This window comes from Sphingopyxis terrae subsp. terrae NBRC 15098, assembly GCF_001610975.1.
GTDB lineage: Bacteria > Pseudomonadota > Alphaproteobacteria > Sphingomonadales > Sphingomonadaceae > Sphingopyxis > Sphingopyxis terrae_A.
Genome location: NZ_CP013342.1, coordinates 952902 through 1065096 on the forward strand (window position 1 = coordinate 952902; position 112195 = coordinate 1065096).

General features: G+C 65.7%; 111 protein-coding genes, 1 tRNA gene and 1 riboswitch (1 of these 113 running past the window's edge). Of the genes, 51 read left to right on the forward strand and 61 right to left on the reverse strand.

What is annotated here, in order from left to right; all coding sequences use genetic code 11:
* Window positions 1-31: 31 nt before the first annotated feature.
* Window positions 32-619 (reverse strand): ferritin-like domain-containing protein, encoded by a 588-nt coding sequence (locus AOA14_RS04620; protein ID WP_062900958.1) that lies wholly within the window; start codon window positions 617-619, stop codon window positions 32-34.
* Window positions 620-782: 163 nt separating this feature from the next.
* On the opposite strand from AOA14_RS04620, the gene folE reads away from it, so the two are divergent.
* The gene (folE, locus tag AOA14_RS04625; protein ID WP_202988392.1) at window positions 783-1430 is read left to right on the forward strand and encodes a GTP cyclohydrolase I FolE; all 648 of its coding nucleotides are present in this window, start codon (window positions 783-785) and stop codon (window positions 1428-1430) included.
* Between the two features lie 38 nt (window positions 1431-1468).
* On the opposite strand, the gene AOA14_RS04630 is transcribed toward folE, so the two are convergent.
* The 3 genes from AOA14_RS04630 to AOA14_RS04640 all read right to left on the reverse strand — a co-directional run bounded on the left by AOA14_RS04630 (window position 1469) and on the right by AOA14_RS04640 (window position 3885).
* On the reverse strand, window positions 1469-2107 hold the full coding sequence (locus AOA14_RS04630) for an RNA polymerase sigma factor (RefSeq protein ID WP_202988393.1): 639 nt from the start codon (window positions 2105-2107) through the stop codon (window positions 1469-1471).
* Between the two features lie 561 nt (window positions 2108-2668).
* Window positions 2669-2743: transfer RNA gene (locus AOA14_RS04635), tRNA-Gln, on the reverse strand.
* A gap of 56 nt (window positions 2744-2799) precedes the next feature.
* Window positions 2800-3885, reverse strand: a complete 1086-nt coding sequence (locus AOA14_RS04640) for a branched-chain amino acid aminotransferase (protein WP_062900960.1) — start codon at window positions 3883-3885, stop codon at window positions 2800-2802.
* Window positions 3886-3963: 78 nt separating this feature from the next.
* Between AOA14_RS04640 and AOA14_RS04645 the strand changes: the two genes are divergently transcribed.
* Window positions 3964-4473, forward strand: a complete 510-nt coding sequence (locus tag AOA14_RS04645; protein WP_062900961.1) for a MarR family winged helix-turn-helix transcriptional regulator — start codon at window positions 3964-3966, stop codon at window positions 4471-4473.
* Window positions 4474-4527: 54 nt separating this feature from the next.
* Here the strand turns inward: AOA14_RS04645 and proC are convergent, their stop codons facing one another.
* Both proC and AOA14_RS04655 read right to left on the reverse strand, forming a co-directional pair.
* The gene (proC, locus tag AOA14_RS04650) at window positions 4528-5358 is read right to left on the reverse strand and encodes a pyrroline-5-carboxylate reductase (RefSeq protein ID WP_062900962.1); all 831 of its coding nucleotides are present in this window, start codon (window positions 5356-5358) and stop codon (window positions 4528-4530) included.
* A 23-nt stretch (window positions 5359-5381) separates the two neighbouring features.
* Window positions 5382-7073, reverse strand: coding sequence for an alkaline phosphatase family protein (locus AOA14_RS04655; RefSeq protein WP_062900963.1), 1692 nt, complete (start codon window positions 7071-7073; stop codon window positions 5382-5384).
* A gap of 85 nt (window positions 7074-7158) precedes the next feature.
* Between AOA14_RS04655 and AOA14_RS04660 the strand changes: the two genes are divergently transcribed.
* The 5 genes from AOA14_RS04660 (at window position 7159) to AOA14_RS04680 (ending at window position 11368) form a co-directional block, all read left to right on the forward strand.
* The gene (locus AOA14_RS04660) at window positions 7159-9099 is read left to right on the forward strand and encodes a thioredoxin family protein (protein ID WP_082819822.1); all 1941 of its coding nucleotides are present in this window, start codon (window positions 7159-7161) and stop codon (window positions 9097-9099) included.
* Complete coding sequence (locus AOA14_RS04665; RefSeq protein WP_062900964.1) at window positions 9099-9839, forward strand: TlyA family RNA methyltransferase; 741 nt, start codon at window positions 9099-9101, stop codon at window positions 9837-9839. The genes AOA14_RS04660 and AOA14_RS04665 overlap by 1 nt, the downstream gene beginning before the upstream one ends.
* A 62-nt stretch (window positions 9840-9901) precedes the next feature.
* Window positions 9902-10453, forward strand: a complete 552-nt coding sequence (locus AOA14_RS04670) for a TspO/MBR family protein (protein ID WP_062900965.1) — start codon at window positions 9902-9904, stop codon at window positions 10451-10453.
* A gap of 50 nt (window positions 10454-10503) precedes the next feature.
* Entirely contained in the window at window positions 10504-10800 is a 297-nt protein-coding gene (locus AOA14_RS04675; RefSeq protein WP_062900966.1) for an accessory factor UbiK family protein, read from the forward strand.
* Window positions 10801-10861: 61 nt separating this feature from the next.
* Window positions 10862-11368 carry a type III secretion system chaperone family protein gene (locus tag AOA14_RS04680; RefSeq protein ID WP_003042637.1) on the forward strand — a complete coding sequence of 169 codons (507 nt, stop codon included), beginning with the start codon at window positions 10862-10864 and terminating at the stop codon, window positions 11366-11368.
* 23 nt (window positions 11369-11391) lie between these two features.
* Here the strand turns inward: AOA14_RS04680 and AOA14_RS04685 are convergent, their stop codons facing one another.
* From AOA14_RS04685 to AOA14_RS04710, 6 genes are all read right to left on the reverse strand, one after another.
* Window positions 11392-12351: a right-handed parallel beta-helix repeat-containing protein gene (locus AOA14_RS04685; RefSeq protein ID WP_202988468.1), complete on the reverse strand. Its 960-nt coding sequence runs from the start codon at window positions 12349-12351 to the stop codon at window positions 11392-11394.
* Window positions 12352-12467: 116 nt separating this feature from the next.
* Window positions 12468-15089 carry a methionine synthase gene (gene metH / locus AOA14_RS04690; protein WP_062900967.1) on the reverse strand — a complete coding sequence of 874 codons (2622 nt, stop codon included), beginning with the start codon at window positions 15087-15089 and terminating at the stop codon, window positions 12468-12470.
* Between the two features lie 18 nt (window positions 15090-15107).
* Entirely contained in the window at window positions 15108-15632 is a 525-nt protein-coding gene (locus tag AOA14_RS04695) for a GNAT family N-acetyltransferase (protein ID WP_062900968.1), read from the reverse strand.
* On the reverse strand, window positions 15632-16687 hold the full coding sequence (locus AOA14_RS04700) for a homocysteine S-methyltransferase family protein (RefSeq protein WP_062900969.1): 1056 nt from the start codon (window positions 16685-16687) through the stop codon (window positions 15632-15634). Before AOA14_RS04700 ends, AOA14_RS04695 begins: the two co-directional genes overlap by 1 nt.
* The gene (metF, locus tag AOA14_RS04705) at window positions 16684-17622 is read right to left on the reverse strand and encodes a methylenetetrahydrofolate reductase (RefSeq protein WP_062900970.1); all 939 of its coding nucleotides are present in this window, start codon (window positions 17620-17622) and stop codon (window positions 16684-16686) included. The genes AOA14_RS04700 and metF overlap by 4 nt, the downstream gene beginning before the upstream one ends.
* A complete protein-coding gene (locus AOA14_RS04710) occupies window positions 17619-18608 on the reverse strand; it encodes an ArsR/SmtB family transcription factor (RefSeq protein ID WP_062900971.1) in 990 nt (329 codons plus the stop codon). Before AOA14_RS04710 ends, metF begins: the two co-directional genes overlap by 4 nt.
* A 213-nt stretch (window positions 18609-18821) precedes the next feature.
* On the opposite strand from AOA14_RS04710, the gene AOA14_RS04715 reads away from it, so the two are divergent.
* The 4 genes from AOA14_RS04715 (at window position 18822) to AOA14_RS04730 (ending at window position 20719) form a co-directional block, all read left to right on the forward strand.
* The gene (locus AOA14_RS04715; RefSeq protein WP_003042650.1) at window positions 18822-19139 is read left to right on the forward strand and encodes a hypothetical protein; all 318 of its coding nucleotides are present in this window, start codon (window positions 18822-18824) and stop codon (window positions 19137-19139) included.
* 191 nt (window positions 19140-19330) lie between these two features.
* Complete coding sequence (locus AOA14_RS04720; protein WP_003042652.1) at window positions 19331-19624, forward strand: hypothetical protein; 294 nt, start codon at window positions 19331-19333, stop codon at window positions 19622-19624.
* 79 nt (window positions 19625-19703) lie between these two features.
* Window positions 19704-19910, forward strand: coding sequence for a hypothetical protein (locus AOA14_RS04725; RefSeq protein WP_062900972.1), 207 nt, complete (start codon window positions 19704-19706; stop codon window positions 19908-19910).
* A 32-nt stretch (window positions 19911-19942) separates the two neighbouring features.
* Window positions 19943-20023: riboswitch (ZMP/ZTP riboswitch) on the forward strand.
* 18 nt (window positions 20024-20041) lie between these two features.
* Window positions 20042-20719 (forward strand): DJ-1/PfpI family protein, encoded by a 678-nt coding sequence (locus tag AOA14_RS04730; RefSeq protein WP_062900973.1) that lies wholly within the window; start codon window positions 20042-20044, stop codon window positions 20717-20719.
* A gap of 9 nt (window positions 20720-20728) precedes the next feature.
* On the opposite strand, the gene AOA14_RS04735 is transcribed toward AOA14_RS04730, so the two are convergent.
* From AOA14_RS04735 to groES, 3 genes are all read right to left on the reverse strand, one after another.
* Window positions 20729-21511 carry a glutaminyl-peptide cyclotransferase gene (locus AOA14_RS04735; RefSeq protein ID WP_062900974.1) on the reverse strand — a complete coding sequence of 261 codons (783 nt, stop codon included), beginning with the start codon at window positions 21509-21511 and terminating at the stop codon, window positions 20729-20731.
* A gap of 127 nt (window positions 21512-21638) precedes the next feature.
* On the reverse strand, window positions 21639-23282 hold the full coding sequence (gene groL, locus AOA14_RS04740) for a chaperonin GroEL (protein WP_062900975.1): 1644 nt from the start codon (window positions 23280-23282) through the stop codon (window positions 21639-21641).
* 65 nt (window positions 23283-23347) lie between these two features.
* Window positions 23348-23635: a co-chaperone GroES gene (groES, locus tag AOA14_RS04745; RefSeq protein ID WP_003042663.1), complete on the reverse strand. Its 288-nt coding sequence runs from the start codon at window positions 23633-23635 to the stop codon at window positions 23348-23350.
* Window positions 23636-23778: 143 nt separating this feature from the next.
* Here groES and AOA14_RS19170 point away from each other — a divergent pair, with 143 nt between their 5' ends.
* On the forward strand, window positions 23779-24228 hold the full coding sequence (locus tag AOA14_RS19170) for an HNH endonuclease signature motif containing protein (RefSeq protein WP_082819823.1): 450 nt from the start codon (window positions 23779-23781) through the stop codon (window positions 24226-24228).
* On the opposite strand, the gene AOA14_RS04755 is transcribed toward AOA14_RS19170, so the two are convergent.
* Together AOA14_RS04755 and AOA14_RS04760 are read right to left on the reverse strand one after the other, a co-directional pair.
* Complete coding sequence (locus AOA14_RS04755) at window positions 24220-25620, reverse strand: MATE family efflux transporter (protein WP_062900977.1); 1401 nt, start codon at window positions 25618-25620, stop codon at window positions 24220-24222. The genes AOA14_RS19170 and AOA14_RS04755 overlap by 9 nt on opposite strands.
* A 113-nt stretch (window positions 25621-25733) precedes the next feature.
* Entirely contained in the window at window positions 25734-26306 is a 573-nt protein-coding gene (locus AOA14_RS04760; RefSeq protein WP_062900978.1) for a Pycsar system effector family protein, read from the reverse strand.
* Between the two features lie 162 nt (window positions 26307-26468).
* Between AOA14_RS04760 and AOA14_RS04765 the strand changes: the two genes are divergently transcribed.
* From AOA14_RS04765 to AOA14_RS04775, 3 genes are all read left to right on the forward strand, one after another.
* Window positions 26469-26705, forward strand: coding sequence for an acyl carrier protein (locus tag AOA14_RS04765; protein ID WP_040589850.1), 237 nt, complete (start codon window positions 26469-26471; stop codon window positions 26703-26705).
* A 95-nt stretch (window positions 26706-26800) separates the two neighbouring features.
* Window positions 26801-28003: a serine palmitoyltransferase gene (gene spt / locus AOA14_RS04770; RefSeq protein ID WP_062900979.1), complete on the forward strand. Its 1203-nt coding sequence runs from the start codon at window positions 26801-26803 to the stop codon at window positions 28001-28003.
* Between the two features lie 128 nt (window positions 28004-28131).
* Window positions 28132-30075, forward strand: a complete 1944-nt coding sequence (locus tag AOA14_RS04775; RefSeq protein WP_234181034.1) for an ATP-binding protein — start codon at window positions 28132-28134, stop codon at window positions 30073-30075.
* On the opposite strand, the gene AOA14_RS04780 is transcribed toward AOA14_RS04775, so the two are convergent.
* Genes AOA14_RS04780 through AOA14_RS04790 form a run of 3 tightly spaced genes read right to left on the reverse strand, consistent with a single transcriptional unit; the run spans window position 30072 to window position 32393 of the window.
* On the reverse strand, window positions 30072-30932 hold the full coding sequence (locus AOA14_RS04780; RefSeq protein WP_062900981.1) for a hypothetical protein: 861 nt from the start codon (window positions 30930-30932) through the stop codon (window positions 30072-30074). The two genes, AOA14_RS04775 and AOA14_RS04780, sit on opposite strands and share 4 nt — an antisense overlap.
* An 8-nt stretch (window positions 30933-30940) precedes the next feature.
* Window positions 30941-31912 carry a diacylglycerol/lipid kinase family protein gene (locus tag AOA14_RS04785; RefSeq protein WP_003042677.1) on the reverse strand — a complete coding sequence of 324 codons (972 nt, stop codon included), beginning with the start codon at window positions 31910-31912 and terminating at the stop codon, window positions 30941-30943.
* 7 nt (window positions 31913-31919) lie between these two features.
* On the reverse strand, window positions 31920-32393 hold the full coding sequence (locus tag AOA14_RS04790) for a DUF2141 domain-containing protein (protein WP_062900982.1): 474 nt from the start codon (window positions 32391-32393) through the stop codon (window positions 31920-31922).
* Window positions 32394-32569: 176 nt separating this feature from the next.
* Between AOA14_RS04790 and lptF the strand changes: the two genes are divergently transcribed.
* Both lptF and lptG read left to right on the forward strand, forming a co-directional pair.
* Window positions 32570-33724, forward strand: coding sequence for an LPS export ABC transporter permease LptF (gene lptF / locus AOA14_RS04795; protein WP_062903007.1), 1155 nt, complete (start codon window positions 32570-32572; stop codon window positions 33722-33724).
* A gap of 2 nt (window positions 33725-33726) precedes the next feature.
* Window positions 33727-34824: an LPS export ABC transporter permease LptG gene (gene lptG, locus AOA14_RS04800; RefSeq protein WP_058811232.1), complete on the forward strand. Its 1098-nt coding sequence runs from the start codon at window positions 33727-33729 to the stop codon at window positions 34822-34824.
* Between the two features lie 173 nt (window positions 34825-34997).
* Here lptG and pnp read toward each other — a convergent pair whose 3' ends face one another.
* The 7 genes from pnp to AOA14_RS04835 all read right to left on the reverse strand — a co-directional run bounded on the left by pnp (window position 34998) and on the right by AOA14_RS04835 (window position 40968).
* The gene (gene pnp / locus AOA14_RS04805) at window positions 34998-37304 is read right to left on the reverse strand and encodes a polyribonucleotide nucleotidyltransferase (protein WP_062900983.1); all 2307 of its coding nucleotides are present in this window, start codon (window positions 37302-37304) and stop codon (window positions 34998-35000) included.
* 194 nt (window positions 37305-37498) lie between these two features.
* Window positions 37499-37768 (reverse strand): 30S ribosomal protein S15, encoded by a 270-nt coding sequence (rpsO, locus tag AOA14_RS04810; protein ID WP_003042688.1) that lies wholly within the window; start codon window positions 37766-37768, stop codon window positions 37499-37501.
* A 24-nt stretch (window positions 37769-37792) separates the two neighbouring features.
* Window positions 37793-38752: a tRNA pseudouridine(55) synthase TruB gene (gene truB, locus AOA14_RS04815; protein ID WP_062900984.1), complete on the reverse strand. Its 960-nt coding sequence runs from the start codon at window positions 38750-38752 to the stop codon at window positions 37793-37795.
* Between the two features lie 64 nt (window positions 38753-38816).
* A complete protein-coding gene (locus AOA14_RS04820; RefSeq protein WP_062903008.1) occupies window positions 38817-39251 on the reverse strand; it encodes a DUF6491 family protein in 435 nt (144 codons plus the stop codon).
* Between the two features lie 94 nt (window positions 39252-39345).
* The gene (locus tag AOA14_RS04825; RefSeq protein ID WP_062900985.1) at window positions 39346-39888 is read right to left on the reverse strand and encodes a GNAT family N-acetyltransferase; all 543 of its coding nucleotides are present in this window, start codon (window positions 39886-39888) and stop codon (window positions 39346-39348) included.
* Window positions 39881-40495: a thymidine kinase gene (locus AOA14_RS04830; RefSeq protein ID WP_062900986.1), complete on the reverse strand. Its 615-nt coding sequence runs from the start codon at window positions 40493-40495 to the stop codon at window positions 39881-39883. Before AOA14_RS04830 ends, AOA14_RS04825 begins: the two co-directional genes overlap by 8 nt.
* 41 nt (window positions 40496-40536) lie before the next feature.
* Complete coding sequence (locus AOA14_RS04835) at window positions 40537-40968, reverse strand: RrF2 family transcriptional regulator (protein WP_062900987.1); 432 nt, start codon at window positions 40966-40968, stop codon at window positions 40537-40539.
* 80 nt (window positions 40969-41048) lie between these two features.
* Between AOA14_RS04835 and AOA14_RS04840 the strand changes: the two genes are divergently transcribed.
* Window positions 41049-41525, forward strand: a complete 477-nt coding sequence (locus AOA14_RS04840; protein WP_062900988.1) for a group III truncated hemoglobin — start codon at window positions 41049-41051, stop codon at window positions 41523-41525.
* Between the two features lie 104 nt (window positions 41526-41629).
* The gene (locus tag AOA14_RS04845) at window positions 41630-43057 is read left to right on the forward strand and encodes a WS/DGAT/MGAT family O-acyltransferase (RefSeq protein ID WP_062900989.1); all 1428 of its coding nucleotides are present in this window, start codon (window positions 41630-41632) and stop codon (window positions 43055-43057) included.
* Between the two features lie 34 nt (window positions 43058-43091).
* On the opposite strand, the gene rbfA is transcribed toward AOA14_RS04845, so the two are convergent.
* The 5 genes from rbfA to rimP are packed head-to-tail and all read right to left on the reverse strand — an operon-like array spanning window position 43092 to window position 49044.
* Entirely contained in the window at window positions 43092-43502 is a 411-nt protein-coding gene (gene rbfA, locus AOA14_RS04850) for a 30S ribosome-binding factor RbfA (RefSeq protein WP_062900990.1), read from the reverse strand.
* 53 nt (window positions 43503-43555) lie between these two features.
* Complete coding sequence (gene infB, locus AOA14_RS04855) at window positions 43556-46096, reverse strand: translation initiation factor IF-2 (protein WP_062900991.1); 2541 nt, start codon at window positions 46094-46096, stop codon at window positions 43556-43558.
* A gap of 17 nt (window positions 46097-46113) precedes the next feature.
* Complete coding sequence (locus AOA14_RS04860; protein WP_062900992.1) at window positions 46114-46884, reverse strand: DUF448 domain-containing protein; 771 nt, start codon at window positions 46882-46884, stop codon at window positions 46114-46116.
* Window positions 46865-48499: a transcription termination factor NusA gene (gene nusA, locus AOA14_RS04865; protein ID WP_003042722.1), complete on the reverse strand. Its 1635-nt coding sequence runs from the start codon at window positions 48497-48499 to the stop codon at window positions 46865-46867. Before nusA ends, AOA14_RS04860 begins: the two co-directional genes overlap by 20 nt.
* Window positions 48499-49044: a ribosome maturation protein RimP gene (gene rimP, locus AOA14_RS04870; protein ID WP_062900993.1), complete on the reverse strand. Its 546-nt coding sequence runs from the start codon at window positions 49042-49044 to the stop codon at window positions 48499-48501. The genes nusA and rimP overlap by 1 nt, the downstream gene beginning before the upstream one ends.
* Window positions 49045-49488: 444 nt before the next feature.
* On the opposite strand from rimP, the gene AOA14_RS04875 reads away from it, so the two are divergent.
* The 4 genes from AOA14_RS04875 (at window position 49489) to AOA14_RS04890 (ending at window position 52490) form a co-directional block, all read left to right on the forward strand.
* A complete protein-coding gene (locus AOA14_RS04875) occupies window positions 49489-49857 on the forward strand; it encodes a hypothetical protein (RefSeq protein ID WP_062900994.1) in 369 nt (122 codons plus the stop codon).
* A 104-nt stretch (window positions 49858-49961) separates the two neighbouring features.
* A complete protein-coding gene (locus AOA14_RS04880) occupies window positions 49962-50756 on the forward strand; it encodes an ABC transporter ATP-binding protein (protein ID WP_062900995.1) in 795 nt (264 codons plus the stop codon).
* A 144-nt stretch (window positions 50757-50900) separates the two neighbouring features.
* Window positions 50901-52052: a cell wall hydrolase gene (locus AOA14_RS04885; protein ID WP_062900996.1), complete on the forward strand. Its 1152-nt coding sequence runs from the start codon at window positions 50901-50903 to the stop codon at window positions 52050-52052.
* 48 nt (window positions 52053-52100) lie between these two features.
* Window positions 52101-52490, forward strand: coding sequence for a VOC family protein (locus tag AOA14_RS04890; RefSeq protein WP_062900997.1), 390 nt, complete (start codon window positions 52101-52103; stop codon window positions 52488-52490).
* A gap of 36 nt (window positions 52491-52526) precedes the next feature.
* Here the strand turns inward: AOA14_RS04890 and AOA14_RS04895 are convergent, their stop codons facing one another.
* The 3 genes from AOA14_RS04895 to AOA14_RS04905 form a co-directional block, all read right to left on the reverse strand.
* Window positions 52527-54239 carry an ATP-binding protein gene (locus AOA14_RS04895; RefSeq protein WP_186401633.1) on the reverse strand — a complete coding sequence of 571 codons (1713 nt, stop codon included), beginning with the start codon at window positions 54237-54239 and terminating at the stop codon, window positions 52527-52529.
* Between the two features lie 71 nt (window positions 54240-54310).
* On the reverse strand, window positions 54311-55081 hold the full coding sequence (locus AOA14_RS04900; protein WP_082819825.1) for a TIGR02186 family protein: 771 nt from the start codon (window positions 55079-55081) through the stop codon (window positions 54311-54313).
* The gene (locus tag AOA14_RS04905; RefSeq protein ID WP_003042748.1) at window positions 55078-55986 is read right to left on the reverse strand and encodes a sulfite exporter TauE/SafE family protein; all 909 of its coding nucleotides are present in this window, start codon (window positions 55984-55986) and stop codon (window positions 55078-55080) included. The genes AOA14_RS04900 and AOA14_RS04905 overlap by 4 nt, the downstream gene beginning before the upstream one ends.
* A gap of 422 nt (window positions 55987-56408) precedes the next feature.
* Between AOA14_RS04905 and nhaA the strand changes: the two genes are divergently transcribed.
* The 4 genes from nhaA (at window position 56409) to AOA14_RS04925 (ending at window position 61215) form a co-directional block, all read left to right on the forward strand.
* Complete coding sequence (nhaA, locus tag AOA14_RS04910) at window positions 56409-57695, forward strand: Na+/H+ antiporter NhaA (protein ID WP_082819826.1); 1287 nt, start codon at window positions 56409-56411, stop codon at window positions 57693-57695.
* A gap of 44 nt (window positions 57696-57739) precedes the next feature.
* Window positions 57740-59182 carry a hypothetical protein gene (locus AOA14_RS04915; RefSeq protein ID WP_238929730.1) on the forward strand — a complete coding sequence of 481 codons (1443 nt, stop codon included), beginning with the start codon at window positions 57740-57742 and terminating at the stop codon, window positions 59180-59182.
* Window positions 59183-59320: 138 nt separating this feature from the next.
* The gene (locus AOA14_RS04920; protein ID WP_062764145.1) at window positions 59321-60091 is read left to right on the forward strand and encodes a tryptophan 2,3-dioxygenase family protein; all 771 of its coding nucleotides are present in this window, start codon (window positions 59321-59323) and stop codon (window positions 60089-60091) included.
* The gene (locus AOA14_RS04925; protein WP_062900999.1) at window positions 60088-61215 is read left to right on the forward strand and encodes an aminotransferase class V-fold PLP-dependent enzyme; all 1128 of its coding nucleotides are present in this window, start codon (window positions 60088-60090) and stop codon (window positions 61213-61215) included. The genes AOA14_RS04920 and AOA14_RS04925 overlap by 4 nt, the downstream gene beginning before the upstream one ends.
* A 9-nt stretch (window positions 61216-61224) precedes the next feature.
* On the opposite strand, the gene AOA14_RS04930 is transcribed toward AOA14_RS04925, so the two are convergent.
* From AOA14_RS04930 to AOA14_RS04940, 3 genes are read right to left on the reverse strand one after another with little or no spacing between them, the layout of a single operon-like run.
* The gene (locus AOA14_RS04930) at window positions 61225-62649 is read right to left on the reverse strand and encodes an amidase (RefSeq protein ID WP_062901000.1); all 1425 of its coding nucleotides are present in this window, start codon (window positions 62647-62649) and stop codon (window positions 61225-61227) included.
* A gap of 19 nt (window positions 62650-62668) precedes the next feature.
* Window positions 62669-63676, reverse strand: a complete 1008-nt coding sequence (locus tag AOA14_RS04935) for a zinc-dependent alcohol dehydrogenase family protein (protein ID WP_062903012.1) — start codon at window positions 63674-63676, stop codon at window positions 62669-62671.
* Window positions 63676-65424, reverse strand: coding sequence for an N-acyl-D-amino-acid deacylase family protein (locus tag AOA14_RS04940; RefSeq protein WP_062901001.1), 1749 nt, complete (start codon window positions 65422-65424; stop codon window positions 63676-63678). Before AOA14_RS04940 ends, AOA14_RS04935 begins: the two co-directional genes overlap by 1 nt.
* A 123-nt stretch (window positions 65425-65547) precedes the next feature.
* Between AOA14_RS04940 and AOA14_RS04945 the strand changes: the two genes are divergently transcribed.
* Together AOA14_RS04945 and AOA14_RS04950 are read left to right on the forward strand one after the other, a co-directional pair.
* A complete protein-coding gene (locus AOA14_RS04945) occupies window positions 65548-66312 on the forward strand; it encodes a class I SAM-dependent methyltransferase (protein WP_062901002.1) in 765 nt (254 codons plus the stop codon).
* Window positions 66313-66329: 17 nt separating this feature from the next.
* Window positions 66330-66641 (forward strand): alkylphosphonate utilization protein, encoded by a 312-nt coding sequence (locus AOA14_RS04950; protein ID WP_062901003.1) that lies wholly within the window; start codon window positions 66330-66332, stop codon window positions 66639-66641.
* 28 nt (window positions 66642-66669) lie between these two features.
* Here the strand turns inward: AOA14_RS04950 and AOA14_RS04955 are convergent, their stop codons facing one another.
* The 15 genes from AOA14_RS04955 to AOA14_RS05025 all read right to left on the reverse strand — a co-directional run bounded on the left by AOA14_RS04955 (window position 66670) and on the right by AOA14_RS05025 (window position 83049).
* Window positions 66670-67965 (reverse strand): acyl-CoA dehydrogenase family protein, encoded by a 1296-nt coding sequence (locus tag AOA14_RS04955; protein WP_062901004.1) that lies wholly within the window; start codon window positions 67963-67965, stop codon window positions 66670-66672.
* A 19-nt stretch (window positions 67966-67984) separates the two neighbouring features.
* Complete coding sequence (locus AOA14_RS04960; RefSeq protein WP_062901005.1) at window positions 67985-69316, reverse strand: phosphotransferase family protein; 1332 nt, start codon at window positions 69314-69316, stop codon at window positions 67985-67987.
* 69 nt (window positions 69317-69385) lie between these two features.
* Window positions 69386-70165 (reverse strand): enoyl-CoA hydratase, encoded by a 780-nt coding sequence (locus AOA14_RS04965; RefSeq protein ID WP_202988394.1) that lies wholly within the window; start codon window positions 70163-70165, stop codon window positions 69386-69388.
* A gap of 12 nt (window positions 70166-70177) precedes the next feature.
* Entirely contained in the window at window positions 70178-71107 is a 930-nt protein-coding gene (locus AOA14_RS04970) for an energy transducer TonB (RefSeq protein ID WP_202988395.1), read from the reverse strand.
* A 40-nt stretch (window positions 71108-71147) separates the two neighbouring features.
* Complete coding sequence (locus AOA14_RS04975) at window positions 71148-72140, reverse strand: cupin-like domain-containing protein (protein ID WP_062901007.1); 993 nt, start codon at window positions 72138-72140, stop codon at window positions 71148-71150.
* A gap of 67 nt (window positions 72141-72207) precedes the next feature.
* Window positions 72208-73596, reverse strand: coding sequence for a DUF389 domain-containing protein (locus tag AOA14_RS04980; protein WP_062901008.1), 1389 nt, complete (start codon window positions 73594-73596; stop codon window positions 72208-72210).
* 13 nt (window positions 73597-73609) lie between these two features.
* Entirely contained in the window at window positions 73610-74539 is a 930-nt protein-coding gene (locus tag AOA14_RS04985) for an electron transfer flavoprotein subunit alpha/FixB family protein (protein ID WP_062901009.1), read from the reverse strand.
* Window positions 74536-75285: an electron transfer flavoprotein subunit beta/FixA family protein gene (locus AOA14_RS04990; RefSeq protein WP_062901010.1), complete on the reverse strand. Its 750-nt coding sequence runs from the start codon at window positions 75283-75285 to the stop codon at window positions 74536-74538. The genes AOA14_RS04985 and AOA14_RS04990 overlap by 4 nt, the downstream gene beginning before the upstream one ends.
* A gap of 110 nt (window positions 75286-75395) precedes the next feature.
* Window positions 75396-76604 (reverse strand): ADP-forming succinate--CoA ligase subunit beta, encoded by a 1209-nt coding sequence (gene sucC / locus AOA14_RS04995; protein WP_003042798.1) that lies wholly within the window; start codon window positions 76602-76604, stop codon window positions 75396-75398.
* Window positions 76605-76731: 127 nt separating this feature from the next.
* Window positions 76732-77043, reverse strand: coding sequence for a hypothetical protein (locus tag AOA14_RS05000; protein WP_062901011.1), 312 nt, complete (start codon window positions 77041-77043; stop codon window positions 76732-76734).
* A 6-nt stretch (window positions 77044-77049) separates the two neighbouring features.
* Complete coding sequence (gene bla / locus AOA14_RS05005; protein WP_238929773.1) at window positions 77050-78150, reverse strand: class A beta-lactamase; 1101 nt, start codon at window positions 78148-78150, stop codon at window positions 77050-77052.
* A gap of 207 nt (window positions 78151-78357) precedes the next feature.
* Complete coding sequence (gene msrA, locus AOA14_RS05010; protein ID WP_062901012.1) at window positions 78358-79023, reverse strand: peptide-methionine (S)-S-oxide reductase MsrA; 666 nt, start codon at window positions 79021-79023, stop codon at window positions 78358-78360.
* A 292-nt stretch (window positions 79024-79315) separates the two neighbouring features.
* Complete coding sequence (locus tag AOA14_RS05015; protein ID WP_062901013.1) at window positions 79316-80527, reverse strand: pyridoxal phosphate-dependent aminotransferase; 1212 nt, start codon at window positions 80525-80527, stop codon at window positions 79316-79318.
* 128 nt (window positions 80528-80655) lie between these two features.
* A complete protein-coding gene (gene pabB, locus AOA14_RS05020; RefSeq protein ID WP_202988396.1) occupies window positions 80656-82482 on the reverse strand; it encodes an aminodeoxychorismate synthase component I in 1827 nt (608 codons plus the stop codon).
* 27 nt (window positions 82483-82509) lie between these two features.
* Complete coding sequence (locus tag AOA14_RS05025) at window positions 82510-83049, reverse strand: hypothetical protein (RefSeq protein ID WP_062901014.1); 540 nt, start codon at window positions 83047-83049, stop codon at window positions 82510-82512.
* 139 nt (window positions 83050-83188) lie between these two features.
* Between AOA14_RS05025 and AOA14_RS05030 the strand changes: the two genes are divergently transcribed.
* The 7 genes from AOA14_RS05030 (at window position 83189) to AOA14_RS05060 (ending at window position 90002) form a co-directional block, all read left to right on the forward strand.
* Window positions 83189-84856, forward strand: a complete 1668-nt coding sequence (locus tag AOA14_RS05030) for a long-chain-fatty-acid--CoA ligase (RefSeq protein WP_062901015.1) — start codon at window positions 83189-83191, stop codon at window positions 84854-84856.
* A 134-nt stretch (window positions 84857-84990) separates the two neighbouring features.
* Window positions 84991-85422: a MerC domain-containing protein gene (locus tag AOA14_RS05035; RefSeq protein ID WP_082819829.1), complete on the forward strand. Its 432-nt coding sequence runs from the start codon at window positions 84991-84993 to the stop codon at window positions 85420-85422.
* Between the two features lie 52 nt (window positions 85423-85474).
* On the forward strand, window positions 85475-85939 hold the full coding sequence (locus AOA14_RS05040; RefSeq protein ID WP_003042824.1) for a Fur family transcriptional regulator: 465 nt from the start codon (window positions 85475-85477) through the stop codon (window positions 85937-85939).
* A 33-nt stretch (window positions 85940-85972) separates the two neighbouring features.
* The gene (locus tag AOA14_RS05045) at window positions 85973-86293 is read left to right on the forward strand and encodes a hypothetical protein (protein WP_062901016.1); all 321 of its coding nucleotides are present in this window, start codon (window positions 85973-85975) and stop codon (window positions 86291-86293) included.
* A 68-nt stretch (window positions 86294-86361) separates the two neighbouring features.
* Entirely contained in the window at window positions 86362-87885 is a 1524-nt protein-coding gene (locus tag AOA14_RS05050) for a fumarate hydratase (protein WP_062901017.1), read from the forward strand.
* A 126-nt stretch (window positions 87886-88011) separates the two neighbouring features.
* Complete coding sequence (locus AOA14_RS05055; RefSeq protein WP_062901018.1) at window positions 88012-89547, forward strand: M20/M25/M40 family metallo-hydrolase; 1536 nt, start codon at window positions 88012-88014, stop codon at window positions 89545-89547.
* Window positions 89544-90002 (forward strand): VOC family protein, encoded by a 459-nt coding sequence (locus AOA14_RS05060; RefSeq protein ID WP_062764188.1) that lies wholly within the window; start codon window positions 89544-89546, stop codon window positions 90000-90002. The genes AOA14_RS05055 and AOA14_RS05060 overlap by 4 nt, the downstream gene beginning before the upstream one ends.
* Here AOA14_RS05060 and AOA14_RS05065 read toward each other — a convergent pair.
* Complete coding sequence (locus AOA14_RS05065; RefSeq protein ID WP_062901019.1) at window positions 89999-91156, reverse strand: DUF481 domain-containing protein; 1158 nt, start codon at window positions 91154-91156, stop codon at window positions 89999-90001. The two genes, AOA14_RS05060 and AOA14_RS05065, sit on opposite strands and share 4 nt — an antisense overlap.
* A 131-nt stretch (window positions 91157-91287) precedes the next feature.
* Here AOA14_RS05065 and AOA14_RS05070 point away from each other — a divergent pair, with 131 nt between their 5' ends.
* The 4 genes from AOA14_RS05070 to AOA14_RS05085 all read left to right on the forward strand — a co-directional run bounded on the left by AOA14_RS05070 (window position 91288) and on the right by AOA14_RS05085 (window position 94041).
* The gene (locus AOA14_RS05070) at window positions 91288-91569 is read left to right on the forward strand and encodes a hypothetical protein (RefSeq protein WP_003042843.1); all 282 of its coding nucleotides are present in this window, start codon (window positions 91288-91290) and stop codon (window positions 91567-91569) included.
* 90 nt (window positions 91570-91659) lie between these two features.
* A complete protein-coding gene (locus AOA14_RS05075) occupies window positions 91660-92244 on the forward strand; it encodes a DUF1285 domain-containing protein (RefSeq protein ID WP_062901020.1) in 585 nt (194 codons plus the stop codon).
* Window positions 92244-92834, forward strand: coding sequence for a CoA pyrophosphatase (locus tag AOA14_RS05080; RefSeq protein ID WP_186401155.1), 591 nt, complete (start codon window positions 92244-92246; stop codon window positions 92832-92834). The genes AOA14_RS05075 and AOA14_RS05080 overlap by 1 nt, the downstream gene beginning before the upstream one ends.
* 13 nt (window positions 92835-92847) lie before the next feature.
* Window positions 92848-94041 carry a CCA tRNA nucleotidyltransferase gene (locus AOA14_RS05085; RefSeq protein WP_082820034.1) on the forward strand — a complete coding sequence of 398 codons (1194 nt, stop codon included), beginning with the start codon at window positions 92848-92850 and terminating at the stop codon, window positions 94039-94041.
* Here AOA14_RS05085 and AOA14_RS05090 read toward each other — a convergent pair.
* The 3 genes from AOA14_RS05090 to AOA14_RS05100 form a co-directional block, all read right to left on the reverse strand.
* The gene (locus AOA14_RS05090) at window positions 94014-95654 is read right to left on the reverse strand and encodes a putative bifunctional diguanylate cyclase/phosphodiesterase (protein WP_062901023.1); all 1641 of its coding nucleotides are present in this window, start codon (window positions 95652-95654) and stop codon (window positions 94014-94016) included. The two genes, AOA14_RS05085 and AOA14_RS05090, sit on opposite strands and share 28 nt — an antisense overlap.
* 124 nt (window positions 95655-95778) lie before the next feature.
* A complete protein-coding gene (gene parC / locus AOA14_RS05095) occupies window positions 95779-98073 on the reverse strand; it encodes a DNA topoisomerase IV subunit A (protein WP_062901024.1) in 2295 nt (764 codons plus the stop codon).
* 70 nt (window positions 98074-98143) lie between these two features.
* The gene (locus AOA14_RS05100) at window positions 98144-99556 is read right to left on the reverse strand and encodes a M20/M25/M40 family metallo-hydrolase (protein WP_062901025.1); all 1413 of its coding nucleotides are present in this window, start codon (window positions 99554-99556) and stop codon (window positions 98144-98146) included.
* 113 nt (window positions 99557-99669) lie between these two features.
* Here AOA14_RS05100 and AOA14_RS05105 point away from each other — a divergent pair, with 113 nt between their 5' ends.
* The 5 genes from AOA14_RS05105 (at window position 99670) to AOA14_RS05125 (ending at window position 103557) form a co-directional block, all read left to right on the forward strand.
* Window positions 99670-100329, forward strand: a complete 660-nt coding sequence (locus AOA14_RS05105; protein WP_062901026.1) for a lysophospholipid acyltransferase family protein — start codon at window positions 99670-99672, stop codon at window positions 100327-100329.
* Window positions 100326-101144: a DUF1295 domain-containing protein gene (locus tag AOA14_RS05110; RefSeq protein WP_062901027.1), complete on the forward strand. Its 819-nt coding sequence runs from the start codon at window positions 100326-100328 to the stop codon at window positions 101142-101144. The genes AOA14_RS05105 and AOA14_RS05110 overlap by 4 nt, the downstream gene beginning before the upstream one ends.
* A complete protein-coding gene (locus AOA14_RS05115) occupies window positions 101120-101524 on the forward strand; it encodes a hypothetical protein (RefSeq protein ID WP_062901028.1) in 405 nt (134 codons plus the stop codon). Before AOA14_RS05110 ends, AOA14_RS05115 begins: the two co-directional genes overlap by 25 nt.
* A gap of 96 nt (window positions 101525-101620) precedes the next feature.
* Window positions 101621-102670 carry a GTPase ObgE gene (gene obgE / locus AOA14_RS05120; RefSeq protein WP_003042868.1) on the forward strand — a complete coding sequence of 350 codons (1050 nt, stop codon included), beginning with the start codon at window positions 101621-101623 and terminating at the stop codon, window positions 102668-102670.
* 71 nt (window positions 102671-102741) lie between these two features.
* The gene (locus tag AOA14_RS05125; RefSeq protein ID WP_062901029.1) at window positions 102742-103557 is read left to right on the forward strand and encodes a MipA/OmpV family protein; all 816 of its coding nucleotides are present in this window, start codon (window positions 102742-102744) and stop codon (window positions 103555-103557) included.
* Between the two features lie 97 nt (window positions 103558-103654).
* Here AOA14_RS05125 and AOA14_RS05130 read toward each other — a convergent pair whose 3' ends face one another.
* From AOA14_RS05130 to AOA14_RS05140, 3 genes are all read right to left on the reverse strand, one after another.
* Window positions 103655-104020: a hypothetical protein gene (locus tag AOA14_RS05130; protein WP_202988397.1), complete on the reverse strand. Its 366-nt coding sequence runs from the start codon at window positions 104018-104020 to the stop codon at window positions 103655-103657.
* Between the two features lie 62 nt (window positions 104021-104082).
* The gene (locus tag AOA14_RS05135) at window positions 104083-104910 is read right to left on the reverse strand and encodes a hypothetical protein (RefSeq protein WP_062901031.1); all 828 of its coding nucleotides are present in this window, start codon (window positions 104908-104910) and stop codon (window positions 104083-104085) included.
* Between the two features lie 60 nt (window positions 104911-104970).
* Window positions 104971-105234: a helix-turn-helix transcriptional regulator gene (locus AOA14_RS05140; RefSeq protein ID WP_062901032.1), complete on the reverse strand. Its 264-nt coding sequence runs from the start codon at window positions 105232-105234 to the stop codon at window positions 104971-104973.
* Between the two features lie 148 nt (window positions 105235-105382).
* Between AOA14_RS05140 and proB the strand changes: the two genes are divergently transcribed.
* The 5 genes from proB (at window position 105383) to AOA14_RS05165 (ending at window position 111448) form a co-directional block, all read left to right on the forward strand.
* Entirely contained in the window at window positions 105383-106486 is a 1104-nt protein-coding gene (proB, locus tag AOA14_RS05145) for a glutamate 5-kinase (RefSeq protein WP_062901033.1), read from the forward strand.
* A 29-nt stretch (window positions 106487-106515) separates the two neighbouring features.
* Window positions 106516-107415 (forward strand): NAD-dependent epimerase/dehydratase family protein, encoded by a 900-nt coding sequence (locus AOA14_RS05150; RefSeq protein WP_062903016.1) that lies wholly within the window; start codon window positions 106516-106518, stop codon window positions 107413-107415.
* A 78-nt stretch (window positions 107416-107493) separates the two neighbouring features.
* Window positions 107494-109482, forward strand: a complete 1989-nt coding sequence (gene sppA, locus AOA14_RS05155; protein WP_082819830.1) for a signal peptide peptidase SppA — start codon at window positions 107494-107496, stop codon at window positions 109480-109482.
* Between the two features lie 187 nt (window positions 109483-109669).
* On the forward strand, window positions 109670-110302 hold the full coding sequence (locus tag AOA14_RS05160; RefSeq protein ID WP_040589884.1) for a DUF1013 domain-containing protein: 633 nt from the start codon (window positions 109670-109672) through the stop codon (window positions 110300-110302).
* Between the two features lie 3 nt (window positions 110303-110305).
* A complete protein-coding gene (locus AOA14_RS05165) occupies window positions 110306-111448 on the forward strand; it encodes an MBL fold metallo-hydrolase (protein ID WP_062901034.1) in 1143 nt (380 codons plus the stop codon).
* A 29-nt stretch (window positions 111449-111477) separates the two neighbouring features.
* On the opposite strand, the gene AOA14_RS05170 is transcribed toward AOA14_RS05165, so the two are convergent.
* Entirely contained in the window at window positions 111478-111981 is a 504-nt protein-coding gene (locus AOA14_RS05170) for a GNAT family N-acetyltransferase (RefSeq protein ID WP_062901035.1), read from the reverse strand.
* A gap of 90 nt (window positions 111982-112071) precedes the next feature.
* Between AOA14_RS05170 and AOA14_RS05175 the strand changes: the two genes are divergently transcribed.
* Window positions 112072-112195, forward strand: the 5' portion of a protein-coding gene (locus AOA14_RS05175; protein WP_062901036.1) for a dihydroneopterin aldolase. It continues 248 nt past the right edge of the window; only the first 124 of its 372 coding nucleotides appear in the window; it begins with the start codon at window positions 112072-112074; the stop codon falls past the right edge of the window.

Sequence of the window (112195 nt, forward strand, 5' to 3'; positions counted from 1 at the left end):
CGAAATCATCAAAGCGCTAGAGATCGGCGCTTCAGCCGAACAGAAAGGCAGTAGCCGGGATCGGCTGTTCCAACGCAGTGGTCAGCAGTGACCAGTGTGATGCTTCGTCGGCGGCGATTTTCGCGCACACTTGGGCGAGTTCCTTGCCCCCAAGCGACGGCATCACACCGATGTAGGCGTTGGCCGCGCCCAACTCGTGCGACTGCGCAAGACGCAGAATGTCGTTCTGATTCTTGAGCGACGCCACATTAAGGCTTTCGACATAAGCGGCACGGGTCTTCGGTTCGACGGCCTTGCCACCCAGGTCGTGCACGGCACGTGCAAGCGCGTCACGATGCCCTTTGTGGTGCCCTTGGAAAATCAACGCGAGGTCAAGCACGGGCTTCTGCAAAAGACCGCTTTCAGCCCCAATCAGATATGCCTCGATCGCTTCATGTTCGAGACCCAGAGCCACGTTCAGGATATCAATGTCGCCTTGGCTCGCTGTGACACCGGGGCCCTTGCCCATGGATCGAGCCAGTGCCGGAGCATCGCCGAGGATGCCGACGGCGACCGCCGACAATACACCCGTTCCAGTAAGGCGCATAAGGTTGCGGCGTGATTGTTGCATCTGTGTCATTCGAGACCCTTTCCTAAATGGACCCACAGCAAGACGATTGCCGCCTTGGGCCTGCATTCGATGCGGCACCGCGTTTCAGGTTCCCGAACTTCTTTTTCTTCCTCGAAGGGAACCTCGCTGCGTCGGCTTCATCGAATGTGTCCGCTGCTAGGAAAGGACGAAAATGGATCTCGTGACGGCGAATGAGCTGACCGAAAATAAGCCTCATACGGAAAATCTGGGCTATCTCGCTGCCTCTGATCGACCGAGCCGGGCAGCAATTGAAGCTGCTGTCCGAACGCTGATCGCAGCGGCGGGAGACAATCCGTATCGCGAAGGTCTGATCGAAACTCCGGCACGCGTCGCCCGGGCTTATGAGGAATGGTTTTCAGGCTACCAGATCGATCCCGCACAACATCTGCTTAGGGTTTTCGATGAATCGAACGACTATGAGGATACGGTGTTGCTTAAAGCGATCCCGTTCACGTCGACATGCGAACATCACATGGCTCCTATCATTGGCCATGCCCATGTGGCTTACCGACCAAGCGGCAAGGTGGTGGGAATTTCGAAACTATCCCGACTTGTCGACGGGTTTGCCCGCCGATTACAATTGCAGGAACGTCTGACCCAGCAAATCGCTCAGACCTTGAACGACATCCTCGAGCCGCGCGGCGTGGCCGTGGTTCTCGAAGCAAGCCATGGTTGCATGACCAGCCGCGGAGTAAACCAGCGCGGCGTCGCTATGGTGACCAAGGCATGGCTCGGCGACTTTGCCGACGATGCCGAGCTACGACGTGAGCTGCTGATGTCCATCGCAAGCGGCTGTTGAAACATGAAAATCTGCATGCGCAGGGGCAGCGTTTCGCCTTACTTGGCCGCGTGCATCAGACGCGTGAGGACTGCTTCGGTCAGCCTTTCACATCGCTTCCCAAGAAACGGAAAGCTGCCACGGACCGCGTCCGCCAATGTGGCGTCCAGCGATTTTCGCAGTAGTCGGCGCGCCCGAAAGAGCCGGGTTTTTACTGTTTCAGGCTGCACGCCCAGAATTTCTGCGGTTTCCTCCACCGTAAATTCCTGGATGTCCCGAAGAATGAATGTCGGCCGAAAAACATCAGGCAAGGAATCGATGGCCTGCTCGAGCAACACGCGCGTTTCGGCTCGAGCGACATGGGTGTCGGGACTTTCGACGGGCTGCCCCCCAGGGAATCCAATTACCGTCGCACCCTGTTGCTTAAGCGCGTCCGCCGCCTGGGTCGCGGTTCGACGCCGGCGAAGCCGCCCCCTGCCCTCGTTGATCACGATCCGTGTCAGCCAGGTGCCGAGACTCGAGTCACCGCGAAACCCGGACATAGCGGCAAAAGCGCGGGTATAGCTCTCCTGGAGGACATCTTCTGCTTCGGCATCGTCGGAAACTATTGCCCGCGCCACACGGTAAAGACTCTGATTGTAGCGCTGCATCAGCTGTCGAAAGGCGGATTCTTCACCCGCGTTGATCCTGTCGATCAATCGCGTTTCGGCGACCCATTCTGATGTGTGTTTTGGTGTGGGTCGACGACTGCGCATGGCTGTTCCTGGCTATATTTCCACATTAGATGTCATTGCGCCAATCAGGTTCCCGCGTAAATTTCCCTCAAAGGCTGGCTTCTTCGTCGCCCCCTAGGCGTCAGCGGTTGTCGCGAGGGGAGCGCGGCGATGCGCGGGAGGTGTCCGCGATCGAGGACGGAGTTCCCAAACATTTGAAATGCCGTCAGGCCTCCTAGCAGCTGACGAAACACCCATCGTTGCCATCGTTGCCATCGTTGCCATCGTTGCCACGGGAGTTACTATCTTGAGTGCAACGTCAAAAGGGACCGGATCTATACGTCTAATTTTCGCCGTTCGGTCGGCGTCTGAAGACAGGAAGGCGCCGCGCCCCGCGGCGTCGTTAAATCAAGCCTTGCAATAGCGCTCGGATCGATTCATCGTCGGCCTACAGGGGCCACGGCCAGGTGCCACGGGGTGTGGCCTCCGTATTTCCTACGCAGAAATTCGTTTTGATTTTCAGATAGTTGGAATAACTGCACCGGCTGGCTGGGGCGGCAGGATTCGAACCTGCGCATGGCGGTACCAAAAACCGCTGCCTTACCGCTTGGCTACGCCCCATCGGCCGGTGCGAGGGCGCTCTATAGCGTCTCGCGACCGATTGGCAAGGCGCCGGATCAGAGGCGCGTGACCCAGCCGTGCGGGTCAGCGGCGCGGCCGCGCTGGATGTCGACAAGCCTGTCCTTCAGCATCGCCGTCACCTGTCCGGGGCCGCCGGCGCCGACGGTGAAACTGGTGGCGCCGCGCGTCACCTTGCCGACAGGAGTCACCACCGCCGCGGTGCCGCACGCAAAGCTTTCGGTCAGCCTGCCGCTGGTCGCATCGGCCTGCCACTGGTCGATCGCATAGGGTTCCTCGCGCACCGTCAGGCCCGCATCGCGCGCCAGTGTGATGATGGCGTCGCGGGTAATGCCGGGCAGGATCGTGCCGGTGAGCGGCGGGGTGACAATGCTGCCGTCGTCGAAGACGAAGAACATGTTCATGCCGCCCAGTTCCTCGATCCAGCGATGCTCCGCGGCGTCGAGGAAGACGACCTGATCGTGACCCTTTGCGATCGCTTCCTGCTGCGCAATTAGGCTCGCGGCATAATTGCCGCCGCATTTGGCGGCGCCGGTGCCGCCGGGCGCGGCGCGGGTATAGTCTTCCGACACCCACAGCGAGACGGCCGGCGCGCCCGACTTGAAATAATTGCCAACCGGCGAGGCGATGACGAGGAAATGATATTCGGCGGCAGGCTTGACGCCCAGAAACACCTCGCTCGCATACATGAAGGGGCGCAGATAGAGCGCGCCGCCTTGCACCTTCGGGAACCAGTCGGCATCGACGCGGACAATCTCGCGCACCGCGGCAAGGAACAGGTCCTCGGGCAGCTCGGCCATCGCCATGCGGCGGGCGCTGGCGTTGAAGCGTGCGGCATTCGCCTCGGCACGGAACAGTGCCATTGATCCGTCGTCGAGCCGATAGGCCTTCAGCCCTTCGAATATCTCCTGCGCATAGTGCAGCACCGCGGTCGCCGGATCGAGCGACAAGGGGCCGCGCGGCATCACCTGCGCATCGTGCCAGCCTTGGCCTTCTTTGTAGCGGATCGAGACCATATGATCGGTGAAGACGCGGCCGAAGACCGGGTCCGCAATCGCCGCCGCGCGTACATCGTCCGCCGTCGGGTTCGGATGCGGAAGACGGGTGAAAGCGGGTGCGGACATGGAAAAACCTAACCTCTTGGCAGTGACTCGGTGCGCGCCTCTTGCCAAAGCGCGGCGCCGCGCGCAACGGTAGTCGCCATGGCCGATGAAAATTTTCTTTCACAAGTTCCCGCTGCCTCTGCCCTTTTCTTGCGTGAAGAGGAGGTGCGCCGCGGCATCGAATTCCTGTTTTTCGGCCATGGCGCGCTGTGGCGCGCGGGCGATGCGCGGCTGGCCGAAAACGGCCTCGGACGCGCGCATTACCGCGCGCTTTACTTCATCGCGCGCCAGCCGGGGCTGACGATATCGGACCTGCTCGCGCTGCTGGGCATCACCAAACAGTCGCTCGGCCGGGTCATCAAGGATCTGGAGGCGCGCGAGATGCTCGTCACGCGCCCGGGCAACCGCGACCGGCGGCAGAAGGAACTACGGCTCACTCCCGCCGGACGCGCCATCGAGGCTGCGGTCTTCGGGCAGCTACGCGACGCGATGAGCCGCGCCTACACCCATGCGGGTCAGGCGGCGGTCACCGGCTTCTGGCAGGTCAACGAAGCGTTGATGTCGCCGCGCGAGCGGCAGCGCGTCGCCAGGCTGGGCAGCGAAAGCTGAGCGGGCGATAGCCGCCCGGCGCTGTCACGGCCCACGCCTTTGCGGGCGCGCCGATCAATCTTCGCCGCGGGCAAGATCGGCGAGTTCGCGGCCGCGATCGCGCGCCGCGCGCAGGACATTGGTCATCAGCGCAACGAGCTCGCCGCCTTCGTCGAGGATGTCGAGCCCGGCCTGCGTCGTGCCGCCCTTGCTCGCGACCTGCGCGACGAGCGCGCCCGGCTTTTCGCCGCTGCGCGCGAGCAGGGCGGTCGCTCCGCCAAAGGTCGCGGTCGCAAGCTTGAGCGCATCGTCGCCCGAAAGGCCAAGCCGCTCGCCCGCCGCTGCATAGGCTTCGATCAGGCGAAAGACGAAGGCCGGACCGCTGCCGGTGAACGCGGTAACGAGGTCCATCATGCCGTCGTCGGGGAGCGCAACGATCTCGCCGAGCGGCTTGAGCAGCGCTTCGATCGCGGCACTGTCGGCATCACCCGTACTGGTCACGGCCGAAACCCCAGCGCCGATGCGCGCGGCGAGATTGGGAAGGATGCGGACCTGCGCCCGCGCTTCGGGAAAACGGACCGCGAGATCGGCGAGCGAGACGCCGGCGAGGATCGAGAGCAGATGCACCTCGCCACCCGCGACCGCCGCCAGATCGCCAGCGATCTCGTCCAATTGCTGCGGCTTCATGCCGAGCATGATCCAGTCGGCGGTCTGACCCGCCGCCCGCCAGTCGGCAAGCGAGGTGAAATGCGCGGTGCCTTCGCGCGGCGCCGCGACCGGATCGACGACGGCGACCCGCGCCGGATCGAGCCCCGCGACGAGCCAGCGATCGAGCATCGCGCCCGCCATATTGCCGCAACCGACCAGCAGCATCCGGCCGGCAAATTTTCTCAAAGTCTTCGTCATGATTCCTTGTTCTTCATTCTTCTTTATGGACGGCAACTGCTTTCCGGACCCGAAAGCAGGTCGAGACAGCGGCCATCGATCTTGGCCGCGTCGACCGGCAGGTCAATGAGCGCGGCAAGCGTCGGCATGATATCCACCGTCATCACGGCATTCGGCTGTTCGAAGGCGGTGAGCCCCTTGCGCCAGAAAAGGATCGGCACGCGGCGGTCATAGTCCCATACCGAACCGTGCGTCGCGACATAGCCGAGGCCCGATTCGGGGATCGGCGTGACGCGCGGTTTGAGCACGACAATGAAATCGCCCGAACGCTGCGCATTATAGGAAGCGCGCAGCTTGTCCATCAGCGTCCACACGTCGGGCGACCGCTTCGAGATCGGATGGTTCGCCAGTTCCTCACCGGTCACCACCGCCTCGACTTGGCGGTGGGCGCGGTAGCGCGCCACCAGCTCGGCCAGCGCCGCCTTGCGCTGCGCGGGGGTCAACGCCTTCGACAGATACATGTCGCCGAACGGGCCATCGCCATAGAGCAACGGCTGCGGCAGGCCGAGCTTTTCGGCCACCGCCTTGCCCATCGCCTCGGGATCGAGCGCGGCATCGACGCGTTCGGCGGCGGGCCAGGCATTCTGGCGGTTGCGTTCGGGGAGATCGTGACCGCCATGGTCGGCGGTCAGCACGACGGCATAGTCGATGCCGGTCGCATCGAGCCGTGCGAAGAAGTCGCCGAGCTGCTGGTCGAGCGCGTGCATCTGGATGCACATCTCGGCGCCCTCGGTGCCCGTGCTGTGGCCGATATAGTCGGTCGCCGACAGGCCGAGGATCAACAGATCGGTCGTGGTGCCCTCACCCAGCTTGCGCGCAGCGCGCAGCGCGGCGCCGGCGGCGAGCACCGCGCCGTCCGCTTCGGGCGAGGCCATGAAGTGGCGGAAATCGCCGCCATCGCGCTGAAAGCGGCCGGTGCCGACCGTGCCGCCCTTGTCGATCGGGATTGCGATATCGTGCGACGCGCAATCGGCGGGCAGGTCCATCGCGGGGCGCGCCTGGCCAATCGCCGCGGCGATCGCGCTGCTTGCCTGCTGCGCGACCGGCGACAGCGTGGTGCCGCGATAGCTGGTGAGGCCGCCCGGAAACAGCCACATCAGCTCGTCCGCCTTGCGCCCGCCCATCATGATCGCGGCGCGATCCTTGCCTGCGACCGAGACGATCTGCGCTTTCGGATCGCGCGCCTTCATCAGATCGCCGAGTGTCGGGACCATCAGATGATTCACCGATGCCGCATATTTGCCGCCGCCCGAACTTGTATCCGGCACGGTTTCGTCCTCGGCGCAATAGACGCGCTTGTCGGACCGGGCGACCGAGAGGTCGAAATAATTATTCGCGATGATCCCGGTGTGCGCCGGATGATTTCCGGTCAGGATCGTCGCATGGCCGGGGCAGGTTTCGGTCGCGCCGTGCGACTGATACCCCGCCGGAAATACCACGCCCGACGCAAGCCGCGCGAGACCGCCGGTGTAATGGCTGCGATATTCGGCAAACAGATCGGCCGAAAACTGGTCGACGGAGATTGCGACGATCAGCTTGGGCGGCGGGGTTGCCGCCGTAACCTTTGCGACCGGTGGCGCCGAATCCTGCGCAAGGCCAGCTCCGGCAGTTGCGAAACAGAGGGTGGCAGCGAGAACGGTGGTCAGGCTTTTGAGCTTCACGGGGAACATCTCCATGGCTGGGGTCGTCAGCGCGGGCTGTCCTCTCGACGAAAGCCGCCTATATGGCAAGCCTCGAACGACAGGCAGACACGGGACAGGCATGGATCGCGCGAAAGACGGCTTTGTGACAGACCGAAGTGCATCGGCGACGGCGCGCGCGCTGCTGGCGCTGCTCGCCCTGGTTCTGCTCGCCTTTGCTCCTGCGCAGGCGCAGACCACGCATATCGCGCCGCGGCTGGTCGCCGAATCGGTGGTACCGTCGCCCGGCGGAGCGACGACGATTGCCCTCGCGATGACCCCCGAAAAGGGTTGGCACGGCTATTGGTCGAACGGCGGCGACGCCGGTTTCGGCATGCAAGTCGAATGGAACGCGCCGCCGGGCGTCACCGTAGGCGCCTTTCGCTATCCGGTTCCCGAGGCGCTGACGCTCTTTGAGCTGATGAACCATGTCTATGAACATCCCTATGCGCTGCTCGCCGATGTCCGCGTCGACAAGAGCGTCGCGCCGGGGACCGACCTGACGCTGACCGGCATCGCCAACTGGCTCGCCTGCACCGACAAGATCTGCGTTCCCGAAAAGGCCGTGATCTCGGTCGCGATGAAGGCTGGCGACGGAGCCATCGCAGCGGGCGCGCAGCGGCAATTCGACGCATGGCGAGCCAAGCTGCCGCAGCCGCTCGACCGCGCGGGCCGGTGGGAACGCCGCGGCGCGATGGTGCGGTTCGCCGTACCGCTGCCCGAGGGAACATCGTTGACGACACCGCATCTGTTCGCAGCGACCCAAGGCGTCGTCGATTATCCGGCAATGCAGCGCTTCAGCCGCAACGGCGACTGGATCGTGATCGAAACGGCGGGCAAGGGCAACGCGCAGGGGGAAATCGACGCGCTGCTCAAGCTCGGCCAGGACCGTGGTCTTTCCGTACGCTTCGTCCCCCGCGCGGTTCCGTCGGCCGGCAAGGCGATCGCCGGGGGCGGCTCCGGCGGCGGGGCCGGTATCGACTTGGCGCTGTTCTGGACCGCGCTCGGCGGCGCGATCGTCGGCGGATTGATCCTCAATTTGATGCCCTGCGTCTTCCCGATCCTGAGCCTGAAAGCACTCAGCCTTGCGCGGTCGGGCGGCGATGCACGCGCCGCGAAGGTCGAGGCTGTGGCCTATACGGCGGGTGCGGTGCTCACCGCGCTGCTGCTCGGCGCGCTGCTGCTCGGCCTGCGCGCGGCGGGCGAGCAGGTCGGCTGGGCCTTTCAACTGCAGCATCCGGCGAGCGTGTTCGTGCTGCTGCTGCTCGCGCTCGCCATCACGCTCAATCTGCTGGGCGTCTTCGAACTGCCGTCGTTCGGCGGCGGCCAACGGCTCGCAAACCAGAGCGGCGCGGCGGGCGGTTTCTGGACCGGCGCGCTCGCGGCCTTTGTCGCCACGCCGTGTAGCGGCCCTTTGCTCGGCGCCGCGCTCGGCGCCACGCTGGTCCTTCCGGCCTGGGCTGCCCTGCCGATTTTCGGCGGGCTGGGTCTTGGTATCGCCCTCCCCTTTCTGGCCGTCGGCTTCGTGCCTGCGCTCCGCAATCGCATGCCCAAGCCGGGACCGTGGATGGCGACCTTCCGCAAATGGATGGCGCTGCCGATGGCCCTGACCGCGCTCGCCCTCGCCGTCCTCCTGTGGCGACAGGTTGACGGGCGCGAGGCGGGGCATGGCGCGGGAATCGAATTCTCGGCCGATCGATATTCGGCGGCGGCGCTTGCCAAGGCGCGTGCGACGGGAAAGCCCGTGTTCGTCTTTTTCACCGCCGACTGGTGCCTGTCGTGCAAGGCGAACGAGGCAGGCGCGATCAACCGCGAGGCGGTGCAGGATGCCTTCGACAAGGCGGGCGTCGTCACGCTCGTCGGCGACTGGACCAACGGCGACCCCGCCATCACGCGCGCCTTGGCCGAGCATGGCCGCAACAGCGTGCCACTTTACCTCTGGTACGCGCCGGGAAAGTCCGAACCCGAAATCCTGCCGCAGATCCTGACGCCGGGACTTCTCACCGACCGGGCAGGCGGCTGATGGCGAAACAGCGTGCCGACCAGCTGCTTGTCGATCGCGGACTCGCCGAAAGCCGGACGCGCGCGCAGGCGCTGATCCTGGCCGGGCTCGCCTTCGTCGGCGACCGCAAGATCGACAAGGCGGGGCAGCAGATCGCCAAGGATGCCGCGATCAGCGTCAAGGGCCGCGACCATCCATGGGTGTCGCGCGGCGGGATCAAACTTGACCATGCGCTGACGCATCTGGGCTGGGATATTGTGGGCGCGGTGGCGATCGACGTGGGATCGTCGACCGGGGGCTTTACCGACGTGATGCTGAACCGCGGCGCGGCACGCGTCTATGCGGTCGATTCGGGGACCAACCAGCTCGCCTGGAAGTTGCGGCAGGACGACCGCGTAATCGTCCACGAACAGACGAGCGCGCGCGTCCTGACCGCCGATCATATTCCCGAGCCGGTCGATCTCATCGTCTGTGACGCGAGCTTCATCGCGCTGTCGAAGGTGCTGCCGGTGCCGATGGCCTTTGCCAAAGCGGGCGCGCGCCTCGTCGCGCTGATCAAACCACAGTTCGAAGCCGAACGGCACGAGGTCGGCAAAAAGGGCGTGGTACGCGACGCCGTGGTGCACGCCCGCGTCTGCACCGAGGTGCGCGACTGGCTGGAACGTTCGGGCTGGCGCGTCGTTGAGACGGTCGAAAGTCCGATCACCGGACCCGAAGGAAATGTCGAATTTCTGATTGCGGCTACGAAATCCGCAGCTTGACGCGGACGGTGCGCGCCGCGACAGCATGACCGACACAGATTCGCGCGCGAAGGACCAGATGCATGAGCGAGATTGCCACCCCCGGTCAGCTACGCATGTCCTATTGGCGCTGGGCAATGTTCACCGTCCCGGCGCTCGTCCTGATCGGCAGCCTGATGGGCCTGCTCTCGAACAGCGGCTATGACAATCGCTGGTTCATGGCGCTCGACCGGCCCGCGATCGTTCCGCCCGGCTGGGTCTTCGGGGTCGTGTGGACGACGCTCTATGTCCTGCTCGGCCTGGCGCTGGCGATGATCCTCCACGCGCGCGGCGCGCGCGGACGCGGCTTCGCGCTGACGCTGTTCTTCGTGCAGCTGATCGCCAATTTCGCCTGGTCGCCGCTCTTTTTCGGCATGCATCAGGTGACCGCCGCGCTCTATCTCGTCATTTTCATCCTGATGGTGACGATCGCGACAACCTTTGCCTTTGCGCCGATCCGCAAGGCGGCGGCGTGGCTGCTTGTCCCCTATATGATATGGCTCAGCTTCGCGACGATCCTGAATTTCCAGATCGATCAGCGCAACCCCGACGCCGAAACTCTTGTGCCGGCCGCCGCGACCTCCCAGATAGGATGACGACCCGATTTGGGTGAATACAGGGGACGACCCCGACAAAGGACAGGATAATGCAGAGCGAAAACCGGTTTTTCGACGATCTGGCCAAGATGGTCAACGGTATCGCAGGCACCGTCGCCGGTGCCGGACGCGAAGCCGAAACCGCGATGCGCGAACGCGCGAAGGAATTCGTCGGCCGCATGGACTTTGTGAGCCGGGAGGAATTCGAGGCGGTGAAGGAAATGGCGGCCAAGGCACGCGCCGAAGCCGACGCGCTGAAGGCGCGGCTCGACAAGCTCGAAGCCGCGGCAAAACCGGCCGCCGCCGCGAAGGCGCCGGCCAAGCCCCGCGCCACACCCAAGAAGTAACGGAGCGGGCTTTCCCCCGCGCGACTCGCCACCCGGCCCAAGTCGCGCTAAGGGCGCAGCCATGACCGACGATATTTACGACGACGAGGACGGCCAGGAAGCCGCGCCGATGGATATGCTGGCGTCCTATTTTGCGGCGCACGACTGGCCGCACGAAATGATCGGCGAGGACGAGATCGTCGCGACCGCACAGGGCAGCTGGACTACCTATGAATTGCGCGCGGTGTGGCGGCCCGAGGACGGGGTGCTGCAACTGCTCGCCTTCCCCGACATCCGCGTCGTCGAGGACAAGCGCAGCGTCGCGCATGAAGCGCTCGCGATGATCAACGAACAGCTCTGGCTCGGCCATTTCGAGCTATGGTCGAACAGCGGCACCGTCCTCTATCGTCACGCGATGCTGATCGGCAGCGATGCGGCTATGCCGCTCGACATCACCGAAACGCTGGTCGAAAGCGCCATCGACGAATGCGAGCGCTTTTACCCGGTGTTCCAGTTCGTGCTGTGGGGCGGCAAGACGCCTGCCGAGGCGCTGGCCGCGTCGCTGATCGAAACGCGCGGCGAGGCCTGACCCGTCGCGCCGGGCGCGCTTGCTTACCGCTTTTCGAAGGGCTTGAGGCCGGGGCCGATCTGATTGGCCCCGATCGCCAGCGGTTCGCCGCTCCAGTCGGCGACGAACACCGAGGATCGGCCGATGCCCTGCGGGATGCTCGCGCGATTGCCCTCGATCACCAGCCCGCGCGACGGATTGTCGCGGCTCTCGGCTGCGACCGCGATCAGCGCCGAGTAATTTTCCTTGTCGCGCCCCTGGACGAGCAGATTGCCCGTGATCCGTCCGGTCGAACCAGAGGGGAGATCGATGAGATAATTGGTCGCGGTCCCCTGCGTATCGTCGAAACTATTGTCGCTGATTTCGACCTCGCGCGCGCGGGCCTTCAGATAATGGCCGCCGCTACCCTTTTCGAAGCGCGTGTGCGTCACGACGACGCGTCCATATTCGCCGGTATAGACGCTGTGCGCGCAGCTGAGCCCGCGGTCGCAGCGGCCAAGGCGCGAAAAGGTCGAGCGGTCGATCGTCAGCGTCGCCGCCGGATCATTGGCGGTCAAAATCCCTTCCTCGCTGTTGCGGAACAGGCTGTTCGCCACGTCGAGATTGCCCTGTTCGAGCCGGATGCCCGCGCCATTGCCGTCGGGAACGCGCATATTCTGGAACACCAGACCGTCGACGCGCGCGGCGCGGCCGCGCAGCACCAGCGCCGCCTTGCCCTCGCAGCTCACGCCGTCGAAGATCGCGCGGCCTGACTCGGCCGCGACGAAGGCAACGCGGCCGGCGGTCTGGACCGCGCAATCGCGATGATAGCCCGTTGCGATGCGGATCGTGCCGTCGCCATCGCCGATCGCGTCGACCGCCTCTTGAAGCCGCCCGAAGGCGCGGCCGCTTTCGGCGACCACATAGGGCGCTGCCCCCGCCTGCGCGGGCAGCGGCGCGGGCGCGAACAGCATCGGCAGGGCGAGAAGCGGCAGCATGGGCCGGCGGAGAAGCATTTGGATCATCGCCACGCCATACCCCTTTTGCGGCCCCACGTCCTTCGCGAAGCTGGTTAACGGAGGCGCTGTCCCTTTGTCGGACAGCCCTCCCCCGCCGGGTTAACCCGCCCCCTTTACCGATGTCAGTCGAGGTTCGGACGCAGCCAGCGGCGGGCGGTTTCGATATTGACCCCGCGCCGCACGGCATAGTCGGCAAGCTGATCTTCCCCCACGCGCGCGACCCCGAAATAGCTTGCGTCGGGATGGCCGAAATAGAAGCCCGAAACCGCTGCGGTCGGCAGCATGGCAAAGCTCTCGGTCAGCGTTGCCCCCGAATTGGCCCCGGCATCGAGCAGGTCGAAGAGGATCGGCTTCAGACTGTGATCCGGGCACGCGGGATAACCGGGCGCGGGACGGATGCCGCGATATTCTTCCTTGATGATCGCCTCTGGCGTCAATTGTTCGGTGGGCGCATAGCCCCACAGATCGGTGCGGACATGCGCGTGGAGCCGTTCGGCAAAGGCTTCGGCGAAGCGGTCGGCGAGCGCCTTCAGCAATATGTCGCTATAGTCGTCGTGCGCCGCCTTGAAGCGCGCAAGGTGCGGCTCGATGCCGTGGATAGCGACCGAAAAGCCGCCGATCCAGTCTCCGTCGTGGCTGACGAAATCGGCGAGGCACATATTCGGGCGCCCTTCGCGCTTCGCGATCTGCTGGCGCAGGAAGGGGATACGGACATGCCGTTCTTCCTCGGCAAGGTGAATGATGACATCGTCGCCTTCGCGTCGGCACGGCCATAGCGCCGCGACGCCCCGCGCGTGAAGCCAGCCCTCGCCGATGATCTTTTCGAGCATCGCGCGCGCGTCGGCATAGAGGTTCGTCGCGCTTTCGCCGACGATTTCGTCGTCGAGGATCGCCGGGTAATTGCCCGCCAGCTCCCATGCGCGAAAAAAGTGCGTCCAGTCGAACCATTCGACGAGTTCAGCCAGATCCCAATTGTCGAACACATGGACGCCGGGCCTTTCGGGCGGGAACGGCCGGATATGCTCGTCGACGATGAAGCCGTTAGCGCGCGCATCGTCGATCGGCACCAGCGCGCTCTGCCCCTTGTTGGCGCGCACGTCGCGGATATGTTCGTAATCCGACTTGTAACCGCGAACGAACGCATCGCGCCCGGTGTCGCTGACGAGCGAGGTCGCGACACCGACCGCGCGGCTCGCATCGAGCACGTGCAGGACCGGCCCCTGATAGGCGGGGTCGATGCGCAGCGCGGTATGGACTTTCGACGTCGTCGCGCCGCCGATCAGCAGCGGCATCGTCATGCCGGCGCGCTGCATTTCCTCGGCCACCGTCACCATCTCGTCGAGCGAGGGGGTGATGAGGCCCGACAGGCCGATCATGTCGGCGTCATTCTCGTTCGCCGCCTCGAGGATTTTCGGCCAGGGCACCATGACGCCCAGATCGACGATCTCGAACCCGTTACATTGCAGCACGACGCCGACGATGTTCTTGCCGATATCATGGACGTCGCCCTTCACGGTCGCCATCACGACCTTGCCCTTGCCCTTCGCGCCGGGTTCCTTGGCGGCTTCGATGAAGGGCAGCAGATGCGCGACCGCCTTTTTCATGACGCGCGCCGATTTGACGACCTGCGGCAGGAACATCTTGCCCGAACCGAACAGGTCGCCAACGACATTCATGCCGTCCATCAACGGCCCCTCGATCACCTCGATCGGGCGGTCCATCTGCAGCCGCATCTCTTCGGTATCATCGACAACATGCGCGTCGATGCCCTTGACCAAAGCATGTTCGAGCCGCTTTTCGACCGGCCAGCCGCGCCATTCCTCGGCCGCCTTTTCCTGCGCGGCGTTGCTGCCCTTGTAGCGTTCGGCGAGCGCGATCAGCCGCTCGGTCGGGCTCAGTTCCTCACCCTCCACCTTGCGGTTGAGGATGACATCCTCGCACGCGGTGCGCAGTTCGGGGTCGATCGTGTCATAGACGTCGAGCTGCCCGGCGTTGACAATCGCCATGTCGAGCCCGGCTGGGATCGCGTGATAGAGGAAGACGCTGTGCATCGCGCGGCGCACCGTCTCGTTGCCGCGAAAGCCGAACGAGAGGTTGGACAGCCCGCCCGAGAAATGGACGTGCGGACAGCGAACGCGGATTTCCTTCACCGCCTCGATGAAATCGACCGCATAATTGTCATGCTCCTCGAGCCCCGTCGCGACCGCGAAGATATTGGGGTCGAAGATGATGTCCTCGGGCGGAAAACCGATGGTCATCAGCAGCTTGTAGGCGCGCTCGCAAATCTCGATCTTGCGCTCTTTTGTGTCGGCCTGTCCGACCTCGTCGAACGCCATCACGACTACCGCGGCGCCATAGGCCATGCATTTGCGTGCATGGTCCAGGAAAGCCTCCTCGCCCTCCTTCATGCTGATCGAATTGACGATCGGCTTGCCGGGGACGCATTTCAGCCCTGCTTCGATCACCTCCCACTTCGACGAATCGATCATCACCGGCACGCGCGCGATGTCGGGTTCGGCGGCGATCAGCTTCAGGAAGGTCGTCATGGCGCGCACAGCGTCGAGCAGGCCTTCGTCCATGTTCACGTCGATGACCTGCGCGCCATTTTCGACCTGCTGGCGCGCGACCTCGACCGCCGCGGTGAAATCGTCGGCGAGGATCAGCCGCTTGAAGGCGGCGGAGCCGGTGACGTTGGTGCGTTCGCCTATGTTGACGAACGAGGAGGAGGAGAGAGTTGCGGTCATCGAACAGTCCAAAGAGAATCAGGCAGCAAGCGGGCGGGCGAGAACGCGGTCGTCGTAGAGCTTTCCCCCGACGTTGAACTGGCGTGTCCCGACGTCGACGAAGCCCTGCTTGCGATAGAAAGCGAGGGCCCGATCGTTGCGGGCGTAAACGCCGAGCAACAGGCGGCGATGCCCTGCCGCAGCGTCAAGAGCGCAGCGCATCAGGGCGGCGCCAAGCCCGCTGCCATGAAAACGCGACAGCGAATAGATGCGCTTGAGTTCGATGTCGCCCGCCTCGGCAGCGGCGAGGTCGGGCCGGCCGATCAGCGCGAAGCCGATCGGCGCGCCGCCCGGCTGCGCCTCGGCAAGCCAGGCGCGCGCGCCCGACGCCAGATTGGCGCGATAGGCGGCCTCCTGATGCTGCGCCGCGCAATGCCCGACGATCGCCTCGCCATCGAGAATGCCCGCGAAGGTCTCGAGGAAGGTCGCGGCGCCGATCAACGCCAACGCGGCGGCATCAGCCTCTCCGGCCTCGCGGATCGCCCATGTCGGTCCGTCCTCCATCAGGATGCCGCCGCCATCGTGAAGGGCTCCAGCCCGGCAAGGCGCGTGCGCACCGGCACCTCGGGAATCCGGCGCGCGGGGAGGCCCTGTACGGCCTTTGCCATCGCTGCGATATGCGCCGGGGTCGACCCGCAGCAGCCGCCGAGGACGTTGACCTGACCATGGTCGGCCCATTCGCGGACCAGCGCCGCGGTCGTGTCGGGCAGTTCGTCATATTCGCCAAGCTCGTTGGGCAGGCCGGCGTTCGGATAGACCATCACCAGCGTGTCGGCGAGGTCGGAGAGCACGCGGACATGCGGGCGAAGCTGCGCCGCGCCGAATGAGCAGTTGAGCCCCACTGTCAGCGGCTTCGCATGACGCACCGCATACCAGAAAGCCTCGACCGTGTGGCCCGACAGGTTGCGGCCCGACAGGTCGGTGAGCGTCATCGAGATCATCAGCGGCAGCTCGCGCCCGACCCGCGCCTCCGCCTCGATCGTCGCGGCGATGCCGGCCTTGGCATTCAGCGTGTCGAAGATCGTCTCGATCAGGATGAAATCGGCTCCGCCCTCGGCGAGCGCGATTACCTGTTCGCGATAGACGTCCTTCAATTCGTCGAAATCGATCTCGCGATAACCGGGATTGTTGACGTCGGGCGACAGCGACAGCGTCTTGTTCGTCGGCCCGACCGCTCCCGCGACGAAGCGGCGCCGGCCGTCCTCAGCCGCGAACTTGTCGGCCGCTTCGCGCCCTAGGCGCGCGCTTTCGTGGTTGATGTCAGCAACCAGCGCTTCGGCGCCATAATCGGCCTGGCTGATCCGGTTCGCGCTGAACGTGTTGGTCGAGACGATGTCCGATCCGGCGGCGAGATAGGCCTCGCCGATCGCGGTCACGACATCCTGCCGCGTCAGCGCAAGGATGTCGTTATTACCCTTCTGGTCGTGACCGAGGCCGAGCGATCCCGCATAATCGGCTTCGCCGAGCTTGCGAAGCTGGATCTGGGTGCCCCAGCCACCATCGGTGAGCAGGATGCGATCCTTCGCCGCCGCGATCAGGGCCTCGCGCGCTGAGATCATGCCGCCTTATCCTTTGCCGGCGCCACCGGCCGCAATCCCAGCATATGACAGATCGCATAGCTGAGTTCGGCGCGGTTGAGCGTGTAGAAGTGAAAATCGCGTACCCCGCCCGCGTAGAGGCGGCGGCACATTTCGGCCGCGACCGTCGCGGCAACGAGCTGACGCGCGGCGGGCAGATCGTCGAGCCCCTCGAACAGCGCGATCATCCATGCGGGGATTCCGGTGCCGCACATATCGGCCATGCGCCGCGTCTGCGAGACGTTCGACACCGGCAGGATGCCCGGCACGATCGGCGCGTCGATGCCCGCCGCAGCCGCGGCGTCGCGGAAGCGCAGGAAGGCTTCGGGCGAGAAGAAGAATTGCGTGATCGCGCGCGTCGCCCCGGCGTCGAGCTTGCGCTTCAGATTGTCGAGATCGGCCTGCGGGCAATCGGCGTCGGGATGCACCTCGGGATAGGCGGCGACCGAAATGTCGAACGGCGCGATCCGCTTCAACCCGGCGACGAGCTCGACCGCATTGGCAAAACCCTCGGGATGCGCCCGATACGCACCGCCGCCGGGGACATCGCCGCGCAGCGCGACGATATGCCGCACGCCCGCGTCCCAATAGGCGCGCGCAACCTCTTCGATTTCACCGCGCGACGCCTCGACGCAGGTCAGGTGCGCGGCGGGCGGCACCGCGCTTTCGGACGCGATCCGTGCCACCGTCGCATGGGTGCGCTCGCGCGTCGATCCGCCCGCACCATAAGTTACCGAAACGAAGCGCGGCGCCAGCGGCTCGAGCGTGCGGAACGTGTCCCACAGCTGCGCCTCCATCTTCTCGGTCTTGGGCGGAAAGAATTCGAAACTGACGCCGATGTCGCCTTCCAGATTGGCGAACAGCGGCGACGCCGCAGCGCGGCGCGCTTCGGCCAGCGCGTCGAGGGAAGTGGTCATGCGGCGAGCCTTTTGCCTTCGCCGTCGCCCGCGGCGACGGGGGGTTGATCCTGGTCACGGCGGCGCGCGCCAAGCCACAGCTTGACCGCGAGCGCACCGCCTTCGAGTGTTTGCGTCCGTTCGAGCGTCAGCCCCGACGCGGCGAACCAGCCGCCGATCTGCGTATCCGAAAAGCCGAGGCGCGCGTGCGCCGCCAGCGCGCGCAGCTCCTCATCCTCGTGCGGCGCAAAATCGGCGACGAGCAAATGCCCGCCATCGCGCAGCACGCGGGCGGCTTCGGCGATGACCCGCTCGGGTTCGTGCGCAAAGTGCAGCGCCTGGTGGATAACCACCGAATCGACGCTGGCGTCGGCGATGGGCAGCGCGAGGAAATCGCCCTGCACCAGATCGACCGGCACTGCCTGATCCGACAGTTTGGCGCGCGCGATGCGCAGCATTTCGGGGCTGCGGTCGAGGGCGGTGATCCGCTGCGCCGTTGGCGCGAAGATTTCGGCCATGCGCCCGGTGCCGGTGCCGACGTCGAGCAGATGGCCCAGCGCGCGCCCGTGCATCATCGCGACCATCGCGTCCTCGACCTCGCTTTCGGCGACGTGGCGCGACCGGATCGCATCCCATTCGGCCGCATGGTCGGCGAAATAGCGTTCGGCCACCGCCGCGCGCTCGGCACGAACCGCGGCAAGCCGGCGCGCATCCTGCGCGATCACCAGCGCCTCGCGCGCCGAGAAGGGCCAAGACCCCGCAGCAGCGGCCATGTCGGCGCCCGGCCCCTGCTCGGCGATGCGCAGGAAGACCCAGCTCCCCTCGCGGCGGCGCTCGACGATCCCGGCTTCGGCCAGAATGCGAACGTGGCGCGAAACGCGCGGCTGGCTCTGTTCAAGCACCGCCGCCAGCTCACCGATCGCCAGTTCCATCTCGCGCAGCAAGGCAACGACGCGCAACCGCGTCGGGTCGGCCAGGGCCCGGAAAATGTCGATCAGCTCGCTCATCGCGGTATCATATAAAGACTTCTTTATATGTGGTCAACGAATTGTCGAGCAACGACGGCGCGCGCGATTGCGACGATCGCCACCCCTGGGACAAAAAGTCCGTTGCGCCCCCACTTACAACCTTGTAATTCCGGCGCCCGATCAACGGGAGCAGGATCGCATTGGTCCGGTCCGCCCGCCGGTCGAGAAGTTCAATCAAGAGGGGTATCCCAAATGAAGAAGTCGATCACTCTGTCGCTCGTCCTCGCTGCGTCGCTGAGCGTTGCCGCTTGCTCGCAGAAGGCTGCTGATGAAGCCGCTCCGGCCGACACCGCGGCCACCGAAACCGTCGAAGGCGCCGCCGACGGCGCGATGGAAGCCGCTTCGAGCGCCGCCGACGCGACCGCTTCGGCCGCGACCGACGCTGCCGCTGCCGCCGGCGATGCTGCCGACAAGGCTGGCGAAGCTGCCGACAAGGCCAGCGAAGCCGCTGCGGCCGCCAAGGAAGCGACCGATGCCGCTGCCGCAAAGATGGAAGAAGCCAAGAAGTAAGCTTCCACTTTCGCCTGCACAGGCAAGGAAATCGGGGGTCGTCGACATGCGTCGGCGGCCCCTTTTCCTTTTGCGATCAATACCCCGCGGCCACCGCGTCCCGCCGCACGGTTGCCAAGCCGGGCAGGCGCAGTTAGTCTCCGCGCCCAGTGGCCGGTTATCCGGCCGCTTGCACATCGAAAGGAACATATATGCGCAAGATCATCCTCGCCTCGATGGCCGCAGCGGCCTTCAGCCTCGCCGCTTGCTCGGAAAAGGCGCAGCAGGAAACGTCTGAAGCCGGCGATGCGATCGCCGCCGATGCCGCCAGCGCCGGCGATGCCGTCGCCGATGGTGCGGCCGACGCCGCTGACGCGACCGCTGATGCCGCGAAGGACGCCGGCAACGCCGTCGAAGGCACCGTGAATGCCGCTGGCGACGCCGCTGCTGCCGCGGGTGACAAGATTCAGGAAGAAACCAAGAAGGCCGAAGCCAACGACAAGTAAGTCGTCGGCGGGCCCTTGGCCTGATAGGGAAAGAGGGGCTTCGCCGGAATGGCGGGGCCCCTTTTCGCAGGAGGCGGCGATGACGAAATTTCCAACCTGCGCGGCCTTGGCCGCGGCCCTGTGCCTCGTTGCCGGCTGCAGCCGCACCGACAATGAGCCTGGCCCCGGCGGCGTCACGGTCAGCGAAGCCAAGGCGCTCGACGATGCGGCCGAAATGCTCGAAAGCCGCGACGGCACCGCTCCGAAAGCCGACACCGGCGCGAGCGGCGAAGACGGCGGCAAATAGGCTTTCGCCAAAGCGATTGCCGCGATAGAAGCCAGGCGTCCCGCAACTGGCGCTGAAGATGGAGTTCCATCGGGGAGCGGGACCGATGCGAGCCGCGCGCCTGGGTGATCCGTCAGAAAAGGAGCATCCCGATGGCCGAAGCACCGCAAACCACCATCGTCTTTCTGCTGTTTCCCGGCATCACCCAGCTCGATTTCACCGCCCCCGCGCAGGCGCTGTGCCGCCTGCCCGGCGCGCGGTTGATCGGCGCAGCGGCCAGCCTCGACCCGATCCCGACCGACTGCGGCTTTGCGATCCTGCCGACGCATGATTTCGCTGCGGCGCCGCAGGCCGATATACTGTGCGTCCCCGGCGGACATGGTGTCGCCGAAGCGTTGGGTGACCCGGCAACGATCGAATTCATCGCGCGGCAGGCGGCGGGCGCCGCCTGGGTGACGAGCGTGTGCACCGGCGCCTTCCTGCTCGGCCGCGCCGGGCTGCTCGAAGGGCGGCGCGCGACCACCCATTGGGCCTATACGCATCTGCTGCCGATGGTCGGTGCGCGCCACGAAGCGGCGCGCGTGGTCGAGGACGGCCCCGTCGTGACGAGCGGCGGGGTAACGTCGGGCCTCGATTTCGCGCTGACGCTGGTCGCGCGGATGCGGGGCGACGCGGCCGCGCAGGCAATCCAGCTCGCAATCGAATATGATCCGGCCCCGCCCTTCGCCGGCGGCCACCCCGACCGGGCGCCCGCCGCGGTGACCGAGGGGTTGAAAGCGCGCGTCTATGACGCAGCGGCGGCGCGGATGGCAGCGGCGCTCAAGAGCTAGAACCGGCCCCTATGCGCAGTTTGCGAGGGCGATCTCGTAGAGTTTGGGCCAATATTTGCCGGTGACAAACAGCCGCTTGCCCTTCGCGTCCCAGGCAATGCCGTTGAGCACGCTGTCGCTGTCGCTGACCCCGGCGTCTTTGCGCAGCCCGGTCAGGTCGATGTAGGAGACGATGGCGCCGCTGTCGGGGTCGATCCGCACGATGATGTCGCTCATCCACACATTCGCCCAGACCTGCCCGTCGATCGCCTCGAGTTCGTTGAGCATGGCGAGCGGACGGCCGCCGAAGCGAACGGTGACGCGGCGCTTTTCCGCCATCGTGGCGGGATCGAAGAAGCGCAGCGTCGGTGTCCCGTCGCTGAGCACGATCGTATCGCCGAGCGTCGTCACTCCCCAGCCCTCGCCCGAATAGGTGAAGTCGCCGACCGGCTTCAGATCCTTGAAACGCCAGCGATGGCCGATGCCGTTCTGCCAGGTGACGCCGATAATCTGGTCGCGCCAGCGCGTGATCCCTTCACCGAACTGGTCGGCGGGGAGCGGCGTTTCCGCGAGCGCCTTGCCGGTCGCCAGGTCGAGCCGCGCGATGCGCGAATGGCCGTATTGCCCCGTCCCTTCGTAAAGATGGCCGTCGTCCCAGAACAGGCCCTGGGTGAAGGAGGACGGATCGTGCGGATAGGTCTGGACCACCCGGTAGCCGCAGCGTTCGATCGTGGCGCGCGGCGGCGGCGCAGGCGGAGCGACGGCGGCCGCGGGATCGGCGAGCAGCGCGGCAAGGACGAGAAGCAGGCTCATGACCGCCTAGCTATGCTGCGGCGCATGAACTGGCAATGGCCCGGAAAAAGGTGAAGGGACAAAAAAGGGCCGGAGGATTGCTCCTCCGGCCCCGTTTCTTGTTGGCTGAGCGCCGAACGGTAAGGACTTAGAAGTCCATGCCGCCCATGCCGCCCATGCCGCCGCCGCCCATCGGCATCGCCGGCTTGTCTTCGGGAAGCTCGCTCACCGCCGCTTCGGTGGTGATGAGCAGGCCCGAAACCGAGGCAGCGTCCTGAAGCGCGGTGCGCACGACCTTGGTCGGGTCGATGACGCCGGCGGCCTTCAGATTTTCATAGACGTCGGTCGCGGCGTTGAAGCCCTGATCCTGGTTGTTTTCGCGCAGCAGGTTGCCAGCGACAACCGCACCGTCATGGCCGGCGTTGGCCGCGATCTGACGCAGCGGCGCTTCGATCGCCTTGCGGACGATGTCGATACCGCGGGTCTGGTCGTCGTTGGCGCCCTTCAGCCCATCGAGAGCCTTGGTGGCGTACAGCAGAGCCGTACCGCCGCCGGGGACGATGCCTTCCTCGACCGCGGCGCGGGTCGCGTGCAGCGCGTCGTCGACGCGATCCTTGCGTTCCTTCACCTCGACTTCGGTCGCACCGCCGACCTTGATCACCGCAACGCCGCCGGCGAGCTTCGCCAGACGTTCCTGCAGCTTTTCGCGATCGTAATCCGACGTGGTGGTTTCGATCTGCGCGCGGATCTGTTCGACACGAGCCTTGATCGCGTCGCCTTCACCCGCACCGTCGACGATGGTGGTGTTGTCCTTGTCGATCGTGACGCGCTTCGCCTGGCCGAGCATGTTCAGCGTGACCGACTCGAGCTTGATGCCCAGGTCTTCGCTGATCATTTCGCCGGCGGTCAGGATTGCGATGTCCTGCAGCATCGCCTTGCGGCGATCGCCGAAGCCCGGCGCCTTGACGGCCGCGACCTTGAGGCCGCCGCGCAGACGGTTGACGACCAGCGTCGCGAGCGCTTCGCCTTCGATGTCTTCGGCGATGATGAGCAGCGGACGGCCCGACTGCACAACCGCTTCGAGGATCGGAAGCATCGACTGAAGGTTCGACAGCTTCTTTTCGAAGATCAGGATGTACGGATCAGCCAGTTCGACCGTCATCTTTTCGGGGTTGGTGATGAAGTAGGGCGACAGATAGCCGCGGTCGAACTGCATGCCTTCGACGACATCGAGTTCGAACTCGAGGCCCTTGGCTTCCTCGACGGTGATCACGCCTTCCTTGCCAACTTTTTCCATCGCTTCGGCGATCTTTTCGCCGACTTCGACGTCGCCATTGGCCGAGATGATGCCGACCTGCGCGATTTCCGACGAGCCCGACACGGCGGTCGAACGGCCCTTGAGGTCTTCGACGACCTTGGTGACCGCGAGGTCGATGCCGCGCTTCAGGTCCATCGGGTTCATGCCGGCAGCAACCGACTTCATGCCTTCGCGGACGATCGCCTGGGCGAGGACCGTCGCGGTGGTGGTGCCGTCACCGGCCTTGTCGTTCGCCTTCGAGGCGACTTCGCGCAGCATCTGCGCGCCCATGTTTTCGAACTTGTCCTTGAGTTCGATTTCCTTGGCGACCGAGACACCGTCCTTGGTGATGCGGGGGGCGCCGAAGCTTTTGTCGATCACGACATTGCGGCCCTTGGGGCCCAGCGTGACCTTGACGGCGTCGGCGAGGATGTCGACGCCCTTCAGGATGCGTTCGCGTGCGTCGCGCGAAAATTTAACGTCCTTGGCAGCCATGAGGATGCTCCTTTAATAAAAGCGCAGAAAACTGCGTAACTTCACACTGAAATCGGCAAACAGGCTCAGGCGAGAACGCCGAGGATGTCAGATTCCTTCATGATCAACAGCTCTTCGCCATCGACCTTGACTTCGGTGCCCGACCATTTGCCGAACAGGATGCGGTCGCCCGACTTGACGTCGAGCGGCGTCACCTTGCCATCTTCGGCCTTGCTGCCGGTGCCGACGGCGACGACTTCGCCTTCCTGCGGCTTTTCCTTGGCGGTGTCGGGAATGATGATGCCGCCAGCCGTCTTTTCTTCGGCTTCGATACGGCGGACGAGCACGCGGTCGTGCAGCGGACGAAATTGCATGGATGTCCCTCCAGTAATGCAATGGATGTCAGACTTAGCACTCACGGGGTGCGAGTGCTAACAAGCGGGCATATGGGTGGAGGGTGTTACAGCGTCAAGGCGATTAAGGGAAAATTTTACGCGCGAACATTACGACGTCGAGCATGACCAGCAAAGCGGCTAAGTCGGCGCCTCAGGAAGGGTTGGAAAAGCCCGAGGATGCGGCGCGCCCATGCCTTGACACCATGCCGTATCGAGCCATCGTGTTTGCCGATCTCCATAAAAATGGCTCGATGACACCGCGCTACTGGGTTGCTGGAGTGGCCGGGGGACCGTGGAATGCGATAAACAGCTTGAAAAAGGCCGTCGAGGCTCATGGCGCAACGTGCTTTTATTGTCCGGCTGCGCTGACGAAGGAAACCGCCACCATCGATCATGTCGAAGGGCAGACGGGGGAGATGCCCAACGCGATCCAGAACCTCGTGCTGGCTTGCAAGCCATGCAACGCCAAGAAAGGCCATCTTCCGATCGATGCCTATAAACCAGAAGCTGGACGCGAGTGGCTATCCTCGCTTCTGAATCAGGTTGAGGAGCGGCTCCGCAAATTAAGCTGAGGGCAACAACCCTAACCGCGCCCGCATCCTCCAGCGCATCAGTAACACCGCCGACACCACAATGAGCCCCACGGCAAGACCGATCCACACGCCAACGCCCGCAAGCGGCGTCCAGAAGCCCAGGTAGACGGCGGTGCCATAGCCCGCGATCCAGTAGCCGCAGACCGCGATAATCATAGGCACGCGCGTATCCTGAAGCCCGCGCAATACGCCCGCCGCGACCGTCTGGGCGCCATCGAACAGCTGGAACGCGGCGGCCACGAGCAGGAACTGCAGCGCAAAATGGACGAGCGCGGCGTTACGCGCCGCATCGACGTCGACGTAGATCGACAACACGAGCCGCGGCGCGAGCCAGATGACCGCTGCGGTCACGACCATGAACCCGATACCCAGGATCAGCGACGCCTGCCCCGCGAGCGTAATGCCGCGATGGTCGCGCGCGCCATAGGAGAGGCCGACCCGGATCGTCGCCGCCTGCGCCACGCCGAACGGGATCTGGAAGGCGAGCGCCGCGATCTGGAGCGCGAGGGTGTGCCCGGCAAGCTGCGCCTCACCGATCCGGCCCATCAGGAAAGCGGCGCCGGTGAACAGCCCGGCTTCGGCCAGAATGATGAGGCCGATCGGGGTGCCGATGCGGAGCATTTCCCAGAAGCGGGGCCATTCGGAGCGCCACCAGTTGCCGAACAGATGATAGCGGCGCAGCCGCCGGTCGGTCTGGATCACGATGATATAGGCGATCAGCATCACCGTGCTCGTGATGACGCTCGACAGCGCCGAGCCCTGCAGTCCGAGGGCCGGCATGCCGAGATGGCCGAAGACGAGGCTCCAGTTGCCGAGGGCGTTGACGAACAGCGCGAGGAAGGTGATCGCGGTGGCAATCGTTGGACGTCCAAGCGCCGAAACGAAGATGCGCAACACGCTCGCTGCGATCATCGGCACCATGCCCCACATCAGGATCAACAGGAATCTGGCGGCATGTGCCGTGATTTCGGGGTCTTGCCCGGTTGCGCGCATGATCGGGCCGCCCGCGGCGCAGACGCCCATGAACAGCACGGACACGATCGCACTGAGCCACAGCGCCATGCGGACGGTCCGCCGTACTTCGCGCACGGCATGTTTGCGCCGCCCGAGTTCGGCAGCGACGAGCGGCGCTGCGGCGCCGACGAGTCCTGTCCCGGTCCACAGCAACAGGCCGAAGATCGAGACGCCAAGCGACGAGGCGGCAAGCGGCGCATCGCCAAGCCGCGCCACGAAGATCACGTCGATCGCATGGACCATCATCTGCAGCAGGTTCGCCGCCGCCAGCGGCAGGGCGAGCGCCAGCGTCGCGCGAAATTCGGCGCGGAAAGTCTGCGGTTGATCCGCCGTCAGGGGGTGGGCCTGCTCGAGCATAGCCGGCCCGGATAGGCGCGCTTTTACGGCCGCTCAATAGCGCGCGAGCGCCGCGCGCGGTTTCGGATGCGGGGGGTGATAAAAAGGCAACAGCCGCTCCCTCATTTCGGCCTTTACCCCGCCCACATTACCGCCATCTCATAGGCGAAGGCGAGGAAGGTCAGCGTCAGGCCGACTACGAACAGGCGATAGGCATAGGCGAGGTAGCGATATTTGCGCCGCGCGAGGACGAGGCCGTTCTGGTAGGTGTCGCGCAGGATCGTTTCATAAAGATCCTCCTCGGTCCGCATCCGTGCCTTGACCGCGTCGATGAACTCATCCTCCTCCATCTGCTCGAACCGGCCGAAAAAGAGGATATTGCTATGATCCTTACCATCGCGAAAGACTGCGGGCGGCGCCTTGCCGACGCGCGGGAGTACCGCCGATATGGCGAGCAGCGCCGAGAGGAAGGAGAAGGTCGCCAGCAGCGCGAGCGGTAGCGCGAAGGCCCCCGCCCCGGCGCGCGCCTGTCCGACCGCGAGGGTGAAGACCACGAAGGTCGCGCCCATCAGGATCGACGCCTTTTGATCGGCCATCTGCGACAATTGCATCGTGATCTGCTGATTGGTGCGCACGAGATGCACCGCGTTGGGCGGAAAGGATATGGCGGGCCGCTCCGGCGCCGCGTCCGATTTTTCGCTGTCCATCCAGCCCCCTCCCTGCCCCTTCAGCTTGCGGCGACCTTCGCCCGGATGGCACGAAGGACCGCGAACGGCAAGATGCTGCCCGATTGCCGCCGCAATCCCTTGCCAAGCGGGACGGGGCGCGGCATGCCCGCCCGCAGTTTTTTCATTATGGGACGCACCCGCATGAGCACCCCCCTCGCCGACCAGATCCACGGCCTGATCGAACCTTTCAACAAGAAGGGCGTCGCCCTGACCGACGCGACGACCTTTGCCGGCGACCTTGAGTGGGACAGCCTGACGGTGATGGATTTCGTCGCCGAGGTCGAGGATACGTTCGACATCATCATCAGCATGAACATGCAGGCCGAGATCGAAACCGTCGGCCAGCTCGTCGCCGCGGTCGAAAAGCTGCAGGGCTGAAAATCTTGTGCTCCCCGGCGAAAGCCGGGGTCAACGCGACGTCGCGCGACCTATCTGGACCCCGGCTTTCGCCGGGGCACACGGAAGAAACGAATATGACCGACCTTTTCTCCAAATTCGACCCGCTCATCGAACAGCGCGCGGCGCTGCTCGCGACCGGCGTGACCGATCCGTTCAGCCTGGTGATGGAGAAAGTGCTCTCGCCCACCGTCGCGATCTGCAACGGGCGCGAGACGATCCTGCTCGGCACCTATAATTATATGGGCATGACCTTCGACGAGGATGTCATCGCCGCGGGCAAGGACGCGCTCGAGAAGTTCGGCAGCGGCACCACCGGCAGCCGCGTCCTCAACGGCACCTATCAGGGGCACAAGGCGTGCGAAGACGCACTGAAGGAATTTTACGCCATGGATCATGCCATGGTGTTCTCGACCGGATACCAGGCGAACCTCGGCATCATTTCGACAATCGCCGGCAAGGGCGACTATGTCATCCTCGACATCGACAGCCACGCGTCGATCTATGACGGATGCAAGATGGGCGACGCCGAAATCGTCGCTTTTCGCCACAACGATGTCGAAGCGCTCGAAAAGCGGCTGAAGCGCCTGCCCGCCGAGGCCGGCAAGCTCGTCGTGCTTGAAGGCGTCTATTCGATGCTCGGCGACGTTGCGCCGCTGAAGGAGATGATCCGCGTCTCCAAGGAAAATGGCGCGATGGTGCTGGTCGACGAGGCGCATTCGATGGGCTTCATCGGCGAACATGGCCGCGGCGTCGCCGAGGCGCAGGGCGTGATCGACGATGTCGACTTCATCATCGGCACCTTTTCGAAGAGCGTCGGCACCGTCGGTGGCTTCTGCGTGTCGAACCACCCGAAGTTCGAGATCTTACGGCTCGTCTGCCGCCCGTACGTCTTCACGGCCTCGCTGCCGCCGAGCGTCGTCGCGACCGCGGCGACGAGCATCCGCAAGCTGATGCACGGGTCGAACAAGCGCGCGCACCTGTGGGAAAATTCGAAGACGCTGCACAAGGGGCTGCGCGATCTCGGCTTCACGCTGGGCACCGAAGAGCCGCAGTCGGCGATCATCGCGGTCATCATGCCCGACCTCGAAAAGGGCGCAATGATGTGGGAAGCGCTGCTCGAAGAAGGCCTCTACGTCAATCTCGCCCGCCCGCCCGCGACCCCCGCGGGCATGACGCTGCTGCGCTGCTCGCTATGTGCTGAACATTCGAGCGAGCAGGTGAGCGAGATCCTCGGCCGCTTCGAGCGCGCGGGCAAGCGCGTGGGGATTATCGGCTGAACCGAGCCGCGCCGCCGACCAGCGGATTCATTTTCGGGGCGAACCGAGCGGAACACCGCGCCGTGCGGTCTTCACCGCTTTGCCCCGGAACGCTTGTTGGATAGAAGATCAGCGTGTTCGAGCGGGATTTGGATCACGACAATGAGAGCCGTCGCGAACGGCTGCGCTTCTGGCTGACCGTCGGGCTGGGCGCGGTGCTGACGGGCGTCGTCGGCGCGCTCATCATGTTGATGAGCCGTGCCAACGACAATTATGACCGCTCGCTGAGCTGGCAGGCGCACAGCCTGGAAGTGATTTCACAGACGCGCAGCCTCGATGCCGCGCTGGCGCGCGCCGAGGCGGCGCTCGGCCGCTTCGCTGTCGGCCTGAAAAAGGAGGACGGTCGCGTCTTTCAGCAGCAGTGGGGGCTGTCGCAGCAATATCTCGCGCTGCTCCGCCGCAACGTCCGCGACAATCCGGAGCAGGCGGCGCTGGTCAAGACACTGACCGCCGAACTCGACCGGCGCGGGACACAGCTCGGCGATGCGGCGCTCAGCGCCAATTACAACCAGACCATTGCTGCGATCTCGAAATATAATGCCGCCGGACACGATGCCGCGCTGCTGCGCATCGACCGGCTGCTGACCGAATTGATCGGCAACGAACGCGCGATCCTTGCCAACCGCAACCAGCTTGCAGCCGCCGACCGCGCCAGCCTGAACCAGGCGATCCTGCTGTTCACCGTGCTCGCCGCCGCCGCCGCCGTGATCGCGATTGCAGCGACCGTCTCACTCGTTCGGGCGCAGAGCGAACGCCGCGCGGCACGGCGCGAACAATTGGCCGAAAGCGACCGCGCGATGCTGCTGGAGGCGGCGGTGAACGAGCGAACGGCCGAGCTGGCCGAAGCGAACAGCGCGCTGCGCAGCGAAATGGCCGAACGCGCCGCCGCCGAGGAGCAGCTTCGCCAGGCGCAGAAGATGGAAGCGGTCGGCCAGTTGACCGGCGGCATTGCGCATGATTTCAACAATATGCTCGCTGTCGTCGTCGGCGGGCTGGAACTTGCGCAGCGGTGGATCGGCGAAGCGCCCGAAAAGGCACAGCGCCACATCGGCAATGCGATGGACGGGGCCAATCGCGCCGCCGACCTGACCCGCCGCCTGCTGGCCTTCGCACGGTCCGAACCCGCACGCCCCGAAATGACGCCGATCGACGCCTGCATCGCGGGCTTTTCGGAATTGATCGGGCGCACGATCGGCGACCGTATCGCGCTGACGCTCGACCTTCAGACCGAAGGGCTCGCCTGCTGGGTCGACAAGCAGCAATTCGAAAATGCGCTGCTCAACCTTGCCGTCAACGCGCGCGACGCGATGGACGGGCACGGGTCGCTGACGATCCGGACGCTGCGCGACGAAAAGGACGACACCGCCGCGCTGGCGGTGGAGGTGATCGATACCGGCTGCGGCATGTCGCCCGAGGTACTCAAGCGCGTGTTCGACCCCTTCTACACCACGAAACCCGCGGGTCAGGGCACGGGCCTGGGGATGAGTCAGGTCTTTGCCTTTTGTCGCCAGTCGGGCGGCGAGGTGCAGATTCATTCGGTCGAGGGCGAAGGCACGCGCGTTGCGATGCTGCTGCCCGTCGCAAAGCCGCATGCCGAAGCGGCGGCGCCCGCGGGCGGTTCCGATGCCGCGGTGAGCGAACCGCCGACGGACGCGATGCGCATTCTGGTGGTCGAGGATGACGAGCGCGTCCTGGCCGCCACCGTCGACGCCGTAACCGAGCTTGGTCATCAAGCGATCGCCTGCGACGATCCGCGCGCCGCCGCCGGGCTGGTCGAAGCGCATGGCGGGTTCGACCTGATCCTCAGCGACGTGCTGATGCCCGGCCTGACCGGTCCCGAAATGGTCGCAGAACTGAAGGAACGCTGGCCCGATCTGTCGGTGCTGTTCGTCACCGGCTACGCCGGCGATGCCAGCGAGTTCGAAAGCTTTGGCGACCATGACGTGCTGCGCAAGCCCTTTACGCTGAACGCGCTCGAACAGGCGATCCGCCGCTGCGGCGATGCGCCCGCACCGGAGCGCATCGCTTCCTAGCGGATTGCGCCGCTCTTCACGAGGCGCGGCACCAGCGTCAGCGCAGCGACGAGCGGCCAGCGGCGCTGCCACGGCTTGATCTCTATCTTGGTGCCCGCATGGCGGTTGATCTTCCAGGCGAGATAATCGATCCCGCCGGCATAGGTCAGGCTGGCCTTGGCGAGCCGCACGATGCTGAGCAGCTTGCCCTCGATCCGCCGCCGCACCCAGCCGCCACCGGTAGAACCGACCGGGATTGCCGCCATCGCCGGCAGGCTGAAGCGGTCGTAGCGCGCGGCGTCGGCATCGACGACCGACTGCGCCCGGCCGCTGCGTTCGGCGCGCAATTCGACCGAATAGGTCAACGAAAAGGCGCGCCGCCACCAATCGAGCGGCGCCTCGCCATCGACCGATCCCGCCGCCGCGAGCAATGTCGGCGCGGCGCGTGCCACCGCCGATACCGCGCGGTCCCGCGCGGTATCGTCGACGGCCCAGACGAGCCGCGACGGCTGAGCAAAGCGCGCCCAGACCGATACGTTGCGCGTTTCAGGGCCGTTCAGGCGGTGAAAATCGCTTTCGCTGAGCACCGCATATTTGGCGATCAGCCCCTCATGCTCGAACGGAAAGACGTTTGGCGGGATAAGCCGGTTGGCGGCCGCGAGCCAGCGCTTCGGATAGGCATCGCCATAGTCCGAAACGATCAGATAGAAATCGAGCATCAGCCCGTCGAGTTCGCTTTCGCGCAGGCAGCTGCCGTAAAAGAGTACCGCGCGGGCGCTGCCCGGGTAGCGGGCCGCGATCGCCGCCGCCATCGCAGCGACGCGCGGATCGACCGGTGTCGAAAGCTCTTCGCGGACGAGATCGGTATGCGCCGACATGCGAGCGCTCAGGCGGCGAGGCGCAGGAAGGGTACCGGCTGGGTCGAGGTCAGGATGATCGGCCGGCCGTGCTTTGCCTCGAAAATCTCGCCGTCGAGGATCACGTTCGAGCGTTCGCCCTCGATACGGATCTCATCACCCTGTTCGAAATGGACCCCGGCGAGCTGATGCTGGCCGAGGGTCCCTCGCCAAGTGGCCCCGAGCATGCGGAACAGCGCGCCGACGCTGCGGTCGACCGCGAGCAATTTCATCCGCCCGTCGCCGCCGTGCGTATCGCTGGTGCGGATACTCAGCAGCAGCTTTTCCAGTGTCGTGACGATGAGCAGCGAGAATTTGCCCTTGAGCTGGCCCTGTCGGATCAGCGACACGGTCAGCGGCTCGGGCTTCGGCGGCAGGCGCCCGCCGCCAATGCCGAAGATGATCGCGAAAAGCCCAAGAATCGCGGCGAGCACATGCGACAGGCCGTTGGGCAGGCCGAGCGGATAGATGCGATTGCGGCAATAGAGCATCACGTCGGCCAGATAGGCACCACCCAGGAACATGCCGAGCACGGGGCGATTGCCGCCGCTGTCGAGCGCGATGAGCTGCCGTTCAATGACATGATCCTCGAGCCGGCCATTCGACACGAGTTCGACGACGCGCTCGAGCGCCTTGATCGGATCGCCTTCGGCGCCCAGATCGAGCGCGATCAGGTTGGTCTTGCCGTTCGGCAGCACCGCGACGGGCGGCGGCGAACCGCCGAAATGGCCCCCCGAATAAAGTTCGGTCAGCGCGGCCTGAACGGTGCCGTCACCGCCGTTGATCGCGACGATGCGCGGGCTGACCATCGCGATCGTACGAATCGCTTCACCGATCTGGTCGACATCCTCGACCTCGTAATGAAAAATGTCGGGGTGCGCCGCGCAATATTCCCGAACCCGCGGCAACAGGGCACGATTCCCCGTTGAGCGCGGATTGGAAAGAAGGGCGACGCTTGCCATCGAACCCCTACATATATTTCATGTTGATCGAGATCGTCTTCGGCGCGTTGCCAACATCGAACCCCGTCTTCTTGTAGCTCGGCTTGCCGAGATTGAAGATGTTGATGCTCGGGTTGTTCGACATGCCGCCGCCGTCCGAGGTCAGATCGGTCTTGCCGTTGCCGTTGACGTCGTGGCGCACCGCAATGCCATAGTGGCCCGCTTCGGGCAGCGGCACGCAAACGGTCATCGACCCGGCCTGTGCCGGCACTTCGACACGGGTGATCCAGCGCCCCTTGGCGAGCCATTCGGACGCTGTGGCACGATAGCTTTGCACACGAATCTTGCCCGTCCCGGCCTTCACGCCGTTGATGTGGACGAGGGTGGACGGACCGCTCCGGCATTTCGACAGGTCGTTGGTGATAACCTGTCCCTCTGCGTTTGCTGCCACGGATACGGCGAGCAGAGCCACGCAGAGCGACGCCGAGATAAATTTCGACATGACGCATTAGCTCCCAGTGGTTATAGCCACGCCAGCACCGAGCCGACATGGGTCCCTGTTGCCCTTGAATCCGGATATCGGAACCATTTGCGGCCAAATCATGGTGATGGGGCGACGAAAGATTGAATAGACTGCCCGCCATCGACCGTTACATCGCGCGGCTCATCTTCTTTCCCATGCTCGGTACGCTGGTCCTTTCGGCCATGCTGCTGGTGCTGGAAAAGATGCTGCGCCTGTTCGATTTCGTCGCGACCGAAGGCGGGCCGGTGAGCGTCGTGTGGCGGATGCTCGCCAATCTTATCCCAGAATATCTGTCGCTTGGCATCCCGATCGGGCTGATGCTCGGCATCCTGCTCGCCTTCCGCCGGCTCGCGACATCGAGCGAGCTCGACGTGCTGCGCGGGGTGGGGATGAGCTTCGGACGGCTGATGCGCATGCCCTATGCCTTTGCCTTCGCGCTGGCGCTGCTCAACCTCGCGATCGTCGGCTTTATCCAGCCCTATGCGCGCTACGCATATGAAGGGCTGCGCTTCGAATTGCGGTCGGGCGCGCTCGGCGCGTCGATCAAGGTCGGCGAATTCACCAAATTGGGCAGCCGGATGACGCTGCGCATCGAGCAGAGCTATAACGAGGGGCGCAATCTGCGCGGCATCTTCGTGCGCGGCGAGAACAAGGACGGGCAAAGCGTTTCGGCAACCGCCGCCGAGGGACAGTTTCTTGCCACCGACGATCCCGACACGATCATCCTGCGCCTGACGCGCGGCGTGCTGATCCATGAATCGCCGAAATTCGCGGTGCCGCGGGTCTTGACCTTCGACAGTCACGACCTGCCGATTCCGCTACCCAAGATCGAGGCGTTCCGCACCCGCGGCGGCGCCGATCGCGAACTGACGATCCCCGAATTGCTCGTCGTCGGTCACGACCAGGCCGAACCGCTGGCGACGCGGCTCGAATCGCGCGCGAATTTCCACTTCCGGATCGTCGAAGTGGTGTCGATGTTCTTCATCCCGCTGATGGCGATCGCGCTGGCAATTCCGCCCAAGCGATCGACAAGTTCGCTGGGCGTCTTCCTGTCGATCGTGCTGCTCGTCACCCAGCACAAGATCAACGAATATGCCGAAGCGCTGGGCGCGCGCGGTGCGGTCGATCCGCTGCTGGCGCTGTGGATTCCGCTGCTGCTGTTCGGCGCGCTTGCGGTGTGGATGTATTATACGGTGGCGCATGTCCCCGGCGGCCAACCAATCGGCGCGCTCGAGCGCGTCGCGGCCAAGGCCGGGCAGAAAGTCCGCGCCTTCATCCGCCTGTTCCAGCGCAAGCAGCAGCATATCTGACGATGAACCAGCTCCATTTCTTTCCGTCGCGAACCATGGCGCTCTATGTCGGGCGGCTGTTTCTGGTGCGCAGCTTCGCGATCCTGTTCGCGCTCGTGCTCGTACTCCAGACGCTCGACCTTCTCGGCGAGAGCGGCAAGATCCTGTCGGTCGCAGGCAACAGCGACAGCGACGTGTGGCGCTATGTCGGGCTGCGCCTGCCGCAGATCATCGAGACCTTTCTGCCCTTCTCCGTCCTGCTCGGGACGATCTTGACGCTGATCACGCTCAACCAGAACAGCGAGGTCATCGCGATGAAGGCGTCGGGCATGTCGGCGCATCAGGTGCTGGCGCCGCTGTTCCTTGCCGCGCTGTTCGTTGCCGCGATCAGCTTCGGCTTCAACGAAAGGATCGTGACGCGCGCGACCGCGGCGCTCGCCGCCTGGCAGAAGGTCGAATATGCGCAGATTCCGAAAGACACCGGGATTCGGTCGAACATATGGGTTCGCGACGGCAACAATCTGATCAACGCCGCGACCGTCAGCGGTACCGGAACAGCGATCACGCTGCACGGCGTGCGCATCTATGAACGGTCGGGGGGCGTATTGTCCTCGATACTTTCGGGCGACAGCGCGCGGCCGGTCGCGGGTGGGTGGGAACTCACCAACGCCAAGCGCTTCCTGCGCCGCGCCGGTATCGTCCAGCCGCTCGGCACCATCGTCGCCGCGCCGGGCGTGCGTCCCGACCAGTTCACCCTGGCGCAGGTCGACGGCGATCAACTGCCCTTCACCGAGCTCAAGGCGGCAATCGGCGATCTCGAGGCAGCGGGGCGACCCGTCGATGCGCTGAAAGGCGTGTTGTGGCACAAGATTTCGGGGCCGCTGTCGGCGGTCCTGATGCCGCTACTCGGCGCCGTCGCGGCATTCGGCCTGGCGCGATCGGGCAAGCTGTTCGTGCGTGCAATCATCGGCATGGCGCTGGGCTTCGCCTATTTCGTCGCCGACAATTTCGCGCTCGCGATGGGCGACCTCGGCGCCTATTCCCCCTTCCTCGCCGCATGGGGGCCGTTCATCCTGTTCGCGCTGATCGGCGAGATGATCCTGATCCGGACCGAGGAATAGCGTCCGGACTCCGGGCGCATAGCCGCCGCCCCCCAAGCACCGCCCCGTTTCGGGCCCGGTCCAAATGTTTCGACGGGCAGGCCGAAGCCTCTCTCCCCACCCGGAGGCCGGCAGCGCCCAAAAGAAAAGGGGCCGCTTTCGCGGCCCCTTCGATTGGTTCGAGAGTCGAAGGATCAGTCCTTCAGGAAGTCGGGCACATGGCCCTGATCTTCCGGACCGTCTTCGCTGCGCTCGCGACGCGGGCCGCGGTCGCCGCCATCGCGGCGGGGGCCGCGATCGCGGCCGCCACGGCCACGGTCGCCGCGATCGCCGCCGTCACGGCGCGGACCACGATCACCGCGCGGTTCGCGGGGTTCGCGCGCCGGACGCGTGTCTTCCAGTTCCTCGCCGGTTTCCTGATCGACGACGCGCATCGACAGGCGGACCTTGCCGCGCGGATCGATCTCGAGGACCTTGACCTTGACTTCCTGGCCTTCGGACAGAACGTCGGCGACCTTTTCGACGCGTTCGTTCTTGATTTCCGACACGTGGACGAGGCCGTCCTTGCCGCCCATGAAGTTCACGAATGCACCGAAATCGACGAGGTTCACGACCTTACCGTTGTAGATCTTGCCGACTTCGGCTTCTTCGACGATGCCGAGGATCCACGCCTTGGCGGCTTCGATCTGCGCGGTATCCGACGAGGCGATCTTGATCGTGCCTTCGTCGTCGATGTCCACCTTGGCGCCGGTCGTCGCGACGATTTCGCGGATGACCTTGCCGCCGGTGCCGATGACGTCACGGATCTTCGACTTGTCGATCGTGATCGTTTCGATACGCGGCGCATGCGCCGACAATTCGCTACGGGCTTCGCCGAGCGCCTTGTTCATTTCGCCGAGGATGTGCGCACGGCCTTCCTTGGCCTGCGCCAGCGCCTTTTCGAAGATTTCCTTGGTGATGCCGGCAATCTTGATGTCCATCTGCATCGTGGTGATGCCTTCGGACGTGCCCGCCACCTTGAAGTCCATGTCGCCGAGGTGATCTTCGTCACCCAGAATGTCCGACAGGATTGCGAAATCCTGGCCTTCGAGGATCAGGCCCATCGCGATACCCGACACCGGGCGCGCGATCGGCACGCCGGCATCCATCATCGCGAGGCTGCCGCCGCACACCGACGCCATCGACGACGAACCGTTGGATTCGGTGATGTCGCTGGTAAGACGGATGGTGTAGGGGAAATCTTCCTTCTTCGGCAGCACGGGGTGCAGCGCACGCCACGCCAGCTTGCCGTGGCCGACTTCGCGGCGGCCCGGCGCGCCGAAGCGGCCGACTTCGCCGACCGAATAGGGCGGGAAGTTATAGTGCAGCATGAAGTTCTGATACGACAGGCCGTTGAGGCCGTCGATCATCTGTTCGGCTTCCTTGGTACCCAGCGTGCAGGTCGCGATCGTCTGGGTTTCACCGCGGGTGAACAGCGCCGAACCGTGCGCGCGCGGCAGGAAGTGCGTTTCGGCGACGATCGGACGAATCTGCGTCGTCGTGCGGCCGTCGATGCGCTTGCCGTCCTTCAGGATGGCGGTGCGGACGATTTCGGCTTCCAGCTTCTTGGTCAGCTTGATGCCGGCCATGACTTCCTGCGGGCTGAGGCCGTCGGCTGCAAACTGTTCCTTCGCCTTCGCGCGCGCTTCGTTGAGCGCGTTCGAACGGGCCGACTTGTCGGTCAGCTTGTAGGCGGCGGCGATGTCCTTGCCGATCAGCTTCTTAAGCTTGTCCTTGATCGCGGCATTGTCGTCCGACGATGCGATTTCCCAAGGTTCCTTGGCAGCCTGTTCGGCAAGCTTGATGATCGCCTTGACGACTTCACGGCACGCATCGTGCGCGAACATCACGGCGCCGAGCATGATCTCTTCCGACAGCTCGTTCGCTTCGGATTCGACCATCATCACCGCGTCGTGCGTCGCGGCGACGACGAGGTCGAGGTCGCCTTCGGCAACCTGTTCGTCGGTCGGATTGAGGATATATTCGCCGTCGAGATAGCCGACGCGCGCAGCGCCGATCGGACCCATGAAGGGGACGCCCGAAATGGTGAGCGCGGCCGAGGCCGCGACCATCGCGAGGATGTCGGGTTCATTGTGGCCGTCATAGCTCAGCACCTGAGCGATGGCATTGATCTCGTTGTAGAAGCCTTCGGGGAACAGCGGGCGGATCGGACGGTCGATCAGACGGCTGACCAGCGTTTCCTTTTCGGTCGCACCGCGTTCTCGCTTGAAGAAGCCGCCGGGGATGCGCCCCGCGGCCGAATATTTTTCCTGATAATGGACGGTCAGGGGGAAGAAGTCCTGCCCTTCCTTCACCGACTTGGCAGCGGTCACGGCGCACAGAACGACCGTTTCGCCCAGTGTCGCCATCACGGCGCCGTCGGCCTGACGGGCAACCTTGCCCGTTTCGAGAGTCAGCGTTTCACCGCCCCACTCGATCGATACTTTTTTCACGTCAAACATGGAATTTCCTTCGCCCGCCGGGCCCTATGCCGGGCGGGGCCTCTGTTCCGGGCAATCCGGCCCGGGCGGGTCGGGGCGTCTGTCTGCCCCTGGTTTTCGGAAGCCGGCGCCGGATTGCGGCGGCTCCTCTCCACGCCGCTCTTGCGAACGGCAAAAATGAAAGCGGCCCCGAACCCGGAGCCGCCCTCATGGTCTTACTTGCGAAGACCCAGCTTCGCGATCAGGTCGGTGTAGCGTCCCTCGTCCTTCTTCTTGAGATAGTCGAGGAGGCTGCGGCGCTTGTTGACCATCATCAGCAGCCCGCGACGGCTGTGATTGTCCTTGGCGTGCGACTTGAAATGGCCGGTCAGCGTGTTGATGCGGTCGGTCAGGATCGCGACCTGCACTTCGGGCGAACCCGTATCACCCTTTTCGCGGGCATGTTCCTTGATGAGTTCGGCCTTGCGTTCGGCGGTAATCGACATGTGTTTCTTCCTTCGAACATCCTGTTACAGATTGAAGCCCCGCACGACCTTCAGCGTTCCCGCCAAAGCCTCTATCAATGCCACGGGCCGATCGTCGGCGTCGCGTCCCCAATAGAGCCCGTCCTGCGTGCTTCCCCCGGTCCAGACACGACCCTGACGGATCGCCCCTGCCGCTTCCGGGGAAAGGTCCAGAGCCGGGATGCCGACCAGCCCTGCCTCCAGCGGCAGAAATATCTCTGATTGGGCGGCCCCTTGGCCGAAAGCGTTCAATTTGTCCAGCGAAATCGCCTGATCGAGCGCGAACGGCCCTGCCTTCGTCCGGCGCAACATGGTGACATGCCCGACCGTCCCGACCGCCCGCGCAATGTCGCGCGCGAGGCTGCGGATATAGGTACCCTTCGAAACATGCGCCGTGAGCGTGATGGAATCGAGCCGCTCCGCCTCTCCACTTTCGTCACCCCGGACTTGATCCGGGGTCCATTCGGCGCCCTCGGCAACATATGCCTCAGCAAGTCCGGAATGACGAAGAGAGTGGATCATCACCGCCCGCGCCTTCATCTCGACCGTTTCGCCGGCGCGCGCGCGGTCATAGGCGCGCTCGCCGTCGATCTTGATCGCCGAATAGGCGGGCGGCACCTGTTCCATCGCGCCGGTAAAGCGCGGCAGAACCGCAGCAATTTCCGAAAGCCGCGGCCGCACGTCGCTGGTCGCAACGACGTCGCCCTCCGCGTCGAGCCCGGCGGTCTCGGTCCCGAACTCGATCGTGAAATCATAGACCTTGCTCGCGTCGAGCATGCGCCCGCACAGCTTCGTCGCCTCGCCGATCGCGATCGGCAGCACGCCCGAGGCAAGCGGGTCGAGCGTCCCGCCATGGCCGACCTTGACCTTGCCCAGCCCGGCTTCGCGGCACACGCGCTTGACTGCGGCAACCGCCTGCGTCGAGCCGAGCCCGACGGGCTTGTCCATTATGATCCATCCGTTCATCGCCGCGCGGGCTAGGCCGCGCGGGCGATGCTTGTCAATTCGACCGGGATCGATTCGATCGGGCTCAATTCGACTTGGCGGCGTCCGCTGCGGCCTTGGCGGCTTTCTCCGCCTCGCGCGCTGCCTTGCGCTCTTCCTTGGTCGGCGGCGGCGCCGATGTCACGAAAGACGAAATCGCGCAGCGTTCACCGCGCACCAGAAGCGACGCGAACTTGTCGAGCCGCGAGGTTCCGCGCGTGTCGACGCCGATCGCCTGCGCAAAATCGATGTCGCGGCACGGACCGAAGAAGGTGGCATAATACCAGTCGCGGCGGCTGTCCTGAATCCACACGCCATCCTCGCCATCGGCCTGAAAGGTGCGGATCGTCGCGTTGCTGGGAAAGCTGATGCCGGTTTCGACGCCCAGCGCGCGCGATTCCTGCGGTGCCCCTTCGGCCGCCGCAGTTGCCGAAAGGGGAAGCAAGGCGGCGGCCAGGGAGAGTGCGAATAATCTGTTCATAACGAACCTTTCCAGATGGAGGCCCATCCCGGCACACGGCATAGCGGGTCGATGCTGAACCGGCGCTGACCCGCTTGCCACGCTCCCACCAACTTCAGCTTCCTGTGCGCCATTCATCGGCGAGCAGCGACCACAGGCCGGTGTCGCGGACAAAGCCGGTCCAGGTGATCCGCTCGGCGCGCAGCACCCCTTCCTTGGTGCAGCCGAGCTTGGTGACGGCCGCCTGGCTGCGCTTGTTGCGCTCGTCGATGCGAAATTCGATGCGGCGAATGCCGACGGCATAGGCATGGTCGAGCATCAATCGTTTGACGCGGCCATTGAGGCCAGTCCCGCGCGCGGCGGGCTCGATATAGCTGTTGCCGATCTCCACCGTCTGCGCCGATACATCGGGACGCAGATAAGCGGTCATGCCGACCAGCCGATCGCCGTCGACGATCGCATAGGGCATCCGGCTTTCATGCCCGATCAGCGCGTCGAAGCTCGCGTCGAAATGATCGGGATCGAAGCTCGACGAATAGATCGGCCAGATATCGGTATCGGCGGCGCAGGCGGCGCGCAGCGCCTCGCGGTGCGGCTCGGCCAGCTTGACGAGCCGGAGGTCGCCGTCGGTCAGTTCGACATAAAGCTGGTCAAGCATCGGCGCCCGCCTCTTGCAAAGCCTCTGCCGCAGCCCGGCGCTTGGCCATGAAATGGCGGCGGCACATGGCGACATAGCGGTCGTTGCCGCCAATCTCGGTCTGCGCGCCCGCGACCACCGCACGGCCGGCGGCATCGACGCGCAGGTTCATCGTCGCCTTGCGCCCGCATTCGCACACCGCCTTGAGTTCGACCAGCGCGTCGGCGATACCGAGCAGCGCCGCCGAACCGGGAAAGAGATCGGCCGCGAAATCGGTGCGCAGCCCGTAACAGAGCACCGGAATATCGGCCTCGTCGGCGAGCCGTGCCAGCGCGAACACCTGATCTTTCGTAAGGAACTGCGCCTCGTCGACGAGCACGCAGGCCAGCGGGCGCTGACGATGCTCGTCGCTCACCGCCGCCCACAAATCGCTTTCGGGATCGAATTTATGCGCCTCGGCAAGCAGGCCGATGCGGCTGGTGATCTGCCCGGCGCCGTAACGGTCGTCGAGCGCGGCGGTCCACAGCATCGTTTCCATCCCGCGCTCGCGATAGTTGAAATCCGCCTGCAGCAGCGTCGTCGACTTGCCCGCGTTCATGCTGGCATAATAGAAATAGAGCTTGGCCATGGCTTGAGCGATACCGCCTCGGCGGCGCCGCGCAAGCGCAATCAGGCGGCGCCGAGCAACGCGCGAAAACGCGCCGGCTGCGGCAACAGATCGGCGAGGGTATAGCCGTCGAGATGCGCGGCGAAGGCTGCCAGCGCCCCGGCGAGCGCGCCCTGCAATCCGCAGCCGCCGCGCACCGGGCAGGCTGAAGTCGCGGGGTTCATACACTCGACGAAGCCGTCCAGCCTTTCGAGCTCGCGCACCACCGCGCCGACGATCACCGTCTCGGGCGCCCTGGCGAGCGTCAGCCCGCCACCGCGTCCGCGCTGCGCCGCGACATAGCCGAGCGCCTGCAGCCGCTGCGCCACCTTGGCGAGATGGTTGCGCGATACGCCATATTGGCCGGCGATCTCGTCGACCGACATCTGGCGCCCAGTCGCCGCCAGCGTCATCAGGATGCGCAGCGCATAGTCGCTGTGAAGGCTCAATCGCATAAAATAGGTATATGAAATATTGCTTTTATGCGCAAGGTCGATAAAGCGGCAAATGAAATGCCGTTTATCGAGTCGAGGCGATGAAGAAGACCGTCCCCGCCCACCCCCATGCCATCGCTGCGCGCGAGGACCGGCGCGCCGCCGCCATCGCGATGGGGGTCGATGAAGCCTTTATCGCAACGCTCGTCGATCGCTTCTACGCCGCGATCCGGCGCGACGCCCTGCTTGGTCCGATCTTCGACGAACGCATCCACGACTGGCCCGGGCATCTCGCGCAGATGAACCGCTTCTGGCAGTCGATCCTGCTCGGCGCCGGCAATTTCACCGGCAATCCGATGGCCCGGCATCTTGCGATCCCGACCATCGGCGAGAGCCATTTCCAGCATTGGCTCGGGCTCTTCTATGCCACGCTGCGCGATGTGGCGCCGAGCGAAGGGGCGGTCGCGCTGGTCGGCGCGCGGGCGCGGATGATCGCCGAAAGTCTGCTTACCGGCATCGCGGTCCACCGCGACCGCGACCCCGACATCACGCGCAGGATGGTGCTGCCCCACGTCTGACACCCGCCGCGAGCCGGCAGCCGCCGACACCGCAGCTTGACTCGCCCGCCCCCGCTGTCATGCTGCGCACAAAAGATGCAGCATTAACAGTGGGGAGAGCTGCAATGCGATTGATGCCGGTGACCGATGCGATGTTCCTGTGGGGGGAAAGTCGCGAAATGCCGATGCACATCGGCGGCATCAACCTCTACACGCTGCCCGACGATGTCGACGAAACCGACTGGCTGAACGAACAGCTCGCACTGTTGCGCCAGTCGGAAGGGCTGCGGCGGCCGTTCAGCGAGGTGCTGAAACTCACCCCGCTCGGCCAGTACGGCCCGATCCGGCTCGAACCCGACCGCGACATCGACATGCACTATCATGTGCGCTCGGCCGCGCTGCCCAAGCCTGGGCGCTACCGCGAAATGTTCGAACTCGCCTCGCGCCTCCATTCCAGCCTGCTCGACCGCACCCGCCCCTTATGGGAGATCACGCTGATCTCAGGGCTGCCCAATCGGCAGATCGCGACGTTCAAGAAGGTGCATCATGCGCTGATGGATGGCGCGGCGAGCATCCATTTCTACAATTCGATGTTCTCGCCCGACCCCAAGGAACGGCGGACCTGCTCGCCGCTGTCGGTCGAGGCCTATGAAGCCTATAAGCGCAAATTCCCGTCGCCCAAAAAGCCGCCGCGCCCCAGCCTGACCGACATCGCCGCGATCGGCGAGTTTCTGAAGGAGCAATGGGGCAACAGCCTCGGCGTGACCAAGGCGCTCAACCAATATGTCGCGGCGATGTTCGGGATCGGCGGCGAAGGGCTGGTCACCCCCTTTGCCGGCGTGCCGCGCACCAGCTTCAACCGCAACATCACCGGCGCCCGCCGCTTCGTTGCGCAAAGCTGGTCGCTCGAACGCGTCCGCGCGGTCGGCAAGGCTTATGACGGGACGATCAACGACGCGGTGCTGGGCATGTGCGCGGGCGCGATGCGCAAATATCTGCAATCGCTCAACGAGCTGCCCGACAAGCCTTTGAAAGCCATGGCGCCGGTCTCGATCCGCCCCAAGGACGATATCGATTCGGGTAATTCGGTGGCGTCGGTGACGGCCAATCTCGCCACCCATATCGACGATCCCGCCGAACGCATGGCGGCGATCCAGTCGTCGATGAACGCCGCCAAGGCGCAGCTGCGCGCGATGACCGCGCAGCAGATCCAGCTCTATACCGCGATCACCAATTTCCCGCAGATGCTCACCGCGCTGACGCGCACCGCCGACAAATTCCCCGCCTATTCGGCGACCATCTCCAACGTCCCCGGCCCGCGCGAGCAGATGTACTGGAACGGCGCGCGGCTCGACGGCATGTATCCCGCGAGCATCCCCGTCGACGGCATGGCGATGAACATCACGCAGGTGTCGAATTTCAGGAACATCGACTTCGGCATCACCGCCTGCCGCCGCAGCGTGCCGCACGCGCAGCGGATGATCGACTATCTGGAGGAAGCGCTGGTCGAGCTGGAGGCCGCAGCAGGGATCAAGACGCCGAAGGGAAAATAGCCCCTATCCGGTCCCACCAACCCGTCATCGGGGCTCAATCTTGAATTTCGCCCTCGCCGCCGCCCAAGTCGCGCGCCACCTTGGGGTCGCGCAGCAATTGGTCGATGTGGCTCGCCTCGTCGAAGCTTTCGTCAGCGAGGAATTTGAGCTTCGCCGCATATTTCATGCGGATGCGGTGCGCGACTTCGCGCTGGAGATAGGCGGTGTTGGTGCGCAGCGCCTTCAGCACCGCCTCCTCGTCGCGGCCGAGCAGCGGCTTCACAAATACCGTGGCATGGCGCAGGTCGGGCGACATGCGCACTTCGGTCACGCTCACCGGATGCGTCGCGAGGACATCGTCATGCACGTCGCCGCGCTGAAGTATCTCGCTCAGCACATGGCGCACCTGTTCGCCCACGCGCAGGACGCGGACCGAGGGGCCTTCGGATTTTTCGTTATGCCGCATCGCTCAATATCCTGCCGCACCCCCGCGCATGCAGGGGTGCGGCGATGGTTCGATCACAACGTCCGTGCGCGTTCCTCGACCTCGAAGACTTCGAGGTGATCGCCCGGCTTGATGTCGTTGGTATCCGCCAGCACGACGCCGCATTCCAGGCCCGCGCGTACTTCGGCAACATCGTCCTTGAAACGGCGGAGCGACGCGATGGTCGTTGCCGAGACGATGACGTCCTCGCGCGTGAGACGCGCGTGTAGCCCCTTGCGGATGATGCCTTCGAGCACCAGCAGGCCAGCGGCCTTGTCGCGTTTGCCGGCCGGGAAGACTTCCTTGACCTCGGCGCGGCCGACGACGGTTTCGACGCGTTCCGGACCCAGCTCGCCTGCCATCTCCTTCGCGACTTCCTCGGTCAGGTGATAGATGACGTCATAATACATGAAGCGCACTTTTTCGCGGTTCGCGATCTCGCGCGCCTTGGCGTTGGGGCGGACGTTGAAGCCGATGATCGGCGCATTCGTCGCCGCCGCCAGCGTCACGTCGCTTTCGGTGATCGCGCCGGCGCCCGAATGGAGCACGCGGACGCGGATTTCGTCGGTCGACAGCTTGTTGAGCGCGTTGACGATCGCTTCGACGCTGCCCTGCACGTCGGCCTTGATGACCACTGGATATTCGATGACATTGGCCTTGTCGGCGAGCGCCGAGAACATGCCTTCGAGGCTGACCGGCGCCTGCGCCGTCCGCTTCTTGAGCGCCTGTTCCTGACGATAGGCGGCGACTTCGCGCGCGCGCGCCTCATTCTCGACGACGGTCAGCGTGTCGCCCGCCATCGGGACCCCGCCGAGGCCAAGAACCTCGACCGGCATCGACGGACCGGCTTCCTTGATCTGCTGGCCCTGATCGTTGACGAGCGCGCGGACGCGGCCGCTTTCGGCGCCGCAGACGAAGATGTCGCCGACCTTCAAGGTCCCGCGGCGGACGAGGATCGTCGCAACGGGGCCGCGGCCCTTGTCGAGCTTCGCCTCGACCACCGTCCCTTCGGCCGAACGGTCGGGGTTGGCCTTGAGCTCCATGATCTCGGCCTGAAGCGCTATCGCGTCGAGCAGCTTGTCGAGCCCGGTCTTCTTGAGCGCCGAAACTTCGACATTCTGGACGTCGCCGCCCATTTCCTCGACGACGATCTCGTGCTCGAGCAGGCGCTCGCGCACGCGCTGCGGGTTCGCGCCTTCCTTGTCGACCTTGTTGATCGCCACGATGATCGGCACCCCGGCTGCCTTCGCATGGTTGATCGATTCGATCGTCTGCGGCTTCAGCCCGTCGTCGGCCGCCACCACCAGTACCGCGATATCGGTGACATTGGCACCGCGCGCGCGCATTTCGGTGAAGGCTTCGTGGCCCGGCGTATCGAGGAAGGTGACTTGGCTCCCGTCGGGGGTCTTCACCTGATAGGCGCCGATATGCTGGGTGATGCCACCGGCTTCGCCCGACTGGACGCTGGTGCCGCGCAGCGCGTCGAGCAGGCTGGTCTTGCCGTGATCGACGTGGCCCATGATGGTGACCACCGGCGCGCGGGGCTTCATCTGTTCGGGCGCATCGACGTCCTGATCGTTGCGGATATCGACATCGGCTTCGCTGACGCGTTTGATCTCGTGCCCGAATTCGGTGACGAGCAGTTCGGCGGTGTCCTGGTCGATCGTCTGGTTGACGGTGACCATCATGCCCATCTTGAACAGCGCCTTGACGAGATCGGCGCCCTTTTCGGCCATGCGGTTCGCCAGTTCCTGCACGGTGATCGTGTCGGGAACGACGACTTCGCGAACCTGCTTTTCGCGCGGCCCGCTCGGCGTAAGATGCGAGCGCTTTTCCTTTTCGCGCGCGCGCTTCAGCGCGGCGAGGCTGCGCGCACGCGCGCCTTCATCCTCGTTGAGCGCACGCGTGACGGTCAACTTGCCCGACTGGCGCCGGTGATCGCCGCGATGTTCCTTTTTCTGTTCGGCGCGCTTCGGTTCGGGACGCTTCGGCGCCTCGACCGGCGTGAAGCGACGCGGCGCGGGCGCAGCGCTGCTCGTCGTGGCGGCGCGCGGCGCGGCTTCGGCCGGCTTGGCTTCGGCAGCGGGCGCGGCCGGCGCTTCGGCGGCGGGCTCGGCCGCAGCCGGAGCGGGCGCTTCCTCGGAAGCCTTGGATTTTTCTTCCCGCGCTTCGGCGGCACGCGCGCGCTCTTCTTCCAGAGCACGGGCACGTTCAGCCTCTTCGCGGCGGCGCGCTTCTTCAAGCGCGGCCAGACGCGCCTCTTCGGCTTCGCGCAGCAACTGCGTCTGGCGCTCCTGACGCGACATCAGGCTGTCGGCCTTGGGCGCGGCAGGCTTGGGCGCCGGTGCGGGTGCAGCCGGCTTCGGCGCGGGTGCGGGCGCGGCCTCGACCGCTTCAGCCTCGGGCGCGGGCGCCGCTTCGCCGGGACGGCCAAGCACGCGGCGGCGCTTCACCTCGACCACCACCGTATTGCGGCGGCCGTGGCTGAATTGCTGCTGCACCTGTCCGGCCTCTACCGTACGCTTCAGCCCCAGGGGCTTGCGGGTCAGAGTCGGCTTGTCCTGTTCGTCACTCATCGAAACGTCTTATTCCTTCAATACGCGTCCGAAACCGGAGAGTCCGTGTCGGGCTCCCTGGACGCCATCCCATTCCCCGCCGTGCGGGAATCCTGATCGGAAACGCGGTTGGCCGCGTCCCTAAACCATCCGGTGAAAAACTGCCAGCGGCTCAAATGCGCCAGCACCCGGTCAGCGGCACGGGCGTCGGTCACGCCCAGATGCACCGCATTTTCACGCCCCAATGCCATAGATAGGGTGTATCGGTCCACCGGCAAGACCGTCCCCTCACGGCCGGACCCTTCGTGATCCTCGCCGACCCGCCACGCCTGTGCCAGTTTCTTTCGCCCGTCTTCGCCGGCATCCTGCGCATGCAGGAGCAGGCGGACCTGTCCGCGGCGTGCCGCGTCCTCGATCCGCTCGCTGCCGAGGATCAGCATTCCGCCGCGCGCCTCAAGCCCCAGCCGGTCGAGCGTCGCACGCGCGAGTTGCGCCTCGATCCGCGCGCCCAGATCGTCGGGAATCGTGAAGGCGCCTTCGTGCAGCGCCCGCGCCAGCCCACCCTTGAGCTTGCCCTTTGCCTGCGCCGCTTCGAGCGCTTCGCGGTCGACGCCGATCCACGCGCCGCGCCCCGGCGCCTTGCCGAGCACGTCGGGCGCGATCATGCCGTCGGGCCCGAGCGCGAGGCGCACGAGCCGTCCGGCCGGCGCCACGTCGCCGGTTACCACACAGCGCCTTTCGGGCGCGTGCTGTCCGCGCTTACCCGCGCGGTCGGTTTGGCTTAGCTGATCATTGCGCGGGGTCCGCATCGGCGGCCTCCCCGGTCTGGGCTTCGGCTTCGGCAGCCGGTTCGTCGTCGAACCAGTGCGCGCGCGCCGCCATGATGATCTCGTTGCCCTGTTCTTCCGACAGGCCATATTCACCGAGCACGCCGCCCTTGTCCTCGGCGCGTTCCGAACGCTCGCGCGCCGGGCCGCGGCGATTCTCGCTGCGCTTCTTCGCGATCAGTTCGTCGGTTGCGAGATCGGCAAGATCGTCGAGCGTCTTGATCCCGGCCTTGCCGAGCGTGACGAGCATCGCTTCGGTCAGGTGCGGCAGTTCGGCCAGATCATCCTCGACGCCAAGTCCGCGGCGTTCCTGACGCGCGGCTTCTTCGCGGCGTTCGAGCGCTTCGGTCGCACGGCTCTGCAGCTCTTCGGCCAGTTCGTCGTCGAAGCCTTCGATGCTCGCCAGTTCGTCGAGCGGCACATAAGCGACTTCTTCGAGTTCGCCGAAGCCTTCGGCGACGAGCAGCTGCGCGAGCGTTTCGTCGACGTCGAGTTCTTCCTGGAACATCGTCGAGCGTTCGACGAATTCGCGCTGACGCTTTTCGCTCGCGTCGGCCTCGGTCATGATGTCGATCTGCTTGCCGGTCAGCTGGCTGGCGAGACGGACGTTCTGGCCTCGGCGCCCGATGGCGAGGCTGAGCTGATCGTCGGGAACGACGACTTCGATACGGCCGTCATCTTCGTCGATGACGACGCGCTGCACCGTCGCGGGCTGAAGCGCGTTGACGACGAAGGTCGCGGTGTCTTCCGACCAGGGAATGATGTCGATCTTTTCGCCCTGCATTTCCTGGACGACCGCCTGAACGCGGCTGCCCTTCATGCCGACGCATGCGCCGACGGGGTCGATCGAGCCGTCATAGCTGATGACGCCGATCTTGGCACGGCTGCCCGGATCGCGCGCCGCGGCCTTGATCTCGATGATGCCGTCGTAGATTTCGGGGACTTCCTGCGCGAACAGCTTCTTCATGAAGTCGGGGTGCGCGCGGCTGAGGAAAATCTGCGGTCCGCGATTTTCGCGGCGCACCGACAGGATCAGCGCGCGGACGCGGTCGCCGACGCGCATCAGTTCGCGCGGGATCTGCTGATCGCGGCGGATCACGCCTTCGGCGCGGCCCAGGTTGACGACGATGTGGCCGAATTCGACCGACTTGACGACGCCGGTGATGATCTCGCCCGCGCGGTCCTTATATTCCTCGAACTGGCGCTCGCGGTCGGCTTCGCGGACCTTCTGGAAAATCACCTGCTTCGCCGACTGGGCGTCGATGCGGCCGAGGTCAACCGCGGGCAGCGGATCGACGATGAAGTCGCCGACCTTCGCATCCTTCTGCAGCTTCTGGCCGGCGGCAAGGTCGACCTGCTTGAAATAATCGTCGACCTGTTCGACCACCTCGACGACGCGCCACAGGCGCAGGTCGCCGGTCTGCGCGTCGAGCTTGGCGCGGATGTCGTTCTCGGCGCCGTAGCGGGCGCGCGCCGCGCGTTGGATCGCTTCCTCGATGGCCTCGATGACGATGCCCTTGTCGATCATCTTCTCGCTGGCGACGCTGTTGGCGATCGCGAGCAGTTCGGCCTTGTTGGCGGAAATGGCAGTGGCCATCAGTCCTGTCCTTCTTCTTCCATGTCGTCGGCACCCTCGATCGAGAGCGGGACGGTTGCGGCAATCAGTTTGTCGGTGAGGACGAGCTTGGCCGTGTCGATCGCGTCGAACGGCAGCTTGTGCTCGACCCCTTCCTTGTCGAAAATCGTGACGATGCCGGCGTCGATGCCGGCGAGTTCGCCGTTGAAGCGCAGGCGCCCGTCGCGCTTTTCCTTCAGCGCGACTTTCGCCTCATGCCCCGCCCAGTCGGTAAAGTCGGCGGGACGCGTCAACGGGCGGTCGATCCCGGGCGACGACACTTCGAGGCGATAGGCGCCTTCGATCGGGTCCTCGCCCGCTTCCTCCAGCGCGTCGAGCCGGTCCGAAATACGGCGCGACAGATCGGCGCAATCGTCGATCGTCAGCTGGCGCGTATCGGGCCGTTCGGCCATCACCTGCAGCGTAGGGTCTTCCTCGCCGCCGAAAAAGGCGACGCGCACGAGCGCGAGGCCCATCGCCTCGGCTTCGGGCGCGATGATCGCATTGAGGACGTCGAAATCGACCAAGCTACATTCCCAAATATCGCGACAGGAAAAGCCATGCGTTTACGGCCGCCGCGGCCCGCGGCCCCGACGTCCTATCTGGCTAGCCATGTCTAGGAGTGAGCGTGCATATAGGCGCGTTGCGGGGAGTCGGCAAGCGGAGATTGGGGTGGGCGGCTTTCCGGTCGGTTGGGGTCGTCTGGCCGGATCGGCATGGATGGCAGTTAAGGACCGATGCTGTTGAAAAAGTCGGCCGCGGCGATGCGCCTGTAGAATTTCAGTCAGAAGGATTCACGAAGCCTCGACTGCGCGAACGAGCGATGCGCATAGGCCCCTTGTTTGATTCCGATATTGCCCGCCAAAACCCCCTTCGGGCCTTTTTCAACAGCATCGACCGATTGCGGACTTAGGGACTCCTTAGGGCTTGGTCGTCATACAGGTAGCCAATTAACCAGAGGCCTCGATGCGATGGAACTGTTACTCGACTGGATCGAACTGGTAGTAGCATTGGCGCTAGTGCTGGCAGTCGGGGTTGCCTGGCTTGCTAGACCACTATTTGACCATATTGCGGGCCAAAGAATGCAGCAAAGCAACTTCGTCGTGTTTGAGGCATACGAAGTCCATTGGCAGTACCTAAAAAGCGACATGGAAAGAGCGGGTTGGCGGTCCACCGATATTGAACCTGCGCACGGTGAAGCGAACCTGTATCGCTTTCAACAATGCAGTCCTTTCGCAGAGAAGCTCGGCGATCTCGTAAACAAGGGAATGCCCGAAACAGCGAACCGCAAAGAAGGTGCCGACCTGCTAATCAAGGTCGCCGAACACGGAATTGCATGAGATCGAACTGAAAATAGCGTTGGCGGGGACTCCCCGCCCTCAAAGCGGCCTCTCCCTCTCCTTTCCCCTTCCCTCGCTCGCACGGTCATGCTCAACGCGCCGGCATGGTTGACGATTCTCCCCTGCTTGCGCTGTCGAACGTCCGCGTCATGGCCGACGAGGCGTGCATTCTCGATCTGCCTGCGCTGACCATTCCGGCGGGCGAGAGCGCCGCGATCCTTGGCGCCAACGGGTCGGGCAAATCGACCTTGGTCAAGCTGATCGCGCGCCAGCTCTATCCCGCCTGGGGTGCCGACGTCCGCATCTTCGGGCAGGACAGCTGGAACGTCTTCGATCTGCGCAAGCTGCTCGGCATTGTGTCGTCGACGATGCAGCTCGACTTCGACGCCGAGCCGCCGCTGGAGGTGCTTGACTGCGTCGTCTCGGGCTTTTTCGCCTCGCGCGGGCTGTGGGCGCATCAAAGCTATACGCAGGCGATGGTCGATGTGTCAGTGGCGGCGCTCGGCGATGTCGGCGCGCAGCATCTGATCGGGCGCAGCATGGCGAGCCTGTCCACGGGCGAGGCCCGCCGCGTCCTCATCGCCCGCGCGCTTGCGCACCGCCCTCGCGCGCTGCTGCTCGACGAGCCGTGCGCCGGGCTCGACCCCGCGGCGCGGCATCATTTCCTCGACATGCTGCGCGGCGTCGCGCGCAGCGGGGTCGCGTTGCTGCTGATTACCCATCATATCGAGGAGATATTGCCCGAGATCGACCGCATCGTGATGCTGCGCGGCGGCCGCCTCGACCGCGACGGCGCGAAGGCCGATCTGCTGACCGGCGACAGCCTGACGCGCCTGTTCGGGCTGCCGATGACGGTGACAGAGCGGCACGGCTGGTATCAGGCCGATATCCACCCCTGACCGCCGCCGCTTTCCTCTCCTGTCCCGCTGCGGGACAGCGCACAGACGGAGCAATCTTTTATTCGCACCTCGCGGCATAAGCAGGGATCGCAGCCGCCCGGGCGAATCGGCCGATCGGGCGGGGCACCGGATTTTGACGCGCGCATGAAACCCGAACTCAACCTCGACGCCCCTGGCTATGCCGATGCCCGCGCCGCCTGGCGCGGTGCGCCGCGCGCGGCCGCTGCGGCGGCGGGTCCGGGGCGCAACTTCTGGATCGGCCTGCTCGCCGCGGTGCTTGTCGCCAGCGTAGCGCTCGCGCTGTCGAGCGGGCAGTTCCGCCCGCGCGGCTTCGGCCCCTACAGCGTGTCAGTGCCGCTGACCTTCAAACCCTATGACCCGACGCGCTGGGCGGTGATGAATTCGGACAGCTATGCCGACGCACTCAAGATCGACCCGACGCTGCCCGATCCCAGCAGCGTCGGCTATGCGGATGCGACCGCACTGCCGCCCGCCGATCCGGCGCAGCTTCGCGACGAAGCCTTCGTCGGCCCAGCGGCTAAGTCCTATGTCTTTCGCGGCGTCACCGCGCTCGACCGCGAACGCGCGCATTATTGCCTTACCTCCGCCCTCTATTACGAGGCGGCCTCCGAAAGCGATGACGGGATGCGCGGCGTGGCGCAGACGATACTCAATCGCGTGCGCCACCCGAGCTTTCCGGGCACGGTGTGCGGCGTCGTCTTTCAGGGTTCCGAACGCGCCGGCGTGTGCCAGTTCACCTTCTCGTGCGACGGCGCGATGGCGCGCGCGCCGAGCCGCGACAACTGGCTGCGTGCGAGCCGCATTGCATCGGCGGCTCTGAACGGCGCCGTGTTTCCCGGCGTCGGGCTCGCCACCCATTATCACACCACCGCAATCTGGCCGCGCTGGGGCAAGAGCCTGGTGATGACCAACATCGTCGGCGCCCATATCTTCCACCGCTGGCGCGGCCGCTGGGGCATGCCCGACGCGTTCCGCGCGCCCTATCTGGGCCGCGAGCCGGTGCCTGGCCCCTATCTTCCGGTCGCGCAGCAGCTTGCGATCCTGAAGAAGGGGCCGATCCCGGGCGCCCCCCTGTTGCCCGCCGCCGCGGTCGATCCCTTGCCCGCGGGCGGCCCCGCACCGCTGCCCGGCACGCTGAGCGCGCCCGCACAGACCGCGGCACCGTCCCCTTCGGCGCCCGCGGCGCCCACGCCGCCGGCCTACAGCGATCCGCGGCTCAACCAGTCGGGTCAGATCCGCGAGGAATATCAGAAGAGCGGCGAGTGGATTCGCTAGGCGTGGCGCGCTAGCTTCTTCTGCTCACAAGGCGAAGGAGGCGTTTCCATGGGGCATGTCAAAGGCATCGGCGGCCTGTTCTTCCGCGCGCGCGATCCTGCCGCGCTCAGCGACTGGTATCGCGACCGTCTCGGCGTCGGCGGCGGATGCAGCGCCGACGACAGCGCGCCGGCCAATCAATGGGTGTGGACGGTGACCGGCGGACCGCTGGTCTTTTCGCCTTTCAAGGCCGACACCGACTATTTCCCGGCCGACCGCCAGTTCATGATCAACCTGCGCGTCGACGATCTCGACGCGGTGCTCGCGCCGTTCCGCGCCGCCGGCGAGGAGGTGATCACCAAGAAGGAGTGGGACGATCCGTCAGTCGGCCGCTTCGCGCGCGTCCACGACCCCGAAGGCAATCCGATCGAATTGTGGGAGCCGGCGCAAGCGGGCTAGATCGCCGTCCCGGCGAAAGCCGGGACGACGGAAGCCTTACCTGCCCTGGCTGCGCCAGCGCTTGACGACGCGCTCCAATATTTCGGGCTCGCCGCCGGTTTCGCGCCAAAGCTGCGAGAAGAGCGGATCGCTCGACGCGGGGCGCTTGTCTTCCTCAAGCGTGTCGAGGTGAACGCGAATCGGGATCGACACGCCCTCGCCGCAGATGATGCATTCGCGGTTGCGCAGCGCCGGGATCGAATCGATGAAGCCGCGCGCGCCCTCTGGCATCGCCGCCTTGACGAAATGCTGGTCGCGTTCGTTGTTGAGGCGCATCGAGATGATCGTGCCGCACTGCGACAGCACGCCTTCGGCAAGGTCGGACGGGCGCTGGGTGATGAGCCCCAGCGACACGCCGTATTTACGGCCTTCCTTGGCGATGCGTTCGAGGATCTTGCGCACCGCCTGCCCCTGCCCGCTATCCTTCGACGGGATGTAGCGGTGGGCTTCTTCGCAGACGAGCAGGATCGGGCGCTGTGGCTCGCCGCGCGACCAGATCGCATAGTCGAAGGTCAGGCGCGACAGCACCGCGACGACGACACCCGTGATGTCCGACGGCACCCCCGACACGTCGATAATCGAGATCGGCCGGCCGTCCGACGGCAGGCGGAAGATCTTGCCGAGGAAGTTTGCCATCGTGTCGGCGACGAGCATGCCGGAGAACATGAAATTATAGCGCGGGTCGGCGCGCATTTCCTCGATCTTGCCCTTGATGCGCATGAAGGGCGCCGACGAAGTGGCCTTGTCGAGCTTGCCCATCTCGTTCTGCAGGATGTTGAGCAGATCCGACAGCAGATAGGGGATCGGCGAATCGACCGTGATCTTGGTCATGCCCTCGGCCAGACGGTTCTTGAGCCGCGCCTGGAGCAGACATTTGGCGAGCACGTCGCAATCGCCCTGGCGGTCGCGCCCCTCGCTGGTGACGAAAACCTCGCAATGTTCCTCGAAGTTCATCAGCCAATAGGGCATCGCGAGGTTATCGACGTCGAACAACGCGCCGGTGCCCTTGAACGCCGCCGAATATTCGCCGTGGGGGTCGATCATCACGATATGGCCTTGCGGCGCCAGCTCGCAGATCTTGTGCAGGATCAGCGCGGCGCTCGTCGACTTACCCGTACCCGTCGATCCAAGCAGCGCGAAATGCTTGCCGAGCATCGCGTCGACATACAGCGAACCACGAATGTCGCGCGTCGGATAGACGGTCCCGATCTCGACATGCGCCCGCTCGTCGGCGGCGTAGATCTGCTTGAGGTCGGCGCTGGTCGCGGCATAGACTTGGCTACCCGGAATCGGATAGCGCGTCACGCCGCGGCGGAAATTGTGGATGCGGCCGGTCAGCTTTTCTTCTTCGCCTTCGCCAAGGAAATCGATCGCCGCAACGATCAGCCCCTCGCCGCGCTCGTAGAGCTGCTGGTCGCGCACGCTGGCGAGCAGCCAGACATTGCCGACGCGGACCTTGACCTGCGCGCCCACCTGGCCCGCCATCGCGACCGAAGGGTCGTTGGATGTCGACAAGCCCTGCAACGCCGAAGCATCGAGCAGGATGCGCGAGGCCGAGCCGGCAATGTCGATCACTTCGCCGATTAGAAGGTCGTCGCGGTGGTGCGCCTGCACCGCCGCAATCGGCGCCGCCGTTCCGCCGCCCGCCAGCCTGACATGCTGCGCAGCCGTCGCGTCGCCGGTACCAAAACCGCCCCCATGCATATCCATATTCAGCCCCGCCTTATGTTTGTCCCGCGTCGACTATCGCAGGCGAGGGTAAACAAAGCGCTTATGATAGATCAGCGGCGGCGGAAAAGCGCCGATGCGGCATAGCCGAGCAGCAGCGACAGCGCGACCGCGGCAAGGCCGTACAGGAACCCGTGCCGCTGCGCCGCGAGCGCGACGAAGCGTTCGAAGCCCGCCTTGCGGATCTGGACGTCGCGCGAGGCGACCGCCAGCACGCGTCCCTTGCTGATCAGATAGGTTTCGGCGCGGTAGGTGCCCACGGGAACGCGCGCCGGCACGGGGATTCGCGCCCGATACAACACGCCTTCGGTAATCTCGACCGACGAAGGGTTTTCGTAGAAGAGCCCCATGCGGCGATAAAGATCGACCAGCCCCGCCTCGAATCGCTCGAGTTTCTTCGCCTCCGAAAAGCCTGTCGGCGACATCGACAGATTTTTAAGGCCAAGCTCGAAGATCGCCGCGGTGCGTTCGTCGACCAGCTTGTCGACCGGGCGCGACGACCCGATCGCGTAGAAACCGGGTGAGGTGCGCAGCCGGATGCTGCTGGCGTTGACCCACATGCCCGCGATGCGCTGCTTTTCGCGCAGCACCACCGGCCGCACCGGGCCCTTCAGAACGACGACGATATCGGCGCGGTCGTCGGGCAGGCGCTGACCGGGATAGAGAATGGCGCCGAACAGCAGCAATTCCTCGCCGGTGAAGCTGTACTGGATTTCGATCGAGCGGCTCGACACGTCGGGCACCAGGCGCGGATCGACCGCCTGCGCCGCGGCGGGCAGCAGCAACAGCAGCAGCGCTGCGATCGAGGCGCCGATCCGCGTCACTGGACGGTGTAGATTTCGTCGGGACGGATGAAGAGGCCGACCGCCATGCGCAGTGCGACGAGCAGCACGATGATCGCCAGCGCCATGCGCAGATATTCGGGGCGGACCTTTTGCGCGAAACGCGCACCGATCTGTGCGCCCGTCACGCTGCCGAGCAGCAGCAGGCCGGCAAGGACGATATCGACCGCGCCCGTCGTCATCGCATGGACCATCGTCGTCGCGATGGTGACAAACAGGATCTGGAACAGCGAGGTGCCGACGACCACCTGCGCTCCCATGCCGAGCAGGAAGATCATCGCCGGGACCATGATGAAACCGCCGCCGACGCCGAGCAGCATCGTCAATATGCCGACGAGCGCCCCGAGGATTAGCGGCGCGAGTGGCGAAATATAGAGGCCCGAGCGATAGAAGCGCCAGCGCATCGGCAGGTTCGCGACCATCGGATGGTGGCGGCGCTTGCGCGCCGGCGCCGGAAGCCCGGCCTGCAGCGCGCGCAGCGCGCCCCATGCTTCGCGCGCCATCAACCCGCCGACCGATCCCAGCAGCACAACATAGAGGATGTTGATCGTCGTATCGATCTGCCCCCATGCGGTGAGCAGTTCGAACAATCCGGCGCCGATCAGCGATCCGAGCAGCCCCCCGGCGATCAGCACCGCGCCCATCCGCAAATCGACTCCGCCGCGCTCGAAATGGGCGAGTGCGCCCGAGACGCTGGCCCCCGTCACCTGCGTCGCGGCCGAAGCCGCAGCGACCGTGGGCGGGATCCCATAGAAGATCAGCAGCGGCGTCGTCAGAAAGCCGCCGCCGACGCCGAACATGCCCGACAGAAAGCCGACCCCGCCGCCCAACAGCACGATGACCAGCGCGTTGACCGACAGATTGGCGACAGGAAGGTAAAGATCCATGGGCCCCGTATGCACGTCAGCGGCGCAAAACCAGCACCGATTCCGGCGACCCTAGAGGCTTTTCAGCGCAGGTGGAACCACCTGACTAGCGGGAGAAGCGCGCAAGGGGCGAATCCCCTATGCGGCCTGTGCTGGCGGCAGACGCCGGTCCCCGGACGCCCTGTTCCAAGGCCTGAAATGGGCAACGCCGCCGCGCCCCGGGCGGCGGTGAAGGTAGCAAAATCATGGCCGGCGCCCTGTACCAGACAGCCCAGCCATGCGGTCACCGCTTCCACCCGCCTGCCCCGCCCCTGTTCGTGACGTCTTGGCGTCCCATATGGTAATGGCTGATCGGCACAATCGGTTTGTAAAGCGTGACGCGGCCGTTCGAGCGCGCTACGACGTCCACCAAATGGCCCCCAGACAAAAAGAGGTGTAATTTCGTGACCCGCAGTTCGTCGCCACGCTCGGCTCTCCGCGACTTTCTTGAAAGCGAGAGCGCCGGCGGGATGTTGCTGATTTTCGCGGCCGCTTTGGCAATGATTATCGCCAATTCAGCGCTGGGCGCCGATTATCACCACGCAATCCATGCGGTGACGGGGCCGACGCTGACCGACAAGCTGGGTCCGATGACCGTTCACCTGTGGGTGAACGATGGGCTGATGGCGATCTTCTTCCTGCTCGTCGGGCTCGAGATCAAGCGCGAGTTCGTTGACGGACGCCTTGCGAGCTGGGACCGGCGGCGGCTGCCGATGATCGCCGCTGCAGCGGGCATGGCGGTTCCTGCGGTCATCTACATACTGCTTGCGGGGGGCACGGCGGGCCTTGCGCAAGGCTGGGCGATTCCCGCTGCGACCGACATCGCCTTTGCGATCGGCGTGCTCGCGCTGCTCGGCAAGCGCGCGCCGACGTCGCTCAAGCTGTTTCTGGTGACCGTCGCGATCGTCGATGACATGGGTGCGGTCGCGATCATCGCGCTTTTCTATACGGCCGAAATCAACATGCTGGCGCTCGGCGCTGCGGCGCTGCTGCTCGGCGTGATGTTCGCGGTCAACCGCGCCGGAGTGAAGCATCTCGCTGTCTATCTGCTGCTCTTTGCGCTGCTCTGGTACGCAATGCTGCTCTCGGGCATTCATGCGACGATCGCCGGCGTCCTCGCGGCGATGGCGATCCCCTTCGAACGCACGCCGGGTGCGCCCGACAGCGAAACCTCGCCGCTTCACCGCCTCGAACATGGTCTGCACCCGTGGGTCGCTTTTGCGATCGTGCCGCTGTTCGGCTTCGCCAATGCCGGTGTCGACGTGCGCGGACTGGGGGTCGACCAGATTTTCGCCCCGCTGCCGCTCGGCATCGCGGCCGGGCTGTTCTTCGGCAAGCAGGTCGGCATTTTCGGCAGCGTCTGGCTGGCCGTAAAGCTGGGGATCGCGGGCAAGCTGCGCGGTGCGACCTGGCTGCAGATCTATGGCGTGTCGGTGCTGTGCGGGATCGGCTTCACGATGAGCCTGTTCATCGGCGGCCTTGCTTTCCCGGGCAACGCGCTGCTGATCGAGGAGGCCAAGATCGGTATCCTGATGGGATCGCTCGTCGCCGCGCTGACCGGTTTTGCCGTGCTGCGCTTCGCCCCGCTCCATCCCGACCATTCGGGGATCGAGACGAGTTCGGACGCGGAAATCGCCCGCGACGGCGATGTCAGCGACACCTCCGAAGTGCGGCCCGCGACGGCTGGCTGATGCCCCGCCGCAGCGCAGTTCTGGCCCTTGCGGTCCTTGCAGGCATGACCCTGTCGGGATGCTATGCGCTCGACCCCGAGATGCGACGGGTGGTGGCGCAGCGCAAGGCGGCCGAACGCGCTGCAAAGGACGCGCCAACCGAACAGGCGCCCGCGGAGCCGGCAATGGCCGTCACCATCCTGCCGCAGACGGTGCTGCCGCCGCCGATGCCGGCGCCCGCCGGAGCAGACGCCGCGCTCGATCCCGCCGTGGCCGCGGTCGCTCGCCACACGCTCGACAGCGTCGCGCATGATTATGTCGGGCTGGTTCTCGAACTGGGTACGCATAACAAGAGCGATATCGACGCCTATTACGGACCGAAGGCGCTGATGGCGGCGGCCGTGACCGATCCGCGCAGCCTTGCGATGTTGGGCGAAGCCGCGCGCCAGCTCTCGGCATCGCTCGACGACGTTACGCCGCACCTGACCGCCGCCGCCGATCAACGGCGCTTGCGCGCGCTGAAGGCGATGCTGCTCGCTGCCGAGACGCGCAGCGAAATGTTGCAGGGCAAGCGGCTGGCCTTTGCCGACGAGGCCGAGCGGCTTTTCGGCGTGCGCCCGAAGCTCGAACCGCTGTCCGCTTATGACGCCGCGCTGGCCGCGATCGCGCAGCTCGTCCCCGGCGACGGCGAATTGGCCGATCGCGTCGATGCCTATTTCAACCGCTTCACCATTCCCGCCGCCCGGCTGAAGCCGACCTTCGACGCAGGGATCGCCCAGTGCCGCGCGCGCACCGCCGCGCAGGTGGCGATGCCCGAGGGCGAGAATTTCGACCTGCAGTTCGTCACTGGAAAGAGCTGGAGCGGCTATAATTTCTACATGGGCGGCTATCGCAGCATCATCCAGGTCAACACCGACCTGCCGATCCGCCTGTCGCGCGCGCTCGATCTCGGCTGCCACGAAGGCTATCCGGGCCACCATCTGTTCAATCTGCAAATCGAAGCGAAGCTGGTCCGCGACCGCAACTGGATCGAATATAGCGTCTATCCGCTCTACAGCCCGCAAAGCTTCCTTGCCGAAGGGAGTGCCAATTACGGCATCGACCTTGCCTTTCCGGGGGACGAACGCATCGCCGTCGAGCGCGGCACGATCATGCCGCTGGCGGGCATCGAACCGCCCGCTGGCGAACGCTATTGGCAGCTTCTCGATGCGATGAAAGCGCTGTCGGGCGCCCGGCTGACGATTGCCCAGCAATATCTCGACGGCGCGATCGACCGGCCGACGGCGGTGGCGCTGACCCAGAAATATGGGCTCGTGTCGCGACCGCGCGCCGAGCAGATGACCGATTTCACCGAAAAATATCGCAGTTACGTCATCAACTACGGGCTCGGCGAAGCGATGGTGCGCGACTATGTCGAACGCGGCGGGCCGTCCCGGGACATGATGTGGCGCCGCTTCCTGGGGCTTCTCGGCGAACCCACCCTGCCCGCGGATCTTGCCGCGCAATGACCCCCGCGGTCGCCCTCCTCTGGCTCGGCCAGGCGGGATCGCCGCGGCGTCCGCCCGCGGGAGTGGCCCCGCGCGATTGATCCGTCGGCGCACCCAAGCGGCGCGCCCTTTCGGTTCCATCAATCGCAAGGATTTCCCATGCACCTCGACAAACAGGATATTCACCAGCGCATCGAAGCGCCTGTCATGAAGGATTATGGCGTCTATCTGGCGGTCGACCGTCTGCTCGATTGCCAGAAGCCGCTCGCCGAGCTTTGCACCCCCGACGAATTGCAGTTCCAGATCGTCCATCAGGTCGAGGAATTGTGGATGAAGCTGATGGCCTTCACCCTCGCCGAAATCGACGGTCATATGGCGGCGGGCGAGACGATGCGCGTCCTGTCGCTCTTCGACCGCGTCAACCGGATCATGCGGCTGATGACCGATCAGCTGGCGCTCTTGGAGACGATGAGTCCGTTCGACTATCAGGCGATCCGGCTTCAGCTCGGCAACGGGTCGGGGCAGGAAAGCCCCGGCTTCCAGCTGCTGCTCACCCTGCCGCAGCCGCTGTGGGCGCGCTACAAATCGGCCTATCTCGATCCTGCCGGGCGCAGCGTCGCCGACGTCTATGACACCGGCTACCGGCACGACGAGGCCTATATGGTTGCCGAGGCGCTAATCGAATTCGACGAGCTGTTCCAGATCTTTCGCGCCCATCACATCTATCTCATCCACCGGTCGATCGGCATGGGATCGAAGTCGCTCAAAGGGCGTCCGGTCGAACTGCTCAATGCCGGCGCACGGCATCGCTTCTTCCCCGAACTGTGGGACATTCGCGCCGCGATGACCGACCGCTGGGGCGCCGAATATGGCGTCAAGCGCGACAGCATCAGCGGCAATGCGCCGGCCGGGCACGGCAGCGGCCTGTGAGCGGCGCACTGCTGCCGGCCGCGGTGGCCGGGCGCTTTTTCCTGCCGCCCGGCGCGGTCTATCTCAAAAGCCACAGCGTCGGTTGCCAGCCGCGCAGCGCCGAGGCGCTGCTGCGCGACCGGATGCTGACGCCGTGGCGCGAGACGGGCGAAGCCTGGCCGCACTGGCTGGAGGCGATCGACGGCTGGCGCGCCGCGCTGGCGAAGCTGATCGGCGTCGAAGCGCGCGATCTGTGCCCCGCCACCAATGTCAGCGCAGCGCTGTCTCGCTACCTTTCGGCGCTGGGCACCGCGACGACGCGGCGCACCATCCTGCTCGCGCCGAGCGCCTTTCCGACGATCGGCTATGTCGCAAGCGGGCTCGCCGCCGCGGGGTGGACGACGCGCTATCTGCCTGCCGCCGCCGATGTGCGCGATCCGGCGCAGTGGGCGTCGGCGCTGGACGACGATGTCGCGCTGGTCGTTGCCATGCACGTCAGCTCGAACAGCGGCGCGCTGACCGACATCGCCGCCGTCGCCGCGGCCGCGCACGCCGCGGGCGCACGCTGCATCGCCGATTGCGCGCAATCGGTCGGCGTTGTTCCCGTCGCGCCCGCCCTATGGGGCGTCGATGCGGTGATCGGCACCAGCGTCAAATGGCTGTGCGGCGGACCGGGCGCCGCGTGGCTGTGGGTCGCGCCGCACGACCGCACCGCGCTCGATCCGATGGAGCGCGGCTGGTGGAGCCACGACAATCCGTTCGAGATGGATATCGAAAGCTTCCGCTATGCCCCCGACGCGCGCCGCTGGTGGGGAGGCACCCCCGATGTCGCCCCCTTCGTCCTGTCGACCGCGGGCATCGAAGCCATCGCCGCGATCGGCGTCGAGCGGGTCCGCGCGCATAATCGCGCGCTCCAGACGATCCTCCGCGCCGCGCTTGAACCCTCGACCCCGCAGTGGTGCTGGCCCAAAGGCGACATCGGCGGGACGCTGTGCATCGACACCGGCACCGACCAGCCGCGCGTCGCCGCGGCGCTCACCGCGAATGCAATCAGCGCCGACTTCCGCGGCACCACCGTCCGGCTGTCGTTTCACGCTTATAATGGTGCCGACGACGCCGAAGCGGCCGTTCGCGCGCTCGTCTGAGGATCGCCCCTAGAGCGCCGGTCGCCGGCCGAACCAGGGCTGTGCCTCTTCGAGCTGCGCCGCGAGCTGGAGCAGCAGCGCCTCTTCGCCGAAACGACCGACGAACTGCGTTCCCATCGGCAGTCCCTCGGGCGTCCACCACAGGGGGACGTTGATCGCGGGCTGCCCCGTCGCATTCTGGATCGCGGTGAAGGGTACATAGTCGGTCATCGCGCCAAAACCGGCGGCTACGTCTTCGCTGTCGAGCGGAAAACTGCCGTTGCGCGGCGGCGGGGCCCCGAGCGTCGGGGTCAGCCAGACGTCATGGTCGGCGTGCCACGCCGCGACCGCGCGCGCCATCTGCTGCAGCTGGAAGATCGCGCCCCACAGTTGCGGCGCGCTGATTGCCTTGCCCATCGCGTAAAGGCCGCGCGTCAGTCCCTCCAGATTGTCGGGACCGGGGGTCTGCCCGGTCATCATCGCGATGCCGTCGATCTGCATCGCCGCGCCGCTCGACCAGATCGCCATGAAGGCCGGGACCATCGCATCATTGTCGACCGGGGGCGATGCTTCCTCGACATGATGACCCAGGCCCTCGCACAATTTTGCCGCATGTTCGGCCGCGGCGACCGCCTGGGGATCGAGCGCCCGCCCACCCGGCGCAGCGCGCGCAAACGCAATGCGCAGTTTGGGGCATGGCGCCTCGGCGGCCCGGCGCCAGCTCGGCGGAGCGGGCGGCGCCGCATAGGGATCGCCGGGCTCGGCGCCCGCGGTAACATCGAGCATCGCCGCGGTGTCGCGCACGCTGCGGCTGACGATATGTTCGGCGGCGAGGCCGCCCATGACGTCGCCGAGCAGCGGCCCCAAGGGGTTGCGCCCGCGCGTCGGCTTCAGCCCGACCAGGCCGTTGCAGCTTGCAGGGATGCGGATCGATCCGCCGCCGTCGTTGGCGTGCGCGACGGGCACCATGCCGCTCGCCACCGCCGCGCCCGATCCGCCCGACGAGCCGCCGGTTGAATGCGCCGGGTTCCAGGGGTTGCAGGCGGGCCCGTACAGCTTGCTCTCGGTCGTCGCGACGACGCCGAATTCGGGCACATTGGTCTTGCCGATCGGGATCAGTCCGCCCGCGAGGAAGCGCTGCACCAACGTCGCGGTAAAGGGCATCGGAACGGGCGGCGAGATGCGCGATCCGTTGCGCGTCGGCCACCCGGCGAGATCGCCCAATATGTCCTTGAGCAGGAAGGGAACGCCCCGGAACGGCCCGTCGGGAAGCGGTGCCTTCGCGCGCGCCCGGGCGCCATCATAATCGGTGAAGATCACCGCGTTCAGGCGGGGGTTGAGCGCCTCGATCCGTTCGATCGCGCTATCGACCAGCTCGAGCGGCGATACCGCGCCCTTTGCGACGAGGTCGGCAAGGCCGAGCGCGTCATAGCTTTCATATTCGGCAAATCCCACAGGCCGGTCCTTTTTCGTATCAGATGTCGACGACGATCTTGCCGAAATGCTTGTTCGCCGCCTGATGGCGGAACGCATCGGCAAGGCCTTCGAGGGGGAAATGATCGCTGATCACCGGCCGGATCGCATTCGCCTCGATCCCGGCGATCATGTCGAGCTGCTGCTGGCGGCTCCCCACGGTCAATCCCTGAACGCGCAGATTTTTCGCCATCAGCAGCGCGGTCTGCACCGGCCCGGCAAAGCCAGCGAGCACGCCGATCAGCGCGACATGGCCGCCGACGCGCGTCGCGATCATCGACTGGTCGAGCGTACCGGCACCCCCGATCTCGACGACGCAATCGACCCCGCGCCCGCCGGTCAGTTCCATCGCTTTTGCGCCCCAGGCGGGAACCGCCTTGTAATTGATCAGCTCGTCGGCACCGAGATCCTTGAGCCTTGCGAGCTTGTCGTCGGACGAGCTGGTCGCGATCACCCGCGCGCCTGCGGCCTTGGCGAACTGCAACGCAAAGATCGACACCCCGCCCGATCCCTGCACCAGCACGGTCGAACCCGGCCGGATCGCGTCATCAACGAACAGTGCGCGCCAGGCGGTCAGCCCGGCGCAGGTCAGCGTAGCGGCCTCCGCTGCCGAATAGCCCGCCGGGACGCGCGTGAACCAATGATCGGGCGTCACGACGACCTCGCGCGCATAGCCGTCGATGCCGTCGCCCGGCACCCGCGTGAAAGCACTCGTCGGCGGCGCGCCGTCGATCCAGTCGGGAAAGAAGATCGAGACGACCGGATCGCCCACCGCGAACTGCGTCACCCCCTCGCCCACCGCTTCCACCACGCCGGCACCGTCGGACATCGGGATACGCCCGTCGGCAGCGGGGATCATGCCCGCCACCACCGCATAGTCGTGGAAGTTGAGCGACGACGCCGCCAGCCGCACCCGGATCTCCCCCGGCCCCGGTTGCCCGGGATCGGCGAGATCGGTGAGCGTCAGATTGTCGAGCGAAGCGGGAGCGCGAAGCCGGACGGCCCGCATCATTCCGCCGCCATCGCGAGCTCGACGCGCTGCGGACCGCGGATCACGCCGCCCGGATAAACGCCCTGCGCTTCGCCTCCCCTGAAGGTGATGACGCCCGACTTGACCGTCGCGACATAGCCGTCGGCCTTTTGCAGCAGACGCTTGCCGCCCGCGGGCAGATCGAAAGCGAGCCAAGGCTTGCCGAGCTTGATCGCTTCCATATCGATGACATTGAGATCGGCGAGATAGCCCGGCGCCACCAGTCCGCGGTCTTCGAGCCCATAGAGCAGCGCCGTGTCGCGGCACTGGCGCTTGATCGCGCGTTCCAGCGGCACGCGCCCGCCGCGCTTGCGATCGCGCACCCAATGCTGAAGCATGAAGGTGGGCGATGCGGCGTCGCAGATCGTACCGCAATGCGCGCCGCCGTCCGACAGGCTGTTCACCGTATCATCGCTGTCCTGCAGCGCCTCGAGGAAGTCGAGATTGCCGTCGGCATAGTTGAGGATCGGCAGATAGGCGAAACCGGTCGCACCGTCGCGGCACAGCAGATCATAGGCATATTCGGCCGGATCGACACCCGCCGCCGCGGCGCGCGCCGCGATGCTGGCATCGGCGCCGGGTTCATAGTCGAAATCATCGTCCATCTCGAACTGCATCGTCCAGCCGCCGGCAACGACCATCAACAGCCCCATGATGTCCTGCGGCGCTTCGCTGAAGTCATTGTCTTCGGAAAGGAGCTGCGCCTTGAACGCGGGGTCGAGCAGCTTCGCCTTTTGCTCCTCCCACGACAGGCCTTCGATGGCGCGCCATGACGGGCGGAAGCGGAAGGGATGGACGGTGCCGCGCCACGCCATGATGATGCCGTTGCCGCGCAGCGCGATCTGCGCGACGATATTGGCGCCCTTCGCATTTTCGGCGCGCATCGTTTCGATCTGTTCGTCGAGCGGCAATTCCTTGGCGATCGACTGGAGCGCCGCAAAGGTCACAGGCAGGCCGGTTTCGCGGCTCAGCTTGCCCATCCAGTCGAACTCGTTCCATTCGCGGTTGAGGTCGCTCGCCATTTCGAACACGCCGTAACCGACGCGGCCCATCGCACGGCCGATCTCGATCAGTTCCTCGGCGGTCGCGGTCGTGCCGGGGACGACTTCACCGTCGACCGATTTGTGGATGACGGTGCGGCTCGTCGAAAAGCCGAGCGCACCGGCGCGCACCCCCTCTTCGACGATGCGCGACATTTCGGCGATGTCCTCGGCCGTCGGCACCGCGCCCGGCTGTTCGCGGTCGCCCAGCACATAGGCCCGCACCGCGCCGTGCGGGACATGACAGGCGACATCGATGGTGCGCGGCAGCTTTTCGAGCGCATCCATATATTCGGGGAAGGTTTCCCACTCCCAGCTCATCCCTTCTGCGAGCGCGGTACCGGGAATATCCTCGACACCTTCCATCAGGCCGATCAGCCAGTCGTGGCGGTCGGGCCGGGCGGGCGCAAAGCCGACGCCGCAATTGCCCATGACGACGGTGGTGACGCCGTGCCAGCTCGACGGCGCCATTTCCTGGTCCCACGTCGCCTGACCGTCATAATGAGTGTGAACATCGACGAAGCCGGGTGTGACGATCTTGCCGCGCGCGTCAATTTCCTCGCGCCCTGCGCCGAGGTCGGTGCCGACCGCAACGATGCGGGCGCCCTCGACCGCCACATCGGCCACCATCGACGGACCGCCCGTGCCATCGACGACGGTGCCGCCGCGAATCACCAGATCGTACATCTCGCTCTCCCGTTATTTGGTTTCAGTGCGAAACCTATCATCAATTCAGGACAGTGCAAATAAGCGCGCACGGTGTGCGGCGAACGGCTATAGCCGTGCGACAAACCAACGGGAGTCGATGCCATGATCCGTCCCTTTACCCTTGTCGCCGCCGCCGCGGCGCTTGCTCTTGCCGCAGCTGCCGTTCCCGCCATCGCCGCCGACGCGCCCGCCGCCGATTATGCTGCAGCGCTTGCCGATCCGGCACGCCCGGCCGCCGACCGCGACCGCGACGCCGCCCGCAAGCCCGCCGAATTGCTCGCCTTCGCCGGCATCGAACCGGGCCAGAGCGTCGGCGATTATGTGATGGGCGGCGGCTATCTGACGCGCATCCTGTCGGGAGCCGTCGGCGCCGCGGGGCATGTCTATGCTTTTCAGCCCGCCGAGTTCATCGCCTTTCGCAAGCAATATGGCGACGACCAGAGTGCGGTCGCGGCGGCCTATGCCAATGTCGATGCGGTCGGGGGCGCCTTCGCCGCTCCGGCTTTTCCGGTGCCGCTCGACGCGATCGTGACGGTGCAGAATTTTCACGATCTCTATTTGAAGCCCTTCCCCGAAGGGACGGGCGACAAGGCCAGCGCCGCACTCTTCGCCGCGCTCAAGCCCGGCGGCACGCTGGTGGTGGTCGATCACAGCGCGGCGGACGGCAGCGGCACGACGCTGTCGGACAGCCTGCACCGCATCGACAAGGCCGCGGTCGTCGCGGCGCTGACCAAGGCGGGCTTTATGCTTGAGGCCGAGAGCGACCTTTACAAGCGCCCCGAAGACCCGCGCACCGCCAATGTCTTCGACCCTGCCATTCGCGGCAAGACCGATCAGTTCACGCTGCGCTTTCGCAAGCCGGAATAGATGGATAGAGCGCCCCGATGAGCAGCAACGACGACGACTATGTCTATGACGAGGCGAGCGGCGAATGGCTGCCCGCGAGCGAAGCGCGCGAGCGGGCGGCGGCGGCCAATGCGCTTCCGCAAGTGAAGGACGCGGTCGGCAATGTGCTGAGCGACGGCGACTCGGTCGTCCTCATCAAGGATCTGCCGGTGAAGGGCGCGGGCCAGACGCTGAAGGTCGGCACCGTCATCAAGTCGATCCGGCTGACCGCCGATCCCGACGAGATCGACTGCCGCTACGAAGGGATCAGGGGCCTGGTGCTGCGAACGGAGTTCGTGCGGAAGCGGTGAAGCCCGCTCAGCCTTCCGATTGGCGACCTCAAATCTTCCCCAGCGTCTCCCTGCGCGGGCCGAGATAGCCAAATAGATAGGCCGCGACCTTGCGCATCTGAATCTCTTCCGCCCCTTCGGTGATCCGGTAGCGGCGGTGGTGGCGATAGATATGCTCGAACGGCTTGTGGCGCGAATAGCCGATGCCGCCATGCACCTGCATCGCGCGATCGGCCGCCTGACATACGAGGCGGTTCGCCCAGTAATTGCACATGCTCACCTTGTCGGAGAGGCTGCGCTCGACCTCCTTGTGCGGCATATTGTCCATTTCCCATGCCGTCTTGCGGATGAGGAGGCGCAGCATTTCGGCCTGCGTCGCCAGCTCGACGAGCGGAAACTGGATCGCCTGATTCTTCGCCAGCGCCTCGCCAAAAGGCTTGCGCTCGCGCGCATAGCGCACGCTTTCCTCGATGCAGTAAACCGCCGCGCCGAGCGATGAGGCCGCCTGACGGATGCGGTTCTGGTGGACGAAACTCTGCGCGATCGACAGGCCGCCGTCGACCGGGCCGAGCCGCGCGCTGTCCGGCACCCATACGTCGGTAAAGCTGACACGCGGGTGATCGGTGGGCATGTTGAAGGTCCAAAGATATTCCTCGATCACGAGGCCCGGCGACGGGTTGGGGACGAGCAGGCAGGTGATCCCCCTGGCATCGCCGTCATTGCCGCTGGTGCGGCAGAAGGTCGCGCAATGGGTCGCGACATGCATCCCCGTCGTCCACATCTTCTCGCCGTTGATCAGCCAGCCTTCGACCCCGTCGCGGGTTTCGCGCACCGCGCGCGTTTCCATATGCGTCGCGTCGCTGCCGTGATCGGGTTCGGTGAGGCCAAAGGCGGTGCGGCGCTTGCCTTCGAAGCCGCCGAGGATGAATTCCTGCTTCTGCTCGTCGCTGGTGCCAAATTGTTCGAACATCTCGACGAAGGGGAAATTGCCGACGATGCTGTGTTCGTTCTGCAGATCATTGTGGAGACCGAGACCCTTGGCGGCAAAATGCTCGCGGATCACCGCCATCCACAGGTTCGATCCGTCCTTGCCGCCATATTTCTTCGGCGCCGAAAAGCGCCAGTGGCCCGCGGCATCGGCTTTGCGGGTCGCCTGCTTCAGCAGCTCTTCCCACTCGTGGCGCGGCAATCCCTGATTGTCCCAGTCGGTGCGCGCATGTTCGCGGCGATGGTCGAAGAAGCGGATATTGTCGTCCGCATCCTCAAGCGGCTTGATCTCCGCCGCGATGAAGGCGTCGAGTTCGTCGAGATAGGCCTGCAAATCGGCCGGAACCGCAAAATCCATCGTTTCTCTCCCCTTGTCTCTATCCGTTCCAGGCGGCCCGCGCCGCGGCGAGCGCCGCATATTTGGGACTGTCGACCGCGCATTTGTCGAGCACGGCGCGGCGCAGGCGCGCGAGCAGGCCGGGTTCGGCAAGCGTCACCCGCCCGGCCAGTATGTCCCCGGCCAGCGCCTTGTCCTCGGCACGGATGCCCGCGCCAAGATCGCGCATCACGATGCCAAGCGCGTTCATCGCGACCGCGACCTGAAATTTGCCGTGCCCCTCGGCCTGGGGCTTGATCGCCTCCCCCAGCCAATCGCGCACCGCCTGCACCATTTCCTGCGTCGTCGGTTCGCCGACCGGCGCCGCCGCGGCGGCGGGCGAAGGCGGCAGCGGCGCCCCGCGCTCGGCCGCAGGCGCCCCACCTTCGAGCAGCCGGATGATGTCGAGTTCCTGTTCGGCAGTGCGCCGCCCCACGACCACGCGTTCGACCGTCGTATCGGCGCCGCTCCGCCACGCCTGCCCCATCTGCAAACAGCCAAGCGCCCACCACAGGGTGCGATAGACGAGCCAATATTTGAAGCGGTCGCGGTCGACCGGGCGCCCACCCGCGGCTTCATAGGCGGCAAAATAATCGTCGAGGCTGCCGACCCCGAACGCCGGCTTGTCGAGCATGCCGAAGCGCCACACGGTCATGCAGCCGAAGGCCAGATCCTCATGCGCGTCGCCGAGATGCGCGAGTTCCCAGTCGAGCACAGCGGCAAGACCATCCGCGTCGACCATGACATTGCCCATGCGATAGTCGCCATGGACGAGCACCGGGTCGGCGGGTTCGGGCAGATGATCCTCGCACCATTTGACCGCGAGCGCGATGGCCGGCCGGTCGCCGCCATAGGAAAGGAAGCGCGCCTTGAGCTCCGCGAGCGCTGCGGCGGTATCCATCACCGGAATTTCGGCCGGGATCGCGGCGCGGGGCAGCGCGTGGATCAACGCCAGTTCGCGCCCCAGGTCGGCGACGAGCGACGGCGGCGGCGCGGCCAATATCTTCGCCGGGCTGACTTCGGCGATGACGCGCCGCATGACATAGCCCGTCCCCATGCCGTCGGCATCGGACAGCACCCCGATCACCTCGGGCGCCTTGACCCCGCCAGCGTGCGCCGCCCGGACCAGCGCGGCCTCGACCGGATGGCCATAAGGCCGCCCTTCCATATATTCGGCCGAGGGCGCACGGCGCAGCACATAGGCGCCGCCGCCCCAGTCGAACGCCCAGCTTTCCATATTGGCGCCGCCCGAAAGGCGGGTCAGGTTCGACAGGTCGCCGGTACCGGCAACGCGCATCATGAAGGGAGGCAGCAAGGTCGACAGATCGGACATTACTTCCCCTTGCTAAGTATTTTCGGGCTCCGCAAGCCCGTAATCGTGACAGGTGGGCGCGGCGGCGCGTCAGATGTTCGCGCGCCCCCGCTGGATCACCGCCATCCGCCGCGCCTCGACCTCTTCGGCGCGAACGGCGCGGTTCGCCGCCGACGACCGCGCATGTTCAAGCGCCATCGCATCACCGAAGGGCAGCGCATAGCCATCGTCGATCAGCCGCTTGTAGCTTCGCACCATCGCCGGATCGGCGCTGGCGATATCGCGCGCGAGCGCCTGCGCCGCGGGGACCAGCTCTTCTGGGGTAACGACGCGATTGACGAGGCCCCAGTCGCGCGCCGCCTCGGCGCCCAGGAAATTGCCGGTCAGCGACAATTCCTTGGCGCGGCCGATACCGATCAGCCGCGACAATTTCTGCGACAGGCCCCAGCCGGGCATGACGCCGACGCGCGCATGTGTGTCGGCGAAGCGCGCTGCCGTCGATGCGATCAATATGTCGCAGGCGAGCGCAAGCTCGAACCCGCCGGTGATCGCGACGCCGTTGATCGCGCCGATCACCGGCTGCGGGCAGAGCTCGATCGCCTTGACCGGATTGTCGTCGGCGTCGGTGGCATTGGCCGCGCCCAGATTGCTGGTGTCGGCCCCCAGTTCCTTGAGGTCGAGCCCGGCGGTGAAGGCGCGCTCGCCCGCCCCCGTCAGCACGATCGCGCGCACGCTGTCGTCGGCGGCAAGCTGCCGCATCACCGCCGCAAGCTCGGCGCGCAGCGCTCGCGAGAGCGCATTCATCGCCTCGGGGCGGTTCAGGATCACCGTGGCGACGGCATCCTGGCATTCGAGGCGGATCAGCGACATGAGGAAGCCCCTTTACAATCCCACATGGAAATTGACGCTGTTGAGCCAATAGGATGCCATCGGCTTGCCTTCGGCGTCGAGCGCGGGAAGGAATTCGGCACGGCGCATGATCGATTTGCAAACCGCGTCGTCGAATTCTTTGGCGCGCGTCGTTTGCTGGATGTGACATGCGGTGGGGTTTCCGGACGCATCGACATCGAGCCGGAACTGCACCAGCGCGCGCTGTCCCTGCCAAAGCATCTCCTTGGGATATTCACCCGACCGGATCCATTTGCCGGGATCGCTCTTCGGGGTGACCGGACGCGTCATCGTTGCATGCCGCGCGACGTCAACGCCCCAATGGTCGAGCAGTTCGTCGGTGCATTTGCTCAGCGCCGCAAAGGCGTTGCCCATCGACCCCGTCTCCAGGACGAAGTTCCGACCGGCTGGGACGCCCACTTCAATCCATGTGACCGCGGCTTCTTCGGCAGGCGTAACCGTCGACCAGCGGAAGCTGAAATCGCCCGCGTCGTGCGCGGCGTCATGAGCTGCGCTTTCGGCTTCGCTGCGCGGTGCAATCCTCACTTCGCTGCGCAGCACGAGGGCCGGGGTCTTGCCATCGCCCTTGCCCGGGTAGAATTCGATCGCCTGCTCCGCCTGGTCCGGGCCGAAGCGAATTTTCGCATCGCCGTCCATCCGGCTCGTACGCGCCGGTTTGCCGAAAACGCTCATCCGCATCCCGTCGCCGGGTTCGAAGCGGTCCATGACCAGCATCACCTTGTCGTCGCCCTCGCCGAACTGTCGCGCCAGGCGGCAACTGTCGTCCGCATAATTCAGAAGCCACTTCGAACTGGGCTGAAGATGCATCGGCTCTTTCGGCTTGGCGCCTGCGTTTGGAGCCGTCAGCAGCGAAAGCATCGCGACGGCGACGACGGACGAACTGCGGTAAGTCACTCTCTCCATGGCCGGAATGTCGGCGAAGAAGCTGGCCAAGGCAAGTCTTTCAGAGCGCACCCCACGACGCATAATCGTCGACATGCGCGTTGGCACGGCGGAAGCTGGTGAAGCTCATGCTCGCCGACAGGTCGAGCGCCTCGACCTGATGCCACCAGCCGACGGGCAGGAAGATCGCCTCGCCCGGCCCGATCACGCATTCGAGAACCGGCGGCGTTTCGGCGGTGCCATCGCCCGCCGGCAGCGCTTCGTTGCCCCAGTCGGAAAAGCAATGGCGGCTGTTGCGCATCCGCGCAAAGGCCCAGGGCGGCGCCATGCGGACTCGCTTGCGGCCCATGACCTGTACGAGCAGATTGTTCGTCAGATCATGGTGCCAGGGCGTCAGTGTCCCTTTGGGACCGAGCCAGAAAAAGCCGTCGCGGCCGTCGCGCGGCTCCAGGAGGTCGATCGGCGCCAGATCGTCCCACAGCGCCGCGAGCGCCGCCGCGTTGGTGCCGCTGTTATAGGCGGTGAGATAAATATCGTTGCTTGCCTCGTCCCCCCGCAGCCAGTCGATCAGCTCGCCGAACCGCAGCATCCGCCGATGGGCGTCCTTGGCGAGTTCATAATCGGGGTCGCCGTCGCGCCCCACCTGGGCTTCGACGGCCGCGCCGCCCGCGACCGCCGCAAAATGATCGAGCGACCAGCGCGACAGGGCGGGCCAATGATCGACGAGGCCGGCCAGCTTCACCGGACGGTTGGCGTCATAATAGCCGCGATAAAAGTCTGCGGTCGCGATGCGATCGGCGGTATCGAGCACGAAGCCGCCTTCGCTCTCGCGCGCAAGCCGCGCCTGATTGGCGAAGAGCCATTGCTGCTTGGCGCTGCGCGACGCCTGCCGCCGCAACGCAAGCGCCATCGGGTCTTTGGCCAGCCGCTCGACCTCATATTTCGCCGAAGCCGCCGACATGCCCGCGGCGATCAGCCGCGCATGCAGCGCCGCATCATCGTCGCCCGCGGCCAGCCCGTCGGCGAGGATAAGGCGCTTGTCGGCTTGGGGCATCGAACGACTCCAAGGGGGGCAGCGCCCACCCTATGATTGCGAATGCGTCGGTATCAAGACGCCGGGTTTACCGGCGCGCCGCCGCAGGCTCTTCCCCGGTCGCGCCGTCCGCCGGCTCCTTCGGCGGTTCGGCGGGGGTGAAGCTGCCGTTTTCGATCAGCCATTGCGGGTAGCGGCCCTGGATGTCGGCCATGATGCGGTCGATCGCCGCGGCGACCTGTTCGCCTTCGCCCTCGCGGTCGCGCTGGACGACGACGCGGCGCGCCTGCGCATCGACCAGCACCCGCGCGCGCGGGATGAGTTCGCCAATGGTCAGCCCGGCGATGATCCCCATGCTGTCGGCGTCACGCTGTTCGAGCGTGGCGAGCCGCTGGTTCAGCCGCTCCTCGAACTGCACCGCGGCGTTGGTCTGCTGCTTGAGCTGGACGAGGTTGACGCTGACGTCGCGGTCGAGATCGCCGCGCACCTTGGTGGCGAGCTGATCATTGAGCTGCGCCGAATATTGATCGACGAGGACGACGCCGTCGACCGCCACCTCCTCGCCCTCGGTGCGCACATTCAGGCTGTCGATGCGGTCGCCGTCACCGAGGAGGCGATTGAGTTCGGACTGGACCGCCGAGCGTGCGCGGATCTCGCGCGCGATATTGTTGAGCGACAGCGCCAGCGGGATCGACAGCACTCCCAGCGTGACGATGATTCCGGTTATCTGCATCGCTGTATGCTGCGGGGTCAGCGAGGGGCCGAATTTGTTGACCCGTGCGACGATCGTCGCAGCAAAGGCGATGGCAAGCGTGTTGGTCAGGAAGAGCAGCGCCGAACCGAGGGCGAAGTCGGGGCGGCCGGTGGCCAGGCCAAAACCGATCGTCGACAGCGGCGGCACCAGTGCGGTCGCGATCGCGACGCCGACCATGACGCCCGACAGCTTGCGTAGGATCGCATAGACGCCGGCAATGCCGCCCACGACCGCTACACCGAGGTCGAGCAGCGTCGGCTGCGTCCGCGCGCGCAGTTCGGGGGTGACGTCCTTGATCGGCGACAGCCAGATGATCAGCATCGCGACGAGCACCGCGACCGCCATCCCCGCCGCCATGGTGACGAGCGAACGCTTGATGAGATTGGATTCGAGCGTCGCGAGGCCAAAGCCGACGCCCATGATCGGGCCGAGCAGCGGCGATACCAGCATCGCGCCGATCACCACTGCCGCAGATCCTTGAAGCAGGCCGAGCGTGGCGATCGCCGCCGACAGCGTGATCAGCAACAGGAATTTCTGGTTGAGCCGCGCGTCGCGCGCGATGCTGGCCAGAATCAGCGCGCGGCCGTGAACGGCTTCCTCGTCGTCGCCCGCGCGGTCATCATCGTCGATTTCGCGTCCCGGCCCCGGCCGCGCGGACCGGCGACCGCCGGCGTTGAACGGCGCGTCGCCCAGTCCGGGAACTCCGGGATGATTGCCGGCCATATGGTCGGGCGGGTTAGATCTTGCCGGTCAGTTCGGGCACCGCGCTGAACAGATCAGCGACGAGGCCGAGATCGGCGACCTGGAAGATCGGAGCGTCTTCGTCCTTGTTGATCGCGACGATCGTCTTCGAATCCTTCATCCCCGCAAGGTGCTGGATCGCGCCCGAGATGCCGATCGCGAAATAGACTTCCGGCGCGACGATCTTGCCGGTCTGGCCGACCTGATAGTCGTTGGGGACATAGCCTGCATCGACCGCAGCACGCGAAGCGCCGAGCGCGGCGCCGAGCTTGTCGGCGAGCGGCACGATGACCTCCTGATATTTCTCGCTCGAACCCAGCGCACGGCCGCCCGACACGATGATCTTCGCCGAGGTGAGTTCGGGACGATCCTGCTTGGCGATTTCGGCGCCGACGAAGCTCGAAATGCCGGCGTCGCCGCCAGCCGAGACGGCTTCGATCGCGCCCGAACCACCGGTCGCCGCGGCCTTCTCGAACGCAGTGCCGCGCACGGTGATGACGAGCTTCGCGTCCGAGCTTTCGACGGTCGCGATCGCGTTGCCGGCGTAGATCGGACGCGTGAAGGTCTTGGGACCTTCGACCGACAGGATTTCCGAAATCTGCATCACGTCGAGCAGCGCGGCAACGCGCGGCGCGATATTCTTGCCGGTCGTCGTCGCAGGCGCGACGAACGCGTCGTGCGACCCCATGAGGTCGGCGACGAGCGGCGCGATATTTTCGGGCAGATTGTGACCGAAGGCTGGGTTGTCGGCGACATGCACCTTGCCGACGCCCGCGATTTCCGACGCCGCCTTGGCAACGCCATCAACACCTTCACCGGCGACGAGAAGATGGACTTCGCCAAGCTTCGAAGCCGCGGTTACTGCGGCGAGCGTGGCATCCTTGACGGCGCTGCCGTCATGTTCGACCCAAACGAGCATTTTCATGAGTGCACTCCCATCGCCTTGAGCTTGGCAACCAGTTCATCGACATCGGCGACCTTGATCCCGGCCTGGCGGACGGGCGGCTCCGACACCTTGACCGTCTTGACGCGCGGCGTCGTGTCGACCCCGTAATCGGCGGGCGCCTTGGTATCGAGCGGCTTCGACTTCGCCTTCATGATGTTCGGCAGCGACGCATAGCGCGGCTCGTTCAGACGCAGGTCGGTGGTGACGATCGCGGGAAGCTTCAGCTTCACCGTTTCGAGACCGCCGTCGACTTCGCGCGTCACGCTGACATGATCGCCCTCGACATTGACCGCGCTGGCGAAGGTGCCCTGCGCCCAGCCGGTGAGCGCGGCGAGCATCTGGCCGGTCTGGTTGTTGTCGCCGTCGATCGCCTGCTTGCCGAGGATCACGACACCCGGCGTTTCGGCATCGGCGATCGCCTTCAATATCTTCGCGATCGCGAGCGGTTCGGCTTCATCGTCGGTCTGGACGAGGATCGCGCGGTCGGCGCCCATCGCGAGCGCGGTGCGCAGCGTTTCCTGCGCCTTCGCCGGGCCGACGCTGACGGCGACGATCTCGGTCGCGACCCCCTTTTCCTTGAGGCGGATCGCCTCTTCGACCGCGATTTCGTCGAACGGGTTCATCGACATCTTGACGTTGGCAAGGTCAACGCCCGTGCCGTCCGCCTTGACCCGCGGCTTCACGTTGTAATCGAGCACCCGCTTCACGGGGACGAGGATTTTCATGGCTTTTCAGCTCCTCTCGAAGAATTGTGCAGTGCGCCATAATTGGCGTTTACGTAAACGTCAACCTGCGGGCGCCCCCTTCCGCCGCAAGAGCGGAAGGGGAAAACCGGTCAGGCCGCCTTGGCAACCTCGGCGACGATCTTCTTCGCCGCGTCGCCCAGATCGTTCGCGGGAACGATTGCGAGACCCGAGTTCGCCAGGATTTCCTTGCCCTTTTCGACGTTGGTGCCTTCCAGGCGGACGACGAGCGGCACCGACAGATTCACTTCCTTCGCCGCGGCAACGATGCCTTCGGCGATGATGTCGCATTTCATGATGCCGCCGAAGATGTTGACGAGGATGCCCTGAACGGCGGGATCCTTGAGAATGATCTTGAACGCCGCGGTGACCTTTTCCTTGTTCGCGCCGCCGCCGACGTCCAGGAAATTGGCCGGGAAAGCGCCGTTGAGCTTGATGATGTCCATCGTCGCCATCGCAAGGCCGGCGCCATTGACCATGCAGCCGATATTGCCGTCGAGCTTGATGTAGGCGAGGTCATATTCGCTCGCCTCGACTTCGGCCGGATCTTCTTCGGTCAGATCGCGCAGCTCGGCGAGATCCTTGTGACGGAACATCGCGTTCGAATCGAAGCCGACCTTCGCGTCGAGGACATAGAGCTTGTCGCCCTCGTCGGTCGGACAGATGGCGAGCGGGTTGATTTCGATCTGCGAAGCATCGGTGCCGAGGAACGCGGCATAGAGGCCCTCGAGGATCTTTGCCGCCTGCTTGGCAAGATCGCCCGACAGGTCGAGCGCCTTGGCCACCGCACGGCCGTGGTGCGGCATCAGGCCGGTGGCGGGATCGATGGTGATGGTGTGGATCTTTTCAGGCGCCGAGTGCGCGACTTCCTCGATGTCCATCCCGCCTTCGGTCGACGCAACGACCGCGATGCGGCTGGTGGCGCGATCGACGAGCAGCGCGAGGTAGAATTCCTTGCCGATGTCGACGCCGTCGGTGATGTACAGGCGGTTGACCTGCTTGCCGGCCTCGCCGGTCTGGATCGTCACCAGCGTGTTGCCCAGCATGTCCTTGGCGTGCGCTTCGACTTCCTCGATGCTCTTGGCGAGGCGAACGCCGCCCTTGGCGTCGGGGCCGAGTTCCTTGAACTTGCCCTTGCCGCGGCCGCCCGCGTGGATCTGTGCCTTGACGACGTAAAGCGGTCCGGGGAGCTGCTTTGCCGCCGCGACGGCTTCCTCGACACTCATCGCGGGAATGCCCTTGGGCACCGCGACGCCAAATTTCGCGAGCAGTTCCTTGGCCTGATATTCGTGGATGTTCATGAGCTCTGCCGGGCCTTTCGACTCTGTAAGCGGGGAGATATGCGGCGCCGCATAAGCACAAGTTGCGCGGCAAGGCTACCCCTGCCGCGCCCAGAAAATCTCGATACGCGCCAAAGCGGCGGCTGGATCAGCGCAGCGCACACACCGCGGCGGAGCTGGTCGTCACCGCCAATATCTCCGGATCCTTGAGCGCGCGGACCTTGCGGAAGAACTGGTCGAGCGTCAGGTCGGTGATTTCGCGGTCCTTCAGGCTGCCCAGCGCCGACAGGCGGCGAAGCTGGACGAGCGACAGCCGGTCGACCATGCGCCCCGCCATGCACGTCGCCATCGTCTTCGACAGACCCGCATTCTGGAGTCCGCTGCGCAGACGCGTCTCGGGCGTCGCGCAGGCGGACAGGACCAGCGGCAGCGCCAGCAGCGGAACCATCACCCGTTTCATCGAAGCCTACTTTCCGTGAAATTCGGCCACCGCGCCGGAGACCGCCTGCATCAGCGCCATGCGCGCGGGGATCGACGCCGATGTGTCGCCCAGCATCACGACGATGGCATAGCGCGTGCCGTCAGGCGCGGTGGCGATGCCGATGTCGTTATAGCCTGCCGTCTCGCCTTTGTAATCCTGGCCGGTGCCGGTCTTGTGCATGAAGTCCCAGCCAGAGGGGAGCCCGGCCTTCAGCCGCTTCGGCCCGCTGCGCGTCCGGCTCATCACGCTCATCAGATACTGCGTCGATTCGGGCGACAGCAGCGCCCCGCGCGCCAGCCGGGTCAAGGCGCTCGCGATCGCCGCCGGCGCGGCGCCGTCCATCGGATTGGCAAGATAGGCCTCGCGCGCCGACTTGCGCGTCGAATCGGGCAGCGCGGCGCGCGCCTGCTGGAAGGCGTTGCCACGCGAATAGCTCTGCTGCCACGCAAGGCCGGCGGTCGCGCTCTGCAACAGGCGCTCGCCGGGACCGAATCGGATCGATCCCAGATCCTTCTTCGCGATGAAGCGCCGGACCGCCTCGGGACCACCCACGGTGCGCAGCAGGCTGTCGTTGGCGGTGTTGTCGCTGTGCGTGATCGCGGTTTCGATAAGGTCGCGCACGCTCATCGTCACCTTGCCTTCCGACCGCACGCGCGCCGCGAGCGGCTGATGGAACAGGGTGAGGTCGTTGGGGCCGATGTCCACCCGGCGGTCGAGGCTGAGCTTGCCCTGGTCGACCGCATCGAGCACGGTCATCGCCACCCACAGTTTCGACACGCTTTGCTGCGGGAATAATTCGCCGCCGCGTTCCGAAAAGGACCATTCGCCGTCGATGCGCTGGACGGCGATGCCGGTCTTGCCGGGGAAAGTCCGCCAAAGCTGCGAAATCCGGTCGCTCAGGCCACTCGGCGGGCGCCGGAAGCCCGGATCGACGACGTCCTCGGGGGGCGCATTCACGGCGCGCGCCGGCGTTGCGGTGCTGACCGGCGGCCCGATCGGAACGCTGACCGCACCGCGCGGCGCCGTTTGCGCCTGCCGCGGCGTCGGCACCAGTGCCGCACCGCTGACACAGCCCGCCAGCGCCATTCCGCCGATCGCCATACCGAGCAGCCGCCTGCTCGAAAATCCCAACGCCATCATAACCCCGCAACCCGCGACCAGTTTATCGCCCGACCTTTTGGCCGGCACCATGCGTCCCGCACTCCGCCTGCGCGGACCAGCGATTTGCGGTGAATGATTCCTATCGCGCGATAAATGGCGGAACGCTGAACGGCTTGCCGCGTGCGGCGCCGTTCAGGGCGCCGGGGTTGCCCGCACCCATTCGGGATAGAGGCGTTTCAGCGCCGCCAGCTTGGGCGCATCCCAGCGGCGGATATAGCCATTGTCGGGATGCAGGCGCATGAAATCCTGATGATAGGCTTCGGCGCGGTAAAAGCCTTTGTAGCTTTCGACCGGGACCACGATCGGCGCCTTGAAATAATGGCCCTTGCCGATCTGCGCGAGATACGCAGTCGCAACCTGCCGCTGCGCGGCATCCATCGGCACGATCGCGGCACGATATTGGGTGCCGCTGTCGGGCCCCTGCCGGTTTTTCAGCGTCGGATCGGCGACCACGGAAAACAGGATGCGCAGCAAGGTGCCATAGCTGACCACCGACGGGTCATAGACGATGCGAACCGACTCGGCGTGTCCGGTCGTGCCGGACGAGGTCTGGTCATACTCGGCGGTGGCCTTGCTACCGCCATGATAGCCCGATTCGACCGACACGACGCCCTTCACATTGGAAAAGACACCTTCGACGCCCCAGAAGCATCCGCCCGCGAGCACCGCAACGGCGCGCTTCGCCTTCACTGCGGGATCGACGGCCGCCGCGGGGAGCTTGACGACGCCTTCCGCCTGCGCGGGCGCGCACTGCGCCAGCACCGCGGCAGTGATCAGCGCGGCGAAGGGGCGCCGCATCGCGGTCAGATCGGCATGGCGACCGCCGGCTGATTCAGCACGACGATCAAGGCGCCAATGGCGAAGCCGGCGAGCATGGTCGGAAACCAGTCGGAGCGGAACATCGAAAACATAAAAGCCTCTTTTTGTCATATTGTCGTTTTCGCGGGGGAGGCCCCCTCGGTTACAGCGACGATATGGCGCGCCCCGTGCCGCCGTGCAGTGACCGCCATCAGCCATAAAGATGATGGCTTACTATCCGGTGAACCGGATGGCGGGGCAGCGTTCAGGCAGCGCCCGTCCGGCGCCGCGGTCAGCGCAGCGCGGCGCAGGCCTGCTGGATGCGGATGCACGCTTCCTTGAGCACCGCCTCCGACGTCGCATAGGAAACGCGGAAGGCTGGCGACAGACCGAAGGCCGCGCCATGCACCGCCGCGACGCGCGCGGTGTCGAGGAAATAGTCGATCAGCGCTTCGTCGCTGTCGATCGGCTTGCCGTCGGGGGTCGTCTTGCCCATGCAGCCGCTCGCGTCGGGATAGACATAGAAGGCCCCGTCGGGAACCGGGCAGTTCAGCCCTGGCGCGTCATTGAGCATCGCGACCACCATGTCGCGGCGCTTGCGGAACGCGGCGTTGCGCTCCTCGAGAAACTGCTGCGGCCCGCCGAGCGCGGCCACCGCGGCGGCCTGCGCCACCGAACAGGGGTTCGACGTCGACTGCGACTGCAGCTTGCCCATCGCCTTGATCAGCCATGCGGGACCGCCGGCATAGCCGATGCGCCAGCCGGTCATCGCATAGGCCTTGGAACAGCCGTTGACGGTCAGGATACGGTCGATCAGGTCGGGGCAGCGCTGCGCCAGCGTCGAGAAGGCGAAATCGGCGTACCAGACATGTTCGTACATGTCGTCGGTCATCACCATCACATGCGGATGGCGGCGGATGACCTCGCCCAGCGCGTCGAGCTCTCCGGGCGAATAGGCGGCGCCCGACGGGTTCGACGGCGAATTGAAGATGATCCAGCGCGTCTTCGCGGTGATCGCGGCGTCGAGCTGTTCGGGCGTGATCTTGTAATGCTGCGCCGCCGACGCCTCGATCGTCACCGGCGTGCCGCCAGCAAAGGCGACGATGTCGGGATAGCTGACCCAATAGGGCGCCGGGATGATCACCTCATCACCAGGATCGACCGTCGCGACGAGCGCGTTGAAGAGCGTATGCTTGCCGCCGACATTGACCGTGATCTGGTCGAGCCCGAAGTCGAGCCCATTGTCGCGGCGGAACTTGCCACGGATCGCTTCCTTGAGCGCGACCGTGCCGTCGACCAGCGTATATTTGGTCTGACCGCCGCGGATCGCCTCGATCGCCGCTTCCTTGACGAAATCGGGCGTGTCGAAATCGGGCTCGCCCGCCGACAGGCCGATCACGTCGACGCCGTCCGCTTTCAGCTTGGTGACGCGCGCGGTCATTGCGAGCGTGGCCGAGGGCTGGATGCGATTGAGGGCGGCGGAGGTGTGCGGCTTCAGCGACATGACGATACTTTCCGTGGCTTGCGCGGACAGGCTGCAAAATGACAGGAAATTGCGCGGGGCCGCGCCTAAAGCCTCCGCCCGCAATAGGCAAGCCGGCGGCGCCATAAATTAGCTATGCAAGCCGAAAGTCAGCCTGCGGGCTGCGCCAGCCGTGCCGGAATCAGCCCGCGCAGCGAATTGCCGATGAAAAAGCCTTCCGCAAGATCGGCGAGGCGCAGATGCGACTCGACCGCCCGTCCCTTTTCGACGAGTTCGGCGCGCAGCACGCCGGGCAAGAGGCCGAGCGACAGCGGCGGCGTGAGCAGCAGGCCGTCGCGTTCGACGAAGATATTGCTCCAGCTTCCTTCGGTCACGAACCCCGGCTCGTCGACGAACACGACTTCGGCGGTGCCGTGTGCCGCGCGCAATGCATCATAGGCGCCGCGCAGGCTGGTCTTGTGGGTCAGACGGAAATCGCCCGGAGCGAGCGGCGCCGGCGCCACGGCGACCGGTACCGGCAGCTCGGCAAGCCGCGGCAGCGGCGACACCTCGACCGCGAGCGCGCCCGAGGGCGCCAGCCGCATCCGCACGCGCGCAGCGCTGCGCAGGCGAAAGGTCGCCGACTGCAGATTATTGCGCGCGCCATGGCGATCGAAATGAAAACCCAGCGCCTCGGCGCTCGCCTTCATGCGCGCCAGATGCCCCTCGAGCCGCTGGACGCCGTCCACGGGATCGAAGTGCATCGTCTCGATCAGATCGAAGCTTTGCCCGGCAGCGACCACAAATTCCCCCTTGGCCAGACATTCGCGCCATTCTTCAGCCGGTTCGCTGTCGGCGACGATTCCGGAACCCAGCCCCAGCGTGGCGCAATGCGCTCCGTCGCGCAAGTCGCGCTGCGACGGAAAGACGAGCGTGCGGATCGCGACATTGAACGCCGCCTCGCCATCGGGCGCGATGAAGCCGATCGAACCAGTGTAAATCCCGCGCGGCTCGGCCTCCAGTTCGTCGATGATCTCCATCGCCCGCACCTTGGGTGCGCCGGTGATCGACCCGCATGGAAAGGCGGCGCGCAGCACGTCAGCGCCGCCCTTGTCCGCAGGGAGCGCTGCGGTAACGTCGGAGACAAGCTGATGAATCGTGGGATAGGTCTCGACGCGAAACAGTTCGGGCACCGCGACCGATCCGGCCTCGGCAACGCGCGACAGATCGTTGCGGAGCAGATCGACGATCATCAGATTTTCAGCACGCTGCTTGGGATCCAGCGCGAGCGCCCGCGCCGCGCGCGCGTCGCTTTCGGGATGGGCGCGGCGCGCGGCCGTGCCCTTCATCGGCCGCGCCATCACCGCGCCGCCGCGCAGCGTAAAGAAAAGCTCGGGCGACAGCGACGCGATCGCCTGCTCGCCGGTCCAGATGAAACCGCCATATCCCGCGCGCGCCGTCTGCCGCAGCCGCGCATAGACGGCGAGAGGATCGCCCGCGAAGGGCACGTCGGCGCGAAAGGTCAGATTGGCCTGATAAATGTCGCCGGCGCGAATATAATCGAGAACCCGCGCGACAGCGGCTTCGTAATCCGCACGCGCCACGCGCGGACGTGGTGCGCCGATCCAGGCGGCACCGGGGTCGGGTAGAAGCGACGCAACTGCGTCGGCATCGATTCGCTCAACACGCTCGAACAGGCCAAACCAGCCGAGCGGCGCATCGAAGTTCATCGGCGCGGCAGAGCGGTGCCGCGAGGCGGGCGCCAGCGCCTTGCCTCCATCATAAGCGAGGTAGCCAGCGGCGTGCAGCCCGCGCGCTCGCGCGGCCGCCAGCCCATCGAGCAGAGCCGCCACGTCCCGCACCGCGCGGGCGCAGAGGATTTCTATCGGATCGCGGAACAGCCGCGCGCACGCTGCATTCTCTGCCCGCGCGTCGTCGAGCAGTACAAAGGGCGAAGCGCCAGCCGTCGGCCGGCTCAATCGCGCGGTCGTGGTCATGGCACGGCAGTCAAAGGCGCCAGGTGGTCAGCGGTCGCGCTTCATGCGGATCGACCGCCCACCCTCTACGCTGGCAAAATAGCTGCCCATCGTCGCGGTCTTGATATGGATCTTCTGGCCGGGCTTAGGTTGCCGCGGCAATACCGTCGTATCGATCTGCGACCAGACGGCGCCGTCTTCCATCGTCATCGTATATTTCCCGGACTGGTTCATGCTCACCGATTTGATGACCGTATCGATCTCGCGCACCTCATCCTCGTCGCCGCCGAAAATGCCGCCGAGCTTGGGAAAGCTGAACCCGAACAGGCCACGGCGCGTCTTCTTGGCCGTTTCGCGGTCGGTAAAGACAATTTCGCGGGCCTCGTCCGCACTGGCAAGCGACCCAACCTCGCGGTCGAAACAGGCAAGACGCTGCGTCGGATCGGCGATGTCGCGGCAAGCATAGAGCTGTTCGATCTGCGCCGGGCGGGGCGCCGCCTTGTCTTTGTCCTTTGCAGACGCCGGGGTCACGACCAGACAGCCCATGACGGCAACGGCCGCGACGATCCGAGATGAAAGCTGCGACATGACAATCCCCCTGCAAAGACGATGGCCCTGCCTAGCCGCCGCGGCGTCGGCCCGCAAGCGCGCTGCCGATTGCGATATCGGCTGACTGACCCTAGTGTAAGGAAATTCCGCCTCATTTCCGAAAGGACGCCATCCCCCGATGGGCACGCTCTACGACTGGTCGACCGATTATCGCCATCCCGCCCCATGGAACCAGTCGTTCGCGCCCCTCTCGCTGCCTGCCATGCTCGCCGACAGCGTCGCGCGGCGCGGCGAGGCGCCGATGCTCGACTTCATGGGGCGCCGTTTCAGCTATGCCGAAGTCGCGGACGGGGTCGCCCGCGTCGCGCGCGGCCTGCAGAAGCGCGGTATCGGCAAGGGCAGCCGGGTCGGCCTGTTCCTTCCCAATGTTCCGCATTATGTCGCCGCCTATTATGGCGCGCTTGCCGCCGGTGCGACCGTGGTCAATTTCTCGCCGCTCTACACGGTCGCCGAACTCGAGGCGCAGGTGGAGGATTCGGGAACCGACACGCTGTTCACGATCAGCGCCTCGGCGCTGTTGCCGACGGCGCTCTCGGTGCTCGAGGGGTCGAGCCTGAAGCGGCTGGTCGTTGGCTCGATCGCCGGCGGGCTGCCCGCGGCCAAGTCGATCCTCTACCGCCTGTTCCGGCGCAAGGAGACGGCGGCGGTGCCCGACGATCCGCGCATCATCCGTTTTTCGGCGCTGACCGACAATGATGCTCGCCCCGATCCGGTCGCCATCGACCCGGAAGGCGATGTCGCGCTGATCCAGTATACCGGTGGCACCACGGGCACGCCGAAGGGCGCGATGCTGACGCACCAGAATCTGACCGCCAACGCGCGGCAGGTCAATGCGATCGACCCCGACCGCGACGCCGACGACCGCATCCTCGGCGTGCTGCCTTTCTTCCACGTCTTCGCCAATACCTGCGTCCTCAACCGGACGGTGCTGAACGGCGGCATGATCGCGATGCTCCCCCGCTTCGACGCGAAACAGGCGCTGCAGACGATCACCCGGACGAAGGCGACGGCGCTGCCCGGCGTACCGACCATGTATCAGGCACTGCTCGACCATCCCGACCTTGCCAAGACCGATTTCTCCAGCTTGCGGGTCTGCATTTCGGGGGGCGCGCCGATGCCCGCCGAGCTGCGTGAGAAATTCGTTGCAGCAACCGGCGCGTCGCTCGTCGAAGGCTATGGCCTCACCGAAAGCGCCGGGGTCGTCGCGACCAACCCCTATGAGGGACCGGTCAAGGCCGGGACGATCGGCCAGCCGATCCCCGCGACCCATATCCGCCTGCTCGACAAGGAAGATCCGGTCACGGACGCGCCGATGGGCGAGCCCGGCGAGCTCGCGGTCAAAGGGCCGCAGATCATGCGCGGCTACTGGAACCGCCCCGATGCCGACCAGGACAGCTTCACCGCCGACGGCTGGCTGCGCACCGGCGACGTAGCAACGATCGACGCCGACGGCTATATCCGCATTGTCGACCGGCTGAAGGACATGATCGCGGTCGGCGGCTTCAAGGTCTATCCGAGCGAGATCGAGCACAAACTCTACCAGCATCCGGCGGTGAAGGAGGCGATCGTCCTCGGCGTCCCCGATCCCTATCGCGGCGAACACCCCAAGGCCTTCGTCACGCTGGAAGAGGGCTATGACGTCTCGGGCGACGCGCTCGCCGCCTGGCTCAACCCGCAACTCGGCAAGCATGAACGCGTGAGCGCCGTCGAGGTGCGCGATCATCTGCCCAAGACGATGATCGGCAAACTGGACCGCAAGGCCTTGCGGGCCGAAACGGGGGGATGACAACCGCCCCTCCTCGCCCCTGCCTTCGCGGGGGTGACCGGAAGCGGCAGGATAGAAATGTCATAATGTGATATTGTAACCTTTGTCATGTTATGCCATATCAAGGCCCGCAATTGCTTTCCTTGGAGAATCGGGTGACGCACGTCGCCAGCCATGCCCCTGTTCTGACGCGCCTTGGCGCGCTGGTTCGGGCTGCGCGCGATTCGCGGCCGCTGACCGCTTTGACGGGCGATCAGCTCGCCATCGGCCTGTCGGGCCTGTGCCTCGTCCACTGCCTTGCCAGCACGATCTTCTTTGCCTCGATCGCCTCGGTCGGCGGCGCTTTGCTGCATCCCGCTTTTCACGAGATCGGGCTGGTCGTCGCGATCGGTTTTGCGCTGGTGACGCTCGTCGCAGGGGTGCTCAGCCACGGCTATATGATGCCTTTCGCGGTCGGCAGCTTCGGGCTGGGCATGATGGCGGGCGCTCTGTCGAGGCCGCATGACGGCAGCGAAGTGCTCGCGACGATGATCGGGGTCGCGGTCGTCGCGCTCGGGCACGATCTCAATCGCCGCGCGGCGCACTGATACGCATTGCCCGCAGCTTGCGGGCGCCCCCCAAAGCGCCTACATTATCCCCATGGGCAAGCACGAACATGCGCATATCGAGGCCAGCGGCGCCTCGCTCGCCAATGCGGCGCAGGACGCGCTCGAAAAGGCCGGCGAAGCGTGGACCGACATGCGCGCGCAGATTTTCGATGCGGTCGCCGAAATTGGCAAGCCAGCGAGCGCCTATGAAATCGCCGACATCGTCTCGCAAAAACGCGGCAAGCGGGTCGCGCCCAACAGCGTCTATCGTATCCTCGACCTGTTCGTTGCCAACAATCTCGTCCGCCGGGTCGAAAGCGCCAATGCCTTTGTAGCCAACAGCCATCCCGGCTGCCTGCACGACTGCATCTTCCTGATCTGCGACAGCTGCGGCAATGCCGTCCATGTCGATAATGACAAGCTGTCCGACGGCGTGCGCGCTGCCGCCGCCGCGACCGGATTTGCCGCCGAGCGCCCGGTGATCGAGGTGCGCGGCAAATGCGCCGAGTGCCAATAGATTGAATGCGGGCGCGCCGCCAGCGGTACGCTGGTGGCTCGCGGCGCTTTTCCTCGGTTCGGCACCATAACGGTCGGCCTTTGGCTGAGCCAAAGCTTCCCGCAAGACAGCTTCGCCGCCGAGCCGGGCTACGGTGCACCGGTGCTTGCCTTCGAGTTCGCGGGTGGGCAGGACGATCTTCTCGCGATCTTCGGACCCGATAGCGACGCGCGGCAGGCCGGGCGCGTCGCCGCAATGCGGGGCCGTCCACTCCTCGTCGCACCCACCGAGCTACCCCTTCGCCCTGTCGTCCGCCCGTCCGCGCGCCGCCCGGCGAGCCCGCCCGCGACCGGTTTCGGGCGCCGCAGGCGCTGACCCCTTTCCGTTGCCGCGATGCGGGTCTAGGGAAACCGCGACTCACGAAACCGGGCAAAGGGCTGCACATGAACACCGTCATCATCCGCGAGGACGACCTCATCGAAACCGTCGCCGACGCGCTCCAGTACATCAGCTATTTTCACCCGATGGACTATATCCGCGCCCTGGGCGCTGCCTATGAGCGCGAAGTTTCGCCCGCTGCGAAAGACGCGATGGCGCAGATCCTCTCGAACAGCCGCATGTGCGCCGAGGGGCACCGCCCTATCTGCCAGGACACGGGCATCGTCACCGTGTTCGTCAAATGGGGCATGGACTGCCGCCTCGACAGCCCCCGCAGCCTGCAGCAGGTCGTCGACGAAGGGGTCCGCCGTGCCTATCTCCACCCCGACAACAAGCTGCGCGCCTCGATCCTCGCCGACCCGGCGTTCAGCCGCGTCAATACCAAGGACAACACGCCGTCGGTGCTGAATGTCGAAATGGTCCCCGGCGACAAGGTGCATATCGACGTCGCGGCGAAGGGCGGCGGCAGCGAGAACAAGTCGAAGTTCAAGATGATGAACCCGTCGGATTCGATCGTCGACTGGGTGCTCGAAATGGTGCCCCAGATGGGCGCCGGCTGGTGCCCCCCCGGCATGCTCGGCATCGGCATCGGCGGCACTGCCGAAAAGGCGATGCTGCTGGCCAAACAGTCGCTGATGGACCCGATCGACATGACCGAATTGCTCGCGCGCGGGCCGAGCAATCCGACCGAGGAACTGCGCATCGAGCTGTATGAAAAGGTCAATGCGCTCGGCATCGGCGCGCAGGGGCTTGGCGGCCTCGCGACCGTGCTCGACATCAAGATCAAGGATTGGCCGACCCACGCCGCGTCTAAGCCGGTCGCCATGATCCCCAATTGCGCCGCGACCCGCCACGCGCATGTCACGCTTGATGGCAGCGGCCCCGCCTATCTCGAAAAGCCGGTGCTCGCCGACTATCCGCAGATCGACTGGGCTCCCGACAGCGCCGCGAAACGCGTCGACCTTGACACGCTGACGCCCGAAGTCGTTGCCAGCTGGAAACAGGGCGACCGCATCCTTCTCAATGGCAAGATGCTCACCGGCCGCGATGCCGCGCACAAGCGCATCGCCGACATGCTCGCCAAGGGCGAAGAGCTGCCCGTCGAATTCAAGGGCCGCGTCATCTATTATGTCGGCCCGGTCGATCCGGTGGGCGAAGAAATCGTCGGCCCCGCCGGCCCCACCACCGCGACGCGCATGGACAAATTCATGGACATGATGCTCGATCAGGGGCTGCTCGCCTGCGTCGGCAAGGCCGAACGCGGCCCCGCCGCGACGCAGGCGATCGCCAAGCACAAGAGCGCCTATCTGATGGCGGTCGGAGGCGCAGCCTATCTCGTGGCGCGCGCGATCAAGGGCAGCAAGGTCGTCGGCTTCGCCGACCTCGGCATGGAGGCGATCTACGAATTCGAGGTCAAGGACTTCCCCGTCACCGTCGCGGTCGACAGCGAAGGCCAGAATGTCCACGTCAACGCGCCGAAAATCTGGCAAAAGCGGATCAAGGACGAAGGGCTGCTCGAGAAAGCCTAACCATCAAAGGCTGCTCTTTCGTTCCCGTCACCCCGGCAAAGATCGGGGTCTCGCCGGTGCATCCTTGCCATCTCCTCCAATTTGAAGAACACTCCCTCACGGCATACACAGCATAGGGGACGCGTGATGGATTTCCGGGAGCTTGACCGATTGGACCGCCGCGCATTGCTGCGCGGCACTGCGATGCTGGGCGCGGGTGCGATGATGATACGGCCGCTGCCGACGCTCGCCGCAAGCGGCCCGATGGCAGCGATCCGCAAGGCGGCCGAGGCCGGCAAGGAGGCGTCGGTCAAGCGGCTGCGCGACTGGATCGCCCTGCCCTCGATCGCGGCTGAAAATCGCAACATGGCCGAAGGTGCGGCCTATACGGCCGAACTTGCGAGGGACGCGGGCTTTTCAAATGTCGAGATCATTCCGACCGACGGCCAGCCTGGGGTGTTCGGTACCATCGATGTCGGCGCGCCGCGCACCCTTGGCATCTATTTCATGTACGATGTGAAACAGTTCGACCCTGCCGAATGGTCGTCGCCGCCGCTCGAAGGCAAGATGGTCGACAAGCCGGGCTTTGGTCTGTCGATCGTCGGGCGCGGCGCGGTGAACCAGAAGGGGCCCGAGGCGACCTTCCTCGCGGCGCTTCACGCGATCCGCGCTGCCAAGGCGAAATTGCCCGTCAACATCGTCCTGATCTGCGAGGGCGAGGAGGAGATCGGATCGCCACATTTCCGCCAGGTCGCAACCAAACCGAACGTGCTCGCCGCGCTCAAGAAATGCGACGGCATTTTCATCCCCTTCGCCTCGCAGGACAAGACCGGCGCAGTCGATGTCAATCTGGGGTCGAAGGGCATCATCGAACTTGAACTGATCGCCAGCGGTGAAAAATGGGGCCGGGGCCCCCAGGGCGACGTTCATTCCAGCCTGAAGGCGATGCTCGATTCGCCGGCGTGGCGGTTGGTGCAGGCGCTCCAGACGCTCGTCACGCCCGACGGTAACACGCCGGCGATCGAGGGCTGGTTCGAAAATGTCCGTCCGCTTACCGAGCGCGAAAAGATGCTGATCCGCGAAGCCGCAAAGGGCGCTGACGAGGCGGCCGAAAAGCAGGCGCTCGGCGTCAATGTCTGGATCGACAACCTCAAATATGACGATGCGCTGATCCGGCTCGCGCAGGAACCGACGGTCAATATCGAAGGGTTGGTCGCGGGCTACACCGGTCCCGGCGGCAAGACGATCCTTCCCGGCCGCGCGGTGGCGAAGCTCGACCTGCGCCTCGTCCCTAACCAGACGCGCGCCGAGGCCGAAAAGAAGCTGCGCGCCCACCTCGACAAGCATGGCTTCACCGATGTCGAGATGAACGTGTCGGGCGGTTACGATCCGACCGAAGTCGCCGAGGACAGCCGCCTCGTCCGTACCGAGCTTGCCACCTACAAGGCGCTGGGCGTCAAGGCGAACATCAACGCGCGTCTGGCGGGAAGCTGGCCGGGCGCGACCTTCACCGCGCCGCCCGTGTCGATCCCCGCCGCCCATTTCGGCATTGGCCACGGGTCGGGCGCGCACGCGCCGAACGAATATTATCTGATCGATTCGACCAATCCCAAGGTCGCGGGCATGGTCGATGCGACGATGGGTTTCGCCGAATTTCTCTATACTCTCGCCGCGATCAAATGACCGGCGATCTCAACGGGGTCGCCCATGTCATCCTGACCGCCGGCGATTTCGCGCGTTCGACGGCTTTCTGGCGCGACCTCATCGGCTATCTCGAGCTCAAGGTCGTACTCGACAGCGACGCGATGCTTTACGGCGTCGGCGGCCGCACCGCGATCGGCATCCGGACCGGCAGCCCGGAAAATGCCGGAAAACGCTTCGATCAGGGCGCGCCGGGGCTGCATCATGCCTGTTTCCGGATGCGCGATCGGGACGCGGTCGACCGCCTCTATGCCTTTTTGAAGGACCGCAGCGACATCGTCTTCGTCCACGGCCCGCAGGAGGAGCCCTGGGCGCCGGGCTATTATTCGATCCTCTTTGAAGACCCCGACGGCATCCGCATCGAATTCAACCACGTCCCCGGCGTCGGCCTGCTCGAAGCGGGCCGCGAGATCGGCGGCGCCGAAATCTTCGATTAAAAGCCGTAAACGAGGGTGAAGCGGGTCAGCGTATCGACCGTCTTGACTCCCGCCGGCGGATGGGTGTCGATGTCGGCCGAATAGGAAACCCGCGCCGACAGCGCGCCCGAAAGCTTCGCATTGAGCGCGGTCAGCGAGCTGGTGGTCGTCGTGCGATCGCCGACGATCGTCGAGGCGACCTGCGTCAGCCGCAGGTTCGGCGACATCTGCCACCCGAAATCGAGCCCCGCGAGCCCGGTGAGCTCGCTCTCAAGCCCACCCGCAACCAGTTCGGTCTGCCGCCACGCCGGGCCGGCTTTCAGGTTGAGCGTCATCTTCTTGCCGTCGATCAGCTTGTAGCCAAGCCCGCCCGACGCGCTCCAGCGCGCATCGAACCCCTGCATCCGGTCGCGCTCCCACCGGCCCAGGCCAAAGCCAAAGGCACGGTCGCCCATGCGGATTTGCGGTTCATATTCGGCAAGATATTTCTCGATCGTCGTCTTGCCATTGGTGCGCTGATAATCGGACTGAACGCGGAAGCGCTGATCCCAGTCCAGCCCCTTGCGCGCCAGTGCGATCCCCGCACTGAGCCCCGTCGAGCTCGAATTGCCCGAACTGTGCGAGGCACCGATCTGCCCCTCGCCCTTCCAATGCTGCCAGAATTTCGCGCTCGCCAGCCGCGCTCGCGCCGCATCGGCCGCCGCCTGCTTCTCGGCCGCGCGCTTGGCGCGATAATCGACCAGCAGCGCATCGATGTCGGCGACCTGTGCGGGGCTGGTCTTTTTGGCAAGCGCCCCCACCGCTTCCACATCGCCGTCCTTCTTGCTCGCCATGGCGGCGGCCAGCATCTGGAGGACCGGATCACGCTCGGGCTCCCGCTTGGTTCGCGCGCGCCAGGCCGAGAGGATCGCGTCGATTTCATCGAGCGATCGCGGATTGGTCGCCTTGGCGAGCGCCACCACGGTTTCCACATCCTTGCGCTCGCCGCTATCGATAGCGGCGCCAATCATCGCGCGCACCGGATCGGGCAAGGGCAAGGGCCGCACCTCCATCGCCGCCGTGACCGCCGGCACCGTCGCGGCGGGCAGCGCCGGACCGGTAACGGCGGCATGCGCCGGCGGCGCGCCGACAGCGGTCAGGAGAATGGCAACCGGCAGCGGCGCGAACTGTCTCATCGAACGGGATCCTTCTTGTGGGGATGCCCCGGGTGATTGTCCCCGGGACCGGTTTTCCGATCGGGCGTAGAGCCGTGCCGCCGCTCTTAACCGCAAAGCCGCTGGCATTTCCACCCATTAGGCCCCATTTGATGCGCATGTGGATCGCGATCATCGCCATTTTCTGCGCCGGGGTGGGCAATTTCGCAATGCACCGCGCCTTCATGGAAAGCGACGATCCGCTGGTACAGCAGATGGTCCGGCCGCTCGCCGACAAGGTGGGTCCGCACATCACCTACGTGTTCGAATTCCTGCTCCTCGTCGGCGCCATGGCGATCGCGACGCGCAACTGGTTCACCGCGATGCTGCTTTATGGCCTCTACACCATCTTCAACGCGATGGCGTTCAGCTGGGTGATGAATCGTCCGCGGTAAGCGGCTGAGGAATGCCATTATCTTGGCAGCGCAGCACCCCGCACGAGACTGCTCCCTTTACTTGCCCATCCACCTTCCTATGTCGGTTTGATGGTCAGCCCCGCGCCCTCGCTTCCCAAATCCTTTGCGCAGCTTTCGCCGGCCGAGGCCGCCGAATTGCTCGCGGCGCGCAAACTGCCGCCGGTCGAAAGCTGGCATCCGACGCGTACGGGCGACAGCGCGATGGAAATCCGCGCCGATGGCAGCTGGTATCATGAAGGCGGCCGGATCAACCGCCCGGCGATGGTGAAGCTTTTTTCGACCATCCTGCGCCGCGAACCCGATGGCGGCCATGTCCTCGTCACCCCGGCCGAAAAACTGGCGATTGCCGTCGAGGATACCGCCTTCCGCGCCGTCGAGATGAAAAGCGAGGGCGACGGCGCGGCGCGCACGCTGCTGTTCCGTCTCGACACCGACGATCTGGTCATGGCGGGCGCCGATCATCCGCTGTCCTTCGGACACGACCCCGACCGGCCCGACCCGCGGCTCCATGTGCGCGGCGCGATCGGCAACGGGCTGGAGGCGCGCATCGACCGCGCGCTCTATTACGAGATTGTCGAGATGGCGCTGGCCGAAGGCGGCGATCCGCCTGCCATCTGGTCGAACGGCGCCTGCTTTCCGCTGGTGGGCCGCTGATGCTCTCGGCAAAGCTGCGCGATGCGCTCGACAATCTGCTTCCCGATCATGGCGAAGATGAGGGCTATCTGCTCCATCGCGGCGATTCGCTGCGCGACGCAGCAGTGCTGATCGCCTTCACCGACCGGCCCGACCCCGGCGTCATCCTGACCCAGCGGCCGCAATGGCTGCGCAGCCATGCGGGACAGGTCGCCTTTCCGGGCGGCAAGATCGATCCCGGCGATACTGATGCGGTCGATGCGGCGCTGCGCGAAGCCGAAGAGGAAATCGGCCTGCACCGCCGCGATGTCGCGGTCGCCGGGACGACCGACGCCTATCGTTCGGGCAGCGGCTATCACATCACCCCGGTCCTCGGCGTCATCCCGCCCGACCTGCCGCTCGATCCCAATCCCGACGAGGTCGAGGACTGGTTCGAAGTGCCGCTCGACATCCTGTTCGATCCCGCCAATTACGAACGCCAGCAGGCGCATTGGCAAGGGCAGGTGCGCCGCTATTATGACATGCATTGGCAGGGACGGCGGATCTGGGGCGTGACGGCGGATATCATCATCAATCTGGCGCGGCGGCTGCCGCCCGGCTGGCATCGCTGAGATGGGGGTAACGATGCTGCCCGATGCCGCGTGGCGCGGCCGCGCCGGGTTGCGCCGGATCGTCGCCGCGCTCGGCGCCGAGGCGGTGAAGATCGTCGGCGGGGCGGTGCGCGATACGCTGCTTGGCCTGCCCGTGACCGACATCGACCTTGCGACCCCGCTGTTGCCGCAAGAGGTGACGCGGCGGCTCGAGGCGGCCGATATCAAGGTCATTCCGACCGGCATCGCGCACGGCACGGTGACCGCGATCGCGAGCGGCGATCATCACGAGATCACGACGCTGCGCCGCGATGTCGAAACCGACGGCCGCCGCGCCACGATCGCTTTCGCCGACGACTGGCGCGAGGATGCGGCGCGGCGCGACTTCACGATCAATGCGCTCTACGCCGATCCGCTGACCGGCGCGGTCGATGACTGGTTCGGCGGGCTTGCCGATCTGCAGGCCGGCTGCGTCCGCTTCATCGGCGATGCAGCAACCCGGATCGCCGAGGATCATCTGCGCATCCTGCGCTTCTATCGCTTTGCGGCGCGTTTCGGGGACGGCGAGCTCGAACCCGTCAGCCACGCCGCGGTGACCGCCGCGCGCCAGTCGCTCAAGAGTCTGTCGCGCGAGCGCATCGCCGACGAGTTGACCAAGATATTGTCGCTTCCCGATCCGCGCGCAATCGTCGGCCAGATGGCAGCCGACGGCATCTTCACGGTGATCCTGCCCGAACTCGATCCGGGGTTTGCGACCGCGCTCGACCGCTTGCTCGCCAATGAAAGCGCGGCGGCGGCTGCACCCGCGTCGCTGCGGCGGCTCGCCGCGCTGTTGCCCGCCGACGCCGGCATCGCCGATCAGGTCGCGAGCCGGCTGCGCCTGTCGACGCGGCAACGCAAGCATCTGTCGGCGATCAGCGCGTATCGCCACGACGCGCGGCCGGTTCGTCAGCTTGCCCATGCCATCGGGATCGAGGCGGCGCGCGACGCGCGGCTGCTCGGTGGGAATGAGGGTGATGCAGCGGCTGCGGTCGCGGCGCTCGACGGCTGGACCGTGCCGCAGCTTCCGGTGCGCGGCGGCGACATCGTTGCACGCGGCATCGCGGCGGGGCCGGAGGTTGCGCGCATCCTGCAAGGCGTCGAGGCGCAATGGGTGGTGGAGGATTATCCGGACGCCGCGCGCGTCGCGGAGCTGGTCGATCAGATGATCGGGCGGAGCAGCGACTGACGCCAATAGGCGATCGCCGCGCGGGCATCCATCGGCCGCGCGAACAGAAAGCCCTGACCGAAATCGCAGCCGAGCGCCGAAAGCAGGCGCGCCTGGTCGGCGGTTTCCACCCCCTCGGCCGTGGTACGCATGCCGAGCACTTCGGCAAGGCTCTGGATCGTGCGGACGATGGCCGCCTTGTCGCGGTCCTCGACCATATGGTCTACGAAGCTGCGATCGATCTTGAGGACGTCAAGCGGCAGGCGCTGGAGATAGGCGAGGTTCGAATAGCCGGTGCCGAAATCGTCCATCGCGACCCGGGCCTCGACCGCCTTGAGTTCGCTCAGCACCGACAGCGCCAGGTCGGGATCGCCGATGATCGCGCTTTCGGTGAGTTCGATCATCAGCCGGTCGCCGCCAATGCCGTGCCGCGCCAGCGCCTCGCGGACCACCGCCGCGACATCGTCACGAACGAGCTGGATCGCCGAGACATTGACCGAGATATAGCAATTGACCGGGGCATCATTCTCGCGGTCCCACGCGGCGAGCGTTTCGGCAGCCTTGGCGATTGCCCATTGGCCGAGCGGGACGATCAGCCCCGAATCCTCTGCCACCGGGATGAATTCGGAGGGCGACACCGCGCGGCCGGCGCTGTTGTTCCAGCGCGCCAGCGCCTCGAAGCCCGCCACCTTGCCGGTCGACAGTTCGACGAGCGGCTGGAAGTCGAGGTGCAGCCGGTCTTCCTCGATCGCGTTGCGCAATTCGGTTTCGAGCCCGAAGCGATTGTCGGCGAGCAGCGCCGCCTCGGGTTCGTAGATTTCGATTCGGTCGGTCTGCTTCGCCCGCTTGAGCGCGATCTGCGCGTGGCGGATCTGATCGGCGACATCGGTGTCGGGCGCGGATTGAATGGCGCACCCCAGCGCGCAATCGACGCTGACCTTCAGCTCGCCGATGCGGAAGGGGTGGTCGAAGCAGCCGCGGATGCGGCGCGCCATTTCGCGGACGTCGGCCTTGCCGCCAGCGATACGCGTCGAGATGGCGAATTCGTCGCCGCCGGTTCGCGCCAATATGTCGCCGCTGCGCAGGCTCGATTTCAGGCGCCGCGCCACGGTGATGATCAGCTCGTCGCCGGCGAGCGGACCAATATGTTCGTTGATGCGGCTGAACCGCGCGAGATCGAGCAACAGGATGGCGTGATCGCCCGCTTCCTGCTCGGCACTGCGCTGTTCGACCAGCTCCTCGAATCCGGCGCGGTTGGGGAGGCCCGTCAGGCTGTCGGAAACAAGTTCGCGGCGCAGATTGCGCTCGGTCATCATTTCCTGCGTCCGGTCGATCAGGGTCAGCAGGAACAGCGAATCGTCGCCGCTCTCGTCCGACAGCGGACCGATCGATCCGCGCAGGTCGCGCGCCGCCGGGCCTTCGCCCAGGCGGCAGGAAAATTCGTGGACGCCGCCAATATGCTGCGCGGCCTTTTCGATCGCGCGGCGCAGTTCGATCGGCGCCTCGACACCCGCCGGGGACAGGTCGAGCCGGTCGAAGGCGGCGTTGCTGGCGTGCAGGCGAAAATTGCCGCGTGCCAGCGGCCGCACAAGCGCGGCGGGGACCGGTAAGGCGTCGATCCAGCCGACAAACAAGGATGGCCGGTCTTCACCGGTTCTATCTATTGGCATAATAAAGGGTTTGATGCGACCTTTCCCCATTGGTCGATGCCTAAGTGACCGGAGGTAAAGAAGCTATTTACGGCAACGTAAATTGCGATCAGTCGAAGCGATTGTTACGCGGGAAACCGGTTGGCGGCATCCGCCCCGACGCACTGCGCGCGACGCGCCACGGCCCGAGGTCGGTTTCGGTGCGCACGCGCCCCGTCTCGCCGCCCATCGTCCAGCTCAGCCCCTCGGCAAAGACGAAGCTCGTCGCGTCGGACAGGCCGCCATCGCGATATTTCTGCAGCATCACGCCCTGACCGCGCGCCATCACCGGCACTTCGGCAATCGGGAAGACGACAAGTTTGCGGTTCTCGCCGATCACCGCGACGCTGTCATGGTCCGCCGCGATCGTGCGGACGACCGACAAGTGCGCCCTGGGCTTCAGATTGACGACATTGCGGCCCTTGCGCGTCTCGGCGATCACATCGGCCATCTGCGCGACGAAGCCGTGCCCGCTCGTCGAAGCGAGCAGCAGCCGGCCGTCGGCGCTCGCGGGGATCAGCGCGACGATACGGGCGTCGGGGTCGATGTCGACCATCAGGCGCAGCGGCTCGCCGAAGCCGCGGCCCCCGGGCAGCTTGTCGGCGCCTACGGTATAGAAGCGCCCGTCGCTCGCGGCGACAAGCAGCTTGTCGGTCGTCTGGGCATGCACCGCAAAGGCGAGTTCGTCGCCTTCCTTGAACTTGAACTCGCCCCATTGGTCCGCCGCGACATGGCCGCGCTGAGCGCGAATCCACCCGCGCTTCGACAGGATCACCGTCACCGGTTCCTTCTCGATCATCGCGTCGAGCGGAATGTCGCGCACCGGCGCGGCTTCAGCGATCGCGGTGCGCCGCGCGCCGAGCGGCGTGTCGAGGCCATAGACGGCCTTCAGCTTTTCCAGATCCTTGCGCAGCCGCGTCTTCTGGCGGTCCTTGCTGGCGACGAGCTTCGCCAGCTCTTCGCGCTCGGCGATCAGGTCGGCCTGCTCGCGCTTCAGCTCCATTTCCTCAAGCTTGCGCAAGCTGCGCAGGCGCATGTTGAGGATCGCCTCGGCCTGCCGGTCGGTCAGCTCGAATTCGGCCATCATCACCGCCTTCGGCTCGTCCTCGGTGCGGATGATCTCGATCACCCGGTCGAGGTTCAGGAAGGCGATGAGGTAGCCGCCGACCAGTTCCAGCCGATCGTCGATCTTGCCGATGCGATGCTCCGCGCGGCGAACGAGGACGATGATCTGATGCTGCAGCCATTCGGTGAGCAGTTGGTGCAGCCCCATCACCTTGGGCGTGCGCGTCGCATCGAGGACGTTGAGGTTGAGCGCGAAGCGGCTTTCGAGCTCGGTCAGCCGGTAAAGGCTTTCCTTCAGGATGTCGGGATCGACGTTGCGGCTCTTGGGCACCAGCACGATGCGGATATCCTCGGCGCTTTCGTCGCGGACATCTTCGAGGATCGGCAGCTTCTTGTCGGCGATAAGCTGCGCGATCGCTTCGATCAACTTGCCCTTGGAAACGCCATAGGGAATCTCGCTGATGACGAGCTGCCATGTGCCGCCCGCCTGCTTCTCGATCCCCGTCTCCTCCCACGCGCCGTCCTGCTTGCCGGTCGAAAAGCGCGCGCGGACGCGAAAACTGCCGCGTCCGGTTTCATAGGCGTGGGCAATCGTCTCTGCGCTGTCGACGATGACGCCGCCGGTCGGGAAATCGGGGCCGCGCACATGCGTCAGCAACTCGGCAAGCTCGGCCCTGGGATTATCGAGCAGGACGAGCGCGGCGTCGATCACCTCGGCGGCGTTGTGCGGCGGGATGTTGGTCGCCATGCCCACTGCAATGCCGCTCGCGCCATTGGCAAGCAGGTTGGGGAACAGGCCGGGCATGATCTCCGGCTCTTCGTCTTCGCCATTATAGGTCGGACGGAAATCGACCGTGCCTTCGTCGAGCCCCTGCATCAGGTCGATCGCGACGCGCGTCAGGCGCGCCTCGGTATAACGATAGGCGGCGGCGTTATCGCCGTCGATGTTGCCGAAATTGCCCTGCCCGTCGACCAGCGGATAGCGCAGCGAAAAATCCTGCGCGAGGCGGACCATCGCATCATAGACCGCAGTGTCGCCGTGCGGGTGAAATTTACCGATGACGTCGCCGACGACGCGCGCCGACTTCTTGTAGCCCTGCGACGGGTCGAGCCGCATCGCGCGCATCGCCCACAAGAGGCGGCGATGCACGGGTTTCAGCCCGTCGCGCAGGTCGGGCAGCGACCGCGCCGTGATCGTCGACAGCGCATATACCAGATAGCGCTCCGACAGCGCGCTGCCGAAGGGGGTGTCGATGTTGCCGGGTTCAGGAGGCGGAAGGTCGTCGGTGGTGCTGGCCATTGTCGCGGCGCGATAGCAATCCTAGCGCATCAACGCAAAGGCCTTAGGAGGATCGCGTAGGGACAGGGCCCTAAGGCTTGTCGGCATAGGCCTTGACCAGATCGTACATGAAGTCGCGGCCGACATAGACCGCCTTCACTTCGACCCTTTCGTTGAGGCCATGGACGCCGTTGCCGTCGGGGTCGCCCCAGATGCCGGGAATGCCATAGGTCGGGATGCCCACCGCGCCGAGGAAGGTCGCATCGGTATAGCCGTTCGCCATCGACGGGATGACCTTCAGTCCCGGCCAATAGCGCGCGACGAGCTTTTCCATCGGGCCGATCACCTTGGGGTCGAGCGGCGGTGCTGGCGGCGCGGGGCGCTTGGGCGGAAGCTGCGTCACGGTGACGCCGGGGTCGCCGATCACCTTTTCCAGCTCGGCCTTGATCTCCTCGATCGGATGACCGGGGAAGATGCGGCAGTTGATATTGGCGCCCGCCCGCTGCGGCAGCGCATTGGGGGCGTGACCGCCGTCGAGCAGGGTCGCGACGCAGGTCGTGCGGATATTGCCGTGGAGGAACCGATCCTTGTTGACGATTGCCTCTGCCGCCTTGTCGGCGGGATCGGCGGCGAGCGCGGCCATCGCCTTGCCCGTTTCGTCGCCGCGCGCGGCGCCCGCTTCGCTGAAGAAGCGCCGCGTCGTGTCGGTCATTTCGACCGGAAATTCATATTCGTCGATCCGCGTCAGCGCCCGCGCGAGCTGATAGATCGCATTGTCGCGCACCGGCACCGAGCTGTGGCCGCCCGCGTTGCGGGTTTCGAGGCGGAAGTTGGCGAAGGTCTTTTCGCCGACCTGCACCGACTGGCCGATCACATGGCCCTTGCCGTCGCTGTCGCCGCCGCCGCCTTCGTTGAGCGCGAATTCGGCGTCGATCAGATCGCGCTTGTTCGCCGCCAGCCATTCGGCGCCGTTGAAGGCGCCGTTGGTTTCCTCGCCGCAGGTCAGTGCCAGCTTGACGGTGCGTTTCGGCTTGTACCCTTCCGTGCGGAAGCGGATCAGCATGTCGGTCCAGATCGCCGCCTGCGCCTTGTCGTCGAGCGTTCCGCGGCCATAGAAGTAGCCGTTTTCCTCGACCATCTTGAACGGGTCGCGTTCCCAGTCGGCACGTTTCGCCTCGACGACGTCGATATGCGCGATGAGCAGGATCGGCTTGGCGGTCTTCGACGTGCCGGGATAGACGGCGACAAGGCCGCCCTCCTTCGGATGATCGGGGTCCGCGAACAACGTCAATTGTTCGTCACCGAGGCCCGCTGTCTTGAGGCGCGCCGCCATGCGTTCGGCGGCGAGCGTGCAGCTTCCCGCCGACAGCGTGGTGTCGGTTTCGACCAGTTCCTTGTAAAGATCGCGAAAGGCGAGCTGGTCCGCGCGCGGCGCCGTCTGCTGCGCGGTGGCGGGCGCGGCGACGAGCAGCGCCGACGACAGCAAGGCGGACAAGATTTTCATTGGTTGGCCTCCCCTGAACAGGCCGCGAAAGGAGCAGAAAGCGCCGCGCGCTGCAAGCCGCTTGCGCGCGGCGCCGCTTTCGCGCAAGTCGCGCTGAGGATGGGGAGAGAGACGTGACGCCGATCGAAGACGATCAGCCTGGGCCGGTCGCGCGCGCGGTGCGCCGCCTGCTATTGCTGCTGTACCGGCTGCGCGGCTGGACCGCGGTGGGCGAGGTGCCCGAACCGCGCCGCTTCATCATCATCGCGGCGCCGCACACCAGCAACTGGGATTTCGTCAACTATCTCGGCCTGACCGCCGACCTAGGCGTGCGCGCCCATTTCATGGGCAAGCTGTCGCTGTTCAATTGGCCGCTCGGCGGCTTCATGCGCCAGATGGGCGGGATTGCGGTCGATCGCCGGAACAGCAGCAATGTCGTACAGCAGATGGTGCAGGAATTTGCGCGGCGGCGCGAGTTCATGCTGACCGTCGCGCCCGAAGGGACACGGGGCAAGGCGAAGAAATGGCGCACCGGCTTTTACCAGATTGCGCTCGCCGCGAAGGTGCCGATGGTCGTCGGCCTGATGGATTATGGCACCAAGACCGGCGGCCTGGGGCCGCTGATCTGGCCGACGGGCGATTTCCGCGCCGACATGATGAAGGTGTTCGACGTCTATAAAAGCTGTATTCCCAAAATACCCGAGCGCGCCGTCCGGTCGATCGACGACATCGTCGGCCGCCGTGAGGAAGCGCAGGACACCGAGGCAGAGAGCGAGGAGGCACGGGGCCGATGACCGACATGGTGACGCTTCTGGCGATCAATTTCGCGGCGCTGATCGCGGCGATCCTCGTCCTCTGGGGTATCGCGGTTGCGATCCGCGATGTCTCGTTCATCGATGCCTTCTGGGCTTTCGGCATGGTGCTGCTGGCACTCGCAAGCGCGGCGCAGGTCGGTATCGAAGGCGTGCACGCGGCGGCGATCCTCGCGCTCACGGCGCTGTGGGGGCTGCGCCTCTCGATCCATCTTTTCGTGCGCTGGCGCGCGCATGGCGAAGACCCACGCTACGCACGGATCATGGCGCGCACGATGGAACGCCGCGGCTGGAGCTGGGCGCAGACGGCGCTCCTAACCGTCTTTCTGACGCAGGCACCGCTCCTGTTTCTCACCTGCCTGCCCGCGCAGATCGGCATATGGGCCAGCGTGGCCGATCCGGTGCCGGCGCTTGGCGTCATCGGCTGGGCGGGCGTCGCCGCGGCGCTCATAGGTATTGCGTTCGAAAGCATCGGCGACGCGCAGCTCGATGCCTTTCGCAAGAATCCGGCGAACAAGGGCAAGGTGCTCGACACCGGCCTGTGGCGGTATACGCGGCACCCCAATTATTTCGGCGATGCGCTGACCTGGTGGGGCATCTGGCTGATCGCCGCCGACATCGGGCTGTGGGCCGCCGTGGCGAGCGTCATCGGCCCCATTTTCCTGACCTTCACCCTGACGCGCTGGTCGGGCAAGGCGCTGCTCGAAAAGGGCCTGCACAAGACGCGACCCGGCTATGCCGACTATGTCCAGCGCACCTCGGGCTTTTTCCCATGGCCGCCAAAGACCAGGGGCTAGGCGAAGAGACGGCCGCCGCCGATGCGAGCGCGCTGGGCGACGCGCCGCGCATTCGCGCGATCCTGACCGCCGCGGCGCGCGACGGACGCAGCGTCAGCTATTCCGAAATACTCGGCGACCTGGGCTTCCGATTCACGCGGCCCAAGATGCGCGCGCTGTGCAAGACGCTGGGCGAGGTCGACCGGATGTGCGCGCTCGACGGCGAACCCGATCTCGCCGTACTTGTGGTGCGCGAGAGCGACCGGCTGCCCGGTCAAGGCTGGTGGGTCGGCGGCACGGCGCTGTTGCTCGGCTACGACGGCCCGTGGGAAGGCGCCGCCGCGGCGCGTTTCATCCGCGAACAGCAACAGATTGCGTTCGATTATTGGGCGTCGCGATAGGCCGGAAAATATCGCGGCGCGCAGCAAAGGCAGAGGCATATTGAGCGACGCCATCGCGACCTAGCCAAAAGCCGCCCTTCGCCCTAAAGAGCGCCGATGCATTTCCTCGATCAGGCAAAGATTTTCGTGAAGTCCGGCGACGGCGGCCCCGGCGCCGTTTCGTTTCGCCGTGAGAAATATGTCGAATATGGCGGCCCCGACGGCGGCAACGGCGGCAAGGGCGGCGACATTGTGTTCGAGGCGGTGAGCGGGCTCAACACGCTGATCGACTTTCGCTATACCCAGCATTTCAAGGCCCGCCGCGGCACCCCCGGCGCCGGCCGCGATCGCACCGGCGCGGGCGGCGACGATCTGGTGATCCAGGTGCCGATCGGCACGCAGATCCTGGCCGACGACGAAGATCGCAGCTTGCTCGCCGATCTGACCAAGGAGGGCGAGCGCATCGTCTTTCTGCGCGGCGGCGACGGCGGGCGCGGCAATGCGAGCTACAAAAGCTCGACCAATCGCGCGCCGCGTCAGCACGGCCCCGGCTGGCCGGGCGAGGAGATGTGGGTGTGGCTGCGCTTGAAGCTGCTCGCCGACGCCGGGCTCGTCGGGCTGCCCAATGCGGGCAAGTCGACCTTCATCAACGCCGTCTCCAACGCGCAGGCCAAGGTCGGCGCCTATGCCTTTACGACGACGCGGCCGCAACTCGGCGTCGTCAGCCACAAGGGGCGCGAATTCGTCATCGCCGATATTCCCGGCCTGATCGAAGGCGCCGCCGATGGCGCGGGGATCGGCGACCGCTTTCTGGGGCATATCGAACGCTGCCGCGTGCTGCTGCATCTGGTCGATGCCAATGATGCCGATGTCGCGACCAGCTATCACATCGTGCGCGACGAACTCGACGCCTATGGCGCGGGGTTGACCGACAAACCGGTCGTCGTCGCGCTCAACAAGGTCGATACGCTCGACGAGGAATTGATCGCCGCGCTCAAGGCCGAGCTCGAAGAAGCAAGCGGCTATCCGGTCATGGCGCTGTCGGGCGCCAGCGGCGAAGGTGTCGGTGCGGTGCTCGACAAATTGCTCGAAGCCATCGGCCCGGTCGCCCCCGCGGCCGACCATCGCGACGACGCCGACGACGAAGGCGCTTGGTCGCCGCTTTGACGTCGCGGCGCCCGGCGCGGAACGAAACGCGTCCGCGGGGCATTTGATCGCGGAACAACAAGGAGTTCCTCATGCCTCCCCACGCGTCCCGCGCCCTGCACGCGCCTCTCTCGCTCTGCCTGGCCGCGGCCACGGCGCTCACCGCCGTCCCGGCCGCCGCGCAGGACGAAGGCGAAACGACCGGCAAGCGCACCCGCGTCTTCGCCGGGCCGCAATTCTGGCCCGAAACGCCCGGATCGAAAAAGCTCGTCCTCGGGCCCTTCGTCGACCTCTCGCGCGCCAAGCCCGGCGAGGACTTCGCCTTCGAGGCCCCGGACCAGAGCTTTGGCTTCGACCTTGTCGACGACAAGAAATTCGACTTCGGCCCGACCGCCAGCATAATCCGCAAGCGCAAGCCCGAAGCCGTCGGCGGCAACCTGCCCAAGGTCGGACTGACCGTCGAAGCGGGCGCCTTCGCCCAAGCCTGGGTGGCGCCGGCGCTGCGCGTGCGGGTCGAAGCGCGCAAGGGCCTCGGCGGTCATGGCGGCTGGGTCGGCGATGTCGGGGCCGATTATGTCGCGCGCCAGGGCGACGACTGGCTGTTTTCGATCGGTCCGCGCGTCTCGCTCGGTGACAGCAAATATAGCCGCGCCTATTTCGGCGTCGCTCCTACTGATGTCGCCGCCTCGGGCCTGCCCGCTTATGATCCCAAGGGCGGCGTGCAATCGGTCGGCGTCACAGCGGGCTATATGCGCCAGTTGACGCGAAATTGGGGCGTCGCGGCCTTTGCGCGCTACGACCGCCTCGTCGGCGATGCCGCCGACTCGCCCGTCACCCGCGCCTTCGGTTCGCGTAACCAACCAGCATTCGGGATCGCGCTGAGCTACACCTTCGGCGGCAAGCGCTAGGCCGCGCGGACAAATTCCAACGCCGCAGGGACTGCAGCTAACCGCCAGCTCGTTCGGAAAGCTGCCTTTCCGGAAACGACCGTTTGCGGCCGTTCGCTTAAACCCTTCGAATTAGACGAACGAAAATTGGCAACGCGAGTGCGGCGGCGAACATAGAGCTTTGAATTAGACCGAGAAGGAGTTGCCATTCGATAGGCACATCTCGCGCATGAGTGCCGACGTCTGCGCTAAAAATCCATAATGTGACGCTGATATCGACGGCATAGAGAACTATGAAGGCGGCCACGAAATTTGGTAACGTCACGGCCTGACGATATGTGACCGTCGCAGCGATCAACCACAAAGCGCCAAAGATAATCGCGCTGATTTGGCCGGGCACTGAGACCCCATACAAGAAAGGCACCCAATGCCATTGTAAGGTCAAGGCATAGAGCATGACAGCAGGAAATTTGTTTCGGGCCATGCGGTTCTTACTAGTGGCTCAGGGTTTACAGAAAGATGTCCGCTTCCCATCCAAAACAGACGCTATTCCTTATCGTCCGGCTTGAGCAGCGCGCCTACCAGCCTGCCGCGCTGGTAGCGGCCCTTGCGTTCGTGCGGGATGGTGTAGAGCGCGGTCAGGAAGCGTTTGTCCCACTCGGTCAGTTCGCGCTTGCCCTGGCGGTCGTCGAACAGGCCGAGGATCGATTGCGACTGGGGCTCGGCGCGGATGCGGATGCCGCTCAGCGCGACGAAGGCGGCATAGTCGGTCACCGCGCGCAACGTGGCGCCCTCGGCGTCGTTGACGTCGATGACGATCGTCGCGCCTTCGATGCTGCGGAGGGTTTGCGGCCCGATCAGGCTGAGGCCGCCGCTGGTCCGGCGGACCGAATACCACCAGCGCACCGGCTTATCGAGCTCGACGAGGTCGCGGATGTCGGGGCCGCTCATATCGGCGAACTGGCCCGGATAGCGGGCCTTGAACAGCTTGATGAAATTCGCGCCGTCGTCGACGAAGAGGAGGAGGACGTTTGTGTCGCATTTGCCGTCGGCGATTCTTGCGCCGCTCGAGCGGACGGTGTCGCGAAACCAGCCCTCGACGAGCGCGGCATGTTCATCCGACAGGCCGAGCGCGCGCGGGCAGAGCCTGACCGTCCAGCGCGCGACGCTGTCCTGGGAATAGATGCCGGGCGCGACGCCGAGGGTGCGGATGAAGGCGTTGGCGCGCTTCTTCGCTTCCTCGCGCGTCAGCCGCTCGCCCTCGACGACGATGTCGTCGGGCGAGCGCAGCGTTGGATCGGCGGCAGGTTCGGCGAAGGCCGCGGGTGTCTGCGCGAACAGCGCGGCGGCAAGCAGAAGGCGGGGGAAGTGCATCGGCCTGATTCCTTCCTGTCGGGCAGCCAACCCTAAATCATTGGGATCAATTGCAGAAGCTCAATTCTCTCCGCTCTGGAGCGTTGGCAGCCGCGCGAGCATCGCGACGAGTTGCGCCTGGCTGGTCGCGCCGGTCTTGCGGAAGATGCCTTTCAGGACGAAGCGCGCGGCGTTGAGGCTGACGGCGCGGAGCGCGGCATAGTGCTGCAGCGACTTGCCGCCGGCGAGCCAGACCGCGAGGCGCGCCTCGGTCGGGGTCAGTCCGTACCATTGCGCGACGCGGTCGATCTCGACCACCGGCGTTTCGCCGACCGCGCTGCCCATTGTGACGATCAGCGAGGCACCGAGCGCGATGCCGCCGGGGGGCGTCCACCCATCACCCCAAAGTGGACGTTCGATCAGCTTGGAACGTGTTGGCGCGCCTTAGTCTAATTTCGTTGGCGCGCAGGCATCGGCGCGCTATCGGGCGCGCATGTTGTTCGCGCCCGCCTCCTGCCCGCGGCTGATCGTCAAGATCGGATCGGCGTTGCTCGTCGATGAAGGCGGCGCGGTGCGGCGCGACTGGCTGGCCGGGATCGCCGCCGACATCGCGGCACGTTGCCGCGCCGGGCAGCAGGTTGCCGTGGTGTCGTCGGGGGCGATTGCGCTCGGCGCCCGCCGTCTCGGGCTTGCCAAGGGCGGGCGCGCCAGCCTTGAGGATGCGCAGGCGGCGGCAGCGACCGGTCAGATTGCACTGTCGCAGGTTTGGGCCGAGGTTTTGGGCGCCGAAGGGCTGACCGCAGCGCAGATCCTCGTCACGCTCGACGATCTCGAACATCGCCGCCGCTACCTCAACGCCGCCGCGACGCTCGACCGGCTGCTCACCCTGGGTGTGGTTCCGATCATCAACGAGAACGACAGCGTCGCGACCGAGGAAATCCGCTTCGGCGACAACGACCGGCTCGCGGCGCGCGTCGCGCAGGCGGCGGGTGCCGGCGGCGTCGTCCTGCTCTCCGACATCGACGGCCTTTATGATCGCAATCCGTCGCAGCCCGGCGCGACGCATATCGCGCGCGTCGACCGCATCGACGCCGCGATCGAGGCGATGGCCGACACCGGATCGGCATCGGGCATGGGGTCGGGCGGCATGGTATCCAAGATCGCGGCGGCGCGCATCGCCAATTCGGCGGGCGCGAGCCTCGCCATCGCGTCGGGGCGGATCGGGCGCCCCCTGTCGGCCGACGCGCGCCACACGCTCTTTGCGGCCGAACGCGGCGCAAGCGCGCGCAAGGCATGGCTCGCGGGCGGGCTCACCGCCAAGGGACGGCTGACGATCGACGCCGGGGCGGTGCGCGCGCTTGCCGGCGGCGCCAGCCTGCTCGCCGCCGGCGTGACCGATGCATCGGGTGACTTTGCACGCGGCGATATCCTCGACATCGCCGGTCCCGACGGGCGCACGATCGCGCGCGGATTGTCGGAATATACCGCCGCCGATGCGCAGGCGATCCTCGGCCTCGGCCGCGATGCGCAGGAGGCCGCGCTCGGCTATGCGCCGCGTGCGGCAATCGTCCACCGCGACCATCTGGTCCTGTTGTGACCGCGCCGGACCAGCCGCGCGTTCTGGCCATGACCGGCGCAACCGGCTTCGTCGGCGGCGCGACATTGCAGCGGGCGGTTGCGGCCGGATGGCAGGTGCGGGCGCTGACGCGGCGGGCGCAAGAACCGCGCGATGGCGTTACCTGGATCGACGGCGCGCTCGACCGGCCCGACAGCCTTGCTGCGATGATCGCGGGCGCCGATGCGGTGTTGCACATCGCCGGCGTCGTCAACGTGCCGACGCGCGCCGCGTTCGAGGCGGGCAATGCCATAGCGACCGCCAATGTGGTAGCCGCCGCCCGCGATGCGGGGGTGGCGCGCTTCGTCCACGTCTCGTCGCTCGCCGCGCGCCAGCCGGCACTTTCCAACTATGGCTGGTCGAAGGAGCGCGCCGAAGCCGTGGTGATGGAAAGCGCGCTCGAATGGACCATCATCCGGCCGCCCGCCGTCTTCGGCCCGGGCGACACCGACATGCTCGACCTGTTCCGTATGGTGGGCCGCGGCATCGCGCTGCTCCCCCCGCCGGGGCGGATGTCGGCGATCTATGTCGACGAACTGGCGCGCCTGCTGCTGGCGGTGACGGCCGACCGCAAAGAAACCGTTGGCCGGATCTATGAACCCGACGACGGTCAGGTCGGGGGCTGGACGCACCGCGAATTTGCGAAAGCTATCGGCCGCGCGATCGGGCGGCCGAACGTGACGGCGCTGTCGGTGCCGGCGGCGGTGCTCAAGGCGGGCGGGCATCTCGACCGCCTCGTCCGCCGCGATCGCGCCAAGCTGACTCCCGACCGCGCCGCCTATATCGCGCATCCCGACTGGGTCGCAGCCGCCGGGACACAGCCGCCAACAGCGCTGTGGCAGCCCGCGCTCGCCACCGATGAGGCACTGGCCCGAACGGTGCGCTGGTACCGCGAACAGGGCTGGCTCTGACGTCGCCCGTGGGGCTTCGTCGGACGCCCGTCGAAGCTTGGATTGCCAAGGCCGGGCGGGCGGATTAGGCACGGGGGCATGACCGACACCAGCGCCACGCCGCCCCAGACCCCCGATTCCGCCGGCCCCTGGGCCATTCCGGTTCGCCGCCCGCTGCCGGGCGACGACCGGCCGCGCGGTGGCACCAGCTTTCCGCGCAAGGTTTGGAACCTGCTCGTCGCGATCAAGGACGGGCTCGCGCTCCTGTTCCTCCTGCTCTTTTTCGTCGGGCTGTTCGCGCTGCTCTCCGGCCGTCCCAATGCGTCGCTGCCCGTCAGCAAGGGCGCGCTCGTCGTCGAACTCGACGGCGTACTGAGCGAACAACCGGCCGAGGTCGATCCCTTTGCCGCCGTGTCGGGCGGCGATCGGATGAAGGAATATCGCACCCGCGACGTCGTCCGCGCTATCGAAACCGCGGCGAAGGACGACCGCGTCAGCGCCGTCGTTCTCGACCTCGACCGCTTCGTCGGCGGCGGACAGGTATCGCTTGCCGAAGTCGGCGCTGCGGTCGACAAGGTGCGGGCGGCCAAGAAGCCCGTACTCGCCTTCGCCACCGCCTATACGACCGACAGCTATCAGCTCGCCGCGCACGCGAGCGAAATATGGACCGACAGCATCGGCGGCGTCGCCGTCGCCGGCCCCGGCGGATCGCGCCTCTATTACAAGGGGCTGATGGACCGGCTCGGCATCACCGCGAACATCTATCGCGTCGGCACTTTCAAGAGCGCGGTCGAACCTTATCTGCGCAGCGACCAGTCGCCCGAGGCGAAGGAGGCCAATCTGGCCTACGCCTCGGTGCTGTGGGACACCTGGCTCGCCGAAGTGAAGAAGGCGCGGCCGCAGGCAAAGCTCGACGCGGTGCTGGCCACGCCAGCCGCGGTGGTGAAGGCTGCGAACAATGATCTCAGCAAGGCGTCGCTCGACGCCGGCCTGGTCGACAAAATCGGCGGCCGGCTCGCCTTTGGCGAGCGCGTCGCCGAAATCGCCGGCGCGCCCGACGATAGCCAGCCCTGGGCTTATAATGCGATCCCGCTCAAAAACTGGGTCGCCGCGAACCCGCCCGAAGCCAAGGGCGCCGCGATCGCGGTCGTTCCCGTCGTGGGCACCATCGTCGACGGCAAGGCGCGCCCCGGCAGCGCTGGCGGCGATACGATCGCTGAACATATTCTCGACGCCGCGTCGGACGACGGGGTCAAGGCGATCGTGCTGCGCGTCGATTCGCCCGGCGGATCGGTGCTGGCGTCCGAACAGATCCGCCAGGCGCTGCTCGTCGCCAAGGCGAAAAAGCTGCCGATCGTCGTCTCGATGGCGAATGTTGCGGCCTCGGGCGGCTATTGGGTTTCAACCCCCGCCGACCGCATCTTCGCCGAGCCCGAGACGATCACCGGCTCGATCGGCGTGTTCGGCATCCTGCCGAGCTTCGACAAGACGCTCGCCAAGATCGGCGTCACCACCGACGGCATCCGCACGACGCCGCTGTCGGGCCAGCCCGACATCCTCGGCGGCGTCAACGAGGAGTTCAACCAGCTCGCGCAGGCGGGGGTCGAGGACGTCTATGCCCGCTTCACCGGCCTCGTCGCAAAAAGCCGCAAGCAGCCCGTCGAAAAGATCGAAGCGATCGCCGAGGGCCGCGTCTGGGCGGGCGGCACCGCGCGCCAGATCGGGCTGGTCGACCAGTTCGGCGGCCTGCCCGACGCGCTCGCGGCCGCGGCGAAGCTTGCCAAGGTCGATGGCGCCTTCCACGCCAAATATTTCGAGGAAGAGCCGAGCGAGTGGTCGAAGATGCTCGCCGCCTGGACCGGCGCCGAGCAGGATGAAACCGCGCTCGCGCCGCGTGGCTGGTTCGGTATTGCGGCAATGAACCGCACCCTCGCCGAGCGCCGGCTGGTGCAGGATATGCAGATGCTGACGAGCAGCGGATCGGTACAGGCCGCCTGTCTCGACTGCCGTGCCTATCTGCCGCCCGTTCCGGCCGGCTCGGCAGAGGCGAAAGGCCTGATCGGGATGCTGGCGTTCCTTTTGAAATAGCGAAGCGGCACATCGCCGGGCGGTTTGAAACAATATTGCTGTAAACGCCGCCGAATCGCCGGGGCTTGCCGCCATCGGCAAAGGCGTATAAAGCCGCGGCCAATGTCCGGCCGCCCCGCGAGGGGCGGCCCTTATTATTTCCGCTTTTGGAGAAGCAGTCATGGCCAATGCCGATGCCACCCCGCTGATGCCGCATGCGACCGCCGCCTGGCTGGTCGACAACACCGGCCTGACCTTTGCGCAGATCGCCGATTATTGCGGCATCCACATCCTGGAAGTGCAGGCGATCGCCGACGAAACCGCGGCGACCAAATATACCGGCCGCGATCCGGTTCGCGCCCACGAACTGTCGATGGAAGAGATTGAAAAGGGCCAGAACGACCCGAACTACAAGCTCAAGATGACGAAGCAGGCGCAGGATACCATCCGCCGCACCCGCGGCCCGCGCTACACGCCGGTCAGCAAGCGTCAGGACAAGCCCGACGGCATCGCCTGGATCCTGAAGAACCATCCCGAAGTGTCGGATGGCGCGATCGGCAAGCTGATCGGCACGACGCGCAACACCATCGGCGCGATCCGCGATCGCAGCCACTGGAACAGCGCGAACATCGTGCCCAAGGATCCGGTGACGCTCGGTCTCTGCTCGCAGCGCGAACTCGACGCGATCGTCGCGAAGGCGGCGAAAAAGGCGGGGATCAAGGCCCCCGAAGACAGCCGCTTCGAAGGCGACCGCGAGGCGCTGCTCGAGGAACTGCGCGCCGAGCGCAGCGCCGCCGCCGAAGCACGCGCGGCAGAGGATCATTCGGACGACGAAGCCTGACGCATGGCGGTCGGCGGCGATGAGGATGATATTCCGGCGGCCAGCGGTTCGCCGGACGCGTCGCTGACCCAGGACGACAGCTTCACCGCGACGAGCCACGCCGGCCTGACCTATCCCTGGGGCGACGCCGCACCGGGGATCGGCGAAACGATCCGCATCGCCGATGGCATCAGCTGGGCGCGCATCCCGATGCCGGGTTCGCTCGGCCACATCAACAGCTGGCTGCTCGACGACGCTGCGCCCGACGGCTCCGACGGGGCGGCGGTGGTCGATACGGGCATTTGCCTGACCATCTGTTCGGACGCCTGGAAAGCACTCTATGCCGGGCCGCTCGCGGACACGCGCATCACGCGCGTGTTCGGTACCCATCTGCACCCCGACCATATCGGGCTTGCCGGCTGGATCGCGAAGAAGCAGCAGGTGAAGCTGTGGATGACGCGCGGCGAAATGCTCACCGCGCGCGCCATCGTCGCCGATTCCTCGGACGTCGCCCCCGACGAGGTGCTGGCCCAGTCGCGCGCCGCGGGTTGGGACGACGAGGCGATCGAGCGCCAGCGTGCGGACGGCTGGAACATGTTTCAGCGCATGATCTTCGCGCTGCCGCGCAGCTATGTCCGCATCGCCGACGGCGACCGGATCGATTTCGGCAAACACATGTGGCGCGTCGTCACCGGATCGGGCCACAGCCCCGAACATGCGTGCCTGTGGAACGAGCGTGAAGGCGTGCTGGTCTCGGGCGATCAGGTGCTGCCGCGGATCAGTTCGAACGTGTCGGTCAACATCACCGAACCCGATGCTGATCCGCTGGGCGAATGGCTCGCCTCGATCGACAAGCTGCTCGCGACCGTTCCCGCCGACGTCGTGACCTGTCCTGCGCATGGCGAGCCCTTTCGCGGGCTGCACGTCCGCCTGATGGCGCTGCGCGACGAACACCGCATGCGGCTCTACAAGGTTGCCGAAGCGGTCGCCGAAGCGCCGATGCGCGCGGTCGACACCTTCCCGCTGCTGTTCAACCGCCCGATCGGCGCCCACAACCAGAATCTGGCGACCGGCGAAGCGCTGGCGCATCTCACGCGGCTCGAGGTCGAAGGCCGCGTGCGCAAGGAGGATCGCGGCGGCGTGTGGTGGTATCACGGGGTCGCCTAAGCGCCTGCAAACAGAGGCGTCGCGATCCTTCAGCGCGGGCCGATCATCCCCGCAGCGACGGGCACCTCGCGACCGTTGACGGCGAGCGCGAGCAGGCGGTGCTTTTCATAGGGGCCGGGCAAGTCCCACGCTCCCGTCGCGTCCGCGGTGAAGCCGAAGAAGCGGCCATAATATTCGGGATCGCCGATCATCATCAGGGCGCCGTCGGCCATCGTCCGCGCGGCTTCGAGCATATGGTCCATAAGCGCCCGGCCGTGGCCGCCGCGCTGGACGTCGGGGCGCACCGCCACCGGGCCGACCATCACCAGCGGCGTCGCCCTTCCCTGCACATCGCGGTGCGCGACGGGCCAGCACTGAATCGTGCCGACCAGCGCGCCATCCTCGACGGCGGCGAAGCTGAGGCAGGGAACTGCATCCATGCCCAGGCGGATGCGATAGGCGGTTCGTCCAAAGCGGTCCGATCCGAAAGCGGCGTCGAGGAGCGCCTCGACCGCCTGCGGTTCGATTTCGGACAATGGAAGTAACTCGACCAACGCGCACCCTTTCGCTAATGCGGCGGCGCTTTAGGGTCGCCGACCGGCAATGGAAAGCCGAATGTCGCGCCCGTACGACAGGAATTTCTTGTGACCGACACATTGTGGCTGGAAGTGGACGGGCTGACCGTCGATGTGCTGACCGGCATTTACTCCGAGGAAACCCACCTTCCGCAGCCGCTGCGCATTTCGGTGCGCGCGCGCTTGGTGATGG

Bases quoted from the DNA above. Each gene is read 5' to 3' on its own strand.
- AOA14_RS04620 (WP_062900958.1), bottom strand. From the start codon at position 619: ATGACACAGATGCAACAATCACGCCGCAACCTTATGCGCCTTACTGGA.
- folE (WP_202988392.1), top strand. From the start codon at position 783: ATGGATCTCGTGACGGCGAATGAGCTGACCGAAAATAAGCCTCATACG.
- AOA14_RS04640 (WP_062900960.1), bottom strand. From the start codon at position 3,885: ATGTCCGCACCCGCTTTCACCCGTCTTCCGCATCCGAACCCGACGGCG.
- AOA14_RS04645 (WP_062900961.1), top strand. From the start codon at position 3,964: ATGGCCGATGAAAATTTTCTTTCACAAGTTCCCGCTGCCTCTGCCCTT.
- proC (WP_062900962.1), bottom strand. From the start codon at position 5,358: ATGACGAAGACTTTGAGAAAATTTGCCGGCCGGATGCTGCTGGTCGGT.
- AOA14_RS04655 (WP_062900963.1), bottom strand. From the start codon at position 7,073: ATGGAGATGTTCCCCGTGAAGCTCAAAAGCCTGACCACCGTTCTCGCT.
- AOA14_RS04660 (WP_082819822.1), top strand. From the start codon at position 7,159: ATGGATCGCGCGAAAGACGGCTTTGTGACAGACCGAAGTGCATCGGCG.
- AOA14_RS04665 (WP_062900964.1), top strand. From the start codon at position 9,099: ATGGCGAAACAGCGTGCCGACCAGCTGCTTGTCGATCGCGGACTCGCC.
- AOA14_RS04670 (WP_062900965.1), top strand. From the start codon at position 9,902: ATGAGCGAGATTGCCACCCCCGGTCAGCTACGCATGTCCTATTGGCGC.
- AOA14_RS04675 (WP_062900966.1), top strand. From the start codon at position 10,504: ATGCAGAGCGAAAACCGGTTTTTCGACGATCTGGCCAAGATGGTCAAC.
- AOA14_RS04680 (WP_003042637.1), top strand. From the start codon at position 10,862: ATGACCGACGATATTTACGACGACGAGGACGGCCAGGAAGCCGCGCCG.
- AOA14_RS04685 (WP_202988468.1), bottom strand. From the start codon at position 12,351: ATGATCCAAATGCTTCTCCGCCGGCCCATGCTGCCGCTTCTCGCCCTG.
- metH (WP_062900967.1), bottom strand. From the start codon at position 15,089: ATGACCGCAACTCTCTCCTCCTCCTCGTTCGTCAACATAGGCGAACGC.
- AOA14_RS04695 (WP_062900968.1), bottom strand. From the start codon at position 15,632: ATGGAGGACGGACCGACATGGGCGATCCGCGAGGCCGGAGAGGCTGAT.
- AOA14_RS04700 (WP_062900969.1), bottom strand. From the start codon at position 16,687: ATGATCTCAGCGCGCGAGGCCCTGATCGCGGCGGCGAAGGATCGCATC.
- metF (WP_062900970.1), bottom strand. From the start codon at position 17,622: ATGACCACTTCCCTCGACGCGCTGGCCGAAGCGCGCCGCGCTGCGGCG.
- AOA14_RS04710 (WP_062900971.1), bottom strand. From the start codon at position 18,608: ATGAGCGAGCTGATCGACATTTTCCGGGCCCTGGCCGACCCGACGCGG.
- AOA14_RS04715 (WP_003042650.1), top strand. From the start codon at position 18,822: ATGAAGAAGTCGATCACTCTGTCGCTCGTCCTCGCTGCGTCGCTGAGC.
- AOA14_RS04720 (WP_003042652.1), top strand. From the start codon at position 19,331: ATGCGCAAGATCATCCTCGCCTCGATGGCCGCAGCGGCCTTCAGCCTC.
- AOA14_RS04725 (WP_062900972.1), top strand. From the start codon at position 19,704: ATGACGAAATTTCCAACCTGCGCGGCCTTGGCCGCGGCCCTGTGCCTC.
- AOA14_RS04730 (WP_062900973.1), top strand. From the start codon at position 20,042: ATGGCCGAAGCACCGCAAACCACCATCGTCTTTCTGCTGTTTCCCGGC.
- AOA14_RS04735 (WP_062900974.1), bottom strand. From the start codon at position 21,511: ATGAGCCTGCTTCTCGTCCTTGCCGCGCTGCTCGCCGATCCCGCGGCC.
- groL (WP_062900975.1), bottom strand. From the start codon at position 23,282: ATGGCTGCCAAGGACGTTAAATTTTCGCGCGACGCACGCGAACGCATC.
- groES (WP_003042663.1), bottom strand. From the start codon at position 23,635: ATGCAATTTCGTCCGCTGCACGACCGCGTGCTCGTCCGCCGTATCGAA.
- AOA14_RS19170 (WP_082819823.1), top strand. From the start codon at position 23,779: ATGACCAGCAAAGCGGCTAAGTCGGCGCCTCAGGAAGGGTTGGAAAAG.
- AOA14_RS04755 (WP_062900977.1), bottom strand. From the start codon at position 25,620: ATGCTCGAGCAGGCCCACCCCCTGACGGCGGATCAACCGCAGACTTTC.
- AOA14_RS04760 (WP_062900978.1), bottom strand. From the start codon at position 26,306: ATGGACAGCGAAAAATCGGACGCGGCGCCGGAGCGGCCCGCCATATCC.
- AOA14_RS04765 (WP_040589850.1), top strand. From the start codon at position 26,469: ATGAGCACCCCCCTCGCCGACCAGATCCACGGCCTGATCGAACCTTTC.
- spt (WP_062900979.1), top strand. From the start codon at position 26,801: ATGACCGACCTTTTCTCCAAATTCGACCCGCTCATCGAACAGCGCGCG.
- AOA14_RS04780 (WP_062900981.1), bottom strand. From the start codon at position 30,932: ATGTCGGCGCATACCGATCTCGTCCGCGAAGAGCTTTCGACACCGGTC.
- AOA14_RS04785 (WP_003042677.1), bottom strand. From the start codon at position 31,912: ATGGCAAGCGTCGCCCTTCTTTCCAATCCGCGCTCAACGGGGAATCGT.
- AOA14_RS04790 (WP_062900982.1), bottom strand. From the start codon at position 32,393: ATGTCGAAATTTATCTCGGCGTCGCTCTGCGTGGCTCTGCTCGCCGTA.
- lptF (WP_062903007.1), top strand. From the start codon at position 32,570: ATGCTCGGTACGCTGGTCCTTTCGGCCATGCTGCTGGTGCTGGAAAAG.
- lptG (WP_058811232.1), top strand. From the start codon at position 33,727: ATGAACCAGCTCCATTTCTTTCCGTCGCGAACCATGGCGCTCTATGTC.
- pnp (WP_062900983.1), bottom strand. From the start codon at position 37,304: ATGTTTGACGTGAAAAAAGTATCGATCGAGTGGGGCGGTGAAACGCTG.
- rpsO (WP_003042688.1), bottom strand. From the start codon at position 37,768: ATGTCGATTACCGCCGAACGCAAGGCCGAACTCATCAAGGAACATGCC.
- truB (WP_062900984.1), bottom strand. From the start codon at position 38,752: ATGAACGGATGGATCATAATGGACAAGCCCGTCGGGCTCGGCTCGACG.
- AOA14_RS04820 (WP_062903008.1), bottom strand. From the start codon at position 39,251: ATGAACAGATTATTCGCACTCTCCCTGGCCGCCGCCTTGCTTCCCCTT.
- AOA14_RS04825 (WP_062900985.1), bottom strand. From the start codon at position 39,888: ATGCTTGACCAGCTTTATGTCGAACTGACCGACGGCGACCTCCGGCTC.
- AOA14_RS04830 (WP_062900986.1), bottom strand. From the start codon at position 40,495: ATGGCCAAGCTCTATTTCTATTATGCCAGCATGAACGCGGGCAAGTCG.
- AOA14_RS04835 (WP_062900987.1), bottom strand. From the start codon at position 40,968: ATGCGATTGAGCCTTCACAGCGACTATGCGCTGCGCATCCTGATGACG.
- AOA14_RS04840 (WP_062900988.1), top strand. From the start codon at position 41,049: ATGAAGAAGACCGTCCCCGCCCACCCCCATGCCATCGCTGCGCGCGAG.
- AOA14_RS04845 (WP_062900989.1), top strand. From the start codon at position 41,630: ATGCGATTGATGCCGGTGACCGATGCGATGTTCCTGTGGGGGGAAAGT.
- rbfA (WP_062900990.1), bottom strand. From the start codon at position 43,502: ATGCGGCATAACGAAAAATCCGAAGGCCCCTCGGTCCGCGTCCTGCGC.
- infB (WP_062900991.1), bottom strand. From the start codon at position 46,096: ATGAGTGACGAACAGGACAAGCCGACTCTGACCCGCAAGCCCCTGGGG.
- AOA14_RS04860 (WP_062900992.1), bottom strand. From the start codon at position 46,884: ATGCGGACCCCGCGCAATGATCAGCTAAGCCAAACCGACCGCGCGGGT.
- nusA (WP_003042722.1), bottom strand. From the start codon at position 48,499: ATGGCCACTGCCATTTCCGCCAACAAGGCCGAACTGCTCGCGATCGCC.
- AOA14_RS04875 (WP_062900994.1), top strand. From the start codon at position 49,489: ATGGAACTGTTACTCGACTGGATCGAACTGGTAGTAGCATTGGCGCTA.
- AOA14_RS04880 (WP_062900995.1), top strand. From the start codon at position 49,962: ATGGTTGACGATTCTCCCCTGCTTGCGCTGTCGAACGTCCGCGTCATG.
- AOA14_RS04885 (WP_062900996.1), top strand. From the start codon at position 50,901: ATGAAACCCGAACTCAACCTCGACGCCCCTGGCTATGCCGATGCCCGC.
- AOA14_RS04890 (WP_062900997.1), top strand. From the start codon at position 52,101: ATGGGGCATGTCAAAGGCATCGGCGGCCTGTTCTTCCGCGCGCGCGAT.
- AOA14_RS04895 (WP_186401633.1), bottom strand. From the start codon at position 54,239: ATGGATATGCATGGGGGCGGTTTTGGTACCGGCGACGCGACGGCTGCG.
- AOA14_RS04905 (WP_003042748.1), bottom strand. From the start codon at position 55,986: ATGGATCTTTACCTTCCTGTCGCCAATCTGTCGGTCAACGCGCTGGTC.
- AOA14_RS04915 (WP_238929730.1), top strand. From the start codon at position 57,740: ATGACCCTGTCGGGATGCTATGCGCTCGACCCCGAGATGCGACGGGTG.
- AOA14_RS04920 (WP_062764145.1), top strand. From the start codon at position 59,321: ATGCACCTCGACAAACAGGATATTCACCAGCGCATCGAAGCGCCTGTC.
- AOA14_RS04935 (WP_062903012.1), bottom strand. From the start codon at position 63,676: ATGCGGGCCGTCCGGCTTCGCGCTCCCGCTTCGCTCGACAATCTGACG.
- AOA14_RS04940 (WP_062901001.1), bottom strand. From the start codon at position 65,424: ATGTACGATCTGGTGATTCGCGGCGGCACCGTCGTCGATGGCACGGGC.
- AOA14_RS04945 (WP_062901002.1), top strand. From the start codon at position 65,548: ATGATCCGTCCCTTTACCCTTGTCGCCGCCGCCGCGGCGCTTGCTCTT.
- AOA14_RS04950 (WP_062901003.1), top strand. From the start codon at position 66,330: ATGAGCAGCAACGACGACGACTATGTCTATGACGAGGCGAGCGGCGAA.
- AOA14_RS04955 (WP_062901004.1), bottom strand. From the start codon at position 67,965: ATGGATTTTGCGGTTCCGGCCGATTTGCAGGCCTATCTCGACGAACTC.
- AOA14_RS04960 (WP_062901005.1), bottom strand. From the start codon at position 69,316: ATGTCCGATCTGTCGACCTTGCTGCCTCCCTTCATGATGCGCGTTGCC.
- AOA14_RS04965 (WP_202988394.1), bottom strand. From the start codon at position 70,165: ATGTCGCTGATCCGCCTCGAATGCCAGGATGCCGTCGCCACGGTGATC.
- AOA14_RS04970 (WP_202988395.1), bottom strand. From the start codon at position 71,107: ATGGAGAGAGTGACTTACCGCAGTTCGTCCGTCGTCGCCGTCGCGATG.
- AOA14_RS04975 (WP_062901007.1), bottom strand. From the start codon at position 72,140: ATGCCCCAAGCCGACAAGCGCCTTATCCTCGCCGACGGGCTGGCCGCG.
- AOA14_RS04980 (WP_062901008.1), bottom strand. From the start codon at position 73,596: ATGGCCGGCAATCATCCCGGAGTTCCCGGACTGGGCGACGCGCCGTTC.
- AOA14_RS04985 (WP_062901009.1), bottom strand. From the start codon at position 74,539: ATGAAAATGCTCGTTTGGGTCGAACATGACGGCAGCGCCGTCAAGGAT.
- AOA14_RS04990 (WP_062901010.1), bottom strand. From the start codon at position 75,285: ATGAAAATCCTCGTCCCCGTGAAGCGGGTGCTCGATTACAACGTGAAG.
- sucC (WP_003042798.1), bottom strand. From the start codon at position 76,604: ATGAACATCCACGAATATCAGGCCAAGGAACTGCTCGCGAAATTTGGC.
- AOA14_RS05000 (WP_062901011.1), bottom strand. From the start codon at position 77,043: ATGAAACGGGTGATGGTTCCGCTGCTGGCGCTGCCGCTGGTCCTGTCC.
- bla (WP_238929773.1), bottom strand. From the start codon at position 78,150: ATGGCGCTGGCGGGCTGTGTCAGCGGTGCGGCACTGGTGCCGACGCCG.
- msrA (WP_062901012.1), bottom strand. From the start codon at position 79,023: ATGCGGCGCCCCTTCGCCGCGCTGATCACTGCCGCGGTGCTGGCGCAG.
- AOA14_RS05015 (WP_062901013.1), bottom strand. From the start codon at position 80,527: ATGTCGCTGAAGCCGCACACCTCCGCCGCCCTCAATCGCATCCAGCCC.
- pabB (WP_202988396.1), bottom strand. From the start codon at position 82,482: ATGACCACGACCGCGCGATTGAGCCGGCCGACGGCTGGCGCTTCGCCC.
- AOA14_RS05025 (WP_062901014.1), bottom strand. From the start codon at position 83,049: ATGTCGCAGCTTTCATCTCGGATCGTCGCGGCCGTTGCCGTCATGGGC.
- AOA14_RS05030 (WP_062901015.1), top strand. From the start codon at position 83,189: ATGGGCACGCTCTACGACTGGTCGACCGATTATCGCCATCCCGCCCCA.
- AOA14_RS05040 (WP_003042824.1), top strand. From the start codon at position 85,475: ATGGGCAAGCACGAACATGCGCATATCGAGGCCAGCGGCGCCTCGCTC.
- AOA14_RS05050 (WP_062901017.1), top strand. From the start codon at position 86,362: ATGAACACCGTCATCATCCGCGAGGACGACCTCATCGAAACCGTCGCC.
- AOA14_RS05055 (WP_062901018.1), top strand. From the start codon at position 88,012: ATGGATTTCCGGGAGCTTGACCGATTGGACCGCCGCGCATTGCTGCGC.
- AOA14_RS05060 (WP_062764188.1), top strand. From the start codon at position 89,544: ATGACCGGCGATCTCAACGGGGTCGCCCATGTCATCCTGACCGCCGGC.
- AOA14_RS05065 (WP_062901019.1), bottom strand. From the start codon at position 91,156: ATGAGACAGTTCGCGCCGCTGCCGGTTGCCATTCTCCTGACCGCTGTC.
- AOA14_RS05070 (WP_003042843.1), top strand. From the start codon at position 91,288: ATGCGCATGTGGATCGCGATCATCGCCATTTTCTGCGCCGGGGTGGGC.
- AOA14_RS05075 (WP_062901020.1), top strand. From the start codon at position 91,660: ATGGTCAGCCCCGCGCCCTCGCTTCCCAAATCCTTTGCGCAGCTTTCG.
- AOA14_RS05080 (WP_186401155.1), top strand. From the start codon at position 92,244: ATGCTCTCGGCAAAGCTGCGCGATGCGCTCGACAATCTGCTTCCCGAT.
- AOA14_RS05085 (WP_082820034.1), top strand. From the start codon at position 92,848: ATGCTGCCCGATGCCGCGTGGCGCGGCCGCGCCGGGTTGCGCCGGATC.
- parC (WP_062901024.1), bottom strand. From the start codon at position 98,073: ATGGCCAGCACCACCGACGACCTTCCGCCTCCTGAACCCGGCAACATC.
- AOA14_RS05100 (WP_062901025.1), bottom strand. From the start codon at position 99,556: ATGAAAATCTTGTCCGCCTTGCTGTCGTCGGCGCTGCTCGTCGCCGCG.
- AOA14_RS05110 (WP_062901027.1), top strand. From the start codon at position 100,326: ATGACCGACATGGTGACGCTTCTGGCGATCAATTTCGCGGCGCTGATC.
- AOA14_RS05115 (WP_062901028.1), top strand. From the start codon at position 101,120: ATGGCCGCCAAAGACCAGGGGCTAGGCGAAGAGACGGCCGCCGCCGAT.
- obgE (WP_003042868.1), top strand. From the start codon at position 101,621: ATGCATTTCCTCGATCAGGCAAAGATTTTCGTGAAGTCCGGCGACGGC.
- AOA14_RS05125 (WP_062901029.1), top strand. From the start codon at position 102,742: ATGCCTCCCCACGCGTCCCGCGCCCTGCACGCGCCTCTCTCGCTCTGC.
- AOA14_RS05130 (WP_202988397.1), bottom strand. From the start codon at position 104,020: ATGGCCCGAAACAAATTTCCTGCTGTCATGCTCTATGCCTTGACCTTA.
- AOA14_RS05135 (WP_062901031.1), bottom strand. From the start codon at position 104,910: ATGCACTTCCCCCGCCTTCTGCTTGCCGCCGCGCTGTTCGCGCAGACA.
- AOA14_RS05140 (WP_062901032.1), bottom strand. From the start codon at position 105,234: ATGGGCAGCGCGGTCGGCGAAACGCCGGTGGTCGAGATCGACCGCGTC.
- proB (WP_062901033.1), top strand. From the start codon at position 105,383: ATGTTGTTCGCGCCCGCCTCCTGCCCGCGGCTGATCGTCAAGATCGGA.
- AOA14_RS05150 (WP_062903016.1), top strand. From the start codon at position 106,516: ATGACCGGCGCAACCGGCTTCGTCGGCGGCGCGACATTGCAGCGGGCG.
- sppA (WP_082819830.1), top strand. From the start codon at position 107,494: ATGACCGACACCAGCGCCACGCCGCCCCAGACCCCCGATTCCGCCGGC.
- AOA14_RS05160 (WP_040589884.1), top strand. From the start codon at position 109,670: ATGCCGCATGCGACCGCCGCCTGGCTGGTCGACAACACCGGCCTGACC.
- AOA14_RS05165 (WP_062901034.1), top strand. From the start codon at position 110,306: ATGGCGGTCGGCGGCGATGAGGATGATATTCCGGCGGCCAGCGGTTCG.